The sequence below is a fragment of the Brevundimonas sp. SL130 genome (genome assembly GCF_026625805.1).
In the GTDB taxonomy this organism is placed as follows: Bacteria; Pseudomonadota; Alphaproteobacteria; order Caulobacterales; family Caulobacteraceae; genus Brevundimonas.
Window position 1 is genome coordinate 557480 of record NZ_CP113064.1, and the last position, 112448, is coordinate 669927.

General features: G+C 67.5%; 108 protein-coding genes (2 of these 108 running past the window's edge). 63 read left to right on the plus strand and 45 right to left on the minus strand.

Annotated features, from left to right (window positions below; translation table 11 throughout):
* Positions 1–209, minus strand: partial view of a phosphoenolpyruvate carboxylase gene (ppc, locus tag OU998_RS02765; protein ID WP_324287974.1) — the 5' end (the start) only. It extends 2491 nt beyond the left edge of the window; the window shows 209 of its 2700 coding nt (coding positions 1–209); the start codon lies at positions 207–209; its stop codon lies off the left edge, out of view.
* A gap of 171 nt (positions 210–380) precedes the next feature.
* Here ppc and OU998_RS02770 point away from each other — a divergent pair, with 171 nt between their 5' ends.
* Positions 381–1577 carry a divergent polysaccharide deacetylase family protein gene (locus tag OU998_RS02770; RefSeq protein ID WP_267516685.1) on the plus strand — a complete coding sequence of 399 codons (1197 nt, stop codon included), beginning with the start codon at positions 381–383 and terminating at the stop codon, positions 1575–1577.
* Positions 1578–1695: 118 nt separating this feature from the next.
* Positions 1696–2172 (plus strand): RNA pyrophosphohydrolase, encoded by a 477-nt coding sequence (locus OU998_RS02775; protein WP_267515324.1) that lies wholly within the window; start codon positions 1696–1698, stop codon positions 2170–2172.
* A gap of 45 nt (positions 2173–2217) precedes the next feature.
* On the opposite strand, the gene OU998_RS02780 is transcribed toward OU998_RS02775, so the two are convergent.
* Positions 2218–2706, minus strand: a complete 489-nt coding sequence (locus OU998_RS02780; protein ID WP_267515325.1) for an Hsp20 family protein — start codon at positions 2704–2706, stop codon at positions 2218–2220.
* Positions 2707–2962: 256 nt separating this feature from the next.
* Between OU998_RS02780 and OU998_RS02785 the strand changes: the two genes are divergently transcribed.
* From OU998_RS02785 to OU998_RS02800, 4 genes are all read left to right on the plus strand, one after another.
* The gene (locus tag OU998_RS02785) at positions 2963–3769 is read left to right on the plus strand and encodes a class I SAM-dependent methyltransferase (RefSeq protein WP_267515326.1); all 807 of its coding nucleotides are present in this window, start codon (positions 2963–2965) and stop codon (positions 3767–3769) included.
* 89 nt (positions 3770–3858) lie between these two features.
* Positions 3859–4782, plus strand: a complete 924-nt coding sequence (locus tag OU998_RS02790; protein ID WP_267515327.1) for a class I SAM-dependent methyltransferase — start codon at positions 3859–3861, stop codon at positions 4780–4782.
* On the plus strand, positions 4779–5831 hold the full coding sequence (locus OU998_RS02795) for an alpha/beta fold hydrolase (protein WP_267515328.1): 1053 nt from the start codon (positions 4779–4781) through the stop codon (positions 5829–5831). Before OU998_RS02790 ends, OU998_RS02795 begins: the two co-directional genes overlap by 4 nt.
* Before the next feature lie 377 nt (positions 5832–6208).
* Positions 6209–7144, plus strand: a complete 936-nt coding sequence (locus tag OU998_RS02800) for an IS110 family transposase (RefSeq protein WP_267514702.1) — start codon at positions 6209–6211, stop codon at positions 7142–7144.
* A gap of 498 nt (positions 7145–7642) precedes the next feature.
* On the opposite strand, the gene hisN is transcribed toward OU998_RS02800, so the two are convergent.
* Both hisN and OU998_RS02810 read right to left on the minus strand, forming a co-directional pair.
* Entirely contained in the window at positions 7643–8428 is a 786-nt protein-coding gene (hisN, locus tag OU998_RS02805) for a histidinol-phosphatase (RefSeq protein WP_267515330.1), read from the minus strand.
* A 67-nt stretch (positions 8429–8495) separates the two neighbouring features.
* Complete coding sequence (locus tag OU998_RS02810; protein ID WP_420709785.1) at positions 8496–8888, minus strand: helix-turn-helix domain-containing protein; 393 nt, start codon at positions 8886–8888, stop codon at positions 8496–8498.
* Between the two features lie 189 nt (positions 8889–9077).
* On the opposite strand from OU998_RS02810, the gene OU998_RS02815 reads away from it, so the two are divergent.
* Entirely contained in the window at positions 9078–9332 is a 255-nt protein-coding gene (locus OU998_RS02815) for a GlsB/YeaQ/YmgE family stress response membrane protein (protein ID WP_267515331.1), read from the plus strand.
* Between the two features lie 386 nt (positions 9333–9718).
* Here OU998_RS02815 and OU998_RS02820 read toward each other — a convergent pair whose 3' ends face one another.
* On the minus strand, positions 9719–10156 hold the full coding sequence (locus tag OU998_RS02820; RefSeq protein ID WP_267515332.1) for a hypothetical protein: 438 nt from the start codon (positions 10154–10156) through the stop codon (positions 9719–9721).
* Positions 10157–10313: 157 nt separating this feature from the next.
* Here OU998_RS02820 and OU998_RS02825 point away from each other — a divergent pair, with 157 nt between their 5' ends.
* Together OU998_RS02825 and OU998_RS02830 are read left to right on the plus strand one after the other, a co-directional pair.
* Positions 10314–11972: a GNAT family N-acetyltransferase gene (locus OU998_RS02825; RefSeq protein ID WP_267515334.1), complete on the plus strand. Its 1659-nt coding sequence runs from the start codon at positions 10314–10316 to the stop codon at positions 11970–11972.
* Entirely contained in the window at positions 11972–13138 is a 1167-nt protein-coding gene (locus OU998_RS02830) for a class V aminotransferase (protein ID WP_267515335.1), read from the plus strand. Before OU998_RS02825 ends, OU998_RS02830 begins: the two co-directional genes overlap by 1 nt.
* Here the strand turns inward: OU998_RS02830 and OU998_RS02835 are convergent.
* From OU998_RS02835 to ald, 3 genes are all read right to left on the minus strand, one after another.
* The gene (locus tag OU998_RS02835) at positions 13135–14019 is read right to left on the minus strand and encodes a hypothetical protein (RefSeq protein WP_267515336.1); all 885 of its coding nucleotides are present in this window, start codon (positions 14017–14019) and stop codon (positions 13135–13137) included. The two genes, OU998_RS02830 and OU998_RS02835, sit on opposite strands and share 4 nt — an antisense overlap.
* A gap of 132 nt (positions 14020–14151) precedes the next feature.
* On the minus strand, positions 14152–15198 hold the full coding sequence (gene obgE, locus OU998_RS02840) for a GTPase ObgE (RefSeq protein ID WP_267515337.1): 1047 nt from the start codon (positions 15196–15198) through the stop codon (positions 14152–14154).
* Positions 15199–15394: 196 nt separating this feature from the next.
* Positions 15395–16513: an alanine dehydrogenase gene (gene ald, locus OU998_RS02845; protein WP_267515338.1), complete on the minus strand. Its 1119-nt coding sequence runs from the start codon at positions 16511–16513 to the stop codon at positions 15395–15397.
* Between the two features lie 146 nt (positions 16514–16659).
* Here ald and OU998_RS02850 point away from each other — a divergent pair, with 146 nt between their 5' ends.
* Positions 16660–17136, plus strand: a complete 477-nt coding sequence (locus OU998_RS02850; RefSeq protein WP_008258826.1) for an Lrp/AsnC family transcriptional regulator — start codon at positions 16660–16662, stop codon at positions 17134–17136.
* Positions 17137–17518: 382 nt separating this feature from the next.
* Complete coding sequence (locus tag OU998_RS02855) at positions 17519–17926, plus strand: hypothetical protein (RefSeq protein WP_267515339.1); 408 nt, start codon at positions 17519–17521, stop codon at positions 17924–17926.
* A gap of 3 nt (positions 17927–17929) precedes the next feature.
* Here OU998_RS02855 and OU998_RS02860 read toward each other — a convergent pair whose 3' ends face one another.
* From OU998_RS02860 to OU998_RS02880, 5 genes are all read right to left on the minus strand, one after another.
* Complete coding sequence (locus OU998_RS02860) at positions 17930–19384, minus strand: NAD-dependent succinate-semialdehyde dehydrogenase (RefSeq protein ID WP_267515340.1); 1455 nt, start codon at positions 19382–19384, stop codon at positions 17930–17932.
* Positions 19385–19472: 88 nt separating this feature from the next.
* Positions 19473–19610, minus strand: a complete 138-nt coding sequence (locus OU998_RS02865) for an entericidin A/B family lipoprotein (RefSeq protein WP_008264300.1) — start codon at positions 19608–19610, stop codon at positions 19473–19475.
* A 48-nt stretch (positions 19611–19658) separates the two neighbouring features.
* Positions 19659–21362 carry a sensor histidine kinase gene (locus tag OU998_RS02870; RefSeq protein WP_267516689.1) on the minus strand — a complete coding sequence of 568 codons (1704 nt, stop codon included), beginning with the start codon at positions 21360–21362 and terminating at the stop codon, positions 19659–19661.
* 111 nt (positions 21363–21473) lie between these two features.
* A complete protein-coding gene (locus OU998_RS02875; RefSeq protein WP_267515342.1) occupies positions 21474–22085 on the minus strand; it encodes a sigma-70 family RNA polymerase sigma factor in 612 nt (203 codons plus the stop codon).
* Positions 22082–22285 (minus strand): NepR family anti-sigma factor, encoded by a 204-nt coding sequence (locus OU998_RS02880; protein ID WP_267515343.1) that lies wholly within the window; start codon positions 22283–22285, stop codon positions 22082–22084. The genes OU998_RS02875 and OU998_RS02880 overlap by 4 nt, the downstream gene beginning before the upstream one ends.
* A 201-nt stretch (positions 22286–22486) precedes the next feature.
* Here OU998_RS02880 and OU998_RS02885 point away from each other — a divergent pair, with 201 nt between their 5' ends.
* Positions 22487–23281, plus strand: coding sequence for a response regulator (locus OU998_RS02885; protein ID WP_267515344.1), 795 nt, complete (start codon positions 22487–22489; stop codon positions 23279–23281).
* Positions 23282–23341: 60 nt separating this feature from the next.
* Here the strand turns inward: OU998_RS02885 and OU998_RS02890 are convergent, their stop codons facing one another.
* A complete protein-coding gene (locus OU998_RS02890; RefSeq protein ID WP_267515345.1) occupies positions 23342–23692 on the minus strand; it encodes a hypothetical protein in 351 nt (116 codons plus the stop codon).
* Positions 23693–24033: 341 nt separating this feature from the next.
* Here OU998_RS02890 and OU998_RS02895 point away from each other — a divergent pair, with 341 nt between their 5' ends.
* Both OU998_RS02895 and OU998_RS02900 read left to right on the plus strand, forming a co-directional pair.
* Positions 24034–25062 carry an NADP-dependent oxidoreductase gene (locus OU998_RS02895; RefSeq protein ID WP_267515346.1) on the plus strand — a complete coding sequence of 343 codons (1029 nt, stop codon included), beginning with the start codon at positions 24034–24036 and terminating at the stop codon, positions 25060–25062.
* A gap of 9 nt (positions 25063–25071) precedes the next feature.
* The gene (locus OU998_RS02900) at positions 25072–25479 is read left to right on the plus strand and encodes an acyl dehydratase (RefSeq protein WP_267515347.1); all 408 of its coding nucleotides are present in this window, start codon (positions 25072–25074) and stop codon (positions 25477–25479) included.
* Positions 25480–25535: 56 nt separating this feature from the next.
* Here OU998_RS02900 and OU998_RS02905 read toward each other — a convergent pair whose 3' ends face one another.
* Positions 25536–26312, minus strand: coding sequence for a SapC family protein (locus OU998_RS02905; protein WP_267515348.1), 777 nt, complete (start codon positions 26310–26312; stop codon positions 25536–25538).
* Positions 26313–26422: 110 nt separating this feature from the next.
* Entirely contained in the window at positions 26423–28459 is a 2037-nt protein-coding gene (locus OU998_RS02910) for a TonB-dependent receptor (protein ID WP_267515349.1), read from the minus strand.
* Positions 28460–28566: 107 nt separating this feature from the next.
* Here OU998_RS02910 and OU998_RS02915 point away from each other — a divergent pair, with 107 nt between their 5' ends.
* The 12 genes from OU998_RS02915 to OU998_RS02970 all read left to right on the plus strand — a co-directional run bounded on the left by OU998_RS02915 (position 28567) and on the right by OU998_RS02970 (position 38722).
* Positions 28567–29064 (plus strand): Fur family transcriptional regulator, encoded by a 498-nt coding sequence (locus OU998_RS02915; protein ID WP_267515350.1) that lies wholly within the window; start codon positions 28567–28569, stop codon positions 29062–29064.
* 2 nt (positions 29065–29066) lie between these two features.
* Positions 29067–30002, plus strand: a complete 936-nt coding sequence (locus tag OU998_RS02920) for an alpha/beta hydrolase (protein WP_267515352.1) — start codon at positions 29067–29069, stop codon at positions 30000–30002.
* 168 nt (positions 30003–30170) lie between these two features.
* Positions 30171–30767 carry a nicotinate-nucleotide adenylyltransferase gene (locus tag OU998_RS02925; RefSeq protein WP_420709826.1) on the plus strand — a complete coding sequence of 199 codons (597 nt, stop codon included), beginning with the start codon at positions 30171–30173 and terminating at the stop codon, positions 30765–30767.
* A 133-nt stretch (positions 30768–30900) separates the two neighbouring features.
* The gene (rsfS, locus tag OU998_RS02930; protein ID WP_267515354.1) at positions 30901–31326 is read left to right on the plus strand and encodes a ribosome silencing factor; all 426 of its coding nucleotides are present in this window, start codon (positions 30901–30903) and stop codon (positions 31324–31326) included.
* A 4-nt stretch (positions 31327–31330) separates the two neighbouring features.
* Positions 31331–31795, plus strand: a complete 465-nt coding sequence (rlmH, locus tag OU998_RS02935) for a 23S rRNA (pseudouridine(1915)-N(3))-methyltransferase RlmH (protein ID WP_267515355.1) — start codon at positions 31331–31333, stop codon at positions 31793–31795.
* A 1-nt stretch (position 31796) separates the two neighbouring features.
* Complete coding sequence (locus OU998_RS02940) at positions 31797–32876, plus strand: murein hydrolase activator EnvC family protein (RefSeq protein WP_267515356.1); 1080 nt, start codon at positions 31797–31799, stop codon at positions 32874–32876.
* Between the two features lie 138 nt (positions 32877–33014).
* Positions 33015–34385 carry a S41 family peptidase gene (locus OU998_RS02945; protein WP_267515357.1) on the plus strand — a complete coding sequence of 457 codons (1371 nt, stop codon included), beginning with the start codon at positions 33015–33017 and terminating at the stop codon, positions 34383–34385.
* A 69-nt stretch (positions 34386–34454) separates the two neighbouring features.
* On the plus strand, positions 34455–34826 hold the full coding sequence (locus OU998_RS02950; protein ID WP_267515358.1) for a hypothetical protein: 372 nt from the start codon (positions 34455–34457) through the stop codon (positions 34824–34826).
* A 382-nt stretch (positions 34827–35208) separates the two neighbouring features.
* A complete protein-coding gene (gene ffh, locus OU998_RS02955; RefSeq protein WP_267515359.1) occupies positions 35209–36771 on the plus strand; it encodes a signal recognition particle protein in 1563 nt (520 codons plus the stop codon).
* 24 nt (positions 36772–36795) lie between these two features.
* Positions 36796–37344 (plus strand): 30S ribosomal protein S16, encoded by a 549-nt coding sequence (rpsP, locus tag OU998_RS02960; protein ID WP_267515360.1) that lies wholly within the window; start codon positions 36796–36798, stop codon positions 37342–37344.
* A gap of 69 nt (positions 37345–37413) precedes the next feature.
* Positions 37414–37941 (plus strand): ribosome maturation factor RimM, encoded by a 528-nt coding sequence (gene rimM / locus OU998_RS02965; RefSeq protein WP_267515361.1) that lies wholly within the window; start codon positions 37414–37416, stop codon positions 37939–37941.
* A gap of 79 nt (positions 37942–38020) precedes the next feature.
* Positions 38021–38722 (plus strand): glutathione S-transferase N-terminal domain-containing protein, encoded by a 702-nt coding sequence (locus OU998_RS02970; RefSeq protein WP_267515362.1) that lies wholly within the window; start codon positions 38021–38023, stop codon positions 38720–38722.
* Positions 38723–38734: 12 nt separating this feature from the next.
* Here the strand turns inward: OU998_RS02970 and OU998_RS02975 are convergent.
* The 8 genes from OU998_RS02975 to phnC form a co-directional block, all read right to left on the minus strand.
* Positions 38735–39677 (minus strand): IS630 family transposase gene (locus OU998_RS02975; protein WP_267515012.1). Its coding sequence is split into 2 segments (ribosomal slippage): positions 38735–39340 and positions 39342–39677, totalling 942 coding nucleotides; the frame shifts between segments, so codons are not numbered across the junction.
* An 85-nt stretch (positions 39678–39762) separates the two neighbouring features.
* Positions 39763–40944: a benzoate/H(+) symporter BenE family transporter gene (locus OU998_RS02980; RefSeq protein WP_267515363.1), complete on the minus strand. Its 1182-nt coding sequence runs from the start codon at positions 40942–40944 to the stop codon at positions 39763–39765.
* Positions 40945–40987: 43 nt separating this feature from the next.
* Positions 40988–41785: an enoyl-ACP reductase FabI gene (locus OU998_RS02985; protein WP_267516691.1), complete on the minus strand. Its 798-nt coding sequence runs from the start codon at positions 41783–41785 to the stop codon at positions 40988–40990.
* 101 nt (positions 41786–41886) lie between these two features.
* Positions 41887–42765, minus strand: coding sequence for a UTP--glucose-1-phosphate uridylyltransferase GalU (gene galU / locus OU998_RS02990; RefSeq protein ID WP_267515364.1), 879 nt, complete (start codon positions 42763–42765; stop codon positions 41887–41889).
* 86 nt (positions 42766–42851) lie between these two features.
* Entirely contained in the window at positions 42852–43922 is a 1071-nt protein-coding gene (locus tag OU998_RS02995) for a substrate-binding domain-containing protein (protein WP_267515365.1), read from the minus strand.
* A 98-nt stretch (positions 43923–44020) separates the two neighbouring features.
* Positions 44021–44890 (minus strand): phosphonate ABC transporter, permease protein PhnE, encoded by an 870-nt coding sequence (phnE, locus tag OU998_RS03000; RefSeq protein ID WP_267516693.1) that lies wholly within the window; start codon positions 44888–44890, stop codon positions 44021–44023.
* Between the two features lie 17 nt (positions 44891–44907).
* On the minus strand, positions 44908–45939 hold the full coding sequence (gene phnD / locus OU998_RS03005; protein ID WP_267515366.1) for a phosphate/phosphite/phosphonate ABC transporter substrate-binding protein: 1032 nt from the start codon (positions 45937–45939) through the stop codon (positions 44908–44910).
* Entirely contained in the window at positions 45936–46745 is an 810-nt protein-coding gene (phnC, locus tag OU998_RS03010) for a phosphonate ABC transporter ATP-binding protein (RefSeq protein WP_267515367.1), read from the minus strand. The genes phnD and phnC overlap by 4 nt, the downstream gene beginning before the upstream one ends.
* A gap of 260 nt (positions 46746–47005) precedes the next feature.
* Here phnC and OU998_RS03015 point away from each other — a divergent pair, with 260 nt between their 5' ends.
* Together OU998_RS03015 and OU998_RS03020 are read left to right on the plus strand one after the other, a co-directional pair.
* Positions 47006–48271 (plus strand): type III PLP-dependent enzyme, encoded by a 1266-nt coding sequence (locus OU998_RS03015; RefSeq protein WP_267515368.1) that lies wholly within the window; start codon positions 47006–47008, stop codon positions 48269–48271.
* Between the two features lie 211 nt (positions 48272–48482).
* A complete protein-coding gene (locus tag OU998_RS03020) occupies positions 48483–49538 on the plus strand; it encodes a 1,9-bis(guanidino)-5-aza-nonane synthase (RefSeq protein ID WP_420709786.1) in 1056 nt (351 codons plus the stop codon).
* 7 nt (positions 49539–49545) lie between these two features.
* Here OU998_RS03020 and OU998_RS03025 read toward each other — a convergent pair whose 3' ends face one another.
* Positions 49546–50436 (minus strand): NAD-dependent epimerase/dehydratase family protein, encoded by an 891-nt coding sequence (locus OU998_RS03025; protein WP_267515370.1) that lies wholly within the window; start codon positions 50434–50436, stop codon positions 49546–49548.
* Between the two features lie 7 nt (positions 50437–50443).
* Positions 50444–51676 (minus strand): NAD-dependent epimerase/dehydratase family protein, encoded by a 1233-nt coding sequence (locus OU998_RS03030; protein ID WP_267515371.1) that lies wholly within the window; start codon positions 51674–51676, stop codon positions 50444–50446.
* Positions 51677–52026: 350 nt separating this feature from the next.
* Between OU998_RS03030 and OU998_RS03035 the strand changes: the two genes are divergently transcribed.
* The 3 genes from OU998_RS03035 to OU998_RS03045 all read left to right on the plus strand — a co-directional run bounded on the left by OU998_RS03035 (position 52027) and on the right by OU998_RS03045 (position 55121).
* The gene (locus OU998_RS03035; RefSeq protein ID WP_267515372.1) at positions 52027–53049 is read left to right on the plus strand and encodes a DUF4167 domain-containing protein; all 1023 of its coding nucleotides are present in this window, start codon (positions 52027–52029) and stop codon (positions 53047–53049) included.
* 130 nt (positions 53050–53179) lie between these two features.
* Positions 53180–53890 (plus strand): DUF4893 domain-containing protein, encoded by a 711-nt coding sequence (locus OU998_RS03040; protein WP_267515373.1) that lies wholly within the window; start codon positions 53180–53182, stop codon positions 53888–53890.
* Positions 53891–53897: 7 nt separating this feature from the next.
* Complete coding sequence (locus tag OU998_RS03045; protein ID WP_267515374.1) at positions 53898–55121, plus strand: FAD-dependent oxidoreductase; 1224 nt, start codon at positions 53898–53900, stop codon at positions 55119–55121.
* A gap of 136 nt (positions 55122–55257) precedes the next feature.
* Here OU998_RS03045 and OU998_RS03050 read toward each other — a convergent pair whose 3' ends face one another.
* Positions 55258–56613, minus strand: coding sequence for a M23 family metallopeptidase (locus tag OU998_RS03050; RefSeq protein ID WP_267515375.1), 1356 nt, complete (start codon positions 56611–56613; stop codon positions 55258–55260).
* Positions 56614–56940: 327 nt separating this feature from the next.
* Between OU998_RS03050 and OU998_RS03055 the strand changes: the two genes are divergently transcribed.
* From OU998_RS03055 to OU998_RS03065, 3 genes are all read left to right on the plus strand, one after another.
* Positions 56941–60153, plus strand: a complete 3213-nt coding sequence (locus tag OU998_RS03055; protein ID WP_267515376.1) for an intermembrane phospholipid transport protein YdbH family protein — start codon at positions 56941–56943, stop codon at positions 60151–60153.
* Between the two features lie 77 nt (positions 60154–60230).
* A complete protein-coding gene (locus tag OU998_RS03060) occupies positions 60231–60419 on the plus strand; it encodes a YnbE family lipoprotein (RefSeq protein WP_267515377.1) in 189 nt (62 codons plus the stop codon).
* 32 nt (positions 60420–60451) lie between these two features.
* A complete protein-coding gene (locus OU998_RS03065) occupies positions 60452–60811 on the plus strand; it encodes a DUF1318 domain-containing protein (RefSeq protein ID WP_267515378.1) in 360 nt (119 codons plus the stop codon).
* A gap of 204 nt (positions 60812–61015) precedes the next feature.
* Here the strand turns inward: OU998_RS03065 and OU998_RS03070 are convergent, their stop codons facing one another.
* A complete protein-coding gene (locus tag OU998_RS03070; protein ID WP_267515379.1) occupies positions 61016–62155 on the minus strand; it encodes a DNA cytosine methyltransferase in 1140 nt (379 codons plus the stop codon).
* A gap of 81 nt (positions 62156–62236) precedes the next feature.
* Here OU998_RS03070 and OU998_RS03075 point away from each other — a divergent pair, with 81 nt between their 5' ends.
* Complete coding sequence (locus tag OU998_RS03075; RefSeq protein WP_267515380.1) at positions 62237–62704, plus strand: COG3650 family protein; 468 nt, start codon at positions 62237–62239, stop codon at positions 62702–62704.
* Between the two features lie 27 nt (positions 62705–62731).
* On the opposite strand, the gene OU998_RS03080 is transcribed toward OU998_RS03075, so the two are convergent.
* Positions 62732–63505 (minus strand): LytTR family DNA-binding domain-containing protein, encoded by a 774-nt coding sequence (locus tag OU998_RS03080; protein WP_267515381.1) that lies wholly within the window; start codon positions 63503–63505, stop codon positions 62732–62734.
* A 158-nt stretch (positions 63506–63663) separates the two neighbouring features.
* Here OU998_RS03080 and OU998_RS03085 point away from each other — a divergent pair, with 158 nt between their 5' ends.
* Positions 63664–64197, plus strand: a complete 534-nt coding sequence (locus tag OU998_RS03085) for a DUF2306 domain-containing protein (RefSeq protein WP_267515382.1) — start codon at positions 63664–63666, stop codon at positions 64195–64197.
* Here OU998_RS03085 and OU998_RS03090 read toward each other — a convergent pair.
* Entirely contained in the window at positions 64194–64967 is a 774-nt protein-coding gene (locus OU998_RS03090) for a TetR/AcrR family transcriptional regulator (protein ID WP_267515383.1), read from the minus strand. The genes OU998_RS03085 and OU998_RS03090 overlap by 4 nt on opposite strands.
* A 178-nt stretch (positions 64968–65145) precedes the next feature.
* On the opposite strand from OU998_RS03090, the gene OU998_RS03095 reads away from it, so the two are divergent.
* From OU998_RS03095 to OU998_RS03140, 10 genes are all read left to right on the plus strand, one after another.
* Positions 65146–67371: a TonB-dependent receptor gene (locus OU998_RS03095; RefSeq protein ID WP_267515384.1), complete on the plus strand. Its 2226-nt coding sequence runs from the start codon at positions 65146–65148 to the stop codon at positions 67369–67371.
* A gap of 118 nt (positions 67372–67489) precedes the next feature.
* Positions 67490–69010, plus strand: coding sequence for a spinster family MFS transporter (locus OU998_RS03100; protein ID WP_267515385.1), 1521 nt, complete (start codon positions 67490–67492; stop codon positions 69008–69010).
* A 208-nt stretch (positions 69011–69218) separates the two neighbouring features.
* A complete protein-coding gene (gene sucC / locus OU998_RS03105) occupies positions 69219–70409 on the plus strand; it encodes an ADP-forming succinate--CoA ligase subunit beta (RefSeq protein ID WP_267515386.1) in 1191 nt (396 codons plus the stop codon).
* A gap of 167 nt (positions 70410–70576) precedes the next feature.
* Positions 70577–71134, plus strand: coding sequence for a hypothetical protein (locus OU998_RS03110; RefSeq protein WP_267515387.1), 558 nt, complete (start codon positions 70577–70579; stop codon positions 71132–71134).
* Between the two features lie 50 nt (positions 71135–71184).
* A complete protein-coding gene (locus tag OU998_RS03115; protein WP_267515388.1) occupies positions 71185–71442 on the plus strand; it encodes a DUF6364 family protein in 258 nt (85 codons plus the stop codon).
* Positions 71426–71848 carry a PIN domain-containing protein gene (locus OU998_RS03120; RefSeq protein ID WP_267515389.1) on the plus strand — a complete coding sequence of 141 codons (423 nt, stop codon included), beginning with the start codon at positions 71426–71428 and terminating at the stop codon, positions 71846–71848. The genes OU998_RS03115 and OU998_RS03120 overlap by 17 nt, the downstream gene beginning before the upstream one ends.
* 31 nt (positions 71849–71879) lie before the next feature.
* The gene (gene sucD, locus OU998_RS03125) at positions 71880–72782 is read left to right on the plus strand and encodes a succinate--CoA ligase subunit alpha (RefSeq protein ID WP_267515390.1); all 903 of its coding nucleotides are present in this window, start codon (positions 71880–71882) and stop codon (positions 72780–72782) included.
* Positions 72783–73037: 255 nt separating this feature from the next.
* Positions 73038–76058, plus strand: a complete 3021-nt coding sequence (locus tag OU998_RS03130) for a 2-oxoglutarate dehydrogenase E1 component (protein WP_267515391.1) — start codon at positions 73038–73040, stop codon at positions 76056–76058.
* Positions 76059–76100: 42 nt separating this feature from the next.
* On the plus strand, positions 76101–77609 hold the full coding sequence (odhB, locus tag OU998_RS03135; RefSeq protein ID WP_267515392.1) for a 2-oxoglutarate dehydrogenase complex dihydrolipoyllysine-residue succinyltransferase: 1509 nt from the start codon (positions 76101–76103) through the stop codon (positions 77607–77609).
* A 194-nt stretch (positions 77610–77803) separates the two neighbouring features.
* On the plus strand, positions 77804–78199 hold the full coding sequence (locus OU998_RS03140) for a hypothetical protein (RefSeq protein ID WP_267515393.1): 396 nt from the start codon (positions 77804–77806) through the stop codon (positions 78197–78199).
* On the opposite strand, the gene prfA is transcribed toward OU998_RS03140, so the two are convergent.
* Positions 78200–79267, minus strand: a complete 1068-nt coding sequence (prfA, locus tag OU998_RS03145; protein WP_267515394.1) for a peptide chain release factor 1 — start codon at positions 79265–79267, stop codon at positions 78200–78202.
* 217 nt (positions 79268–79484) lie between these two features.
* Between prfA and OU998_RS03150 the strand changes: the two genes are divergently transcribed.
* The 4 genes from OU998_RS03150 to OU998_RS03165 all read left to right on the plus strand — a co-directional run bounded on the left by OU998_RS03150 (position 79485) and on the right by OU998_RS03165 (position 82873).
* Entirely contained in the window at positions 79485–79925 is a 441-nt protein-coding gene (locus tag OU998_RS03150) for an RrF2 family transcriptional regulator (RefSeq protein ID WP_267515395.1), read from the plus strand.
* A 32-nt stretch (positions 79926–79957) separates the two neighbouring features.
* Positions 79958–80734: a sulfite exporter TauE/SafE family protein gene (locus OU998_RS03155; RefSeq protein WP_267515396.1), complete on the plus strand. Its 777-nt coding sequence runs from the start codon at positions 79958–79960 to the stop codon at positions 80732–80734.
* A gap of 361 nt (positions 80735–81095) precedes the next feature.
* Positions 81096–81959 carry a CsgG/HfaB family protein gene (locus OU998_RS03160; protein WP_267515397.1) on the plus strand — a complete coding sequence of 288 codons (864 nt, stop codon included), beginning with the start codon at positions 81096–81098 and terminating at the stop codon, positions 81957–81959.
* On the plus strand, positions 81956–82873 hold the full coding sequence (locus OU998_RS03165; protein WP_267515398.1) for a hypothetical protein: 918 nt from the start codon (positions 81956–81958) through the stop codon (positions 82871–82873). The genes OU998_RS03160 and OU998_RS03165 overlap by 4 nt, the downstream gene beginning before the upstream one ends.
* An 82-nt stretch (positions 82874–82955) precedes the next feature.
* Here OU998_RS03165 and ispG read toward each other — a convergent pair whose 3' ends face one another.
* From ispG to OU998_RS03185, 4 genes are all read right to left on the minus strand, one after another.
* Positions 82956–84104 carry a flavodoxin-dependent (E)-4-hydroxy-3-methylbut-2-enyl-diphosphate synthase gene (ispG, locus tag OU998_RS03170; RefSeq protein WP_267515399.1) on the minus strand — a complete coding sequence of 383 codons (1149 nt, stop codon included), beginning with the start codon at positions 84102–84104 and terminating at the stop codon, positions 82956–82958.
* Between the two features lie 60 nt (positions 84105–84164).
* Complete coding sequence (locus tag OU998_RS03175; RefSeq protein WP_267515400.1) at positions 84165–85280, minus strand: helix-turn-helix domain-containing protein; 1116 nt, start codon at positions 85278–85280, stop codon at positions 84165–84167.
* A gap of 184 nt (positions 85281–85464) precedes the next feature.
* Complete coding sequence (ptsP, locus tag OU998_RS03180; protein ID WP_267515401.1) at positions 85465–87723, minus strand: phosphoenolpyruvate--protein phosphotransferase; 2259 nt, start codon at positions 87721–87723, stop codon at positions 85465–85467.
* A 62-nt stretch (positions 87724–87785) separates the two neighbouring features.
* Entirely contained in the window at positions 87786–89075 is a 1290-nt protein-coding gene (locus OU998_RS03185; RefSeq protein ID WP_267515402.1) for an aspartate kinase, read from the minus strand.
* Between the two features lie 55 nt (positions 89076–89130).
* Here OU998_RS03185 and ubiG point away from each other — a divergent pair, with 55 nt between their 5' ends.
* Entirely contained in the window at positions 89131–89946 is an 816-nt protein-coding gene (ubiG, locus tag OU998_RS03190) for a bifunctional 2-polyprenyl-6-hydroxyphenol methylase/3-demethylubiquinol 3-O-methyltransferase UbiG (RefSeq protein ID WP_267515403.1), read from the plus strand.
* Between the two features lie 255 nt (positions 89947–90201).
* On the opposite strand, the gene OU998_RS03195 is transcribed toward ubiG, so the two are convergent.
* The 3 genes from OU998_RS03195 to OU998_RS03205 all read right to left on the minus strand — a co-directional run bounded on the left by OU998_RS03195 (position 90202) and on the right by OU998_RS03205 (position 94148).
* Positions 90202–91161, minus strand: coding sequence for an IS5 family transposase (locus OU998_RS03195; protein ID WP_267514385.1), 960 nt, complete (start codon positions 91159–91161; stop codon positions 90202–90204).
* Between the two features lie 74 nt (positions 91162–91235).
* On the minus strand, positions 91236–93290 hold the full coding sequence (locus OU998_RS03200) for an OPT family oligopeptide transporter (RefSeq protein WP_267515404.1): 2055 nt from the start codon (positions 93288–93290) through the stop codon (positions 91236–91238).
* A 66-nt stretch (positions 93291–93356) separates the two neighbouring features.
* Entirely contained in the window at positions 93357–94148 is a 792-nt protein-coding gene (locus OU998_RS03205) for a phosphatase PAP2 family protein (protein ID WP_267515405.1), read from the minus strand.
* Between the two features lie 141 nt (positions 94149–94289).
* Between OU998_RS03205 and mutM the strand changes: the two genes are divergently transcribed.
* From mutM to OU998_RS03220, 3 genes are all read left to right on the plus strand, one after another.
* Positions 94290–95153 carry a bifunctional DNA-formamidopyrimidine glycosylase/DNA-(apurinic or apyrimidinic site) lyase gene (gene mutM, locus OU998_RS03210; RefSeq protein ID WP_267515406.1) on the plus strand — a complete coding sequence of 288 codons (864 nt, stop codon included), beginning with the start codon at positions 94290–94292 and terminating at the stop codon, positions 95151–95153.
* Positions 95154–95220: 67 nt separating this feature from the next.
* Positions 95221–96006, plus strand: a complete 786-nt coding sequence (locus OU998_RS03215; RefSeq protein ID WP_267515407.1) for an enoyl-CoA hydratase — start codon at positions 95221–95223, stop codon at positions 96004–96006.
* Positions 96007–96059: 53 nt separating this feature from the next.
* Positions 96060–96962, plus strand: a complete 903-nt coding sequence (locus OU998_RS03220; protein WP_267515408.1) for an alpha/beta fold hydrolase — start codon at positions 96060–96062, stop codon at positions 96960–96962.
* A gap of 159 nt (positions 96963–97121) precedes the next feature.
* Here the strand turns inward: OU998_RS03220 and recQ are convergent, their stop codons facing one another.
* The 4 genes from recQ to OU998_RS03240 form a co-directional block, all read right to left on the minus strand.
* On the minus strand, positions 97122–99020 hold the full coding sequence (gene recQ, locus OU998_RS03225; protein ID WP_267515409.1) for a DNA helicase RecQ: 1899 nt from the start codon (positions 99018–99020) through the stop codon (positions 97122–97124).
* 87 nt (positions 99021–99107) lie between these two features.
* Complete coding sequence (locus OU998_RS03230) at positions 99108–100085, minus strand: complex I NDUFA9 subunit family protein (RefSeq protein ID WP_267515410.1); 978 nt, start codon at positions 100083–100085, stop codon at positions 99108–99110.
* 231 nt (positions 100086–100316) lie between these two features.
* Complete coding sequence (locus OU998_RS03235) at positions 100317–102266, minus strand: M1 family metallopeptidase (protein WP_267515411.1); 1950 nt, start codon at positions 102264–102266, stop codon at positions 100317–100319.
* Positions 102267–102351: 85 nt separating this feature from the next.
* Positions 102352–103611: a multidrug effflux MFS transporter gene (locus OU998_RS03240; protein ID WP_267515412.1), complete on the minus strand. Its 1260-nt coding sequence runs from the start codon at positions 103609–103611 to the stop codon at positions 102352–102354.
* A 128-nt stretch (positions 103612–103739) separates the two neighbouring features.
* Between OU998_RS03240 and OU998_RS03245 the strand changes: the two genes are divergently transcribed.
* From OU998_RS03245 to OU998_RS03265, 5 genes are all read left to right on the plus strand, one after another.
* Complete coding sequence (locus tag OU998_RS03245) at positions 103740–105185, plus strand: AMP nucleosidase (protein ID WP_267515413.1); 1446 nt, start codon at positions 103740–103742, stop codon at positions 105183–105185.
* 280 nt (positions 105186–105465) lie between these two features.
* On the plus strand, positions 105466–106089 hold the full coding sequence (locus tag OU998_RS03250; protein ID WP_267515414.1) for a hypothetical protein: 624 nt from the start codon (positions 105466–105468) through the stop codon (positions 106087–106089).
* On the plus strand, positions 106089–106391 hold the full coding sequence (locus OU998_RS03255; protein ID WP_267515415.1) for a winged helix-turn-helix domain-containing protein: 303 nt from the start codon (positions 106089–106091) through the stop codon (positions 106389–106391). Before OU998_RS03250 ends, OU998_RS03255 begins: the two co-directional genes overlap by 1 nt.
* Positions 106392–106400: 9 nt before the next feature.
* Entirely contained in the window at positions 106401–107192 is a 792-nt protein-coding gene (locus tag OU998_RS03260) for a tyrosine-protein phosphatase (protein ID WP_267515416.1), read from the plus strand.
* Positions 107189–108490 carry an anthranilate synthase component I family protein gene (locus OU998_RS03265; RefSeq protein WP_267515417.1) on the plus strand — a complete coding sequence of 434 codons (1302 nt, stop codon included), beginning with the start codon at positions 107189–107191 and terminating at the stop codon, positions 108488–108490. The genes OU998_RS03260 and OU998_RS03265 overlap by 4 nt, the downstream gene beginning before the upstream one ends.
* A gap of 13 nt (positions 108491–108503) precedes the next feature.
* On the opposite strand, the gene OU998_RS03270 is transcribed toward OU998_RS03265, so the two are convergent.
* Genes OU998_RS03270 through OU998_RS03280 form a run of 3 tightly spaced genes read right to left on the minus strand, consistent with a single transcriptional unit; the run spans position 108504 to position 110010 of the window.
* Positions 108504–109061, minus strand: a complete 558-nt coding sequence (locus OU998_RS03270) for a TadE/TadG family type IV pilus assembly protein (RefSeq protein ID WP_267515418.1) — start codon at positions 109059–109061, stop codon at positions 108504–108506.
* Positions 109054–109596, minus strand: a complete 543-nt coding sequence (locus OU998_RS03275; RefSeq protein ID WP_267515419.1) for a TadE/TadG family type IV pilus assembly protein — start codon at positions 109594–109596, stop codon at positions 109054–109056. Before OU998_RS03275 ends, OU998_RS03270 begins: the two co-directional genes overlap by 8 nt.
* 9 nt (positions 109597–109605) lie before the next feature.
* Complete coding sequence (locus tag OU998_RS03280) at positions 109606–110010, minus strand: pilus assembly protein N-terminal domain-containing protein (protein WP_267515420.1); 405 nt, start codon at positions 110008–110010, stop codon at positions 109606–109608.
* Positions 110011–110247: 237 nt separating this feature from the next.
* Here OU998_RS03280 and OU998_RS03285 point away from each other — a divergent pair, with 237 nt between their 5' ends.
* The 4 genes from OU998_RS03285 to OU998_RS03300 all read left to right on the plus strand — a co-directional run.
* Positions 110248–110433 (plus strand): Flp family type IVb pilin, encoded by a 186-nt coding sequence (locus OU998_RS03285; RefSeq protein ID WP_267515421.1) that lies wholly within the window; start codon positions 110248–110250, stop codon positions 110431–110433.
* Between the two features lie 119 nt (positions 110434–110552).
* On the plus strand, positions 110553–111062 hold the full coding sequence (locus tag OU998_RS03290; RefSeq protein ID WP_267515422.1) for an A24 family peptidase: 510 nt from the start codon (positions 110553–110555) through the stop codon (positions 111060–111062).
* Positions 111063–111194: 132 nt separating this feature from the next.
* On the plus strand, positions 111195–112115 hold the full coding sequence (cpaB, locus tag OU998_RS03295) for a Flp pilus assembly protein CpaB (RefSeq protein ID WP_267515423.1): 921 nt from the start codon (positions 111195–111197) through the stop codon (positions 112113–112115).
* An 11-nt stretch (positions 112116–112126) separates the two neighbouring features.
* Positions 112127–112448, plus strand: the start of a protein-coding gene (locus tag OU998_RS03300; RefSeq protein ID WP_267515424.1) for a type II and III secretion system protein family protein. It continues 1091 nt past the right edge of the window; 322 of the gene's 1413 nt are visible here — the first part of the coding sequence; it begins with the start codon at positions 112127–112129; the stop codon falls past the right edge of the window.

The window sequence follows — 112448 nt, forward strand, 5'->3', positions numbered from 1 at the left end:
TGATCCACCGACATGGTGGTCAACAGCTTCTCCAGCCGCTTGGCCGGGTGGGAGGCCGGGTCGCGGTGATAGGCCACCGAGGCTTGCCGCACCGCCTCGACGTGGTCGAACAGGGCCTCGCCGCCCTCCTGACGAATGACGTCGCCCAGTATGCCGCCCAGCAGTCGGACTTCTTCGCGCAGGGCGTCGTCGGCGGCGGGCGTCATCATCGGCATATCCTAGGCGGCAGCAGGGAGATCGGCATGTGAAAGCCCCGAAACGCCCACGTCAACGCACGATCCATGACAACGGTCGATAGAAGCGGTTCATGGTGAACGGCCGTTAGGCTTTCTTAACCGACACGATGCAACACTGGGCATGAAGGATTCCGCCCCGTGTCCATGTTCGCCAAACGCCAGTCCGCCCTCGCCGCCGCCGCCGGGTCTCCGCCCGCAGCGCGTGGAAAACCGAGCCTGAAGCCCGTCGTCGCCGCGCTGAAGAAGCCGCCGGTGATCGCCGGTCTGGCCGGCCTGTTCCTGCTGTCCACCACCGCCCTGTTCCTGACCGTGCTGGGCGATCCGCATGCGGGCACGCCTTCGGCCCGTGTCGCCCTCCATCGCGAGGAAGCGGCGGCGACGCCGACGCCGGCCCCGACCGGGTTTGAGGCCTTCTCCATGGGGGCCATGGGCCTGTATCAGGACCTGACCGGAACTGGCGATCCGTCCGGCGCGGCGGGCGGCGAGGCCGTGATCACCCTGCCGGACGGCGCCACCGTCGCGGGCGGGGCCAGCTATACCGCCCCGGTCCAGCCCGCCTCGCCCCTGCCCAAGGCGCCGATCGCCGGCCTGGCCCAGCCGGGGCCCAGCGGACCCCTGCCGATGATCGCGCCCGACGGCCGCGTCCCGGCCCAGGCCTATGCCCGGCCCTTCCGCTCGAACGGCAAGCCGCGCGTGGCCCTGATCGTCGGCGGTCTGGGTCTGAACGCCGTCACCACCCGCGCCGCCATCGAACGTCTGCCGGCCGAGGTGACCCTCAGCTTCGTGCCCTATGCCGACAATCTCCAATCCTGGATCGACCAGGCCCGCGCCCAGGGCCACGAGGTCATGCTGGAAATGCCGATGGAGCCCAGCGGCTATCCCGACAACGACCCCGGCCCCTACACCCTGCTGGCTAGCGGAACCCCCGACGACGTCCAGGCCAAGATGGACTGGCTGCTGGGCCGGGCTGTCGGCTATTTCGGCGTGACCAACTATCTGGGCGACCGGTTCGCGACCTCGGACACGGGGATGAACGCCTTCCTCTCGACCCTGCGTCAGCGCGGGATCGCCTTCCTGGACGACGGCTCGTTCCAGCGCCGCCCCGGCGCCTGGGCCCGCGCCAGCGCCGACAAGGTGATCGACCAGACCCAGTCCCCCGCCGCCATCATCGCCGCCCTGAACAGTCTGGAAGCCCAGGCCAAGCTGCGCGGCGCGGCCCTGGGGACCGGCTTCTCCTATCCGGTGACGGTCGAGGCCGCCGCCCGCTGGACCGCCGGCCTGGAACAGCGCGGCCTGCAACTGGCTCCGGCGTCGGCCATGACCCTGCGGCCGGGGCGCTGATCGGTTTACGGTGTCTGGGGTTTTGGGTGAGTAGTGCTAGTGAGCAAGAGGTGAGCGACGGTGCGCCGGACAAGTCTCAGCTCACCCCTTGCTCACTAGCACTATTCACCAAGGCTCCATGACCAACCTCACCCTCTACCGCCCCAACGTCGGCGTCGTGCTGTTCAACGCCCAGGGCCAGGTCTGGTACGGCCGCCGCCACGCCACGGCCGGCCCGCATAACTGGCAGTTTCCGCAAGGCGGGGTGGACGAGGGCGAGGATCTGCTGGCCGCCGCCCTGCGCGAACTGCGCGAAGAGACGGGCGTGACCTCGGTCGAATTCCTGGCCCGGACCGACGACTGGATCCTGTATGACTTCCCGCCCGAGGCGATGAACAACGCCAAGGCCTGGCGCGGCTTCGTGGGCCAGCGCCAGCAATGGTTCGCCTTCCGCTTCACCGGTCAGGACAGCGAGATTGACCTGGCCGCCGACGACGAGATCGAGTTCGACGCCTGGCGCTGGGGCGCCCTGTCCGAGGCCTGCGACCTGATCGTGCCGTTCAAACGCCCGGCCTATGAACAGGTGGTCGCCGCCTTCGCGCATCTCGCGACATAAAAGAGGGCGGCGCGAACGCCGCCCTTTCCCGTTTGGATGGACCGATCAGGCCGCCTTGGCCTTGTCCGTCTTGGTCTTGTCGGCCTTGCCTTCGATCAGGGGCTGGGCGCCGCCGATCTCAATGCGGCGGGGCTTCAGCGCCTCGGGCAGTTCGCGCTTCAGCGAAATCGACAGCAGGCCGTTGACCAGATTGGCCTCGCTCACGACGACATAGTCGGCCAGTTGGAAGCGGCGCTCGAAATCGCGCTCGGCCAGGCCGCGGTGCAGATAGGTCTTCTGCGTCTCGGCGTCGTCATTGGCGGTCTTGCGGCCGGTGACGGTCAGCAGGTTTTCCTTCACCTCGATATTCAGCTCGTCGGGAGAAAATCCGGCGACGGCGATCTCGATGCGATAGGCGTTCTCGCCCGTGGTCTCGATATTATAGGGCGGATAGCCGCCGTCCTGGCTGGTCCGCGCAGCGGTCTCCAGCAGATTGGCCAGACGGTCGAAGCCGACGGCCGAACGGTACAGCGGGGTGAAATCATAGGTACGCATCAGCATCCTCCTGAGGATCAGCAAGGTTGAGCCGTCCGGCGGTTTGCCCGGACGGTTGGGGTTCAGCCCGGCGACCCGAAATCGGCGCCGTCGGTCTGGAGAGCCCGGAACCGGCGCTCTCGAGAGATGAAATGGGATGCCGTGAACGGGCGTCAAGGGGTCGGCCGTGCGCGACCAATCCCCGCGTCTCACGATCGTCATTTGCGCCGGCCGCTGCGCCCCGTATTGAAGATCACCCCGGATGAAGGAACACCCCATGCGTCTCGCCGCCCTCGGCCTCGCCGCCCTGCTGTCGACCGTCGCCGCGACGGCGACCGCCCAGTCTCAGACCGCGCCTGCGAACGGCGCCTGGACCCCGCCGCGCTCGGCCCTGTCCAACGCCATCCCGACCTTCGCCGAGGATGCGGCGCTTCAGGCCGCCGTCGCCGCCGAGACCCGTCCCGCCGCCGACCGCGCCCGCGACGCCGCCCGTCACCCCTATGAGGCCCTGACCTTCTGGGGCCTGACGCCCGGCATGACGGTGGTGGAGATCGAACCGGGCCGGGCCAGCTGGTGGCGGCATATTCTCGAACCCTATGCGGCGGCGACCGGCGGCCGCTACGTCGGCGTCAACCGCCCGCTGGAGAGCATGGAGGTCGCGCCGGGCTCGGCCGACTTCATCCTGGTGGCCCGGGCCTTCCACAACTGGTCGCGCGACGGCCGCACCCAGCCCTATCTGAAGGCCTTCTACGCCGCCCTGAAGCCCGGCGGGATCCTGGCCGTCGAACAGCACCGCAGCGCCGAGGGTCTGAACGTCGCCGACGTCGCCTCCACCGGCTATGTCCCCGAAAGCTATGTGATCCACGAGGCCCAGGCCGCCGGCTTCGTGCTGGAGGCCCGCAGCGCGCTGAACGCCAATCCCAAGGACGACCACGACCACCCGTTCGGCGTCTGGACCCTGCCTCCGGTGCGCCAGTCCCAGGCCCGCGACGGCTCGGGCGCCCTGACCCCCGACCAGCGGGCGGCCTTCGACGCCATCGGCGAGAGCGACCGTATGACCCTGCGGTTCCGTAAGCCGGAATAGTCCCTTTTGACCCGCGCCGCGAACGTGAGTAAGCCCGTTCGACCAAGGTTTGCCGGACGCGGGGCCCGGTGTTCCGAGGGGGTGTTTTGATGGCTGATCTTTCTGCGATTTCCAGCGGCCTGTCGCGCCGGTTTCTGCTGTCCGGCGCGGCCGGACTGGCCCTGACCGGGGCCCTGACCGGGATGGCCGCCTGCGGACGCAAGAAGGACGCCGCCCCCGAGGCCCCGCCGGCGCCGGCGGGTCCGCCCGAGGGTTCGCTGGAATGGGCCGTCGCCGGCCCCTGGCGCGCCCAGGACCGGCCGCGCGACCCCTTCCGTCATCCGATGGAGACCCTGCGCTTCTTCGGTCTGCGGCCCAGTATGACGGTGGTCGAGTTCTGGCCCGGCAGCGGCTGGTACACCGAAATCCTGGCCCCCTATCTGGCGCGAGGCGAGGGGACCTATGTGGCCGCCCTCTTCCCCGAAGGCGCGACCGCCGACCCGGCCCAGGCCGCCCTGAACGCCGCCTTCCAGACCCGGTTCAGCGCCGACAAGAAACTGTACGGCGAACCCCAGTTCACCTTCTTTGGCGCGGGCTCCGGCCCCGTGGCGCCGGCGGGCACGGCCGACCTGTGCCTGTTCCTGCGCACCCTGCACGGCTGGATGGCCGCCGGGATCGCGGAAAAGGCCTTCTCCGACGCCTTCGCCGCGCTGAAGCCCGGCGGGGTTCTGGGCGTCGAACAGCACCGTCTGGCGCCCGAGGAGGACCAGGATCCGGTGGCCGCCAACGGCTATGTCCAGGAGGCCTTCGTCAAGCAACTGGCGGCCGAGGCCGGCTTCGTCTTCGTCGCCGCCTCCGAGGTCAACGCCAACGACAAGGACACCAAGGACCATCCGTTCGGCGTCGACACCCTGCCGCCGATGCGCCTGACCGCCCCCCAGGGCGAACCCGCCGACCCCGCGTTCGACCGCTCCAAGTTCGAAGAGATCGGCGAGAGCGACCGTATGACCTTGAAATTCAGGAAGCCCGAGTGAACCGCGCCCAAGCCTTCGCCGCCAATGCGCCCCTGATGGGGGTTCCCGGCGCCTCTTCGCCTCCGGGCGGCAAGGGCGACTGGTATCGCGGCGCCGGCGGCATGCGTCTGCGCGCCGCCCTCTGGACCCCCTCGCATCTAACGGCCGAGACCGCGCGCGGCACCGTGGTGCTCAGCCCCGGCCGCACCGAGCCGATTGAGAAATATTTCGAGGTCATCGGCAATTTCCTGGCGCGCGGCTGGTGCGTCCTGGCCCACGATTGGCGCGGCCAGGGTCTGTCCGCCCGGCTCCTGCCCGACCGGCTCAAGGGTCACGCCCGCGCGGTGGAGGAGTTTCTGGACGACTACGGCCGCCTGCTGGACGCCTTCGAAAGCCAGTGCCCCAAGCCCTGGATCATGGTCGGCCATTCGATGGGCGCCTGCCTGAACCTGCTGACGCTGGAAGTCGGCGAGACCCGGTTCGCGGGCGCGATCCTGTCCAGCCCCATGCTGCGGATCAAGACCGGCAAGCGCTCGATGTGGTCGGTCAAGCTGGCGGTGCGCTGGAACATCCGTCACGGCCACGCCGGCGACTATATCCTGGGCGACCCGGACGACCCGTTCGACCACACCTTCGTCGAGGACGCCCTGACCTCGGACGAGACCCGTTACGAGATGTGGCGCCAGCAGCTCTACGCCTGCCCCCACCTGGCCATCGGCGGCCCCACCTACGGCTGGCTGGCCTTCGCCATCGACGCCGGCGAGCGGGCGCTGAAGCCCAAGGCCCTGAAATCGGTCAAGATCCCGGTCGCCTTCGTCCAGGCCGACGCCGACGACGTGGTGTGGAAACAGACCAGCCGCTGGGCCGCCAAACGCCTGGGCCGCGGCCGCTATGTCGAGGTCCCCGGCGCCAAGCACGAAGTCATCATGGAAGCCGACCCCATGCGCGCCGTCTTCCTCGACGAGTTCGACGCCATGGCCGACTACGTCTCCCCGCTGAAGGGCGCGACGGCCGTTGATCCGTCGGCGAGGATCGAGGACGTGACGGAAGCGGCGCCGTCGGTGGCGTGAGGGGCGCTTACCCCCCAACCTGTCATCCTCGGTCTTGACCTGCGGCCCATGTCGCAAACCGAACGGTTGCTGACTTTGGTGCGTCTGTTCACTTTCGTCATCCTCCGGCGAGCGCAGCGAGACCGGGGGACCCAGCGGCGCGCGGGAGCGCGAACCTGCCGAGGACTCGCCGTCAAACATCATGCGGCCGAACCGTCGCCTTCGGCGCCGCTGGGTCCCTGTGTGTTGCAGGTGTGTCAGACTGTGTGCGGGCGGGAAACCGTTGGGTCCCAGGTCCTTGCAGACCGTATCGGGGTTGGGTTCCCGCCCGCTTTGGTATCCACCTGAACAGTTGCACGAGGCCGCAGCCACGGACCTCGCATCACAGGGACAGGCTCATGAACATAGCCCCTGGCATCGTGGGGATCGATATCTCCAAGCGATTTCTTGACGTTTTCGACCCTCGGATCGGCCGGCCAGAGCGGGTGGCCAACACCGAGCCGGAGATCCAGGTCCTGGCGCTTCGCCTGGCCGCATCTGGCGATCGGGCGGTGTTCGAGGCCACCGGCGTCTATGACCGGATCCTGCGACGCGCCCTGGAAAGCGCCGGCGTCGGCTTCAGTCGCGTAGATCCGAGCCGCGCCCGCGCCTTCGCCCGCGCGGCTGGCTTCCTGGCCAAGACCGACGCCGTCGACGCCCGGATGCTGGCGGCCATGGGCCAGGCCCTGCAGCCGCGTCTTGAGGAGGTCGTCGCCCCGGCTCGCGAACGCCTAGCCGGACTGAATGCCCGCCGCGACCAACTCGTCGCCATGCGCGCCCAGGAGCGCAACAGACGCGCCGAACACCGCGACGACCCGGATATCCAGGCCAGTCTGGATCAGCACCTGGACTGGCTCGACGCCCAGGTCCGCGACCTCGACGCCCGCATCCGACGCCTGATCGCGGCGGACCTCGAACTGCGCCAAGCCGAGCAACATCTGAGGTCGGTTCCCGGCGTTGGCCCCGTCGCCGCCGCCACGTTACTGGCTCGGGTTCCCGAGCTGGGTCGGCGTTCTCCAAAGGCCATCGCCGCTCTCGTCGGACTCGCGCCCTTCAACGCCGACAGCGGCGCCCGAAGAGGACATCGTGCGATCCGCGGCGGACGAAAGCGCGTCCGCGACGCCCTCTACATGAGCGCCGTCACCGCCGCCCGCTCGAACACCGTATTCTCGACCTTCTACAGCCGGCTGCGGGACGCCGGAAAGCCCCCGAAGGTCGCCCTCGTCGCCGTCGCCCGAAAGCTACTCACAACACTCAACGCAATCGCCAGAACTCAAACGCCGTTCAAGGCATAAACACAGTTGCCCCGGTCTGCGCCGCGAAGACGCGGCTTGCCGGAGAATGACGAAAGTGAAGGAAGCTCCGCTCTCGGGATCGCCGCTCCCGACCCGTTGCGGACCTTGCACACCCGGCTACTATGTCCAAATGGCGAAAGCGGAACGATTGGCGCAGCAACTGGACGGTTTGGAGCGCGAATATCGCTCTTGCCTTGAAAGGGCGCTTACGGACTGCGCGGCGGGTCGATGGGGTCTTTTCGGTCACAACGACCACACCGGCTCAATGAGACCGCCGCCAGAGCTCAATGAGCTGCGGGCACTTGCGCGCACCATTGATCGGCTACGCGAAAGGATTGGCGACGGCCCATTCCAACTCCATCAGGAGTTCGAAGCCGCGCGTGGCAGAGCTGGTCAGAACGACCCAGGTGAGCCCAAGCAAGCCGAGTTCTGGCTGCGGCGACTAGCAAGCGCGTAGGTCAGCTCACCACCCCTTGCAGCCAATCCCGACGTCTGCTTTCACGCCGCCGCCCGCTTCAACGTCACCATCGCCTGCTCGATCAGCCGTTCATCCCCCACGGCCAATATCTGCCCGCTCCCATCCGGCGCCTCCCCGCGCCAGTTGACCACCCGTCCCCCGGCGGCCTCGATCACCGGGACCAGGGCCGACCAGTCCCAGGGTTTCAGGCTGGTCTCGGCCACCAGGTCCATCCTGCCCGCCGCCACCATGGCGTAGGCGTAGGCGTCGCAGCCCAGGCGGGCCAGGCGGGCGGCGGCGCGGACCTGGGTCCAGGCGCCCCGTTCGGCGCCGTTGAAGATGTCGGGATCGGTGGTCGAGATGACGGCCTCGGTCAGATGTTCGCACGACCGCACAGCCAGGGGCGTCTCGGTTTCGCCGCGCATCAGCCGGGCGCCGGACGGGCCGCCGATGAAGATTTCGTCCAGATAGGGCTGGGCGATCACGCCCACGGTCGGCTTGCCGGCCGTGCGCAGGGCGATCAGGGTGGTCCACAGCGGCAGGCCCGAGATGAAGGCCCGCGTGCCGTCGATGGGGTCCAGCACCCAGACGTGCTCGGCGTCGGGCCGGTCCTCGCCATATTCCTCGCCGATCACCCCATGGTCGGGATAGCGGTCGGCGATCAGGCGGCGGATCGCCGCCTCGGCCTGTTTGTCGGCCTCGGTCACGGGGTCGAAGCCGGCGGCTCCGCCCTTGTCCTCATGCCCGATGTCCGAGCGGAAGAAGGGCAGGGTGACGCGCGCGGCTTCGTGCGCCAGCTCCACCGCGAAGGATTCGAATTCGGTCATGGGCGCTCTTAGCCCAGATCGCCCCGTTCCGAGAACCCCGCGCCGACGCCCTCGGCCGCGCGTCTAGTCAGGCGACCGCTTCGCTGGACTCGTGCAGCGACTTGGCCAGGTCCAGCAGGCGGCGGCGGGGCCGTTCGCCCAGCTGGTAATAGGCCTGGATCAGATCCAGCGTCTCCTTGCGCGAGAACATCTCGCCCCCTCCGCCGGACATGGCTTGGGCGCTGTCCTTGCGCTCCAGCGCCTCGGTCACGCCGTCGTAGAAATAGCTGACGGGCGTCTCCAGCGCCTCGGCCAGCTGCCACAGGCGGGCGGCCGAGATGCGGTTGGCGCCGCATTCGTATTTCTGGATCTGCTGGAAACGGATGCCGACCTGAACGGCCAGCTGCTGCTGGGTCAGGCCCAGCAGACGGCGGCGACGACGCAGTCGACGGCCCAGGTGGAGATCGATGTCGGTGGCCATGGCCCCCAGTTCCTCATCTTGCGCCCTGTCCCAACGCGGGACGGCTCGCCTTCCGCGCCGCAATCCGCGTGCCGCAGGTCGCGCGGCAGGGGAGTTACGCGGTTCTTCGAACGCCGCGTCAAGTCGGTCGCAACCCAATTCCCCCGGACGCATTAAGTCCGCAGCTTGGCTTCACAAAGGGATATGGTCATGGGACTTGGACTTATTGGTTGGATCATCATCGGCATCGTGGCCGGCTGGTTGGCGGAAAAGGTTATGGGCCGCAGTCACGGCTTGATCACCAATCTTATCGTCGGCGTCATCGGCGCCCTGATCGGTGGCTTTATTGCGCAGAACCTACTGGGCCAGCCGGTTGGCGGATTCAATATTGTGACCTTGCTGGTCGCCTTCTTGGGATCCTGCCTGCTTCTGTTCCTGCTGGGTCTGGTCAAGCGTCGCGCCTGATCGTTCCTCTGGGCTGAAATGACGAAGGGCGGCTCGCAGGAGCCGCCCTTTTTCGTTTTGGGCTCGGGCCCCACACCCATGCCCCGACCTTGATGCTGGACGTTGGAGGCCTTCCCCGACTTTTTTCCCATCGGTTCAAACTGCGGTGGCGCCAGGGTTTCAGCCGCATTCGCCCCCTTCAACTCAGCACGACCCCAGACGCCCCTATAATGGACTCCATGCTGTTTGGGAGAGGCAGGCGGATCGTGGAACAGGTTGGCGCTTTTGGCGCTTTTGGCGCTTTGTCACCCTGTTTTAGTGACAGGCCGCCATCAAATACGAAAAGGCGGCCGGGACGCATCCCGACCGCCTTGTCTCTATCGATCCGCGGCGTGGCCCGCCGGTGCTCAGCCCTGGGGCTGGTCGCCGGTGGGCGGGGTTATCGGGTCGCTGCCGCCGGACGGATTGACGGGATCGGTCGCCGCAGGTTCGGCGGCCGGGGCCGGCGGCGCGCCGGCGATCGGGGCGGCGGCGTCGAACTCGGCCTTTGTATAGGCCACGGCGACATGGGCGCCCTCTTGGCGAATGCCGTTCAGGGGCACAGCCCGAAGCCGGCCGTCGGCGCCGCGCACCGTCAGCTCCTGGGCGCCGGCGGCGTTGTTCTGCACGCCTTCCAGCCTGCCCAGTTCGCCGTCCGGGCCGTGGACCGAGGTTCCCGGCGTCAGCGACAGGCTCGGTTGGGCGGGCGTTTGGGGGGCGGCGGTCGCGGCGTGCTGCGCCAGCACGGGCGAGGCGATCAGGAAGGCGGCGGCGGCGCTGCCCAGAATGGCGGTCTTGAGGGTCATGGGACTTCACATCCGGTGGCGCGGGCCCGGCGCCCGCAGCCCCAAAACTCGCCATGTTACGGATTGTTTCGTATGCCTCGAAAAGACCTTGGGACTGCCCCGGTTGGCCGATTCCTGGTCTAAGGTGAGGCATTCTACCGAATCGTCAGGGGGCCGTGTGAACCGCCGTAACGTCTATGTGCCCAACCTGCTGCGCAGACTGCTGGGCCTGGCCTATGAGCTGACGCCCCAGGTCTTCGCCGTCTTTACCTTCGGCGTCGGCTCGCTGATGCTGATCTCGGCCGTTACGCCTGAGTTCGACGAACGGCTGCGTCAGCTGACCGGCGTGGTCTCGCCGATCCTGATCGACCTGTCGCACTTCGTGGCCAGCATCGCCGGCTTCGTCCTGCTGCTGCTCTCGGCCGGCCTGTGGCGACGCCGGCGCGGCGCCTATTGGGCGGCCCTCGCGGCGCTTGCGGTCGGCGCCGTCTTCTCCCTGCTCAAGGGGCTGGACTGGCAGGAGTCGATCGACCTCGTCGTCCTCGCTATCCTGCTCGCCCCGTGCCGCACGGCCTTCAATCGCCGCTCCCGCCTCAGCGAGCCGTTGCGGCCCGGCTGGTTGCTGCTGCTGGTCGCCGTGGTCGTCTCCATGCTGTGGCTGGGCTTCTTCGCCTATCGCGACGTCGCCTATTCCGACGAGCTGTGGTGGCGGTTCCTGGTGGATCGCCAGGCCTCGGGCTTCCTTCGCGCCGGCCTGGTCCTGTCCCTGCTGACCCTGCTGGTCGCCGGCCGTTCCCTGCTCAGCTCGCCCGGCGCCGACAGCCACGGTCCCGCCTCAGCGGACGAGATCGAACGCGCCCGTGTCGCTCTGGAGGCGGCCGAGGACGCGACGCCCGAGGCCTGGCTGGCCATGCTGGGCGACAAGGCCCTGTTGTTCAGCCCCTCGGGGCGAAGCTTCCTGGCCTATCGCGTTCAGGGGCGGCGCTGGATCGCCATGGGCGAGCCGGCCGGCGTGGTCGAGGAACGCCAGGAGCTGTTGTGGGCCTTCGCCGAAATGGCCGACAGCTACGGCGGTTCGGCCGTCTTCTACTCGGTCGGCGACGACATTCTCAGCGAACTGGCGACCATGGGTCTGGCCATGCGCAAGGTGGGCGAGACGGCCGTGATCCGCACCGAGGCCTTCACCACCGAGGGCAAGGGCAAGCAGAATCTCCGCACCGCCCTGAACCGGGCCGAGCGCGAGGGCGCCCGGTTCGAGGTTCTGCCGCCCGGCGCGGCCAAACCCCTGGAGGCCGAGCTGAAGGCCATCTCCGACGCCTGGCTGGCCATGCACAATGGGGCGGAGAAGGCCTTCTCCCTTGGCCGTTTCGACATCGACTACCTGAACCTCACGCCCCTGGCGGTGATGCGCGAGGGTGATCGGATCGTGGCCTTCGCCAACCTGCTGGTCACGCCGGGCGAGGCGGCGGTGGACCTGATGCGCTATACGCCGGACGCCCCCCACGGGGTGATGGACTATCTGTTCACCCGCTGCGTCCAGTGGGCCAAGGCCGAAGGCGTCGCCGTCTTCGACCTGGGCATGGCGCCCCTGGCCGGGCTGGAGGATCGTCGCGTCGCGCCCGTCTTCGCCCGCGTCGGCGCCCTGGTGTTCGAAGAGGGCGGGGCCCTCTACGGCTTCCAGGGCCTGCGCAGCTACAAGGCCAAGTTCTCCCCGGACTGGAAGGCCCGCTTCATCGCCGCGCCTGTCTCGACGCCCCTGCCCCTGGCCCTGCTCGACGTCGCCCTGCTGACCAGCGGCGGCTGGCTGGGCATGCTCGGCATCAGAAAGGGGTGCTGATGTCGTTCAAACCCCTCTTCTCGCGCGCCCTGAACCTGGCGCCGGACCGCCTGCACTTCGCCGCCCACAGCCATCATCTCTGGCCCGACGTCAGTTTCGAGGCCCAACAGCAGGCCTGGCTGGACGCTAATCGGCACGCCGACCGCAAATGGGATCTGATCTTCGACGAGGTCATCCCCCGCGCTCAGGCGGAAGTGGCCCAGGAACTGGGCCTGCCCGATCCGAACAGCCTGGTCTTTTCGTCCAACACCCACGACCTGCTGCTGCGGGTCTTCTCGGCCTTCGAAACCCGGCCGGTCCGCATCCTGTCCACGGACGGCGAGTTCCATTCCTTCCGCCGCCAGGCCGAACGCTGGGAAGAGGCCGGTCAGGCCGTGGTCACCCGCGTGCCCCTGGCGCCGTTCGAGACCTTCGCCGACCGCTTCGTCGCCGCCGCCGCCGCCGGCGGGCACGACTGGATCCTGGTCAGCCAGGTCTTCTTCCGCACCGGCGGTCTGTTTGACGGCGTCGAGGCCCTGGCCGCTCTCGCTCGGCCCGAGGGGCCCTGGGTGCTGATCGACGGCTATCACGGCTTCATGGCGACCCCGACCGATCTGTCGGCCGTGGCGGACCGGGTCTTCTACGTCGCCGGCGGCTACAAATACGCCATGGCCGGCGAGGGCGCCTGTTTCCTCCACGCCCCCGACGGCTTCGCGCCCCGCCCGGTGGTCACGGGCTGGTTCGCCGAGTTCGGGGATCTGTCCGGACCGCCGGGCGGGGTCCAGTACCGCTCGGACGGCGGCCGCTTCTGGGGCGCGACATTCGACAGTTCGGCCCTTTACCGTTTCAACGCCGTGCGGGGGATGTTGAAGGACGCCGGGCTGACCACGGCCGATGTGGCCGATCACAGCCGGAGGCTGGCGACGCAGTTCCAGGACGCGGTCCGCGCAGGCCAGGCCGGCGTATTGGGCGAGGCGCAGATCCTCAACCCCGTGGTGGGCGACGCCCCCCGCGCCCGATTCCTGGCCCTGCGCCACCCGGACGCCCAGACCTGGCGTGCAGCCCTGCTGTCGGCAGGCGTGGTGACCGACGTCCGCGACGACGTGATCCGCTTCGGCTTCGGCCTGTACCAGGACGCCGAGGACGTGGATCGCCTGGTCGCCGCCTGCCGCACGCTTGGAGGTTAGAAGAAGGTCGTGTCGTCCTGCTTCTTGGCCTCGGGGGCCGCGCGCGGTGTGGCCGGAGGCGACGCGGGCGCGGGCGTCCCATTGGGAGCCGTATTCGGCGTCTGACCTGCTGCGGGCGGTATGGCCGGCAGGGCGGGATAGGGCAGGGCCGCCGGATCCGCCGCCGCTGGGCTTCCGTCGCCGGGCGTGGTCTCCGTCGTCGGCAGGGCGTCGACCGGCTCGGCCTGACCCACCCGCTCGGGCGCGTTCAGGTCATCGCGGATGAAGGTCCAGGCCCGGCTGTCCGCACAGCCGCAGGCCTTCAGGAAGCCCTCGCGGTCGCGCCACAGGATCAGGGGATAGGTGATCTGCACCCCCGCATCCTTCAACAGGGCGCTCAGACGCGTCTCGAACTGACGGCTGGCCTCGACCACGGCGGAACGGGCCAGATTGCCGTCCGCCGGCGGAATGCCCACCGCCGTCCACGCGCTTGCCGGCGTCGCGGTCCAGCGCTGATACAGCGACCAGTCGCGGGTCAGCCACAGCTCCGCAATCGTGGCCCGTTCGGCGGGCGTGGACTGGGGCAGGCCTTCCCGGTCGGCGCGGGCGAACAGGATGACGCGCGCTTCCACGCCCGCCGCCCTCAGCTTCGCCACCTCCTCGCGCTCATAGCGCTGGGCCGAGGCGCTGTCCCGATAGGCGATGATATAGAGGGGCTCGCCCCCGCCGCCGCCCGACACCCAGGACGCCTCGTCGAGCAGTTGCTGGATCTGGGCCTGGTCGCGGCTGATCGTGACCGGCTGGAACCGCGAATAGAAGTTCCAATAGGCCCAATAGCCGACCCCAGCCAGGATCAGGCCGATCAAGGCGGCTAGGGCTGACCATATCAGTAGTCGACGCATGGGGAGGCGGCTCCAGCTTTACGGGTTAACGCATAGCATCGAAAACCGTTGTGCGCTCATTTCCTGGAGGGGATTTGCCTGTGAAATCCAAGGGTGACGTTCGCACGCCACACCCACGCACCCCTGCGTCTGTCAGGGTTGCCAGCCCGAGGTCTGGTCCGCGTCGCTTTCGCCGGCCAGGGCGCCTCGGGTCTTCTTCACCTCGGCCCAGGCGGCGCGCAGCAAGGCCGCCACGCCTTCGCCCGACACGCCGGAGACCAGCATGGGCCGGCGCCCGGCGACGGCTTCCAGTTCCGCCGCCTTCGCCTCGCGTTCCTCGGGCGACAGGGCGTCGATCTTGTTCAAAGCCAGGATCTCGGCCTTGTCGGCCAGGCCTTCGCCATAGGCCTCAAGCTCGCCACGGATGATCCGATAGGCCTCGGCCACATCCTCCTGGGTGCCGTCAATCAGGTGGATCAGGCTGGCCGAGCGTTCGACATGGCCCAGGAAACGGGTGCCCAGGCCCGCGCCCTCGCTGGCGCCCTCGATCAGGCCGGGGATGTCGGCGATGACGAACCGTTCACTCGGCGACAGGTCCACCATGCCCAGGTTCGGCGCCAGGGTGGTGAAGGGATAGTCGGCGATCTTGGGCTTGGCCGCGCTGGCGGCCGACAGGAAGGTGGACTTGCCCGCGTTCGGCAGACCCGCCAGACCGATATCGGCGATCAGCTTCAGCCGCAGCCAGATCCAGCGTTCCTGACCGTCCTGGCCGGGGTTGGCGTAGGTCGGGGCCTGGTTGGTCGGACCCTTGAAACGGACATTGCCCCAGCCGCCGTTGCCGCCCTTCAGCAACAGTTCGATCTTGCCGGCCGTGTCCATGTCCAGGAGCACGGTCTCCTTGTCCTCGTCCAGCACCTGGGTGCCGACCGGCACCTTCAGATGCACGTCCTCGCCCTTGCCGCCGTGCATCTGGCGACCTTGGCCGTGGTGGCCGGTCTGGGCCTTGAAATGCTGCTGGTAGCGATAGTCGATCAGGGTGTTCAGCCCGTCGACCGACTCGATCCAGACGTCGCCGCCCTTGCCGCCGTCGCCCCCGTCGGGGCCGCCGTTGGGAATGAATTTCTCGCGTCGAAACGACACGGAGCCCGCGCCGCCGTTGCCGGAGCGGATATAGATCTTGGCCTGGTCGAGGAACTTCATCGCGGGCTTATGCCGCAAGACGACGAGAATTTACAGCCGCCAACAAACCCTCTCCCGCTTGCGGGAGAGGTGGCCCGTCGATCGCGCAGCGATCCAGGGTCGGAGAGGGGAGTATCGCGACACTCCCCCCATCGTCAGGCGTGTCGCTTCGCGCCACGACCTGACACTTCCCCCGCAAGCGGGGGAAGGTCTTGGTTCAGCCCTTGGCCCAGACGCCGAACGGGTCGCTGGACTCCATGCCCAGGGCTTGGGCCACCGCCGGATAGGTGATCTCGCCCTTCAGCACGTTCAGGCCGCGCGCCAGGTGCGGGTCCTTCTTCAGCGCCTCAAGCCCGTGATCCGCCAAGGCCAGGCCGAAGGGCAGGGTGGCGTTGTTCAGGGCTTCGGAACTGGTGCGCGGCGCGGCGCCGGGCATGTTAGCGACGCAATAGTGAACCACGCCGTCGATGACATAGGTCGGGTCTTCATGGGTCGTGGCGTGCGAGGTCTCGAAACAGCCGCCCTGGTCGATGGCCACGTCGATCAGCACCGATCCGGGCTTCATCGTCTTCAGGTGTTCACGCTTGACCAGTTTGGGAGCCGAGGCGCCCGGCACCAGGACGGCGCCGATCACCACATCGGCCTTGACCAGTTCTTCCTCGATCGCGCCGATGGACGAATAGCGGGTGATGACCCGGCCGCCGGTGATCTCGTCGATATAGGCCATGCGCGGAATCGAACGTTCAAGCACCACCACCTCAGCGCCCAGGCCCATGGCCATCCGCGCCGCGTTCAGGCCGACGACGCCGCCGCCCAGCACCAGCACCCGCGCCGGCGCCACGCCCGGCACGCCGCAGAACAGCAGGCCCATGCCGCCATTGTGCTTCAGCAGGGTCTCGGCCGCCGAGAAGACCGCGATCCGCCCTGCGACTTCCGACATGGGCGCCAGCAGCGGCAGGCCGCCGCGCGCATCGGTCACGGTCTCATAGGCCACTGCGGCGCATTTCGACGCCAGCAGCCCCTTGGTCTGTTCCGGATCGGGGGCCAGGTGCAGATAGGTGTAGAGGATCTGGTCCTCGCGCAGCATCTCCCACTCGACCTTCTGCGGCTCCTTGACCTTCACGATCATGTCGTTGTTCGCAAAGACGGTCGCCGCGTCGGCGACCAGGGTCGCCCCCGCCTTCTCGTAGTCCGCATCGGTGAAGCCGGCGCCCAGGCCGGCCCCGGTCTGGACCGACACCGTATGGCCGTGGGCCACATATTCACGCACCGCCGTCGGCGTCAGGCCGACACGGTGTTCGTTCTTCTTGATTTCACTGGGAACGCCGACGCGCATGGGAATCTCTCCGTGGTGTAGGGGGGCGTCCGTCTCTGCGGCCGGATCGCGGTTGATCCACATATAGCGCCGACACGGTCGCAGAATCCTGTTCATTTCGCGACCTGATCGCCGTACATGCGCAGTCTCTGCGATGGAGTGGCGCAATGAAGACCGTTTCCGCCGTCGAACTGGACGGAACCGACAGGAAGATGCTTCGCCTGCTACAGCAGGACGGCCGCATGACCAATGCGGACCTGGCGCGTCAGGTGGCCTTGTCTGAAAGCGCCTGCCTGCGTCGCCTGCGGGCGCTGGAGGCGGCTGGGGTCGTCGATCATTACGCCGCCGTGATCAGCGAGCGGGCCGTGGGCCTGCCGATCAGCGTCTTCGTCACCGTCACCCTGTCGTCTCAGTCCGAGGCCGTGCTGACCGCCTTCGAACAGGCGGTCGCCGCCGCGCCTGAGGTGATGGAATGCTATCTGATGACCGGGGGCGCCGACTATCTGCTGCGGCTGGTGGTGCGCGACGTCGACGATCTGGAACGGGTCCACGCCAAGACCCTGACCCGGCTGCCGGGGGTTCACCGCGTCTCGTCGAGCGTGGCCATGCGCTCGGTGGTCAAGCGCGGGGCCTTGCCGGTGTGACGACCGGCGCTTAGCGGACGCGAGGCCGACCTCTGCTTCGGACTTTCCTTGATCGGCGCGGCCGCGCCTCCTGATCCGCCTTGGCAAGTCCTTTCCTATCCCAATTCCGCAATCAAACTCCTGGCTTATCAACCCCCTATCGCCCGCGAACGCGCTTCGATCCACCACGCTCCAAAACCGTGCGACAATGCCCGCACGGTCTTTGACAACTGAATCCCGACGCATCCGGCCTGCCCCTCCGCGCGCGAAATACACTAAAATAGACTCCATTTTTTGTGGTGGATTCAGTCTATTTCCCCGCCCATTCGCCAAATGGCGCCCAGCGACAGCTGCAGACTTGGCGTGATTTGACTCGCTGGCTCCAGTGTGGATCATACGACCTATGGGTGTCGAAGAAAGCATCGCCGTCTGGACTGATCGCGAGCCCACGCTCGATGAGGAACTGCGCGCTTTGGGCGAGGAGGACGTCTTCGAGATGGCTAATCTGCCACCCGACTGGACCGGCGTGCTGGCGACCATTTTCATTTCGACCGCATTGGGCGGCCACGGTCCAAGGATCAAACTGTATCTCAAGACTGGTCGACATCAGTCCAGCGCCTCAATCTCGATAGGTCCGAATCCTCGCGTCCTGGCCAGCAGTCTGGAGGAGCGCGATCTCAATCGGATCGCGCCCAAGGCTCTGGAGTGGGTCGCTCTGAACCATGAGGCGTTGACGCGCTTCTGGTTCGAAGGTCAGGACTTGATGATCCAGGACGTGGCCGATTTCAGCCGGTCTCTGAAAAAGGTCTGACTCTCACCGCAACGCCAGGGTCACCGTCTTCACGTCCACATATTCGTCGATGCCGTGGATCGAGCCTTCGCGGCCGTAGCCGGACTGTTTGACCCCGCCGAACGGGGCGACGGCGGTGGAGATCAGGCCGGTGTTGACCCCGCACATCCCCGCCTCGATCCGGCGGCTGACGCGCATGGCCCGGTCCAGATCGCGGGTGAACAGATACGACGCCAGGCCGTAATCGCTGGCGTTGGCCTTCTCCAGAACCTCGTCCTCGCTGTCGAAGGCGAAGACCGGGATCATCGGGCCGAAGGTCTCTTCCTCGCGAAACAGTTGGTCGTTCCCACCCAGGGTTACGGTCGGCTGGAAGAAGCGACCGCCCCGTTCGTGGCGCGAACCGCCGGTCAGCACCCGGCCGCCATCGGCCTGCACCGCCGTGACATGTTTCTCGACCTTGTCGACAGCCCTGTCCTCGATCAGGGGGCCGACCTTGACGCCGTCTTCGAAGGCAGGCCCGACCTTGATCTTCGCCACTTCCGCCGCCAGCTTTTCGGCATAGGCCTCTGACACCGACCGTTCGACATAGACCCGGTTGGGGCAGACGCAGGTCTGGCCCGAGTTGCGGAACTTGCCCTTGATGGTCTCGGCCACGGCCAGGTCCAGATCGGCGTCGGCGAAGACGACCAGGGGCGCGGCGCCGCCCAGCTCCATCGACACCCGCTTCAGGGTCGGGGCGCACTGCTCCGCCAGTTTGCGTCCCACCCCGGTCGATCCGGTGAAGGACAGTTTGCGGATCAGTGGGCTGTCGGTCAGCACCTTGCCGATCACCGCAGCCTCGCCCGTCACGATGGACAGCGCCCCTTTGGGCAGGCCCGCCTGATAGGCCAGTTCGGCCAGGGCGATGGCGGTGAAGGGGGTCTGGCTGGCCGGCTTGACCACGGCGGTGCAGCCGGCGGCGAAGGCCGGTCCCAGTTTCCGCGTCAGCATGGCCGCCGGAAAGTTCCAGGGGGTGATCAGGGCGCACGGCCCCACCGCCTCGCGATAGGTCAGCAGCAGATGGCCCAGCGGGCTGTCCTGGGTCTCGCCGATCAGCCGCTCGGCTTCTCCGGCGAACCATTTGATGAAGCCGTTGGCGTAGACTACCTCGCCCTTCGCCTCCTCGAACGGCTTGCCGTTCTCCAGCGCCATGAGGGCGCCCAGGCCCTCGACATGCTCGTCGATCAGCTCGGCCCATTGGCGCAGGAAGGCGGCCCGCTTGTGCGGGTCAGAGCGCGACCAGGCGGGAAAGGCGTCGGCGGCGGATTGGATGGCGCGTTCCGTCTCGGCCGCCCCCAGGTCGGGAACATGACCGATGATGTCGCCCGTCGCCGGATCGTCCACCGCGATCCCGCCGCCATTGGCCGGGATGGGCTCTCCGGCGATCAAGGCGTGCTGGCGAAGCAGGGCGAGGCCGGCGTTCCGGGCAGACTGGTTCACGGAAATCTCCAGATGAGGTCCTGAAACGAACAAGGCCCCGACGAAGCGGGGCCTTGCAAGTCGATCATGCGGCCTTGGCCGCTGCCGATCAGTTCTTGGCGTCTTGGGCGGCGCCCGAAACGGCCGAGCCGGCGGCCTGGGTGTCACGACCCACGCCTTCGACGGTGTTGCAGGCGGCGGTGGTCAGTGCGGCGGCCGCGGCGACCAGGACGAAAATCTTGCGCATGAGAAAGCTCCGGTTGAGCCGACATGGGGGTCTGTCGGTCTTGCCCTATCAACGCGACCGCACGGCGCCGGTTCCGTTCGTAGCGCCAGACTTGTCAGAGGGGTCGGTCGGCGACAGGGCTTCAGGCGTGGCGAAGGTCATGCGGGCGATGGTTCCGCCGCTCGGCGCCGCGACGAACTGGGCTTCACCCCGCAACTGTTTGGCGAAGGCGCCCATCAGGGTCCGTCCGACCCCCGCCTCTGCGCCGTCGGAGGGGCCGGGACCGTCGTCTTCGACTTCCAGCGTGGAGGTTTCTCCATGAACCCGGAAACGGACGTTCAACGCCCCGCCCCGACCCGCGAAGGCGTGCTTCTGGGCGTTGGTCACCGCCTCGACCAGCCAAAGCGCCAGGGGCGCCAGCTTGTCGGGATCGACGAACAGGGAATCCGCCTCGACCGAACTGACCACGACGGGCCCGCGCCCGGCTTCGCTGGCGACCAGCTGGCCCACCAGTTCGGTCAGGAAGTCCCGCGCATCGGCATGACGAATGTCATCGCTCTGGTAGAGGGTGCGATAGATCAGGGCCAAGGCCGAGATCCGCTGGCGCGTGTCCCCCAGCGCCGCCTTGGCCGGGGCGTCGGTCAGGGCCCGCTGCTGCATCGAAAGCAGGGACGAGATGATCTGCAGATTGTTCTTCACCCGGTGATGGATTTCGCGCATCAGCGCGTCCTTCTCGGCGATGGCGTCCGTCAGTTCACGGTCGCGCACCGTGATGGCTTCGGCCATCTCGTCCAGGGTTCGGGCCAGGGTGCGGATTTCGGACGGGGCGTTCATCGCCTGCAACGGCCGCACCGAAAACCGGCCCTTGGCGTACAGGGCGGCGATCCGCTCCAGATAGTCCAGCCAGCGGATGAAGATCCGTTCTGACAACAGCATCACCGCCGCAAAGGCCGTCAGCCAGGCCCCCAGCGGCAGCAGCAGGTTGCCGATCGGGTTAAGCCTGGCCCAGGACAGAAGCCCCGGCGCGGGCGCCGACAGAAGGGCGTAAAGGTCGCCGCCCGCCAGCACGGCGCCGGCATAGTCGCGCGCCTGACCGCGGCTGTCCCGGGCGGCGAACACTGCAGAGCCTTCGGTGCGCGCCCGCGCGACCCAGCCCGAAACATCGCCCCCGTCGGCGAAGCGGAAGGCGGCGGGATCGCTGGCGACCAGCAGACGTCCGGCGCCGTCAGTCAAGGCGGCCTCGGACGCCGTGGGCAGGGCGGGGTCCGTTATGTCGGGCTGGAGCGCAGACAGGGGGATGACCGCCGCCATGGCTCCGTCGAATCGGCCCATGGGTCGTTCGGCGCGGATGGCGATAATCAGAGCGGCCGGATAGCCGGCGTCGGCCGGTGCGCGAACGACGACCATGTCCTCGCCCCGCCGCAGGCGCTGGAACCAATTCGACTGCACTGCTGGCGCCACGCCTGAGCGAAGTCCGTCGGCGCGTCCGGACGAACAGACGGCGGCGCCGGAGGGGCTGAGGCGATAAAGGCCCTCATAACCGTCAAGCCGATCAACCAGCGCCGTCAACCGCGGGGCGCAATAGGGGCCCAGAGCGTCCGGGCTGAGCGCCCGCAACAACACCTGGGCGCTGTCCAGTCGCGCCTTGACGTCAACCGCACTGCGTTCGGCGGCCAGTTGCAGATCGACCTTGCGGTCCGCAGCCTGGCTGCTGAAGGCGGCCTGGGTTTGAAACAGTATGAGAATAAGGATCGGCAAGAGCGCCAGGGCCATCGCCGAGCCCAGCCGAAAGCGAATGCCCTGAAATTTGGCCGAGTTCCATCTGCGCTCGACCTTGGGCCCGCGCCCGACGCCGCCGAATCTGGTCTCGTCCGTCACCGGGCTTCAGGACCGGGCGCCGGCCAGCCTGTCGGCCTCGCCGAGAATGGATCGCATGGCGTCGCCCGCCGCCTTGCCGTCGCGGCCGTAACCGCCCTTTTCCAGCGTAGCCTGCAAGGCGCGACGCGCGCGGCTGACGCGGCTTTTCACCGTGCCGACGGCGCAGCCGCAGATCTCGGCCGCTTCCTCATAGGCGAAGCCGCCCGCGCCGACCAGGATCAGGGCCTCGCGCTGCTCTTCCGGCAGGGTCTTCAGGGCCTGACGAAGCTCGTCCAGGGCGACGGGCGCTTCTGGATCATCGACCGCCACCAGCGTGCGCTCGGCGGCTTCCTGGTCCAGCTGCGACTGGCGCCAGGACCGGCGCTTCTCGGAGTAGAACTGGTTGCGCAAAATCATGAAGGTCCAGGCCTTCATGTTGGTGCCCATCTGATAGCTGGCGCGCGCGTCCCAGGCCTTCATCATGGCGTCCTGCGCCAGATCATCAGCCGCCGTCGCATCGCCGGTCAGGGTGCGCGCGAACGCCCGCAGATGAGGGATCAGCTGGACCAGTTCGCGCTTGAAGCCGTCGTCGTCTGCGGAGTCGGGCTTGGGCGCGGCGCCCAGGCGCGGCGAGCTCATGCGCCACCCCCCGGAGACTTGGCGTCTGCGCGCTTTAGAATTTCAAGAAACTCATCAGGCACGGGCTCGTTTACGATCTCGTCGAACATGTGGCGCAGCTTGACGCCTATCGCCTGTTGACGAAGCCGAGCTTCTTCGAGCCCCGCCTCCCCCGGTTTATCGACGCCTTTGCGCCGCGAGGAATCGGAAGAATCAATCATAGACAGAACACCGCCCACCCAACTGCAGTGCAGAAATGCAGGATCGATAACGTCCCTCTGCGCGGCGAGTTCCGGGGATTATGGAATAAATGCTCAAGCTTGGGCGCGGGAGCGGAACCGTGAGCCGGGTTGGACGTTTGCAATCGATGTAACGCTGCGTCCTGTGAGACGATCCAGCGGTTTTTGTCGGGGACTGACTATATGAGCCTTCTGGCCAGACTTGCGCCGCATCTGCCTTATGTTCGTCGCTATGCGCGGGCGCTTACCGGTGATCAGGCGACTGGAGACAATTATGTGCGTGTCGCGCTAGAGGCCTTGGCCGCCGGCGAGCAGCAGTTGTCGCCTGAGATGACGCCGCGGGTGGCGCTTTACCACGTCTTCCATGCCATCTGGTCCTCGACCGGCGCCCAGTTGGAAGACGGGCTCGCTGCAGAGAGCGGCTCCGACGCCTCCAGCCGATTGCTTCGCATCGCGCCACGGTCCCGTCAGGCCTTCCTGCTGACCGCGCTTGAGGGCTTCACGCCCTCCGAGGCCGCCCAGATACTGTCCGCCGATGCGCGGGACGTGGAACGCCTGATCGCCGACGCCCAGTCCGACATCGACGCCGAACTGGCGACCGACGTCTTGGTGATCGAGGACGAAGCCATCATTTCGGCCGACATCCAGAGCCTGGTCAAGGAACTGGGACACCGCGTCACCGGCACCGCTACGACGCACGAGGAAGCGATCGAAGCCGTCGCGCGTCACAAGCCCGGCCTGGTCCTGGCCGACATCCAACTGGCCGATGGTTCGTCCGGCATCGACGCCGTCAAGGAAATCCTGAAGAGCATGGATGTGCCGGTGATCTTCATCACCGCCTTCCCGGAACGCCTGTTGACCGGGGAGCGGCCCGAGCCGACCTTCCTGATCACCAAGCCTTTCCAGCCGGAGACGGTGAAGGCGGCGATCAGCCAGGCGCTATTCTTCCATCCTTCGCGACACAAAGAAGCAGCTTAATCCCAATAGGTCATGAGCTTCGGGTCCCGCGACGACGTCGCGGGACCTTTTTCTTGCCTGTTAGTTGGAGGGCGCGGTCGGCGCGTTGACGTTCGGAGTCTCTCCTGTGGGGGCGGGCCTTCCCTCGCCGGTCGGTCCGGTGGGGGCGTCGGCGGCCGGCGGGGTTGCAGCATCGCCCTGGAAGGCTTGAGCGTCTGTGGCCTGGTCGCCGTCATTGGCGTTTGTGCTCGATAGTCCGCCCTGGCTGAAGAACCAGATCCCCAAAAGCAAGACGGCCGCGGCGCCGCCGGAAATGATCAGCAGCCACAGAATCCGCGTGCCCGGTCTGCCTTGGCGGGTTGATTGAGCATTAACGGGCTGGTCAGCCTCGGACGGCTTTACAGTTCGTAGGGAAGGGTCTTGCTGCGTCATCTTCCGGGCTCCCGCATGTGTTGATGTTGCGAGATCAACGCGATGTGGAAACCGACGTTCCTGTTCGTTGCGGATTGGCCGATCGGTTCGAAGGTGCAAGCGGAAAAAAGCGCAACGCGTACGGAACCGCAAATGCAGGTCGTCGTTATCGGAATGCGGAGGCGGCGACGCCCCCCCGACTTGAGATTGGCGAAAGCCAATCTGTCGCCTCCGCGCCTCATTCTCGATGATGCCACTTCAAAGGCGGCCCTCAGGGGTCGCCTTTTTCTTTGCGGCGGCCTCGACCGTCGCGCGAGACCGGGCCACCATGGTCCTCAAAGAAAACCTGCGGAGGATAGACAATGACCTCGAATGGAAAGACCAATCGCCAGTGGGTGTTGCGCCAGCGACCCAAGGGCCTGATCCAGCCGGGCGACCTTGAACTGGTCGAGGGCCCGATCCCGGACATCAAGGAATCCGAGGTGCTGGTCCGCACCATCTATCTGTCGCTGGATCCGACCAACCGCACCTGGATGAATGATTCCGAGGGCTACCTCCCGCCGGTCGGCTTGGGCGAGGTGATGCGTGGCCTGACCCTAGGGATCGTCGAGCACAGCCGGTCGGATCGGTTCCGGGTCGGGGACCTGGTCATGCCCTCCTCGGGCGGCTGGGCCGACTACGCCGTCGTGCCGGAGGGCGGGCTTCGGCCGGTGCATCGTGCGTCCGGCCTGCCTTTGACGGCCAATATGTCAGTCTTGGGCATGACGGGATTGACCGCCTATTTCGGTGTCACGGACGTGTTGAAGGCCAAGGCGGGCGAGACGCTGGTCATCTCGGCCGCAGCGGGCGCCGTCGGCTCCATCGCCGGCCAGATCGCCAAACAGCGCGGTTGCCGGGTCATCGGCATCGCCGGCGGACCCGCGAAATGCGCCTGGCTGACCGATGAACTCGGTTTCGACGCCGCCATCGACTACAAGAACGAGGACGTCGGCGAGGCGCTGGATCGCCTGGCGCCGGACGGAATAGATCTGAATTTCGAGAACGTCGGCGGCGACATCATGATCGCCGTGTTCAACCGGCTGAAGGTGCACGGACGGATGGCCGTTTGCGGCCTGGTCTCGTCCTACAACGCCACCAAGGCGCCGCCGTCGCCGAACTTCGCCCGGATCATCACCCATCGCCTGAATGTTCAGGGCTTCCTGGTGCTCGACTACGCACCCCGCGCCCGCGAAATGGTCGCCGAGATGGGACCCTGGCTGGCGGACGGGCGGGTCAAGTGGAAGGTTCACGTCGATGACGGGCTGGAAGGGGCGCTGGACTCGCTGAACCGCTTGTTCACCGGCGATCATGACGGCAAGCTGCTGGTTCGCGTTTCCGAAGAACCCGCCTGAAGGATTGCCATGAGCGACCCCCTGCTCGTCCACTTTGAGGATCTGGATACAGGGCAGGTGGTGCCGCTGGGCGCCTGCGCTGTCGACGCCGCGGCCCTGGACGTCTTCGTCGAGCGGTTTGCGCCCGGTTGGGACACCGCCTACGGCGCGCCCGACGCCATGGTCTATGTGCTGTGGAGCCGCCTGGCCGCCGAAAAGTCCGGCGTCTGGGCCCAGACCAAGGTGCTGGCGGTGGACGGCCTGCGCTTCATGCGCAACCCGCCCCCGGGCGAGTTGCTGCGCGGGCGGATGACCGTGATGGGCAAGGATCCCGTCGGCGACGAAAAGGGGATCGTGATCGCGTCGCACGATCTGCTCGACGAGGCCGGGCGGCTGGTCTTCTCCTGCCTGACCCGGGCCCTGTTCGCGCGACGCTGAAACGAAAAACGCCCCGCCGGCGGACCGGCGGGGCGCTTGTTTTCAACGTGCAGGTCTTAGTTGACCGTGCCCGGCGCCTGGCGAAGGAAGGCCAGGGCGATCAGACGGTCCCAGCCCAGCAGCGACACCAGGTGGGCGTAGATCTGGCCCAGGGCGCCGTTGTCGCGCAGCTCGGCCAGCTTCTCGGCCGGCAGGGCCTTCAGCTTGTCTTCCGAGACGGCGTAGTATTCGGCCAGCTTCTGCGGTGCGCCCGGCGTGCCGTCGGGGTTGCGCGGCGTGAAGACGGCTTCACGCACGTCCAGCAGGTCCAGGTCCTGGATCAGCTTGACGAAGGCTTCGGTGCGCTGACGCTCTTGCTCGAAGTTGTTGCAGAACTCCATCGCCATGTTCGTGTAGTCGCTGGCTTGGCCATTGACGAACAGCGGGTTGGCGCCGCCTTCGGAGACGATCGGCGCGCCGCGGTCGATGCACAGGATCAGGCGCTGGTTCTGCTTGTCGTCAGCGAAGACGAACGGATAGCGGCGCACATAGGCAGGGATATAGGCGTCGGGGCGGAACTCGCCGTCATCGGCGACGAACAGGTTCTCGCCCTGACGCAGGCCCATGACCACGACGGGCTGGCGGTTCTCACCGGTGAAGATGACCGGATAGGACAGGGCGGCGGCGGCGAACTCGGTCACGGTCAGCGGCACGACATTGGTCTGGCCCACGAAGGCGTAGGGCTTGTCGGCCGGGCTGACGCCCAGGGCCCCGTGCAGGGCCGGATCCAGCGGCTCGGGGTTCTTGTAGAAGAGGACATTGCCTTCAAGCGGCGAGTTGGTCGTGTCGGTCATGAGAAGCCAGGCACTCTGGAATTGATTGAGGCGGGCCTTCTAGCCCAAGCCCGCCTCAGCGGCAAACGGCCTCACGGACTGGGGGATTCCGTGAGGCCGCGCCGACGGGGTCAGAAGGCGTAAGTGACGCCGACGCGCAGATTTCGGCCGGGCAGGGGCGCGATATCCTTCAGGAACGAGGTGTGCTCGCGCGCCTCCTCGTCGGTCAGATTGTGCGCCTCGGCGAAGACGGTGACGTTGCGGTCGGTAAACGGACGGACCGCGCCGCGCAGATTGACCATCGTATAGGCGTCGGTCGGCAGTTCATTGTCGGCCAGACGATCCTGTTCGCCGACGTGACGCACTTCGCCGGCCAGATCCCAGAGCTTGGACGTCCAGGCCAGACGGGCGGTGGCGGACCACGGCGGGATGCGCGCGGCCGGTCCCAGGTCGGTGTCGGCCTTGACGTAGTCCGCCGCGCCTTCCAGCGACAGCTTGCGGTCCCCGCTCTCCCACAGGGCATAGGCGGCTTCGGCTTCGAAGCCCTGGAACTCGGCGTCGGTCTGGACGAACTGATAGACTGGGAAGTACTCGTCCTCTTCCTCGAAATAGAACTGGTCGCCCGTCGCCCGCTCGTCGATGAAGCCGTCGTACCAGGACTTGTAGACATGCAGGTCGCCGGAGAAGGCGCCGCGATCATAGTGGACCGTGCCTTCCAGGGTCGTGACCTTTTCGGTGTCCAGGTTCACGTCGCCGGTCTCATAGGCGGCGGTGGCGATGTGGACGCCGTTGGCGAACAGTTCCACCTCGCTGGGCGCCCGCTCGGTGCGCGAGAGGCTGAGGCCCAGGAACAGCCCGGCCTGGGGCCGAATGAAGGCGGCGGCGCTGGCCGACCAGTTGTCGAACTCGCGCTCGACCTGGGCCGTTTCGCCGATCGGGGTGGCGGTCAGGGTGCGCCGATCATAGCGCAGTCCGCCCTCGAAGCCGTAGCGGCCCAGGTCGTAGCGCTGGACGGTGTAGAGGCCCTGTTCCTCGATCTTGACGGTCGGGACGAAGGCTTCTTCGCCGATGGCCTCGAAATTGCGCTCCAGGGCCTGGACGCCGACGGCGCCGTTCCAGCCGTTCTGCTCACGCTGGACCAGTTCGCCGCGCGTTTCCCAGCCGTCGGAGTTGAACACTGTGCCCGGCTCGCCCGGACCTTCGAATTCGGTGTGGGTATAGTCTGCGTGGCCGTAGGAGGCGCGGACCTTGGCGAACGGACCGCTGTCGAACCGGTATTCGCCGCGTCCGTCCCAGCGCTCCTGTTCAAGATTGATGAAGACCTCCGGCTCGGCGACGGTGCCGTACTCGCTCTCGGTCGACTTGTAAGACAGGCCGACGAAGCCCTTGTCGGCGATATAGGAGCCGCCGACGCCCCAGGCGTTCAGTTCGGACCAGGAGTTGGGCTGTTTGTCGCCCTCGCCGCGCGGCTCGCCGTCGCTGTTGGCCAGAACCTGCGAACGGGCGGCCGAGGGGATGTCATAGTCGTCGGTCTTGCGGGTCACGCCGCTGACGTTCAGGGCGAAATGCCCGGCGCCGACCGTGACGTGACCCGAGGCGCCGCGTCCGTCGTCGACGCTGGAATACTGGGTCGAGACTCGGCCCTCGATCCCGCCTTCCGGCAGGGTCTCAGGGATCCGGTTGTCGATGATATTGACCACTCCGCCGATGGCCGAGCCGCCGTAGACCAGGGTCGCGGGGCCGCGCACGATCTCGATCCGGCGGGCCTCGCCGGGGTCGGTGGCCACGGCATGGTCAGGCGAAACCGAACTGGCGTCGATCTGGCCTAGGCCGTTGGTCAGCACCTGGACGCGCGGGCCCGAAAGGCCCCGGATCACCGGCCGGCTGGCGCCCGGCGCGAAGTCGGTCGAGCGGATGCCCGGCATGCCGTTGACCAGATCGCCCAGCGAGGTCGCGGGGGCGATGGCCAGCTTCTGCTCATCCAGCACGTCGGTGGCGATTGTAGTGGCGCGCTGCGTCACGCCGAACGGGGTGGCGGTGATGATGACGTCATCAACGGTGGTCGGCTGTGCGGTCTGGGCGACGGCGGCGCCGCCCAGGGCGCACCAGGCGAGGGCGCTGGAGGCGACGGCGGACAGCAGCAGGGGGCGGGTGACAAAGGGTCGCATGGACGGCCTACTTTCGGGGAGAGGTAATGTTTTGTTATGAGATAACATCACGAGGCGTCAAGCGGTGATCGGTTGCGGTGACGCCGGTCAGTCATTAGCTGTGGCCTATGAGTTCCACCTGCGACCATGATCACGATCATTCCGGCCTGCACGGCGCGGCGCTGGCGCGTGCGCTGCAAGGCGCGGAGGCCCGTGTGGCCGAGGCGGGCGAGCGGATGACGCCCCCGCGTCGTCGCGTCTTGTCCCTGCTGCTGGAAACCGGAGAGCCGGTGAAGGCCTATGATCTGATCGCCCGTTTCGGCGAGGATGGTCAGGCGGCCAAGCCTCCGACCGTCTATCGCGCCCTGGAGTTTCTCGAACGCCAGGGCATGGCCCACCGGATCGCCTCGATCAGCGCCTATGTCGCTTGTTCGGGCGGCGCCGCGAACGGTGCGGCGCTCCACGCCGCCGCCTTCCTGATTTGTGACTGCTGTGGCGCGACGCGCGAGATCGCCGGCCCGGACCAGGGCGCGATAGACGCCGCCGCCGCCAGCGCCGGCTATGCGATCGCACGCACCACGATCGAGGCGCACGGGCTGTGTCTGGCCTGCCGCAAGGCTACTTGACCATGGACGTGGCTCGGATGTCGGCGCCGCGCCGGCTCAGTATTCCCATAGAAAACCACTGGGGCGGCGGGATGATGTCGGTGCTGGATTTCGGTGATCCGAACCGCCCGGTCGATCTGGTCTATTCGCACGCCAACGGCTTCAACGCCGCCACCTATCGCAGCCTGCTCTCGCCGCTCTCGGCCTCGCTGCGCATCTGGGCCCCGGATCTTCGGGGGCACGGCGCCTCGGGTTTGCCGGTGTTTGCGCGCCCTAAGGCCAGTTGGCTGGATCACCGCGACGATATTCTGGCGCTGCTGGAGGCGATTAATGGCCCGCCGGTGGTCCTGGCCGGCCATTCGATGGGCGGAACCGCGTCGCTGTTGGCGGCGGCGGAACGGCCTGACCGGGTCTCAAACCTGGTCCTGTTCGATCCTGTGATCTGGAATAGGGCGGCGGTCTTCGCCTTCAATCTTCCGTTCGCGCACCGGCTGATGGCGGGCATCCCCATCGCCAAGGCCACCCGGCGTCGCCGCTCGGTGTTTGATAGCCGCGAGCAGGCCCTGGCCGCCTATCGCGGTCGCGGCGCTTTCAAGGGGTGGCCCGACATGGTTCTCGCCGACTACCTGTCCGAGGGGCTGGTCGAGACGCCCGAGGGGCTGACCCTGACCGCCACCCCGGCCTGGGAGGCCGCCAACTATGCGGCCCAGGCGCACAATCCGTGGCGCGCCATGCGCCGCTACCCCGGTCCCATTCGCATTCTGAAGGCCGAGCACGGCGCGCTCACCTTCGTGCCGACATCGTCGAAAGGTCTGGGGCGGAAAGGTCTGGGGCCGAGCGGTCTGGGGCCGAGCGGTCTGGGCGAGGTGACGGTCGAGGTCGTGGCCGGCGCCGGCCACCTGTTCCCCATGACCCACGCCGACGTCGCCCGCGACGCCTTGTTCGAAGCCGCCGTCTAGATCGGGGCGGCTTCCCTTCTGGGGGGAGAAATCGGTATGCGGACCATCGCCCGCCATGATAAGGGCGCCGCTGAGCATAACTCCCCCGAGACGCGCCGCTTGTCCTTTTTTCACGCCGGTCCCGCGCCCAAAGGCGCCGGTCCCCGAACCGGGGGCTTGCGAGACGGTCTGATCCTGGCGCCGGGGATGAAGGTCGGCCTGTTCGGCGGCTCTTTCAATCCGGCCCACGACGGACACGCCCATGTGGCCGAGACGGCGATGCGTCGCCTGGGCCTGGACCGGGTCGTCTGGCTGGTCTCGCCCCAGAACCCGCTGAAGGACGCCCGCCAAAGCGCCCCCCTGGCCGATCGCATGGCTTCGGCGCGCGACCATGCCCACGGCCCCTCGATGATCGTCTCGGACTTCGAGACCCGCGCCGGCGTGGCCTGGACCGTCGACACCCTTCGCCTGCTGGTCGCGCGGCACCCCGGCGTCCATTTCGTCTGGCTGATGGGGTCGGACAATCTGGCCAGCTTCCACCGTTGGAGAGGCTGGACTGACATCATGCGTCTGATGCCCGTGGCGGTGATCGCCCGACCGGGCTCTCTGCTGGACAGTCGTACTGCGCCGGCGGCGGCGCGCTTTGCGACTTTCCGCGTTCCGGATCAGCAGGCCGGGCTGCTGCCGACCCTGGCGGCTCCGGCCTGGACCTATCTGACTGCGCCGCTGAATCCGCTGTCCTCGACGGCGATCCGAACTGCGAAAGCGCGCCGCGCGGGCTCGTGATCGGGGCGGCGGTTCACGTTGCGGCCCATTCGTGCTAGAGGACTGCTTTAGTCAACGCTCCTGGAGCCCTCCGCTGACCCCCTCGCCCGCGTATGATACGCAAGACGCCGCCGTTTCGAACACGGCGCACGAGATGGACACTATCGAACCTCTCCATTCCGACGACGGATCTGAATCCCCTCTGGCGTTCGGCGATTCCGCCCCGCGCCCGATCGGTTCGACCCCGCTCGAAGAAGCCCTGCTGAGCCGCCTCGACGAGGACAAGGCCCAGGACATGGTCCTGATCGACCTCAAGGGCAAAAGCGCCATGGCCGACACCATGATCGTCGCCTCGGGCCGGTCGCACCGCCACGTCGGCGCCATCGCCGACCACCTGTTGCGTACGCTTAAGGAAAACGGCTTGGGCAAGGCCAAGGTCGAGGGCCTGCCGCACTGCGACTGGGTTCTGATCGACGCCGGTGACGTGATCGTGCACCTGTTCCGCCCGGAAGTGCGCACCTTCTACAATATCGAGAAGATCTGGGCGGTCGATTCCGCCCACCGCATGGTCCGCGACTAGGACTGTGAGGCTGAGCATCGTCGCCATCGGCCGACCGGGCCGGGGGCCAGAGGCGACGCTCGCCGACGACTACGCCCGGCGCGCCACCCTCGCGGGACGCGCGCTGGGCCTGGGCCCCCTCGAACTGATCGATCTGGAGGCCCGCAAGCCGGGCAAGGCGCCGGAGGCCGAGCTGATCGTCGCCGCCGCCGAAGGTGCGCACCTGATCGCCTGCGACGAGCGCGGCAAGACCTATTCCTCGCGCGCCTTCGCCGACCATGTCGCCAAACTGCGCGACCAGGGCGAACGCCGCCTGGTCTTCGCCATCGGCGGTGCGGACGGGCTGGACGAGAGCGTGCGCGCCGCCGCCGCCTCGACCCTGGCCTTCGGTCCCCAGACCTGGCCCCACGCCCTGGCCCGCGCCATGTTGGCCGAGCAGCTATATCGGGCCGTGACCATTCTGGCCGGATCACCCTATCATCGCGATTGACATGGGTCGCGCCGCCACACTCTCCCTCGCCCTGCTGACGGGCCTCATCCTCGCCGCCCCCGCCGCAGGCCGGCAGGCGCCCGAGAGCGAACTTGCGCGAATCCAGGCCGAATATCGCGACGAGTCCGTGCGGGCGCGTCGCCTGCGCGCCGACGCCGATGCGGCCAAGTCAGAACTCGCGACGCTGGAGCGTCGGCTGGCCTCGCTGCGCGCCGACGAACAGACCGATGATCGCCAGATCGAGGATCAGCGCGCCCGCCTTCAGCAGCTCAGTGCGCGCGAGGCCGAACTGGTCACGAACCTGGCCCGCGAACGCGACGCCCAGGGCCGACTGCTCAGCGCTTTGCAGATGATGAGCCGCCGCCCGCCGCCGCCCCTGCTGGTTCCGGCGGACAAGGCGGTCGATACGGTGCGCGCCTCGATCCTGCTGAAGGCCATGACGCCCAACCTGGAGAAGCGCGCCAAGGCCCTGGCGGAGCGCCAGGCCGAGATCATGCGCATCCGACGTCTTGCGGTCCTGTCGTCCGAGCGGCTGCTGACCACCGAAAGCGCCCAGGGCGACCGCCGCGCCGAGATCGAGGGTCTGACTGCGCGCAAGACCGCCCTGACCGCCGTTCTGAACGCCGAGGCCCGCGCCGCCGAACGGGCCGCTCGCGTTCTGGAGGGCCGTATTCGCGAACTGGGCGGCGCAGTCCCGGCCGCAGCGACGACCGAGGTCGAGCCTTCCCGCCTGCCCGCAGGCCGCAGCCGCCTCAGCGCGCCGGTCCAGGGCGCGCCCAGCCAGACCTGGGGGGCGGGGACATCGGGCTGGCGCTGGCGCGCGGATCGGGCGGCCGTGGTCGCGCCCGCCGACGCCAAGGTCGCCTATGCCGGGCCTCTGACCGGCTGGGGCCAGGTGGTGATCCTGGATCTCGGCCCCGGTTGGCGGGCGGTGATCGCGGGGCTGGAGAGCGTGGATGTCGCGCCTGACGCCCGCGTCGCCGACGGCCAGTCGCTGGGGCGCAGCGGCCCGGACGGCGACATCTATTTCGAGCTGCGCCGCGAGGAACGCCCCATCGATCCCGGTCCCTGGCTGCGATGACCCGCAATAGAGCTTTGCAATCGGCTCTGACGCTGATTTTATCGGCATGACGCCGCGTCGCCACGATTTCGTCGTGTCTGCGGGGCCTTACCCTCCCAACGGGCGCCCATCATGATCGGCCCGACCGAAAGAGACCGAATGCGTAAACTGCTCCTCGTCGGCTGCGCCGCCCTGGTTCTCGGCGGCTCGGCCGCCGTCGCCACCAGCCAGACGCCCCGCAACGAAACCTTCCGCATGCTGGAGTTGTTCGGCGACGTGGTCGGCATCGTCGAGCAGGCCTATGTCGTCCCGGTCGATAACAAGAAGCTGATCGAGGCCGCCCTGGCCGGCATGATGACGGCGCTCGACCCCCACTCCAACTATCTGCCGCCGTCCAACTATGACGAGCTGCGCGAGCGCACCGAGGGCCAGTATTCGGGCGTCGGCCTGACCATCACCTCCGAAGGCGGCATGGTGAAGGTGATCTCGCCGATGGACGAGAGCCCCGCCGCCAAGGCCGGGGTTCAGGCGGGGGACGTGATTTCCTCCATCGAGGGTCAGAACGCGGCGGGCCTGACCGTCAGCCAGGTGTCCGAGAAGCTGCGGGGCGCGGCGGGCACCAGCGTGCGCGTCACCTTCCTGCGCGACGGCGAGGAGCCGCGCGAGGTCGTTCTGACCCGTGAAATCATCAAGGTCCAGTCGGTCACCGGCCGGGTCGAGGGCGACTTCGGCTATCTTCGCGTCTCGACTTTCAACGAAAACACCGGCCGCGAATTGACCGAGGCCATCGCCAAGATCAAGGCCGAGAAGCCCGGCGTGAAGGGCTATGTCCTTGACCTGCGCAACAATGGCGGCGGCCTGCTGAACGCCGCCATCGACGTGTCCGACGCCTTCCTGGAGCGCGGCGAGATCGTCAGCCAGCGCGGCCGCAAGCCCGAACAGATCCAGCGCTACTCCGCCAAGGCCGGCGACCTGACCGGCGGCCTGCCGGTGGTGGTCCTGGTCAATTACGGCTCAGCTTCGGCGTCCGAGATCGTCGCCGGAGCCCTGAAGGATCACCAGCGGGCGACCATCGTCGGCCTGACCAGCTTCGGCAAGGGATCGGTCCAGACGGTGATCCCGCTGCGCCAGGGTCAGGACGGCGCCCTGTCGATCACCACGGCCCGCTACTACACCCCGTCCGGCGCCTCGATCCAGAAGATCGGCATCGAGCCGGACCTCGAGGTCGCCCGGTCCGAGGCCGAGGCTCGGATCGTCTCGCGTTCCAGCTTCATCTACTCCGAGGCCGCCTTCGCCACCGCCCTGGACGCCTCCATCGGCGCCGAACGCAAGGGGCCGCACACGCCCTTCGAAGCTCCGGGCAAGGACTTCGACAAGGAGAAGGACTACCAGCTGCAACGCGCCCTGGACGTCCTGCGCGCCGGCGGCGACCTGTCCAAACTGTCCGCCCCGCCTGAGAATATCGTCGTGACGGAGCCGGGCTCCGAGCCGAAGACGGACGAAACTCCGGAAGAGACGCCCGAGGACTGATTTCGGCACGCAGGTTGCAATCTCCTCCCGCATGGGTCGCCGAGGCGGTCCGTGCGGAAGGAGATTGTCATGTCGATTTCGTCGGTTAGAGGTTTCCTTGGCGCCATGGGCACGGCGGGAACGCCCTATCTGGCCCGGCAGGAAAAGCCTGCCTCGACCCTAGATCGCGATCTGGACAAGATCCGAGAGAAGGGCTTGCAGGCCTGGGCGCAGGAAGAACGACTCGAGAAACTGCAGGCCAAGATCCGGCAGGAGCTTCTCACTGACAAGAAGTTGACCGAGGACGATCTGGCGGCGATGCCCGAGGAGCAGCGTCTGTCGATCGAGGCGGAGATCGAGGACATCATCGCCAAGATGATCGAGGAAGCGATCAGAACCGCCGTTGAAGAGGCGATGAAGAAGGGCAAGACCCAAGGTGTCGTGCTTGATATCTCAGTCTGAAACTCACTTCGTTCGTCATTCTCCGGCAAGCCGCGCCTTCGCGGCGCAGACCGGGGAACCCAGCGGCGCCGAAGGCGATGCGTCCGCCGTAAGATGCCGGAACACCTCGACCGCGACAGGTTCGCGCTCGCGCGCGCCGCTGGGTCCCCCGGTTCCGCTTCGCGGCCCGGAGGATGACGAAAGAATCAAGGGCGCGTTCGGATTCGACATTCCCCTTGTTTTCCTTCATAAGCCGCCGCTTCCGACGCAAGTGAACCTCGCGTCTCCACCAGCACGACCCCATCTGTGATGGACGAGGCTGGCGAGAACCCTCTGCCGACGTGATCGTCGCCAGAGGCCGTTGTCGTATGGAGCCGCTTCACCCGTCGCCACGAGGTAGTGAATGTTCGAGGCTCTGAACGAGCGGCTGACAGGCGTCTTCGACCGGATCACCGGCCGCGGCGCCCTGTCTGAAAAGGATGTCGCCGAGGCGATGCGCGAAGTGCGCGTGGCCCTGCTCGAGGCCGACGTCGCCCTGCCGGTCGTCAAGGAATTCATCGCCTTCGCCACCGAACGCGCCACCGGTGAAGAGGTCATCCGTTCGGTCCGCCCCGCCGACCAGGTGGTCAAGATCGTCTATGACGGCCTGATCGAGATGCTGGGCGGCGAAGAGCCTGTCCCGCTCAACACCAACGCCACTCCGCCCGCCGTGGTGCTGATGGCCGGCCTTCAAGGTTCGGGCAAGACCACGACCTCGGCCAAGCTGGCGCTGCGCCTGACCAAGTTCGATCGCAAGAAGGTCATGATGGCCTCGCTGGACACGCGTCGTCCGGCCGCGATGGAACAGCTGGCCCAACTGGGCAAACAGATCGAGGTCGCGACCCTGCCCATCGTGGCGGGCGAGAGCGCGGTCCAGATTACCCGCCGGGCGCTGCAATCGGCCAAGCTTCAGGGCTTCGACGTCCTGATCCTCGACACCGCCGGCCGCATCACCCTGGACGAAGGGCTGATGAACGAGGTGGCCGAGGTCGCCGAGATCTCCAAGCCCGTCGAGACCCTGCTGGTCGCCGACAGCCTGACCGGCCAGGACGCGGTCCGCACCGCGGCCGCCTTCCACGCCCGCCTGCCCCTGACGGGCCTGGTCCTGACCCGCGCCGACGGCGACGGTCGCGGCGGCGCCATGCTGTCGATGCGGGCCGTCACCGGCCTGCCGATCAAATATCTGGGCGCCGGCGAAAAGGTCGATGCGCTGGACGTGTTCGACGCCCGCCGCGTCGCCGGCCGCATCCTGGGTCAGGGCGATATCGTCGCCCTGGTCGAAAAGGCCAGCCAGGACCTGGACCAGGCCAAGGCCGAGAAGATGGCCCGCAAACTGGCCAAAGGCCAGTTCGACCTGGACGATCTCGCCGGCCAGCTCCAGCAGATGAAACGGATGGGCGGGCTTCAGGGCATCATGGGCATGCTGCCCGGCGTGGCCAAGATGAAGTCCCAGATGGCCGAGAGCGGCGTCGACGACCGCATGATCCTGCGCCAGGAAGCCATCATCTCCTCGATGACCAAGGCCGAGCGCAAGAAGCCCGACCTGCTGAACGCCAGCCGCAAGAAGCGCATCGCCGCCGGCGCCGGCGTGGATGTGCAGGACGTGAACCGGGTTCTGAAACAGCACCGCCAGATGGCCGACGTGGTCAAACAGATGGCGCGCGGCGGCCCCAAGAAGATGCAGCAGATGGCCGCCATGCTGGGCGGCCTCGGCGGCGGCGGCGGCATTCCCGGCATGCCGGGCATGGGCGGCGGCCCCGATCTGAACCGATTGAAGGCCCTGGGCGGCGGCAAGACGCCGGAACCCAGCGCCGACGAACTGAAAGCCATTCAGGACCGCCTTGCGGGCCTTGGAAACCCCCTCGGGGGCGGCGGACAACTTCCGGGGGGCCTGCCGGGCCTTCCGGGCTTCCCTCCCAAGAAATAACGACTTCCTAGAAAGAGACTGAAAATGCTGAAGATTCGTCTGGCCCGCGGCGGCGCCAAGAAGCGCCCCTACTACCACATCGTCATCGCTGACTCGCACTCGCCCCGCGACGGCAAGTTCATCGAGAAGGTCGGCAGCTACAACCCGATGCTGCCTAAGGACGGCGCCACCCCGCGCGTCGCCCTGAAGGTCGAGCGTATCGCCGAATGGCTCGGCAAGGGCGCCCAGCCGACCGACCGCGTCGCCCGTTTCCTGTCGCAGGACGAGACCCTGGGCCAGAAGGTCAAGTGGACCCAGTCCAACAACCCGAACAAGGCCCAGCCCGGCAAGAAGGCGCAAGAGCGCGCCGCTGAACGCGCCCAGCGCGAAGCCGACCGCCTGGAAGCCGAAGCCGCCGCCAAGGTCGAGGCCGCTGAAGCCGCCGCCCGCGCCAAGGAAGAAGCTGCGGCCGCCGCCGCTGCTCCGGCTCCGGTTGCTGAAGAAGCTCCGGCTGAAGAAGCGCCCGCTGCTGAAGCCGCTGCTGAAGAGGCCCCCGCTGCTGAAGAAGCCGCTGAAGAAAAGACCGAAGCCTAAGCTCTTCGGTCTAGACACGATCAAGGCGGCGTCCTTCGACGCCGCCTTTTTCATGCGCTAAGGACGATCATGACCACGGACAGCAGACTTATCCTCGTCGGCCAGATCGGCGGCGGTTTCGGGGTACGGGGCGAGGTGCGGGTGACCGCCTTCACCGCCGATCCTCTAGCCCTGACCGCCTATGGCCCGCTGCTGCGCGCCGACGGCACGGTCGCCCTGACCCTGACCGCAACCCGCCCCGACAAGAACGGCATCGTAGGCCGGGCCAAGGAGATCGCGACGAAAGAGGAAGCCGACGCCTTGCGCGGTCTGAAACTCCACGTCCCCCGCGACCGTTTCCCTGAGCCGGACGAGGACGAATTCTATCTCGCCGACCTGTTGGGCGTAGAGGTCCGCGACACGGCAGGCGGGATCATGGGCAGGGTCAAGTCCGTTCAGAACTTCGGCGCCGACGACATGCTGGAAATCGCCCCCGCCACCGGCGACCCCACCTGGTACCTGCCCTTCACCAAGGAAGCGACGCCCGAACTGCACCTGGCCGACGGCTGGCTGCTGGCCGTGCCCCCGACCGAGGTGGGCGAGCGCGAGCCGGACTGAATTTCGGACACCGCCCCTGTGGGTGTTGCGGATCAAGCGGACGGCTCCGACATAGGCCTATCGCAACCGAGACTCAGCCATGACCGACCTGTCCGCCTTCCCGATCACCCGGCGCTGGCCCGCGGCTCACCCCGACCGGCTCCAGCTCTACTCGCTGCCGACGCCCAATGGCGTGAAGGTCTCCATCATGCTGGAGGAGATCGGCCTGGCCTATGAGCCGCACCTGATCGACATCATGGCCAATGAGACTTGGGGGCCGGAATATCTGTCGCTGAACCCCAACGGCAAGATCCCGGCGATCCTGGATCCGAACGGTCCCGGCGGACAGCCGCTGGCCCTGTTCGAATCCGGCGCCATCCTGATCTATCTGGCGGAGAAGACCGGCCAACTGCTCTCCGCCGATCCCGCGACCCGCTACGAGACGATCCAGTGGGTCATGTTCCAGATGGGCGCGATCGGCCCGATGTTCGGCCAGCTGGGCTTCTTCCACAAGTTCGCCGGCAAGGACTATGAGGACAAGCGTCCGCGTGACCGCTACGTCGCCGAAAGCCGCCGCCTGCTGGGCGTGCTGGAAACCCGATTGGAAGGCCGGGACTGGATCGTCGGAGATTACTCCATCGCCGACGTCGCCACCCTGGGCTGGGTCCGCAATCTGATCGGATTCTACGACGCGGGCGAGATCGTCGGCTTCAAGGACTTCCCGCGCGTCGCCGCCTGGCTGGAGCGCGGCCTGGCCCGTCCGGCCGTGCAGCGCGGCCTGAACATCCCGGCGCGGGACTAGAGCGTGATTCCTTCACACGGAACCGTATCCTGAGTTGACGAGGTAGTTCGCACATTCGGCGGGGCTGAAGAGGTTGATGATCTCTCCGGCCTTTCGCCACGTGGCTTCAATGGTTCTGGGCTGGGCGTTGCGCATGAGGTGTTTGAGCTTGGCGAAGACCTGTTCGATGGGGTTCAGGTCGGGGGAGTAAGGGGGCAGGAAGATCATGTGTGCGCCTTTGGCCCTGACAGCGGCGCGGGCGGCCTTGCCCTTGTGACTGCCGAGGTTGTCGAGGACGACGACGTCGCCAGGCGACAGGGTCGGCGCCAGTATTTTCTCGATGTAGACGAGGAAGATCGCGCCGTTGATCGGACCATCGATAACCCAGGGCGCGTCGATCCGGTCATGGCGCAGGGCGGCGATGAAGGTCAGGGTTTTCCAGTGACCGAAGGGCGAGTGGCCCTTCAAGCGTCGCCCCCTCGGCCCCCAGCCGCGCAAGGGCGCCATGTTGGTCTTGACCCAGGTCTCGTCCAGGAACACCAGTCGCGACGGGTCGATCCGCCCCTGATGCGCCTTCCAGCGTGCGCGGCGGCGCGCGACGTCAGGCCGGGCCTGCTCCTCAGGCAGCAGTGTTTTTTTTGAAGCTCAGTCCTTCAGCGTGCACGAACACCCACACCGCTCGAGGGCCGGTCTTGATCCCGCGCGCGGCAAGTTCGGCCGTCAGTCCTCTGAGCGTGAACGGCCCTGAGGCGATGCGGGTGCGCAGCCATTCGGCGCAGTCTCCTGACAGCGTGCGAGGCTTGTGGCCGCCGACCTGGCCCGGCGCCACCGAACCTGTCTCTCCAACTCGCTTCGTCCACTTGGACACGCAAGACGGACTGATCCGAAGCGCCGCCGCGATCTCCCGGTGTGTCTCGCCCTCCGCCTTACGCGCCAACGCTCGCTCACGAAGATCCATCGAATAAGGAGCCGTCATCCGGGCTGGCCTCCCATCCAGCACGAACGTTGAATCAGATCACCGCAAACTTGGGAATCCCGATTCCGTCAAAGCGAGCCATGCTCTAGGCTCGGCGGAGGAAGCGGCTCGCACCCAGGGCCGCGAACCCTACGACCAGCCCCCAGAAGGCGGATCCCACCCCAAACAGGGCCAGTCCAGAGGCCGTCGCCGCGAAGGTCAGGACGGCGGCCTCGCGCGACGGCGCCTCGGCCGTCAGGCTCTGCAAGGCGCCGGTCAGGGGCGCGATCAGCGCCAGGCCCGTCACGGCCGCCAGCACGGCCGGGGGCATGGCGCTGAACAGGCCCGCCAGCGGCGCGGCGAACAGGGCTGTGATCAGATAGAAGCCGCCATAGATGACGCCCACGATCCAGCGCCGGCCCGCATCCGGATGGGCGTCGGGTCCGGTGCAGATCGCCGCCGTGATGGCGGCCAGATTGACCCCGTGGGCTCCAAAGGGTGCGGCGATCAGGCTGGCGATCCCGGTCGATAGGATCAACCGGTTGGCCGGCGGCGGATAGCCGGCGCTCTGAAGCACCACCAGTCCCGGCAGGTTCTGCGCCGCCAGCGTCACCAGGAATAATGGAAAGCCCAGGCTGATCGACGCCTTCCAGTCGAACACGGGCGCCACAGGCTGGAGATGGCCGAACAGGCCTGTCCCGGCAGGCAGGGCCAACTGCCCTCCTAGCGCCAGCACCGCAAAGGCCGCCGCCAGCACGGCGGGCAGGGCCCAGGTCGGCCAGAGTCGCCGGAAGACCAGAAAGACCGCAATCAGGCCCAGGGTCAGCACCGTCTCGTCCGGCACGACCTTGAACAGTCGCAGCACGAAGGGCAGCAGCACCCCCGCCAGCATGGCCGAGGCGATGGCTGACGGGATTCGCCCCGCCAGCCGCCCCAGCGCCGGGATCAGCCCGGTCAGGATCATCAGGACAGCGGAAAAGACGAAGGCGCCGACCGCCGTCTGCCACGACAGCCCCAGGGTTGATGCGGCCAGCAGGGCTGCGCCCGGCGTGGACCAGGCCAGGACCACGGGAATCTTCAACCGCCAGCTCAACAGGGCGCCGGGAATGCCGATGGCCAGGCAAAGCGCGGTGACCATGGAGCCGATCTGGCTCGCGTCCGCGCCCAGGGCCTGTCCCGCCTGCACCACCAGGGCCACCGTGCCGCCGAACCCGATCACTGTGGCGACGGCGGCGGATGAAAAGGCGGAGGCGGGCGGGCCGCGCATGGAAAAGGCCGGGGCAGTCATGCCCCGGCCTTAAACCGTCGCCGTAAAGGGCGGAAGAGCGGGATCAGCTCTCCATGTCGTCCGGCAGGCCCACGGCGTGGAAGCCCGCGTCGACGTGGACGACCTCGCCCGTGGTCGAGCGGCCCAGGTCCGAGCACAGCCACAGGGCGGCGCCGGCGACGCCTTCCATCGAGGTCTCTTCCTTGATCAGCGAGAACTGGGCGCTCTTGGAGTGCAGGCCGCGCCCGCCCGAGATGCCGGCCAGCGACAGGGTGCGCATGGCCCCGGCCGAGATGGCGTTGACGCGGATGTTCTTGGGCCCCAGGTCGCGGGCGATATAGCGGGTCGCCGCCTCCAGCGCCGCCTTGGCCACGCCCATGGTGTTGTAGTTCGGAATGACCCGCTCGGATCCCAGATAGGTCAGGGTGATCAGGCTGCCGCCGTTCGGCATCAGCTTGGCGGCGCGCTTGGACACGTCCACGAAGCTGAAGGCCGAGATGTTCATGGCCAGCAGGAAGCTGTCGCGCGTGGTGTTGTCGACGAACGAGCCCTTCAGCTCGTCCTTGTTGGCGAAGGCCACCGAGTGGACGACGAAGTCGATCGTGCCGAAGGTCTTTTCCAGCTCGGCGAAGGCGGCGTCCATGGACGCGTCGTCGGTGACGTCGGCCTGGATCAGCAGCTTGGCGCCGACGCTCTCGGCCAGCGGGCGCACGCGGCGCTCCAGGCTCTCGCCCAGATAGGTGAAGGCCAGTTCCGCGCCCTGGGCCGCCAGTTGCGAGGCGATGCCCCAGGCGATGGAGCTGGAATTGGCCACGCCCATGATCAGGCCCTTCTTGCCCTTCATGAGGTCGCCGGTCGGCATGTCCCAGCCTTCGGAAGTGGCCATGGTTCGTCTCCTGATGATTTGCGCGGAGGGTTAGCAGGGGCGGGCGCGAACCGGAACCCCTGTGGCCTTCCCTTGCGTCAGAGCAGGGCCATCACCGCCGCGCGGGCGGCCTCGCCCAGGTCGGGGCGTTTCAGGGCCAGGGCGACATTGGCTTTCAGCAGGCCGATCTTGTCGCCGCAGTCGTGGGTCACGCCCTCGTATTCGACGGCGGTGAACAACTGGTCGGCCATCAGGCGGGCCATGGCGTCGGTCAGCTGGATCTCGTTGCCGGCGCCGCGTTCCTGGGTCGCCAACAGGTCGAAGATTTCCGGCTGCAGGATATAGCGGCCCGAGATCGACAGGTTGGACGGCGCCGTGCCCTTGGCCGGCTTTTCGATCATGCCCTTCATGGTGATGCGACGGCCCTCGCGGCTGGCCGGATCGACGATGCCGTATTTGTGGGTCTCGCTCTCGGGCACGGCCTCGACACCGATCAGATTGCCGCCGACCTCGTGGTAGGCGTCGATCAGCTGCTTCAGCGCGCCGGGCCGGCTGTCGACGATGACGTCGGGCAGCAGGACGGCGAAGGGTTCACGGCCGATGATGTCGCGGGCGCACCAGACGGCGTGGCCCAGGCCCTTGGGCGACATCTGGCGGGTGAAGCTCATTTCGCCCGGCGCCGGCAGTTCGGCCCGCAGTTGGTCGAGGATCTCGGTCTTGCCCTTGGCTTCCAGCTGGCTTTCCAGCTCGATCTGGTGATCGAAATAGTCCTCGATCGCGCCTTTGGAGCGGCCGGTGACGAAGACGATATGCTCGATCCCGGCCTCGCGGGCCTCTTCGACGATATACGAAAGGATCGGCCGATCGACGACGTTCAGCAGTTCCTTCGGCGTGGTCTTCGTGCCGGGGAGGACACGGGTGCCGAGGCCGGCGACCGGCAGCACGGCCTTGCGCAGGCGCGCGGGCTGAGAGGTCATGTAATGTTCCTGATTGCTATCCCGCCCCCATCATAGCCGACGGATCGGCCGTGGAAAGGGGCGGGATGCTTTCGGAAAGAGCGCTGTTACTTGGCGGGCCGTTGCATCGACGTCATGGCCGCTGCTGCGGCGCGCTGGGCGACCAGCTGATCTTCCGGCAGCGGGATCAGGCCGCGGTCGGCCAGATAGCCGCCCTTGCCGGCCGAACCTTCTGACAGAAACTCCTGCACGAACTGCTGAAGCCCAGGGATCACGCCGACATGGGCCTTCTTCACGTAGATATAGAGGCTGCGCGACAGGGGGTATTCGCCGCTGGCGATGGTGTCGGCATTGGGCGTGACGCCGTCGATGGTCTCGGGCTTCACCGTATCCAGGTTCTGTTCCAGGAAGGAATAGCCGAACACGCCCAGCGAGCCGGGGGTGCGGGTCAGGGTCTGGACGATGGCGTTGTCGTTCTCGCCCGAGTCGATCCAGGCGCCGTCTTCACGCAGGGTATGGGCCAGGGCTTCGAACCGGTCCTTGTCGGCCTTTTCCACGGCGGCGGTGGCGGGAACCAGCTTGGCGCCCGGCGTCATGCCCAGTTCCAGGAAGGCGTCGCGCGTGCCCGAGGTGGGCGGCGGGCCATAGACCTGAATCCGTTGGTTCGGCAGGCCGGCGTTGACCTGGTTCCAGGTCTTGGCCGAGTTGGCGATGAACTGACCGTCAGGGCCCGGAACTTCCTTGGCCAGACCCTCGTAGATGTCGTTCAGTTCGAAGTTGAAGCTGTTGCCGTTGCGCGCCGTGGCGATGACGATGCCGTCGAAACCGATCTTGATCTCGACGATGTCGGTCACGCCGTTCTTGGCGCACAGGTCGAACTCAGACGCCTTCATCTGACGCGAGGCGTTGGCGATATCCGGGGTCGTCGGGCCGACGCCCTGGCAGAAGGCCTGGATGCCGCCGCCGGTGCCCAGGGACTCGACCCGCGGCGCGGCGCCGCCCGAGGTGCGGGCGAAATTCTCGGCCACACGCGTCGCAAAGGGGAAGACCGTCGACGAACCGGCGGCCCAGACGCCGGAGCGGGCGCCCGAGGATCCGCCGCCGGAACCGCCGTCGCCGCAGGCGGCGAGAGCCAGAAGCGCGGCGGTCGCCGTCGCCAGTTTCAGTGCGCGGATCATTCTTCGCTCTCCCTGAGCATCGTTTTCGCGACGGTTAGACCAGAGGATTGTGAAGGTTTTTCCGGCGTCGCGATGGGTGCGGCGAAAGTCGCCGACCGTTACAACAGGCGCTTGCGCATGACCTGCGACAGGGTGTCGATCAGGGTCACGGCGACCACGATGACGATGGCGATGGCGGCGACGCGGCTATAGTCGAAGGCCTGGATGCTTTCGAACAGGGTCTGGCCGATGCCGCCCGCGCCGATCAGGCCCAGCACTGTGGCCGCCCGGCTGTTGGACTCGAACCGGTACAGGGCGAACGAGGTCCACAGCGGGGCGACCTGAGGGAAGACGCCCCAGACGATCTCATGCAGCTTGCCGGCGCCGGTGGCGCGCACGCCCTCGACCGGTCCCTTGTCGATCGACTCGACCGCTTCCGAGAACAGCTTGGCCAGGACGCCGCCGGTGTTCAGCGCCAGGGCCAGAACCCCCGCCAGCGGGCCCAGGCCCACGGCGACGATGAACAGGGTGGCGATGACCAGGTCGGGGATTGACCGCAACAGGTCCATGACCCGGCGTACGATAAACACCATCCAGCCCGGCGCGATGTTGCGCGACGCCATCAGGCTGAGCGGCAGGGCCAAAAAGACGGCCAGGAAGGTGCCCCACAGAGCGATCTGCACCGTCAGCCACATCTGGCCGGCCAGACTGGTCGTCGGCTGAGTGAAGATGTGGGTGAAGGAGGTCCAGAAGTCACCGGGCGGGAAAATGGCCGCCCAGTCGGGCCGCAGCAGATCCGCCCCATAGGTCGAGATGTTCGACGAGCCTGAGAACAGCCGGCCGAAATTCTGCATGTCCACCTTGCCGAAGCTGGCGATCAGGATGATCGCCAGACCGCCCCACAGCAGGAGGTCGAACAGGGTCGCGGACAGGGACTTGGTCGGCGCTGCGGGGATCGCAGTCGGGGCGACGCCGCCCCGGGCCGCCATATCTGCGGTGACGTCGGTCAAGGCTGGACCTCACGCTTGGCGCGCAGGGCGGCCAGATCGCGTTCGGCGGCGGCGACGCCGGCCTGGTCGTTCTTGGCCTTTGCTTCACTCAGCTTCTGGTCGGCGACCATTTCGCGCACGGGGTCCAGATAGGAATCGTCTGCGGCGCGGAACATCGAATAATTCAGCCCGGCCAGCACCTGGCGCTGGCGGTCGGCTTCGGGGCCCTGGCCCTGGCCGTAGGTCAGGAAGAAGCTGCGCAGCTTTTCTTTCAGCGCCGGGTCCAGATCCTCGCGGATGACGATGCCGGATTCCGGGATCGGCGGCGACACCCAGATGTCTTCGATCTGTGAGGCCAACTGCGGATTCTCGCGACGCATGAAGACGGTGTTGACCGAGTTCGAGGTGGCGATATCGACCACGCCTGTCGCCACGGCGAAGGCGTTGGCCTGGTGGCTGGCCGAGCGCACGGTCTTGAAACACTGGTTCGGCACAATGCCGCGCGGATTGAACAGGAAGGTCAGTGGGGCCAGGGTGCCCGAGGTCGATTGGGCGTCGCCGATGCCGAAGTCGTACTGCTTGCCGCAGGCCAGCACCTTGTCCAGCGTGATGCCCGAGCCCTTACGCACGACCAGGGTCGAGGTGTAGCTGTCGCGGCCTTCCGGATCGACGATGCGGGCGATGACCTCGCCTTGGGCACGATCGACGGCTTCCAGCGCGGGCTTGGCCGAGAACCAGGCCACCTGGGTCTGGTTGAACCGCATGGCCTCGATCAGGACATTATAGTTGCCCGCGAAGAAGGGCTTCACCGGCACGCCGACGGCCTTGGACATGTCGTCCAGCAACGGCTGCCACAGCGGCCCGGACGACGCCTGGCCTTCCGCCGACAGGATCGAGAAGGTCAGCTCCGACGGCATGGCTCCGGCGGCCTGTTTGTCATCGCCGCCGCCGCACGAGGCGACGCCCAGCAGCAGGACGGCGGCGCCGGCGGCTGCGAACAGACGGCGGGAAAGGGATGTGCGGGCCATAGGGGTGCGGGACGGGCTCATGCCTTGGTCTCCCAGAACGCGTCCTCGAATTCGGGACCGTAGATATCGATCAGGCGCTGGTGATCCAGGCCCGTGGCGGGACCGTCATAGACAATCTTGCCGCCCTGCAACGCGATGACGCGGTCACAGTAGCGGATAGCGTAGTCGACCTGGTGAAGGGTGACGATCACCCCCATGCCGTCGCGCTTGTTCAGTTCGACCAGCAGTTCCATCACCTTGCGGGCCGACACCGGGTCCAGCGAGGCGACCGGCTCGTCGGCCAGGATGGCCTTGGCGCCCTGGACAATTGCGCGGGCGATGGCGCCGCGCTGCTGCTGGCCGCCCGAAAGCGTATTGGCGCGCTGGCCGGCGTAATCGCTGACCCCCACCCGGTGCAGGGCGGCCATGGCCCGGTCCTTGTCGGCCTGGGGCCATAGGCCCAGCAGGCCTTGCCAGGCGGGCAGACGCCCCAGGGCGCCCAGCATGACATTGGCGAACAGGCTCAGGCGCCCGACCAGATTGAACTGCTGGAAGATCATGCCCAGCTTGCCACGCGCCTTGCGCACGGCGCCGGTGACGCGGCCGTCCTTCTGAACCGTCTCGCCGAAGACGCTGATCGTCCCCTGGCCGGGGTCGATCGACTGAAGCCCGGTGATGGAGCGCAGAAGCGTGGACTTGCCGGATCCCGATGGGCCGATCAGGGCGACCATCTCGCCCGAGGCGACGGAAATCGAGACGCCGTCCAGCGCCTTTCTCGATCCGAAGGTCTTCGACACGTCACGCGCCAGGACTAGGCCGGGGGCGACGGCGGCTGCGGATGAACTCATGAACTCGCTGGGAGGCTGTGGCGAACGGGCGCCGCATGACGCGATAGGGGCGTTTGGGCAAGTCTTAATCGCACGGCAGGCGCAATCTCGTCCAGTGCGGCGCTTGGCACGGGGGGGCGACCCAGGCCCCGCCACGAAAAAACCCCTTTACATGACAGTTCGATGCCCCCATATCGCGGCTTCCGGCGGACCCCGTGGTCTAACCGTTAAGCGCTGCTAACGCCGGTCTGGGTTTCACAATTAGCAGGGGGTTACGTGAATTGCGCACGTATCAGCTTCCCCTGGACCTGGTCCGTGAGCGGTCCCCTGAACGTCCCGTCGCCCTCGTGCGACCGCGTTCGGTATCCGTAGCGGCGCGCTGGTTCCAGGATAATCTAAAGGCCGACGTCTTCTATGCCGTGAAGGCGAACCCGTCGCGTTGGGTCGTCGAGACCCTTATCGAGGCTGGGGTTCGCGGTTTCGACGTGGCGTCCATCGCCGAGATCGAGCTGGTCCGCTCGGTCAGCCATGACGTTCGCCTGGCCTTCATGCACCCGGTCAAAAGCCGGTCTGCGATCACCAAGGCCTATTTCGAACATGGCGTTCGCACCTTCTCGCTCGACTGTGTCGATGAGCTGAACAAGATCCTCGACGCCACCGGCGGCGCGGACGATCTGAATCTGATCGTACGCATGGCCGTCTCGGCCGACGGCGCCGCCTATACGCTTTCGGGCAAGTTCGGCGTCTCGTCGGATCAGGCTCCGGCCCTGCTGATGGAAACGCGCCAGGCGGTCAAAGACGGTCTGATGGGCGTCAGCTTCCACGTCGGCAGCCAGTGCATGCGTCCGACCGCCTACCAGGCCGCCATGGCTCAGGTCGGCCGATCGATCAGCCGTGCAGGCGTCATCGTCGACATCGTCGATGTCGGCGGCGGCTTCCCCTCGGTCTATCCGGGCATGGTCCCGCCGGACATGAGCGAGTACGCCGACGCCATCCATCGCGGTTTCAACGAGATGCCGGTGTCGGAAACGACTGAGCTGTGGTGTGAGCCCGGCCGGGCCCTGGTCGCCGAGTCCTCGTCGATCCTGGCCCGCGTGGACCTGCGCAAGGGCGACGCCCTGTATCTGAACGACGGCTCGTACGGCTCGCTGTTCGACGCGACCCACTCGCGCTGGCCCTTCCCGACCAAGCTGGTTCGGGACGGCGAGGCGTCAGGCGATCTTAAGGCCTTCCAGTTCTACGGCCCGACCTGCGATTCCATCGACCATATGCCGGGTCCGTTCTGGCTGCCGGCCGACATCCGCGAGGGCGACTTCATCGAGATCGGCATGCTCGGCGCCTATGGCGTCGCCATGACCACGGGCTTCAACGGCTATGGCGAACACGACATCGCTGCGGTCGAGGACGCCCCGATGGCCTCCCTCTACGGCCTGGCCCCGCGCTCCATCCCCACCGTGCGCACCACGGCGGAAGAGAACGCCCGCAAGATCGTGCGTCTGTCACGCCCGAAAGGTAAGGCGGGTCAACGCAAGTCGCGCCGGAAGTAGGTCGCTCTAACCCTCTTCGTCATCCTCGGGCTCGACCCGAGGATCGGGCCGCCGCGACTCCCTCGGGGGACGTTCGCGGCGGCGTGTCCGATCCTCGGATCAAGTCCGAGGGTGACGGCTTGAGCCTGGGAGTCTATCGGTCCTGTCGGTCGCTCCGTCCCGGCATGTCTGCTTGTTCGACGGGCGCTCAAATCAAAGGGAAACCTCCGAAATGAACGCACCCGTCCAGGTCAACACCAAGGCCCAGTTGCTGCAGAATGTCGTTGAGCACGTCGACATCACCAGCTTCGACGCGCGCCCGATCATCGACTCTATGCGCAAGATGTCCTTCTCGTCGCGCGACACCGCCCGCGCCGCCGACATCTTCTCCATGGCTATCGAAGACAAGGACTGCTCGCCCTGGCTGATCCTGGCCGGTTCGACCTCGGCCGGCGGCTGCATGCACGTCTACCGCGACATGGTGAAGTTCGGCATGGTCGACGCCGTCGTCGCCACCGGCGCCTCGATCGTGGACATGGATTTCTTTGAGGCCCTGGGCTTCAAACACTATCAGGCCGCCGGCGAGGTGGACGACAACGTCCTGCGCGAAAACTACATCGACCGGATCTACGACACCTATATCGATGAGGAAGAGCTTCAGGCCTGCGATCACACCATCCTGGAGATCGCCAACCGGCTGGAGCCGCGCGGCTATTCCAGCCGCGAGTTCATCTGGGAAATGGGCAGGTGGCTGAGCGAGGGCAACGCCAAGAAACCCGGCTCACTGATCCAGACCGCCTATGAAGAGGGCGTGCCGATCTTCTGCCCGGCCTTCGTCGATAGCTCCGCCGGCTTCGGCCTGGTCAAGCACCAGAAGGAACGTGCGGCCGCCGGCCAGGCCTATCTGATGCTGGACGCCATCGCCGACTTCCGCGAACTGACTGACATCAAGATCGCCGCCGGCGTCACCGGCCTGTTCATGGTCGGCGGCGGCGTGCCCAAGAACTTCGCTCAGGACACCGTCGTCTGCGCCGAAATCCTGGGCGTCGAGGCCGAGATGCACCGTTATGCGGTCCAGATCACCGTCGCCGACGTCCGCGACGGCGCCTGCTCGTCCTCGACGCTGAAGGAAGCCGCCTCCTGGGGCAAGGTCCAGACCACCCACGAACAGATGGTCTTCGCTGAGGCCACCACCGTCGTGCCCCTGATCGGCTCGGACGCCTATCACCGCGGCGCCTGGAAGGCCCGGGACAAACGCCGTTGGAACAAGCTGTTCGAAAAGGCCTGAGGCGGGCCTAGCCGGCTAACTTCAAGGGCGGCGGCGCCTCGATCAGCGCCGCCAGTCCCTCGCGCCAGGTCGGATAGACGGGCCGCCAGCCCAGCTCCGCCTTGGCTAGGGCGTTGGAGACCCGTTTGGAGTCCAGATAGAACCGCCGCATGGCCTCGCTGACGCTGTCGTCGGTCCAGTCAACCTCGGGCGGGCGGGGCAGACCCATTCGGTCAGCGGCCCAGGCCGTCACCACATCGGCCGGCGAGGGGGCGTCGTCGGTCAGATTATAGGCGGCGCCGGGTCGCGGCCGGTCCATCGAGGCGAACAGGGCCGAGACCACGTCGTCCAGATGGATGCGGTTGAACACCTGACCCGGCTTCTTCACCAGTTTGGCGGTCCCGTCCCGCAAGCGGTCCACGACGCTGCGCCCCGGCCCATAGAATCCGGGCAGACGGAAGATCTGCACCGTCAGCCCCATCCCCTGCGCCCCGTCCATCCAGTCGCGCTCGGCCCGCACGCGCCTTGCGCCTTCCAGACTGGCGGCGTTCAGCGGTCCGTCCTCGAACACCCAGCCGCCCGCCCGGTCGCCATAGACGCTGGTCGACGAGACATAGCCGATCCAGTCCGGCCAGGCCTGTGACGCCACCGGCGCCAGGGCGCGCAGGCCGGGACAGCCGTGGGCGTCGGGCGCCGCCGTCACCAGCACCGCCGTCGCGGCTTCCAGCGCGGCCTTCAGCGACTGTGTGTCGGCCGGATCGATCGCGGTGATCCCCTCGGCCGTAAGCGCGCTCCGTCGTTCCGGATCGCGGGATGTCGCCGCCGCCCGGCCGCCGCGCCGGATCGCCTCCAGGGCCGCAGCTCGACCCAGATAGCCTCCGCCGAAGACCAGCAGGGACAGGGAAGGGGCTTCAGGCATGGAGGGTTCAGGCAGTCAGGATTTTGGAGGGTGCGCCCGGCGCATAAGGCCGCGCTTCCTTTTCCAGCGCCTCGGCCCGGCGGTGGTTCCAGGCGGAGACGCACGGCACCCGGCTCAGGTCGGCTCGGTCGGCGTAGCGGCGGGCGATGTCGGTCACATCCTGCATCAGCCCTTCCGCCAGGGTGATCGGCTTCAGCCCCAGTTCGCGGAACTGGTCGTTGGCCACCACCAGATCATTCTCGTCCGCCTCCTGGCGCGGATTGGGGACGTTGTGGATCTCGGCGCCGGTCATGTCGGCGACCATCCGGGCCAGGTCGCGCACGCGCCGGCTCTCGGTCATCTGGTTCAGGATCTTGACCCGTTCGCCGCGCTTGGGCGGGTTTTTCAGCGCCAGTTCGACGCAGCGCACCGTGTCCTGAATATGGATGAAGGCCCGCGTCTGGCCGCCCGATCCGTGCACGGTCAAGGGATAGCCGACCGCCGCCTGCATCAGGAACCGGTTCAGCACCGTGCCGTAATCGCCGTCATAGTCGAACCGGTTGATCAGCCGCTCGTCCAGCCGGGTCTCTGTGGTCTGGGCCCCCCAGACAATGCCCTGGTGCAGGTCGGTGATCCGCAGACTGTCGTTTCGGGCGTAGAACTGGAACAGCAGGGCGTCCTGCGTCTTGGTCATATGATAGATGCTGCCGGGGTTCGGCGGGAACAGGATTTCCTGTTCGGCTGGACCGTGGTCGGTGTCCACCGTCACCTTCAGATAGCCCTCGGGGATGCGCAGGCCGGCGGTGCCGTAGCCATAGACCCCCATGGTCCCCAGGTGGGCCAGATGCACGTCCAGCCCGCTCTCGACGATGGCCGCCAGCAGATGGTTGGTGGCGTTGATGTTGTTGTCGACCGTGTACAGCTTGTGCCGCGCCGACTTCATCGAATAGGGGGCCGCCCGCTGTTCGGCGAAATGCACGACGCTGTCGGGCGCCAGGTCGCGGATCAGGGCGACCAGACGGTCGAACTCCTTGCCGACCGTCATGTTGACGAAGCCGATGTCGCGGCCCGAGACGTCTTTCCACGCCTTGATCCGCTCGCCCATGGTGCGGATCGGCGTCAGCGACTGGACTTCCAGCTCGTTGTCGATGTTCCGGCGGCTCAGGTTGTCGACGATCGTCACGTCCCAGCCATTGGCCGACAGATGCAGGGCCGTCGGCCAGCCGCAGAAGCCGTCGCCGCCCAGAACCAGAACCCGCATGAAAAAGCCCCACCGTCGTCTCAAAGCCCATGCCTAGCCCAGGCGAGCGGCTTCGGCAAAGCGGGGCAGTGACGAACGGGGGGCGCTTTGACGAAAACCCCTTGGAAAGCACCGTCGCACAGGCTAAGTCTCGCTCGTCTCCCACTCAAACGCAGCTTTACGGGCCTACACCCGGCTGTTCGCGGCTTGAGCCGATCATGACGGTCGGTCCCGAAAGGACCGGCGCACCATGCGGGCGACAAGGCATTCCGACAGTTCGACAATCGGGGATCGGCCCCGAGCGAAACGGAACCACGAAACGGACGGAACCGGCCAACGGCCTGGGCTCCTCCCTGCACACGGTAGCGCGAATGAGAGATTTCAAGGGCATGAAGCGTCAGCGCGGACGCAATCGGAACAAGGCGGGCGCCTCAAACGCCAACAGCGCCAATCCGAATCGTTCGTGGGACTCGCAAGGCCCCGAGAACATCAAGGTCCGTGGCAACGCTCAGACCGTCTATGAGCGCTACCAGCAGCTGGCCCGTGACGCCTCGTCCGGCGGCGACCGGGTGCTTGCCGAAAACTATCAGCAGCACGCCGAACATTATTACCGCGTCCTGCGCGCGCTTCAGCCGCAGCGGTCCTTCTCGGACATCGCCGCGCGCGAACAGTCGAACCAGGGCTTCGACATCGATTTTGAGGACGAATCCGGCGCCCAGGCCGCCGCCTTCGTCGCCGCCCAGCAGGCCGCGGACCGTCAGGCCCTGGAAGCCGCCGAACGCGAGCAGAACCCTAACCGCGAGCGTAACGATCGCGACCAGAACCGTGACCGCGATTTCAACCGTGACCGTGACCAGAATCGCGACCGTGATCGCGATCAGGCCCAAACTCGTGATCGTGATCGTGATCGTGATCGTGATCGTGACCGCGACCAGAACCGCGACGCCCAGCCGCCTCGCGAACCCCGCGAACCCCGCGAGCCGCGTGAAGACGGCGAGGCCCGCGCCGACGGCGAGGGCGGCGGTCGCCGCGAGAGCCGTCGCGAACGCTGGGAGCGTCGCCGCGAGGAGCGCAATCGCCGCTTCGACAACCAGGAAAACCCCGGTTCGGACGAAGGGGCGGAGGTGCAAGCCGAGGCCGCGCCGGCCGCCGAGCCCACGTTCGAGGCGCCCGTCGAGTCGCCGACGGCGGATGAGCGGCCCGCCCGCCGGTCGCGCCGTCCGGCTGTCGCAGCCGTCGCCGATGACGAGGCTCCGACGGCTCTGCCGGGCTTCCTGACCCGGTCGTCCGTCCCTGCGGCCCCGGTGTCCGCCGACGTCGCCGAGGACGCGGAAACCGCGCCGCGTCGCCGCGCCCCGCGCCGCAAGGCCGAGGTCGCCGACAGCGAAGGCTGACCTGCCGCGCCCCCGGCCCTTCCTGGCCGGGCGGCGCACGAACGGCCTTGACGGCGGCGGTCCATACGGCGCCTAAAAGGGGCGACCTCGCCGACAGGCGGGGCCTCGACAAGCCTTAAGGGAAGCCTTGATGCGTCAAAGCTCACAGTCTCGCTCTTCGAGGTTCGCCGGACTTCGCGCCATCGCCACGACCGTCGTTCTGACGACGGCTCTTGCGGTCGCGGCCTGCGCTTCCGCACCACCGCCGCCTCCACCGCCCCCGCCCCCATCCGCGCCTGGCGGCGGTTCCGGCGCCGTCCTGATGGACTGGCGCGGCGTCATCACGGCCGCGGATCGCGACCGTTACCAGCGGCGCGACGCCGCCTGGACCCTGGCCTTGCAACAGGCCCGTCGCCAACGCGGTTCGGGCGATCTGGACAGTCTCGGCGCCCTGATCGATCCCGGCGCTGGTCGCGCTGATGTCGCCCCGCCCCCCGGAAACTATCGCTGCCGCACCGTCAAACTGGGCTCCCAGGGCGGCGAGGAGGGGCTCGGCTATGTCGTCTACGGCTGGTTCGCCTGCCGCATCGAACAGACCCCGCGCGGGCTGAAGTTCAGCAAATTGACCGGCTCGCAACGCCCCTCGGGCCTGCTCTTCCCCGAGAACGACCGCCACATGCTGTTGCTCGGCTCCATGGCCCTGGCCCAGGAACCGGCCGCCAACTCCTACGGTCGCAACCCCGAGCGCGATCTGGTCGCCGTGCTGGAACGGGTCGGCGACGCTCGCTGGCGACTGGTCCTGCCCTGGCCCCAGTACGAATCGAACCTGGATCTGATCGAGCTGGTCCCGGCCGCGAGTTGACGCCGACTTGACCGCGATCAGGGACATCGCCGTCGCCGGCGCGGGCCCTACAGGTCTGGCCGTCGCCTTGATGCTGGCGCGGCAGGGGCGCCGGGTCGTGGTTTTCGAGCGGTTCGACACGGCCCAGCCGGTCGGGGCCGGTTTCATGCTCCAACCTACAGGACTGGCGGTGCTCGACGCTCTGGGCCTGACGCCTGCAATTCAGGGCCTGGGCCAGCCGATTGATCATATCTTCGGCCGGGCGGCGCCCAGCGGACGGGTCGTTCTGGACGTCCGCTACTCAGACTTGAAACGTCCGCGCCAGGCTTTGGGCGTCCATCGCTCCGCCATCTTCCACGTCCTTCACCAGGCCTGTCTTGAGGCGGGCGTCCAGTTCGAGCTGGCGCGTGAGGCGACGGCGGCGTCTCTGGGCCGTTTGAGCTTCGCAGATGGAAGCACGTCTCCGGCCTTTGATCTGGTGGTGGATGCGACCGGGGCCCGCTCGCCCATCGCCGCAGTCCTGGCTCAGGCTCAGGGTTCAGCGCGCCGAGACCTGGCTTACGGCGCCCTTTGGACCACCACGCCCTGGCCCGTCGATCCCCATTTCGACGAGCGCGCCCTGCAACAGGTCTATCGCGGCGCTGCAAAAATGGTCGGCGTCCTGCCGGTCGGAGTTCGCCCGGGCTCGCCCGACCGCCTGGCGACATTCTTCTGGAGTTTGAAGGCCCAGGACCATGACGTCTGGGTCCGTCAGGGGCTCGAAGCCTGGAAGGCGGAGGTGCGCGCCCTCTGGCCCGAGACGGCCGCGCTCCTCGAGACCATCGGCCATACCGACGATCTGGTCTTGGCCCGTTACGGCCACCACACCCTGGCGCGGCCCGTTGCGGATCGGCTCGCCGTTGTCGGCGACGCAGCCCATTCGACCAGTCCCCAGCTGGGCCAAGGCGTCAATATGGGGCTGCTGGACGCTCACGCCCTTTGTTGGGCGCTACAGACCCACGCCGATCTCGATACGGCCCTGTCGGCCTATGCGCAGGATCGCCGCTGGCATCTGCGTCTCTACCAGGCGCTCAGCCTGGGGTTCACGCCCTTCTATCAGGCCGATGGGCGGCTTTTGCCGTGGATCCGCGACCATGTGTTGGGCAAGGCCGCGCGCCTGCCTTTTGCACCCCGCCTGCTGGCCGCCACGGTCTCAGGCCTGCTGCTGGATCCGCGAAGGACGGGCTGTGCCAAGTCATTGCGGCCAGCATAGTCTTCATCGTCCTGCCTCAGCGGTCGAGAGTCTCTGGCCGTAACCCAGACGCATGATGGTGCAGGCTTCCGCCGCCAGCGATAGGCGGCTCAATCATCCGGCGCCGGCCTAAACCGGCGACGGACAGCCTGTCTGGTCAGCCCTGGGCCGAGCGGAGACCGTTGGCCGAGGCCTGTTGCAGAGCCGGGCGTTTCTGACCGCCAGAGGCGATCACGCGGTCGATCCGGGCCTTTTCGGCGCGGAAGGCGGCGAGGTCGGCGCCCGAGAGTTCGGTGCCTTCCTGGGTCCGCACGCCGGCGGGATTGATCCGCTGGCCGTTGCGCCACAGCTCATAGTGCAGGTGCGGGCCAGTCGAGGCGCCGGTCGAGCCGACATAGGCGACGACCTGGCCCTGGCTGACCCGCTGGCCGGCGCGGATGCCCGAGCCGTAGCGCGACAGGTGGCCGTAGCCGCTCTCGAGGCCGTTGTTGTGGCGAATCCGTAGCCAGTTGCCGTAACCGCCCCAGCGGCGCGCCTCGACCACCACGCCGTCGGCGGGGGCCACGACCGGCGTGCCGGTTCCGGCGGCGAAGTCGATGCCCTGGTGCATTTTCTTGTAGCCGGAGATCGGGTGGGTGCGGAAACCAAAGCCCGAAGACACGCGGCGGAAATTCTGCAGCGGGGTGCGCATCATGGCCGAGCGCAGGTTCTTGCCCGAGGCGTCGAAGAACTGCGCCTCCTTGGCCCCGGCGGGTTTGAAGCGATAGAAGGTGACGCCCCGCAGTTCGGCGTACATCAGATCGCCCACATCCACGGTGCGACCGGCCTCGGTCACGTCGCGGTCGAACACCATGGTGAACTCGTCAGACGCGCGGATGTCGCGTTGCATATCGAACTTGGTCGCAAACAGGCGGCTGGCCGAACGGACGATGGAGGCTGTGGCGCCCAATTCGCGGGCGCTGGCGGACAGCGAGCGCTCGACTTCGCCCTTCAGGACGACGGTCTCGTGCGTGACCTTTTCTTCCAGCGAACGCAGGCGCAGGGCGCCGTCGAAGCTGCGCGATACAGTCAGCTGGCTGGCCGGGCCCGTGCGCATGGTCAGGCCGATCAGGCGGGCGTCGCCGCGGCCGTTGCGGGGTTTGGCGATGGCGGTTTCGAAACGGAGACCGGCGCGGAGGTCGGCGAGGTCGAAGGCGTTGGCGACGGTGGCGGCGACGGCGCTGGCTTCTTCCGGCGCGACGCCGGTGCGGCGCACGGCCTGCTCGAAGGTTTCGCCGCGACGAATCTGAACGGGGATGGCTTCCGGGGCGGTCATGCCGGCCGGAGCATTGGCGGCCGCGAAGGCCTGGGCTTCCATGGCGGCCATCTGGGCCGACGACAGTACGGGAACTTCTTCCGCCTGGGCGGGTTGGTAGACTCTGCCGGCTAGAAGGGCCACGGACACGGCCGCTGCGGCGGTGACAATATGCGGTGCGAGGCGCATCGGTTGGCGGCGTGGGTCGAACTGAGCCATCGGTCCCGTCGTGTTGCGACGCCCGAGGCGCCAAACGTCTTAGCCAAAGATCGCGCCGAATAGACCCCGAAGCGCGAAGTCACCGGCTATACCCTGCCTGTCTCAGTTTGGGAAGACAGACCGTTACAAACCGTTAAGAACCGGACGTGTTCGGAAAAAAGCCTCGTAGACTCATGCGATTGATCCGCAGCCTCGCCCTCTTGTCGCCCCGCTTGGCTGCAACCAAGCCGCGTCCGAGCGTGTTCCGTCACGCTTGAGGCTTGTATTCACATCGAGGGTGGCGATGGTGGTTCGGCGAACAGTTCTCAACCGATACGGCGTCCTCGTTTGACCGAAACCCCGGCCAGTTCCCCCGAGCGGTCCCGTCGCACGCGTCGCCGCGGCGGCGGGCTGCGTCGTCTGGGCCTGGCTTTGCTGGCCGTGGTCCTGATCCTCGCCCTGCTGGCGGCTGCCCTCTATCTGAACCGCCGGGCGGCGGCGCGCGAGGTCCTGGTCGGCTGGCTGGAGCGGCAGGGTATCCAGAGCGAGGTCGAGGTCGAGCGGATCGAGCTGGACGGCTTCGTCGGCCGCATCCGTATCGGCGATCCGAACAACCCGGATTTGATGGTCGAGCGGGTCGAGGTCGACTACGCCGTGGCCCTGCCCTGGTCGAAGACCGGCATGGGGGTGTCGCCCAGCCGGATCCGGCTGGTGCGGCCGGTGATGCGGGCCAGCTGGAAAAACGGGAAACTGTCGCTGGGGGCGCTGGATCCCTTGGTTGAGCAATTCACCGGCGGGCCGCCGAGGCCGGATTCGCGCGGGCCCCTGGTCATTGTCGAGGGCGGGCGCGGGCGGCTGGATACAGAATATGGGCCGGTCTCGATCCTGGCGGACGCCAGGGTGGACGACGGCAAGCTGATGCGGTTGAGCGCGCGGATGCCGGCGGCGACCCTGAAGAGTGGGGAGATCGAGGCCCAGGGGCTGGGCGCGACGGTCGACCTGACCACGACCGGCGATCGGATCGCCCTGCGGATCGAGGCCGGTGCGGATCGGTTCAATGGGGGCGGGGTCTCGGGCGAGGCGGTGCGGCTGAGCGTGGACGGCGATCTGCCCTATCCCGATATGAAGACCCGGCGCGGCGACGGCCGGGCGGTGATCGACGCCCGTCTGGTCGGCGGCGTGTTGGGTCTGGGCCAGACGCGGATGCGCGACGCCGAGGTCGCGGTTCGGTTCGACGGCGCGACGGCCGGGTGGATCGAGACCTTGCGGCTGGACGGCGCGACCGACCTGGGCGTGAAGGCGGCGGCGATCGAGGGCGCGGGGCTGAAGGCGGGGCGGGTCGAGGGATCGGCGACGGGCGGGCGGCTGACGGTGGCGCGCGATGAGGCGGTGCGCTGGAGCCTGGAGACGCCGCTGGTGCTGGCGGCGGAGTCCGGCGAGGCCGGTCTGGCGCGGACGCAGGGACTGTCTATTCAATCGAACGGGCTGTCGATGGGCGGCCGCGATGCAAGCTTTGAGGCCACAGGGCCGGTGCAGGCGAGCTTCGAACGGATCGGTTTCGGCGATCTGGAGCTGAAGCAGGCGCGGGGCGATCTGAGCCTGGACATCGTCAAGGACGATGCGGTGCGGATCGCGGCGGAAGGCGCGCTGCGGTCGGCGGGCGGGGCCTGGCCGCTGTTCGGGCCGGTCGGGTCGGACGACATCGCCGAACTGGCCGAGATGAAGACGGCGCTGGGGGATTTCGCCCTGGCCGCGCCCTCGGTCCGGTTCGTCACCGGGTCGGCCGGGACCGAGGTCCGGTTGGCGCGGCCCGTGACCCTGAGCCCGGCCAACGGCGGGGTGCTGACGGTCGCCGAAGCCGGAGAGGCCGCCTATCAGGCCGAGCCGGGACGGCTGGGCGGCGGGGCGCTGAACCTGACGGCGACGCGGGGACGGGGCCTGCCCGAGATGGCCGTGGCCGTGTCGAAGTGGCGGCTGACCGAGACCGGGTTCGAGGCCCTGCTGGACGGGCGGGCGCGGCTGGACTTCGACCTGGCGCGGGGGATCGACGCCCGGACGCGGGGCCTGCTGGTCCTGGCCGACGGGCGACTGACCTATACGACCCCCGAGTGCGTCGATCTGACGGTCGAGCGGCTGGAGCTGGACGAGAACGACGTCCATCAGGTGGCCGGCAAGCTGTGTCCTGAGACAGGGCCGCTGCTGAGGTCCAAGGACGGGATCTGGCGCGTGGCCGGGGGCTTCCAGGGCGTGTCGGCCCAGGCGCCCTTCCTGGGCATGCGGTTCGAACAGGCCTCGGGGCGGGTGGTGGTGGACGGGACCAAGGCCGGGGTCGGGCTGACGGCGACGGTGGCCGAGGCCCAGGTGGTCGATGCGACCACGCCCAAACGGTTCGAGACCCTGGCGGCCTCGGGCCAGGCGGCCCTGGCCAATGAAGGCTGGAGCGGCGGGTTCGACCTGAAGGGGACGGGCGAGGCGGCGGCGGCCACCCTGGGGCGATTGACCCTGGCCCATGACGGCCGGACCGGGGCAGGGGGGATCCATATCGCCGCGCCGGAGGTGCGCTTCGTCGAGGGCGGGCTGCAGCCGTCGATGCTGAGCCCGATGGTCGAGGCCTTCGTCCAGTCGCCGGTGACGGGGGCCATCGGCTTCGACGGCCGGTTCGACTGGACCAAGGAGGCCGAGCCGACGTCGAGCGGCCTGCTGAGCGTGCCGGGACTGGATTTCGTCAGCCCGGCCGGGCCGGTCAAGGGCGCGCGGGGCGAGATCCAGTTCACCAGCCTGAGCCCCGCCGTGGTCACGGCGCCGAACCAGAGGCTGACGATCGACAGCCTGGACGTCGGCGCGGACGCGACGGCCCTGGACCTGACCTTCGCCATCGACGGGGCCGGGATCAGCTTCGCCGGGGGATCGGTCCAGGCCGGGGGCGGGACCGTGTCGGTCGAGCCCTTCGTCATGCCGCTGGACCCGACCCAGGCCTATAGCGGCGTGGTGGTGCTGGACCGGGTTCAACTGGGCGATCTGGTGGCCGACAGCGGGTTCGCCGACAAGGTCCTGCTGGACGCCCTGGTCTCGGGTCGTCTGCCCTTCATCATGGACCCGAAAGAGGGGCTGAAGATCACGGCGGGAAGCCTGGGCGCGGTCCAGCCCGGGCGGCTGTCGATCAAGCGCGAGGTGCTGACCGACGTCGATGCGGGCGGTGGAGGCGAGGGCGTGCCGCCGAACATGGTCGAGGACCTGGCCTATCAGGCGATGGAGAACCTGGCCTTCGACATGTTGAGCGCCGACGTGAACAGCCTGGACGGGGGGCGGGTCTCGGTCCTGTTCCATATCCGCGGACGGCACGAACCGCCGCAGCGCCAGGAGCTGCGCCTGACCCTGGCCGAGCTGATCAGCCGGGAGTTTCTGAACCGCGAACTGCCCCTGCCGTCGGGCACCCAGATCGATCTGACCCTGGACACCACCCTGAACGCCAACCAGTTGTTCGCCGACATCATGGCGGTGAACCGGGCGCGCCAGGGCCGCCAGGATGACGAAACGCCGGCGCCCTTGTCGACGCCCTAAGTCAAACCATTCAGCGACGGTTCACCCGAGGCCGTGCTAATGGACCCCTCCAAACTGACCGACCCGGAGTTCTCGCCATGATCAACAAGCGCCAGTTGGCCGGCCTCGGCCTCGGAGCGGTCGTCGTCGCGGTCTCGGCCTGCGCCCCGACCATCCGTCTGGAGGTTGCGCCGATCCAGATCTACGCCAAATTGGACGCAGACGTCCGCGTCCGGCTGGATCAGGAGCTGCAGCAGCTGCTTCAGCAGAACCCGAACCTCTTCTGATCGCCTCGCTTCTTTTGAAAGGACAGGCCGATATGAGCCTTCGTAAATTCCTCGCTGTCGGCGCCCTGGCCGCCGCCGTCTCGTTCGGCGGCGCCGCCCTGGCCCAGACCGCCGCCCAGAAGACCCTGGTCGATCAGGCCAAGGCCGCCGGCACGGTCGGCGAACAGGCCGACGGCTATGTCGGCTTCCGCGTCAGCACCACCGACGCCGCCCTGTGCACCGCCGTGGACGCCATGAACGCCGGCCGCCGCGCCGCCTACGCCCGCAGCGCGGCCGACGCCGGCACCAGCGCCGATGTCGCCGGCTCCCGAATGTTCGAAAGCCAGCTGCTGCCGCGCATCCAGTCGGGCCAGTGGTACCGCAACGCCCAGGGGCAGTGGGTTCAGCGTTAAGCTCAGGGCTGCATGTCTGGCGGTTTGGCGCTCTGAAAACAGGGTGACAAACCGCCAAACCGCCATCCCGATGCATTCTTTTGTCAAAGACCGAAGGCTATCCTAGCCCCGATTTGAGAGGCGCGAGGTCGAAGGCCGGTTTTTGATGTCAGGCGGCTGAAATCGCCTGGGTTTCTTTCCAGAATTAGGCGCGCCGGCGCGAGATCAGGCCGCCGCGCGATGCGCCGTCAGGCCGGGCAGGAGCAGGCCCTCGGTCAGGGCGCGCACGACAGGGACCGCCACGGCGTCGCCCATCAGTTTCAGGGCCGCACTCTCGCTGGACGGCAGGCGATAGTCGTGGGGCACGCCCATCAGACGCGCCGCCTCGCGCCCGGTCAGGCGCCGGACGCGGGCTCGGCCGTCGTCGCAGACCACGACATATTGGCGCGACGACCCGCCCGCCGGGGTGCGCAGACAGCCCGCCAGACCGTCGAAGCGGATTTCCAGCCGCTGAACCTTGACGCCCTTCTCGGTGCGGACGCGGCGATAGGCGGCGCCGACCATGCGGCGGCCGGAGGCGACGGCGGCCTCGATCCGGGCGCGGTGAAGCGGCGCGGCCAGGGCCAGGACGGCGTCGCCGTCGTCCAGCCAGTCGACGGCCGTATCCGGCTCCAGCAGGGCGGCGAGATCCAGATTGCGCCGGGGCGGGACCGGCAGGCTCCACCAGGCCCAGGCGTCGCGCACCGCCTGGGGCAGGCGGGCGTGGGCGGCCATGAGGCGGGGGGAGTGGAAGGGCCCCGTGGGGGCGGAGGCTTGCGGCGCGCCGTCCAGGGCCGCGTCCCGCATGGCCACGACGAACAGGCGCGGGCGCGACTGGGGCAGCCAGTGGGCGGCGTCCATCTCCAGCGCGCCAACCCGATAGCCGGCCTGGACCATGGCGGCGCAGACGGCGGCGAAGTCTCGCCCATCCCCTGACGTCAGAAGCCCGATGACGTTTTCCAGCACGATGACGCGCGGCGCTCGATCCTGATCCGCCAGCCCCTGAATCAGTCGCCAGAAGCCCCAGAAGGCGCCGGAGCGTCCGGCCTCGAGCCCGCCGCGCGCGCCGGCCAGGCTGACGTCCTGACAGGGGGACGAGGCCCAGGCCAGGTCGGGGACGCCCGGCAGGTCGGCCGGGGTCAGGGACCAGACGTCGCCGAGGCGGAAGGGGATGTCGGGATGATTGGCGACAAAGGCCCGGCCCTTGGCGGGGTCCATGTCGTTGGCGAAGACGGTGTCGAGGCCCGACAGGCCTGTTCCAGATAGGCCGATCCCGGCCAAGCCGCCGCCGGCGAAGAATTCGAATACGGTCGGGCGAATCGACATGCGGACACCTTAACTCAGGCCGCGCCCTTGACCGAGGCCGTGCGCGCCCACACCTGCACGGCGAACGAGGGGAGCCCGTCCATGCGTCCGATCCGATCCGCCCTGCTGGCCGCGCCGATGCTGGTCCTGGCCCTGAGCCTGACTTTGGCCGGATGCTACGACCGCAACGAGAAGACGCCGGAATCGGCGCCGCCGCCGGAAACGGCCGCCACCCTGGCGGGCGTCGATCTGGGCCGGCCGGTCCGGGCGCTGGGGACCGAACCCTTCTGGGGTGTCGAGATCACGACCGACGCCATCGTCTACACCCGGATGGATCAACCGACGCAGCGGGCGCCCAACCACGGGGCGACGGTGCAGGGGACGGTGGCGACCTATGCCAGCTCGACCGATCTGAACCAGGCCTTGAACGTCGTGCTGATCGCCACCGAATGTTCGGACGGGATGAGCGACCGCACCTATCCCCTGACCGCACGGGTCGAGATCGGCGACGACACCCTGAGCGGTTGCGCCGATGCGGCCGCCGCGCTCAAGACCGCGCCGGCGCCCTGAAGCGGGGTCTGACTCTGGTTTGGAGCGTCACCACCAGTCGGCCTCGCGCAGGGTGCGGGCGTAGCGACGGCTGACGGGGACGCTCAGGCCGTTTTCCAGCGTCAGGGTGGCGCGGCCGTCGCCACGGTCGACGCCGCGCACGGCCGCCCGCGCCACCCACCAGCTGCGATGGGTGCGGGCGCCTTCCAGCCCTTCCAGCTCGTCGACCGCATCCGACAGGCGCATCAGGATCAGGTCCGAGCCCCGGTCGGTGTGCAGGCGCAGATAGTGATCCTCGGCCTGGACGGCGTGCAGGGTCGCGCCCCTGAGCTTCATCGGCAGCCGATCCAGGAAGCGGACCGGGGGCGGCGTGCTCGCTGCGGGAGAGGCGGGGGCGGCGTGGGTCTGGACCGGCTGGGCCCGGCCCAGGAAGACATTGACGGTGGTGACGGCCAGGGTGACGACCAGGACCGGGCCGAACAGCTGGGGCAGGGCCGCCAGAGGATAGAGTTTCTGGGCGAAGAACAGGCCGGTCGCGGCCCAGACGATGACGCTGAGGGGGCCGGTGATCGCGGCGGTCATCACCGCGACGGTCACCCAAGGCCGGTCGTCCACGTCGATGAACCGGGTCACGACCCGGCTGGACATATGGCCCCACAGCCCGCCCAGGATCATGACCAGAACCCAGTAGGCCAGGCGCTGGCCATAGGGGGCGTTGGCGCTGCCGAAGGCGCCGGTCGTGGCCAGGAAGACGCCGACCAGGGCGGCGACGACCAGGCCGCGCAGGAAGGTTCGGCGGCTGTCGGCGGCGGGAGACGTCATGGCGGCTTTCAAGGAAGGACGCCTGTTTGAAATCATGATTTCCGTCACGGCGGAAGGGGCGTCCGTTCGCGAAGCCGGGGTGGTCGTTGACGCAGAACGGGAGGCGCGACGGCGAGCCGGGCTTCAGAAGCGGGGAGACAGATCGCCGGAGGTTCCCCTTGTTTCGTCACGCCCGTCTCGCCCGTTTCGTCCCGTCCATCGTCGCCCTGGTTCTGCTGGGCGCCCCCATTGTCGCCTATCTGGCGGCGGACGGGGGGCGGGTCGCCGTGTTGGGATACAGTCTGCGGGCGCCGGACTTCAGCCTGCTGGCGGCGGCGCCGAGCGCGATCCAGATCCATGTGGCGGCGGCCCTGACGGCCCTGGCCATCGGCATCGTCCTGCTGGCGGGGATCAAGGGAACGCGGCTGCACCGGGCGCTGGGCTGGACCTGGGTGCTGGCCATGGGGACGACGGCGGTCAGCTCCTTCTTCATCCACACGATCAACCCCGACGGGCCGGCGGGCCTGTCCTTCATCCATCTGATCAGCGGCTGGACGGTGGTGAGCCTGCCGATGGCGGTCCATGCCGCGCGGCGTCACAAGGTGCAGGCGCACCGACGGGCGATGACGGGGATGTTCGTGGGCGGGCTGATCGTCGCCGGCGCGCTGACCTTCCTGCCCGGTCGGCTGATGTGGGCGATCTTCTTCGGCTAGCGGGGCGACAGGCCGACGACGACGACGACGGCGCGGAAGCCGGCGGCGGCGAAGCGGACCATATAGTCGCCGGCCGTCTCCAGGTCGCCGGACCGGGCCAGGCCGCCCGACAGCCGGTCCAGACGCCCGGTCTCGCCCAGGGTCAGGGTCAGGGCGCCCGACAGATTATGGTAGCCCCAGTAGAGATCGACCTCGCTGGCGTCCGGCAGGACCACGGCGATCAGCTCGATCAGCCGGCGGATGGCCGGGTCGAAATAGCGGGCCATGGTCTCGCCGCCGAAGGTGGGGTTGGCGTTGGTCTGGGCCACCAGGGCGGCATAGTGTTTCCAGCCCGGCCCGCCCTTCAGCGACCATTCGAACGGGGGGCGCAGGAAGGCCTCGAGCAGGCCCTCCAGGGTCATGTCGGCGCCGGCGGCCTCGGCGTAACGGTCGATGGCGGCGACGCGGTCGTCGTTCCAGACCTGGGCCCGGCGCAGGAAGACGGCGTCGAACAGGTCGCGCTTGGCCCCGAAATAATAATGGACCAGGGCGGTGTCCACGCCCGCCTCGCGCGCCACCTCGCGGATGGTGACGCCGTAGAAGCCGTGTTTGGAGAACAGGTCCTCGGCCGCGTCCAGGATCAGGTCGCGGGTCTCGCCGGCCGCCTTGGCCTGGGCCTTGGGCGGGCGGCCGCGCCGGGCGGGAACTTGGGCCGGAGAAGCCGCCGAAACCAGTTTGCGACGCGCGGCGACGGGGCGGTGGACGGGGGTCGAAGCGTCGAGCTTGCTCATGGGCGCGAGGCTAGGCCCGCGCCTGCGCCGGCGCAACGGCGAGCGGAGCCGCTACGCGTGATGAAGGGGAATGGTGAATATTTGACACACGACGGAAACAGGGTCAGGTTCAGGAAAATCATTGAACGCTGAATAAAAGCGTCAACGGGCTGGAAACGACAACCGAAGGGGTAGGATCATGAGACATCATGTGAAGTGCGCGCTGCTGGCCGGCGCGGCGTGGGGCGTGCTGGCGGGGGCTTCGACGGCCCAGGACGCCGAGGCGGCGGCCCAGGCGGCCAACGCCGGACAATCCAATATGGTCGATGACATCGTCGTCACCGCTCGGCGGCGCGACGAACAGCTGAAGGACGTGCCGGTCGCGGTTTCGGCCCTCAGCGCCGAACGTCTGGAACAGACCGGCGCGACCAATATCACGGCCCTGCAACAGCAGACGCCGAACGCCACGGTGCAGATCGCGCGCGGCTCGAACTCGACCCTGATCAGCTTCATCCGCGGCGTGGGCCAGCAGGATCCGCTGTGGGGCTTCGAGCCCGGCGTCGGCCTCTATATCGACGACGTCTATGTGGCCCGGCCGCAGGGCGCGGTGCTGGACATCTTCGATATCCAGCGCATCGAGGTGCTGCGCGGGCCGCAGGGGACGCTTTACGGGCGCAACACCATCGGCGGCGCGATCAAATATGTCACCAAACGCCTGAGCCATGATCCCAGCCTGACGGCGCGGGCCGAGGTCGGGTCGTACAACGAGCATAACTTCCTGGTTTCGGGCTCGGTCCCCATCGGTGATACCTTCGCCATCGGCGGCGCGGTCGCCACCTATCAGCACGACGGCTATGGCGAGAACCTGAACACCGGCCAGGACCAGTACGACAAGGACGTCACCGCCTATCGCGCCAGCGCCGAATGGACGCCGAACGACAGCCTGTTCTTCCGCCTGGCCTGGGATCGGGTCGAGGACGACTCCAGCCCCCGTCACGGGCACCGCGAAGTGAACTCGCTAACGGGCGGCTATACGCCTCCGGCCGGTGAATACGACACCAACGCCGGTATCACCGGCGAGCAGAAGGTCGTCACCGAGGGCGTGTCCCTGACCAGCGAATACCGGGTCAACGACAGGCTGACCCTGAAGTCGATCAGCGCCTATCGGTCGGGCGACACCAAGACGGTCATCGACTTCGACCAGACGCCGCAGCCCTTCTTGGACGTGCCGGCCCTCTATTCGGACGACCAGTTCACCCAGGAGCTGCAGGCCGTCTTCACCGGCGACCGGTGGTCGGGCGTGGCGGGCGTCTTCTATCTGGACGGCACGTCGTCCGGCGCCTTCGACACCATCGCGGGCAACCTGGGTCTGGCCATCGCGGCGGCGGGATCGGTGGACACCCAGTCCTTCTCGGCCTTCGCCGACTTCAGCTATGACATTTCCGACCGGCTGCACGTCTCGCTGGGCGGCCGCTATACCAAGGATGACAAGGACGCCTCGGTCCTGCGCCAGTTCTTCCTAGGCGCGACCCGCACCCCCTATACCGGCGGAACCGCCCGCCCGGTGTTCGCCACCCGCACCAACTATTCGGCGTCCGACACCTTCGAGAAATTCACGCCGCGCGCCAGTATTTCGTATGACTTCAGCGAGGAAATCACCGGCTACGCCTCGGTCAGCCAGGGCTTCAAGTCGGGCGGCTGGGACATGCGGGGCGACGCCGCCCTGGTGCCGCAGACGGTCAACGGCTATCAGCCCGAGACGGTCACCACCTATGAGCTGGGCCTGAAGGGGTCGGCCTTCGACCGGCGGATGAACTTCGCCTCGGCGGTCTTCTATTCCGACTACAAGGACCAGCAGATCACCACCCAGCAGGTGGCCACGGCCCCGGCCGTTGGCATCGCCTCGGTGGTCGACAACGCCGGCGCCTCGACCATCTACGGCTTCGAACTGGAAGGCTCGGCCTTCCTGACCGACGACATCACCGCCAACTTCTCGCTGGGCTATCTGAAGAACGAGTTCGACGAGTTCATCACCCTGGTGACGGGAACGCCGGTCGACATCTCCGATCAGCGCCAACCCCAGAACTCGCCGGAATGGTCGGCCTATTACGGCATGACCTGGCGCGGCGACATCATGGGCGGGGAAATCCGGGTGACGCCGTCGCTGTCCTATCGCTCGGACTATCATCTGTTCGACGCACCGGACCCCATCCTGGATCAGGACGGCTATGTCCTGGCCGACGCCAGCCTGGTCTGGATCGCGCCGAGCAAGCGGTGGGAGGTCGGCCTGTTCGGGCGCAATCTCACAGACGTTCGGTACAAGGTCGGGGGCTACAACTTCGCCGGGGCCTCCTTCAACAACTCGATCAGCGCCTTCTACGGCCCGCCGACCACCTATTCGGCGCGTCTGACCTACCGGTTCTGATCGCGATAGACGCCTGAGGCAGGGGCGGCGGTCTGAAGGCCGCCGCCCTTTGCTTTGCAGGGGGCGGACTTGCGGCTAGGCTCGCCCCAACAACAAGAAGACGCCGAGGGAAACGCCGATGACGACCGACACCCTGACGGACGGGCAGGCGCCCGCGCCGCACCGACCGGGCTACCGCTTCTATGTGCTGGCGGTGCTGATCCTGATCTACATGCTGAACTTCCTGGACCGGCAGATCATCGGCATCCTGGCAGCGCCGCTGAAGGAAGAATTCGGCATGTCCGACAGCCAGTTCGGTCTGTTGGGCGGCATCGCCTTCGCCTCGGTCTATTCGACCCTGGCGATTCCCCTGGCCTGGCTGGCGGATCGGTTCAGCCGGGTGTGGATCATGACGGGGGCCCTGGCGGTCTGGTCCGGCTTCACCGCCCTGTGCGGCATGGCCGGGTCGTTCGGACAGCTGTTCCTGTGCCGGATGGGCGTCGGCGTGGGCGAGGCGGGCGGGGTGGCGCCGGCCTATTCGCTGATCGCCGACTATTTCCCGCCGCATCAGCGGGCGCGGGCCCTGGCGGCCTTCGCCTTTGGGATTCCGCTGGGCATGGCGGCGGGGACATTGGTCGGGGGGCTGCTGGCGGCGACCTATGGCTGGCGGACGGCCTTCATCGTCGTGGGTCTGCTGGGGGTGCTGGTCGCGCCCCTGCTGCGGCTGACGGTCAAGGATCCCAAGCGCGGCGGGACCGATGCGATCAAGACCGAGGCCCAGGTCGCGGCCCTGGCGGCGGCGCCGGTCGGCACGGACCGGGCGGGCAAGATCGCGGCCCAGGTCATGCTGGGCCTGGGCGCCGGCCTGCTGATCCTGGCGGCGCTGAACTGGCTGATGGGCATGTCCCTGGGCAGTCCGCTGGTCCTGGCCTTCGGCGGCCTGCTGGCGGGCGTGATCGGGGTGTCGCTGATGGTGGCGCGGCGCACCGCCTCGGTGGTGATCAAGAAGCCCAGCTTCTGGCTGCTGGGCCTGGGGGCTGCTTCGTCTTCGGTGTGCGGCTATGGCGTCGCCGGCTGGCTGCCGCTGTTCTTCATGCGCAGCTTCGACCTGACCCTGCGCCAAACCAGCTGGTATTATTCGGGCATCGCCCTGATCGGCGGCATCCTCGGCATCTGGCTGGGCGGGATGATCGCCGACAAGCTGTCGAAAAAGGGCAAGGGCGCCTATCCCCTGACCCCGGCCATCGCCTTCCTGATCTCGGCGCCCTGTTTCATCCTTGCGATGAACTCGCCCTGGCTGATCGGCCTGGTCCTGCCGGGCGGGGGCAGCAACACCCAACAGCTGGTGTTGGCCTTCCTGATCTTCCTGTTGCCGACCGGCCTGAACCTGGCCTGGCTGGGGCCGATCACGGCGGCGGTCCAGCATCTGGTCCCGGCGGCGATGCGGTCCACGGCCTCGGCCCTGTTCCTGCTGCTGAACAATCTGCTCGGGATCGCGGTCGGCTTTTATTATTTCGGCTGGATGAGCGACCTCTTGGCGCCCCGGTTCGGGGAGGAGAGCCTGAGGTGGGCCATCTATACCGGCATGGGCTTCTATGTGCTGGCGGCGATCCTGCTGATCGGGGCCTCGCGGACGCTGAAGCGGGACTGGGTCGATTAGACAGTCAGTGGTTGGGGGCGAGTGGTTGGTGGCGAGTGGCGAGAAGATATCGGGAGCTGGGACTGATCTGACGTTAGCCGTTTTTGCAGTCGTCCTCCTCGCCACTCGTCACTCGCCACTCGTCACCCGTTCCTTCGCGGTTGCACCCTTGAAGGGACGGGGCCTATAAGCCCCGCAACTCTCCCAGCAGCGGTTGCGACGGTCCCTCATGAACATCCACGAATATCAGGCCAAGCAGGTCCTCAAAGGTTTCGGCGCCCCGGTCGCCGAAGGCGTCGCGGTGACGTCCGTCGATCAGGTCGAGGCCGCCGCCAAGTCCCTGCCCGGCCCGCTTTATGTCGTTAAGTCGCAGATCCACGCCGGCGGACGCGGCAAGGGCAAGTTCAAGGAACTGCCGGCCGACGCCAAGGGCGGCGTGCGCCTGGCCTTCTCGGTCGAAGAGGCCGTCGCCCACGCCAAGGAAATGATGGGCAACACCCTGGTCACCGCCCAGACGGGCGACGCCGGCAAACAGGTCAACCGCCTCTATATCGAGGACGGCGCCGACATCGATCGTGAACTGTATTGCTCGCTGCTGGTCGATCGCCAGTACGGCCGCATCGCCTTCGTCGTCTCGACCGAAGGCGGCATGGACATCGAAGCCGTCGCCCATGACACGCCCGAGAAGATCCAGAACATCGTCATCGACCCGAGCGCGGGCGTGACCGAAGCCGACGTCGCCGCCATCAGCGCCGCCTACGGCCTGACGGGCGCCGCCGCCGAAGACGGCAAGTCGCTGTTCCCGGCGCTGTACAAGGCCTTCGTCGAGAAGGACATGGACATGCTGGAGGTGAACCCCCTGATCGTCATGAAGGACGGCCATCTGCGCGTCCTGGACGCCAAGGTCAGCTTCGACGGCAACGCCCTGTTCCGCCACGACGACATCAAGGCCCTGCGCGACGAGACCGAGGAAGACGCCAAGGAAATCGAAGCCTCCAAGTGGGACCTCGCCTATGTCTCGCTGGACGGCAACATCGGTTGCATGGTCAACGGCGCCGGCCTGGCCATGGCGACGATGGACATCATCAAGCTGTACGGCAAGGAGCCGGCCAACTTCTGCGACGTCGGCGGCGGCGCCGGCAAGGAGAAGGTCGCTGCGGCCTTCAAGATCATCACCGCCGACCCGAACGTCCAGGGCATCCTGGTCAACATCTTCGGCGGCATCATGAAGTGCGACGTCATCGCCGAGGGCGTCGTCGCGGCCGTGAAGGAAGTCGGTCTGAAGGTGCCGCTGGTCGTGCGCCTGGAAGGCACCAACGCCGAACTGGGCAAGAAAATCCTGAACGAGTCCGGCCTGGCCATCACGGCGGCCGACGATCTGGACGACGCGGCCCAGAAGATCGTCAAGGCGGTCGGCTGATCACAACTGCGGCTCAACCATTCCTCCCTGATGCGTTCAGGGAGGAATGGTTGACACGGTTGCAACTCTGATGAACCATGGTCTCCATGGGTGGTCATCGGGTTATTCAGGGCTTAGCGGCCTCTCTGATATTTATGTGTGCGCCCTCAGCGCTTTGCGCCCAGTCTGTGGCCGCCCAGTCTGTGGCCGCCCAGTCTGTGGCCCCCCAATCTGAGGCGGCGCCTGAACCCACTGACATCATCGCGACCTTGAACGCCGTCTGTGTCGCGGCGAAGGGCGATCGCGCGCAGGCGGCGGTCCTGGCGGCGGAAGCCGGCTTTTCGCCCGTGCCGGAAAGCATGACGCCGCGACTGCGCAACGCCACGGAGCGCGCAGGCTTCATGCGCACCAACGCCACGGACATGAGCATCGTCATGACGGGCCGGATGACGCGGCAGGTTGGGCGCGAGACGGTTGTGCTGGATTTCTGCGGGGTCGCCGTCCGCCCCACCGATCATCGCGCGCTGGACCGGCGGCTGCACGACCTCATGAAGTTCGACGCCATTAGTGCAGTCGGTTTTGACGCCTATGCCTGGCTACAGACGCCTGAAGGTCGGGCGCCCAGCCTTAGGCTGACGGACGCCCAGTTCGTGGCCATGGCGCGAACCGGGCAGATGCGGCTTCTCGTGCTGGACCGGTCGGGATCCGGGTCCACGCTGATCTATATGTTGCCGAGGCTCGACTAATCCGGCTCCACGGCCTATGTGTTACACATAACCCGTGTAGAGCGCCGCGCGTGACCCGCAACCTGACCCTCGCCATCGACGACGACCTGCTCGACAAGGTGCGGGTGCTGGCGGCCATGAAGCGGACCAGCGTCAACGAGATGGTGCGCGGCTTCCTGACCCGGCTGGTCGAGCAGGAAAGCGAGCACGACGAGGCCACCGAGGCGCTGCTGAAACTGGCCCGCGAGAGCAAGGGCCGGATGGGCGACTGGCGTTTCAGCCGCGAAGAGACCTACAGCGGGGAACCTCGGTTTGATCGCGAGTACTGAGGTCTTCCTCGACACCAATGTCCTGCTCTACGCCGCCATGGGCTCGGTCGATGACCCGGCCAAGAATGAGCGCGCCATCGAGCTTCTGACCACCCGGTTCGGAACGTCCGGCCAGGTGCTGGCGGAATTCTACGTCAACGCCCAGCGCAAGGGCTCCGTCCCCCTGACCGCCGACGAGGCGAAGGAATGGGTTCTGCGTCTGTCCAAGAAGGCGTTCCAGCCGGTGGACTTCAACGTCATTCGCGCGGGCATCGACACCGCCCGCCGCTATCAGCTGTCCTATTGGGACGGGGCCATCATCGCCGCCGCCGAACGGCTCGGCGCGAAAGTCCTCTACTCCGAAGATCTCAATCACGGTCAGACCTACGGGTCGGTCCGGGTCGAAAATCCTTTCCTTTCCATCTAACCCCCAAGCCTAACAAGCGAAACGAGACCCCATGTCCATCCTCGTCAACAAAGACACCAAGATCATCGTCCAGGGCCTGACCGGCAAGACCGGCGGCTTCCACACCGAACAGGCCCTGGCCTATCACGGCACCCAGATGGTCGCCGGCGTGCACCCGACCAAGGGCGGCACCAACTGGACCGGTTCGCACGGCGAAAGCCTGCCGATCTACGCCTCGGTCGCCGAAGCCAAGGACGCCACGGGCGCCGACGCCTCGGTGATCTATGTCCCGCCGTCGGGCGCGGCCGCCGCCATCATCGAAGCCATCGACGCCGAAATCCCCTTCATCACCTGCATCACCGAGGGCATCCCGGTGCTGGACATGGTCAAGGTCAAGCGTCACCTGGAAGGCTCCAAGTCGCGCCTCCTGGGCCCGAACTGCCCCGGCGTCCTGACGCCGGACGAGTGCAAGATCGGCATCATGCCGGGCAATATCTTCAAGAAGGGCTCGGTCGGCATCGTGTCGCGTTCGGGCACCCTGACCTATGAGGCCGTGTTCCAGACCTCGAACGAAGGCCTGGGCCAGACCACGGCCGTCGGCATCGGCGGCGACCCGGTCAAGGGCACCGAGTTCATCGACATGCTGGAAATGTTCCTGGCCGATCCGGAAACCACCTCGATCATCATGATCGGTGAAATCGGCGGCGGCGCCGAAGAAGACGCCGCCCAGTTCCTGATCGACGAAGCCAAGAAGGGCCGCAAGAAGCCGATGGCCGGCTTCATCGCCGGACGCACCGCGCCCAAGGGCCGCACCATGGGCCACGCCGGCGCCGTCGTCTCGGGCGGCAAGGGCGATGCGGAATCAAAGATCGCGGCGATGGAAGCCGCCGGCATCCGCATGTCGGAATCGCCGGCCCGCCTGGGCAAGACCCTGGTGGAAGTGCTGAAGGGCTGATCCTTCGCGCTGCGCGCGGGCGCTACGCTCGCCGCGCGGCGGCTCGCTGCTTGAGCGCCTTCTCGGCATCAAAAATGCCGTGTGACGCATAGATGGACGCCCTCGGCTCAGGTCGGGGGCGTTTTTCTTTGCGCTGCGACCAATTTCTCACCGAATTGCCCCGTTTCGGTCATGACCCATAAGGAAAGCGGGCCTATATGACGGGCGCACCCCTCACGGAGATGTGTCCGTTGGGGGCTAGGGATTGCGAAAACGATGGCGGACGATGCCGGTCGGCTGAACCAGGTCTTTGCCGAGACCTCATTCCTCTACGGGTCCAATGCGGCCTATATCGAGGAGCTGCACGAGAAATGGGCCACCGATCCAGGTTCGGTCTCTGCGGAATGGAAAGCCTTCTTCGACCAGCTGCGCGACAACGCCGCCAGCGTTAAGGCCTCGGCTGAGGCCGGCGCCTGGGGACGTGGAACCGCCACTGAACCCAGCGAGGCGACTGCTGTGTTCGACGGCCGTTGGCCGGCGCCCAAACCCGATCCCAAGAAGCCCGGCGCAGCGCCTGCGCCCGCAGCGGCCCCGGCCAAGGCTGCGCCCGTCGAGGTTTCCGCCGACGCCATCCGCGCCGCCGCCCATGATTCCATCCGCGTCCTGATGCTGATCCGCAGCTATCGCGTGCGCGGCCACTTGCAGGCCAAGCTGGACCCGCTGGGTATCGAACAGCCGGTCGAAAACCCGGAACTGACGCCCGAATTCTACGGCTTCAGCGAAGCCGACATGGATCGCCCCATCTTCCTGGACGGGGTGCTGGGTCTTCAGACCGGCAGCATCCGCGAGGTCCTGGACCTGCTGAAGCGCACCTATTGCGGCACGGTCGGCATCCAGTACATGCATATCGCCGAGCCGGAGGAGAAGTCCTGGCTGCAACAGCGGTTCGAGGGCGCCGACAAGTTCGAGCAGAACGCCTTCACCAAGGAAGGCAAGCTGGCCATCCTGAACAAGCTGATCGAGGCCGAGGGCTTCGAACGCTTCCTGCACAAGCGTTTCCCCGGCACCAAGCGGTTCGGCCTGGACGGCGGCGAGGCCATGGTCCCGGCGCTGGAGCAGGTGATCAAGCGCGGCGGCAATCTGGGCGTCGATGAAGTCGTGCTGGGCATGGCCCACCGCGGCCGCCTGAACGTGCTCGCCGCCGTGATGGGCAAGCCCTACAAGGTCATCTTCCACGAGTTCCAGGGCGGTTCGGCCGTGCCGAGCGACATCGACGGCTCGGGCGACGTCAAATATCACATGGGCGCCAGCTCGAACCGCGAGTTCGACGGCAATCACGTCCACCTGTCGCTGACCGCCAACCCGTCGCACCTCGAGATCGTCAACCCGGTGGTGCTGGGCAAGGCGCGTGCGAAACAGGCGTTCGACATCCGTGACGCCAACGCCGGCAAGCCCGAGGCCGAATGGGCGCTGGACCGCTCCAAGGTCGTGCCCCTGCTGATCCACGGCGACGCCGCCTTCGCCGGCCAGGGCGTGGTGGCCGAGTGCTTCGCCCTGATGGGGCTGAAGGGCTACCGCACCGGCGGCACCCTGCATTTCGTCATCAACAACCAGATCGGCTTCACCACCAGCCCGCGGAACTCGCGCTCGTCGCCTTATCCGTCGGATGTCGCGCTGATGGTCCAGGCCCCGATCTTCCACGTGAACGGCGATGATCCCGAAGCGGTCGTCTTCGCCGCCAAGGTGGCCACCGAATACCGTCAGAAGTTCCACAAGGACGCGGTGGTGGACATGTTCTGCTATCGCCGGTTCGGCCACAACGAAGGCGACGATCCCACCTTCACTCAGCCGCTGATGTATTCGAAGATCCGCGCCCAGCCCTCGACCCGCGAACTGTATTCGCAGCGTCTGGTGGCCGAGGGGGTGATCAGCCAGGCCGAGATCGACGCCGAGATCGCCCGGTTCGACACCTTCCTCGACGAGCAGTTCGAGGCCGGCAAGACCTGGTCCGCCGAGAAGGCCGACTGGCTGGACGGCCAGTGGCAGGGCTTCCAAGCGCCCAAGGACGAACTGCGCGGCGACACCGCCGTGCCTCTGACCAAGCTGGCCGACCTGGGCCATCGCCTGACCACGGTTCCCAACAGCGTCGACATGCACAAGACGTTGAAGCGCGTCTATGACGGCCGCCGCGAAGCCATCACCTCGGGCGAAAACCTGGACTGGGCCACGGCCGAGAGCCTGGCCTTCGCCTCGCTGGTGGACGAAGGCTTCCCCGTCCGGCTGTCGGGCCAGGATTCGGTGCGCGGCACCTTCTCGCAGCGTCATTCGGGCATCATCGATCAGACGACCGAAGAGCGGTACATGCCGCTGAATAACCTGAGCGACGGCCAGGCCAATTTCGAGGTGATCGACTCGGCTCTGTCGGAAGAGGCGGTGCTGGGCTTCGAGTACGGCTATTCGCTGGCCGATCCCAACACCCTGGTGCTGTGGGAGGCGCAGTTCGGCGACTTCGTGAACGGCGCCCAGGTGGTGATCGACCAGTTCATCAGCTCGGGCGAACGCAAATGGCTGCGGATGAGCGGCCTGACCATGCTGCTGCCGCACGGCTATGAGGGCCAGGGGCCGGAACACTCGTCGGCCCGTCTGGAGCGCTTCCTGCAGCAGTGCGCCGAAGACAATATGCAGGTCGCCAACTGCACCACCCCGGCCAACTATTTCCACATCCTGCGTCGCCAGATGCACCGGCCGTTCCGCAAGCCGCTGATCTTGATGACGCCCAAGAGCCTGCTGCGTCACAAGAAGGCGGTCTCGTCGATGAAGGATCTGGCGGAGGGTTCGTCCTTCCACCGCGTCCTGCACGACGACGCCCAGACCCGCCCCGACGTCGCCGGGATCAAGATCAAGGCCGACAAGGCGATCCGCCGCGTCATCCTGTGCTCGGGCAAGGTCTATTACGACCTGCTGGACGCCCGCGAGAAGAAGGCCAAGGACGGCCAGGCGGTGGACGACGTCTATATCCTGCGCCTGGAACAGTTCTATCCCTGGCCGATCCAGTCCCTGCGCAAGGAACTGGCCCGCTTCCCGAAGGCCGAAGTGGTCTGGTGCCAGGAAGAGCCGAAGAACATGGGCGGCTGGACCTTCGTCGATCCGTGGCTGGAGCTGACGCTCGACAAGCTGAACGTCGCCTCCAAGCGCGCCCGCTATGTCGGCCGTCCGGGTTCCGCCTCCACGGCGGCCGGTCTGATGAGCCGGCACCTGAAGGAACTCGAGGCCTTCACCAACGAAGCCTTCGCCTGATACACCCTACACGATACTCCCAAAGAGACAGCTGGACCCGACATGGCCGACATCCTGACCCCCGCCCTCGGTGAATCCGTCACCGAGGCCACCATCGCGAAATGGACCAAGAAGGTCGGCGACGCGGTCAAGAAGGACGAACTGCTCGTCGAACTGGAAACCGACAAGGTGTCGCTGGAAGTCGTGGCGCCGGCCGACGGCGTCCTGGGCGCCATCAACGCCGCCGCGGGCGACACCGTGGTTCCCGGCACGGTCCTGGGTTCGGTGACCGAGGGCGGCGCTGCTGCTGCGCCCGCCGCCGCTGCTCCGGCCAAGGCCGCCAAGGCCGAAACCAAGGCTGCGCCCGCCGCCGCGTCGAGCATCGACATCACCGTGCCGGTGATGGGTGAAAGCGTCGCCGAAGGCTCGATGGGCAAGTGGCTCAAGAAAAACGGCGAGGCCGTCAAGAAGGACGAACTGCTGGTCGAGATCGAGACCGACAAGGTCGCGGTCGAGGTGTCGGCGCCGGCGGACGGCGTCCTGACCATCGCCGCCGACGAAGGCGCGACCGTCACCCCCGGCCAGAAGATCGGCTCGGTTTCGGGATCGGGCGCCGCTGCGGCTCCGGCCGCCGCTGCGCCGGCGCCGGCGGCCGCCCCGGCCAATACGGGTTCGGCCCAGGTCTCCAAGAACGAAACCCTGTCGCCCGCCGTCCAGCGCGTGGTCGCCGAGAACAATTTGGACCCCAAGGCCATCGCCGCCACCGGGCCCAAGGGCAATATCACCAAGGCTGACGCCATCGCCGCCATCGGCGCCGCAGCTGCTGCTCCGGCCCCCGCCGCCGCCGCTCCTTCGGCTCCGCGCGCCGTCGGTCCGCGCGAAGAGCGGGTGAAGATGACGCGCCTGCGTCAGACCATCGCCCGTCGCCTGAAGGAATCGCAGAACACGGCCGCCCAGCTGACCACCTTCAACGAGGTGGACATGACCAATGTCATGGCCCTGCGCGCCCAGTACAAGGATGTGTTCGAGAAGCGCCACGGCGTGAAGCTGGGCTTCATGTCCTTCTTCACCAAGGCGGTGGTCGCAGCCCTGCACGAGATCCCGGCGGTCAACGCCGAGATCGACGGCACGGACATCATCTACAAGAACCACTATGACATCGGCGTCGCCGTCGGCACCGAAAAGGGTCTGGTGGTGCCGGTGCTGCGTGACGCCGACACCCTGTCGCTCGCCGGTATTGAAAAGGGCATCGGCGCCCTGGGCAAGGCGGCCCGCGACGGCGCCCTGACCATGGACCAGATGCAGGGCGGCACCTTCACCATCACCAACGGCGGCACCTATGGGTCGCTGATGTCGACGCCGATCCTGAACGCGCCCCAGTCGGGCATCCTGGGCATGCACAACATCGTCCAGCGCCCGATGGCCATCAATGGCGAGGTCAAGATCCGGCCGATGATGTATCTGGCCCTCAGCTACGATCACCGGATCGTCGACGGCAAGGAAGCCGTGACCTTCCTGGTCCGCATCAAGGAACTGCTGGAAGACCCGCAGCGGGCCCTGCTGGACCTGTAAGACACCTGAAAAGGCGGCGATGATCTCGCCGCCTTTTTTGTATCAGGCCGCCTTTTCAGTGGCTTCGGCGCAGGTTGCAATCGGATGTTGGGATATCAGCGATTGTGTCTTGGGTGCGCCGGTCGGGCGTTTTCCGCAGGCTAAGGGGTTTTCCGGACTTACGACCCGCGCGGGAATGACGCCTTATTCCCGCCATGGAGTGGGCAGCGCGCGCGATCGGGGTCTTCTACGTCTTGGGCGGGCTGATGCTTCTGTATCAGGCCTGGCTCAACTGGCGTCTGCAACGGGCCCTGGCGGGGTTGATGGCGATCCCCCTCTCCGAGTATTTCGGGGACGGGGTTGTCGTTCTGGCCGGCGTGCTGATCATGCTTTCGGGCGCGGCGCTTGCGGCCCTCAGCGGCTGGGCCGTCGCCGCCTTTCTGGCCGGGTGGACGGTGCAGGCCCTGTATCTGCTCTGGACCGATCAGGTGTCGCGTATCGGCGCTCCTGAGGCCGCCACCTGCCGCCGACGATCGGTCCACGCCTTCGCCGGCTATACCGCCGCCACCGGTCTGGTTCTATGCCTGCCGACGGTCGGGATTCTGGGCTGATCAGCCGAACTCGGCTTCCAGATCGGCCAGACGCGCGGCCTGATCCTCGGCGATCAGGGCGTTCAGCAGGGGGTCGAGGTCGCCTTCCAGGATCTGGGGCAGGCTGTGCAGGGTCAGGTTGATCCGGTGATCGCTGACCCGGCCTTGCGGATAGTTGTAGGTGCGGATCCGCTCTGACCGATCGCCCGACCCGACCTGAGACTTGCGCGTGTCGGACCGGGCCAGATCCTTGGCCTGGCGTTGCATGTCGTACAGGCGCACGCGCAGATTCTTCATCGCCTTGTCGCGGTTGACGTGCTGGGACTTTTCCGACGAGGTCACCATGATGCCGGTGGGCAGGTGGGTGATGCGCACGGCGGAATCGGTCGTGTTGACGTGCTGACCGCCCGAGCCCGAGGCGCGGAAGGTGTCGATGCGGATGTCCTTGTCGTGGATCTCGATCTCGACGTCCTCGACCTCGGGCAGGACCGCGACCGTCGCCGCCGAGGTGTGGATACGGCCCTGAGACTCGGTCGACGGCACCCGTTGCACCCGGTGGACGCCGCTCTCGAACTTCAGTCGACCGAACACGCCCTCGCCCGTCACCGTGGCGATGATTTCCTTGTAGCCGCCAGCGTCGCCCTCGGTCGCCGAATCCAGCTCGATCCGCCAGCCGCGCGTCGAGGCGTAGCGCGAATACATGCGGAACAGGTCGCCGGCGAACAGGGCCGCCTCGTCGCCGCCGGTGCCGGCGCGGACTTCCAGCACGGCCGAGGCGTTCTCGTCGGCGTCGCGCGGGGCCAGCAGCAGGGCGACGTCGCGTTCTAGACCCGGCAGGGTATCGTTCAGGATCTGAAGCTCGTCCTGCGCCATCGCCGCCATTTCGGGATCGGCCGTCATGGCTTCCAGGTCCGCCATTTCGGCGCGGGCGCGGGCCAGGCCCTGGACCGCGTCGGCGACGGGCTTGAGCTCGGCGTGCTCCTTGGACAGGCGGACGATCTCGACGCCGTCCGTCGCGGCGCCCATCCGGGCCTCCACTTCGTGGAAACGGTCGAGCACCTGATCGAGACGGGCCTGGGGCAGACGCAAGGCGGCATAATCCTGGAGACAGAGAGGGGCCGTCCTTAGCGCGCCGGGGGGCGTGCTGTCGATTGTCGCCGGGCCGCAGGCGCGGCGCCGCGAACGTGATTTGGAATAATGAGGATTTACGTCCGTCGTCGCGACCGCCGTCAGGAGGCTGTCATGTGCGATCGCTCCACTCCATCCCGTGTCTTGCGTCCGGCGCTCGGTCACGCCATCACGGATCATGTTGTCGAACCGGTCCCGTTACGCCCTGCGCGCCATGATCCATCTGGCCGGCCTGCCCGGCGGCGGCCCCGCCACGATCGGCGAGATCGCCGAGGCCGCGACGGCGCCGCGCAAGTTTCTCGAAGCCATACTGCTGGATCTGCGGCGTCAGGGCCTGCTGGTGTCGAAGCGAGGCCGGACCGGGGGGTACGCCCTGGCGACGCCGGCCGAATCCATCAGTTTCGCCGATGTGATCCGGGCGCTGGAAGGGCCGCTGGCCCTGGCGCCCTGCGCCTCGCGGACCGCCTTCGGCCCGTGCGAGACCTGCCCGGACGTCGAGACCTGTCCGTTGCAACCCGTGCTTCAGGATGGGCGGGACGCCATCGCGGCCGTGTTCGAGGCGCGAACCCTTCTGCAAACGGCGTCGAGGTATTCTCCTATTGACCCAATAGGGAAATAGCCCGCACCGTCGGGCGTATTTCAGGGACGGCCATGCAAGATTTCCTTATCTTCCTCCTCGTCGGTTTTCTGGCCCAGATCGTGGACGGCGCATTGGGCATGGCCTACGGCGTTATCTCCTCCACCGTCCTGTTGTCGTTCGGCGTGCCCCCCGCAACCGCTTCGGCCAGTGTTCATGCGGCCGAGGTCTTCACCACGGCGGCCTCGGCCGGGTCGCACACGGCCAACAAGAATGTGAACTGGAAACTGTTCGTGCCCCTGGCCCTGGGCGGGGTGGTCGGCGGCAGCCTGGGGGCCTTTGTCCTGACCAGTATCGACGGCGACCTGCTGAAGCCGTGGATCACCGCCTATCTGTCCATCATGGGCGGGGTGATCATCTGGCGCGCCACCCGCCAGACGCGCGAGCGCATCTTCCCGACGAAGCTGGCGGGGCCGCTGGGTGTGGTTGGTGGGTTCTTCGACGCTATCGGCGGAGGGGGTTGGGGACCGACGGTCACGACGACCCTGGTGGGATCGGGCGGCGACCCGCGCGCCTCGATCGGCACGACCAATACGGCGGAGTTCTTCGTCACCTCGGCCATCTCGGCGACCTTCCTGGCCGCCCTGCTGACCGGTCATTGGCAAGAGGCCGAGGGGATCGCCACCCACGCCACCTCAGTGTTGGGCCTGATCCTGGGCGGCCTGATCGCCGCGCCCTTCGCCGGGGTGATCGCCCGGATCGCGCCCAAGCGGGTCCTGACCTATGGCGTCGGGGCCGTGGTGCTGCTGTCGGCGGGGTATCAGGCGCTGAGGCTGTTTGGGCTTATTTAAGCGGCCAGCAAAAAATCAGTGCGGAGTCGCGGCGGCGGCCTTTGCCCTTCGACCAACAGTCAGCGCTCGCGTTGATCGAAGCGTGTCATGAAATTCCGATAGAGGCCTAGATCGACTTTCCGTTGGAAGCCCGGAGACGTTTTACTGGCCTGAGGTCAACCTCGCCCAGCTGCGCCCCATGCCGTGGCGGGGCCCTGATTGCGCGGTCGGCGTTTCGGGGTGAAATGCTGGCCTAAAATCGAAAACATGACTCGAAGAACTTCGGTATTTAAGTTATCCGGGAAGCCTAAATGGCGGGGGATGATTTATGCGAGCGATACGTCGTGCGGTTGCTGCCTTATGGTTGTGTTCCGTCGTTCTGATGGGGTTTACGCAAACTGTGAACGCGCAGGGGCGGCCTGTGGTCGCAGTGTATGAAATGCGCGACCAGGCAAACAGCGGCCACGCCGATGTTCTGTCTACCATGGTCCAAACGGCGATCTCGGACACCAACAAGTTCCGGGTAATGGAGCGAAACTTTGGTACACTCGCAAAAGAGCAAGAGAGCGGTAATCGCGGGCTCGTGACGACCAATACGCCGGGCCGTCGAGGAGGCTTCGAAGGCGCCGACTATCTTGTCTATGGCACCATCACCAATATTTCGACACGGCAAACGAATGATATTGGCGGGACCTTGGGTATGGCGTTCCTCAGGGGAACGAACGGCAACCAGGGGGCCGTTACCTGCACGCGCGTGATCGCGACGATCGCCGTCGATATTCGCATCGTCGATCAGCGCACTGGCGAGGTTCGCTATACCGATAGCCTTAACGAGGAGAGCCGCTCCGGATCGACTTGTGCAAGCGGCGAAGGAATCGACCTTTCCACTCTCTTTCGCACGGTGGCCAACAAGATCGCCTCGGGCCTGGTCATGGAAATCTTTCCAATCCAGGTTGCAGCAGTCCAGCCAGACGGCACCATCTTGCTGAACTATGGTGAGGGCACATTGAATCCAGGCGCCACTCTGACCTTGTTCACCAAGGGCGAAAGCATCCCTGACCCGGCGACGGGCGAACTGCTCACAGACGAGGGAACCGCCATCGGCCAGGTACGAGTAACTGAGGTTACGCCGCGTTTTTCGCGCGCAGTGGCCGTCACGCCGCTTACATCGGCTCCGGAAATTGGCACCGTTGCCCGTCTTGCCGAACCGGTCCAGACGCGTGATGGGCGCAGGGGGCGGCAATGAGCGCGGCGACCGGCGGGAACTACCAAATCGTCATAGGCGGCCTTCTGGCGGGCATTATTGTCGCAGTCGCTGCTCCGGCGATCGCCCAACAGCGAGTGGTGATCGGCGACTTCACCAGTGCGCAGTCTTGCACGACCTACATACTGACGTCCGGCTCGGTTGGGGCAGCGGCGTCGCACACGCGTGTTTACGGCGTCGGCTCAAAAACCTCGGCTGCTTTCGCCGCCACTTGGCGACAGGATCTGGTCCGGGATTGCGTCGATAATTTTCCTGATCTGCGGACCTCGATCACCAGTGCGCTGGCGGCATCGGGCGGGGTGGAGGTGGCGCCTAGGGGAACGCGAGGGGCGATAGTTTTGAACGGGCGGGTTTCCGACGTCGGCGTCTCCAGCGCCAGCGTAGCGATCGAGGACATTGAGCAGTCGAACGAGGACGCTGGCCTTACGGTGGAGTTCTCACTTCGAGAACCCGACGGGAGTGTGCGTTTTGGCGGTTCAATCGCCAAGCGTGTGAGCTTCGGCGATAGCTTTGCCACCGAAGGATTCTCCAGCACCTCGAACCAGAGCGACGCTTCAGTCTACAACAACTTGCAGCGCGAGCTTGCGCTGGCGGTTTCGCGCTCGGTCAATTTTGAGCTCCATCCACTCCGGATCGTCTCTGTGTCGGGGCGAAGGGCGCGGGTCAACTATGGTGCGCCGCTGCTGACTCTTGGTGCGACGGTTATTGTCGATGGCGGGGTGGAGCGCGGGCAGATACGCTGCAATGTGGTCTCGGCCGGCAACGGCTTCGCAGACATCGAAGCGGAGGGCGGTCAGAGCCTTGAAAATATTCATCCAGGCAGCCAAGCGCAATTCGCTGAACTTGAAGATCCCGCGTCGAACGGGCGGCGACTTGAGCGGGTGAATCTTCCCTGATCGTCGGCGCACAATGTAATGTCGCAGAAGATAGTCGTGCGTTGTTTTACACGCGATATAGTATTTTCAACGCGACCCGACGTTATTCTGCGGCGACAGCGGTGGCTTCATGTAGTGCCCGCGCCGCGTCCAGTTCGGCGGCCTTCTGTTCGACCAGGTCGACGATGTGGTCGATCATGCCGTCGTTGGCCTGTTTGTGGGCGATCTTGCCGTTCAGATAGATCATGCCCGCCCCCTTGCCGCCGCCGGTGAAGCCGATGTCGGTATAGAGGGCCTCGCCCGGGCCGTTCACGACACAGCCGATGACCGACAGGCTCATCGGCGTCGAGATATGGGCCAGTTTCTCTTCCAGCAGGGTCACGGTCTCGATGACGTTGAACCCCTGACGGGCGCAGGACGGGCAGGCGATGATGTTGACGCCCCGGTGGCGCAGGCCCAGCGACTTGAGGATGTCGAAGCCGACCTTGATCTCCTCGACCGGATCGGCGGCGAGGGAGACGCGGATGGTGTCGCCGATGCCGGCCCACAGCATGGAGCCCATGCCGATGGCCGACTTGATGGTGCCGGTGCGCAGGGGGCCGGCCTCGGTCACGCCCAGGTGCAGGGGGCAGTCGATGGCCTCGGCCAGTTGCTGATAGGCGGCGACGGTCAGGAAGGGGTCGGACGCCTTCACCGAGATCTTGAACTCGTGGAAGTCGTGGTCTTGCAGGATGCGGGCGTGGTTCAGCGCGCTCTCGACCATGGCGTCGGGGCAGGGCTCGCCGTATTTCTCGAGCAGCTCCTTTTCCAGGCTGCCGGCGTTGACGCCGATCCGCATCGAACAGCCGTAATCCTTGGCGGCCTGGATCACGTCGCGGACGCGGTCGGCGCTGCCGATATTGCCCGGATTGATGCGCAGGCAGGCGGCGCCGGCCTGGGCCGCCTCAATGCCGCGCTTGTAGTGGAAATGGATGTCGGCGACCAAGGGAACCTTGGCCTCGCGGGCGATGGTCTTGAAGGCCTCGGTCGATTCCACATCGGGGCAGGAGACGCGCACGATGTCGGCGCCGGCTTCTTCGAGCTGGCGGATCTGGTCGATTGTCGCCGCCGCGTCGGACGTCGGCGTATTGGTCATCGACTGGACGCTGATCGGGGCGTCGCCGCCCACGAGAACGGAGCCGACGCGGATCTGGCGGCTCTTGCGGCGCTCGATATGGCGCCAGGGTCGGACGTGGGTATGGTCGCTCATCACGCGCTCATATAGGCCGAAGACGGCGTCGGGGCCACGGCGCCGGGGCCATGGGGACGAAAATCAGTTTATCGCGGCGACGTCGGGGGCCGGACCGACGGGCGCGGTCCCCTGCTGGCCCTGCCCGGGGGCCTGAACCTGGGCCGCCCGGTCAGCCTGAGCCTGAAGCTGACGGCGCGCCTGCTCGTCCGCCACCTGGCGGGCGGCGTCCTCGGCGCGGCGGTTCAGCTGCGTCAGGGGCGTCAGCACCGCAGGCAGGACGCCGCCGTGCTCCCCGTTCAGATAGACGTCGAAGGCCGCCGGATCCGACACGTCGATGACGGCGCTGAGGCCCATGGGCGCGCGCCAGGCTTCGCCGGCCGCCATCTGGCGCGCAAACAGGGCCTGGCCGTCGGCCAGACGCACGACCATGGCGCCGGCCTTCTTGGCCTGGATCACCACCTGGGACGCGGTGGCGGGCGCGCCATAGACGGCGCCGCGAGGATTGAAGGCCTTTTGCACCGGGGCGTTGTTCGCCGCCGCCGTGGCCGCGATCACCGCCGGGTCATTGGGGTCGATCCCGGTCAGCTCGGCCTCGAGGCCCGGCGTGATATAGAGGGCCGGCGTGGTCTGGTCGGGCGGCGCGGCGCGGGGCGCGCTGAGGTCGATCAGCCCGTCCTGGCCGGGCACGGCGCCCAGGGACCAGCTTTCGGGCACAGTGGCGATATCCGACGGCTGGGGCGCCCGCATCAGATTGACCCGCTGGAAGATGTTCCAGCCGACGACGGCCACGGCCAAAACGGCGATCCCGGCGATGATGCGCGGCGAATAGCGTTTGACGTCCTCGAAGGCCACGCCGATCGGCGCCTTCAGCGGGGCGGAGGTGTCGGGGCTTTCGCGCTTGAACCGCTCGACGGCCAGTTGTTCGTCCAGGCCCAGGGCCGTCGCATAGCCGCGCACATAGCCGATGGCGAAGACGCGCGACGGCAAGGACGACCAGTCGTTCTGCTCCAGGGCGATCAGGAAACGGGTGTGAACCTTGGTCTCGGCGGCCAGGTCGGCCAGGGACTTGCCCGACTGCTCGCGCGCGCGCCGCAGGCCGTCGCCCAGAGTCGCCGACTCGGCGATGGAGGGCGTGACGTCCTTCCAGTCGGGATGAGCCTTGAACTCTTCGGGGGCGTTCCCCGCATCCAGCGCCATGACGCCTGACCCCACACTCGGAACGGCCTGAATCCGCTCCGTACTCGAAACGGACCTGTCGGTTAGCATGTCTTCGTGACCGGACGCGCCTCCCCCCGGAGTCCGTCCTGATGCGTCCTGTGGATAAACCATAATCCCTGTCCCATCAACGGCGATTCCCTGAACGGGACGCGCGCGGCGATCGTCAGACAGCGACGTTCAACTTTCGCGCCAGGGATTCGATCTCGTTACGGACAGAGCCGGTGGACAGGTTCAGCAGATTGTTCAGCCCACGTCGGGCGGCCGTCAGGTCGGCGGACAGGATCATCCGCTTGACCGGGCCGACGCCGCCGGCTGGGGCCGACAGGCGGGTGAAGCCCAGGGTGATCAGGGCGAAGGCCTCCAGCGGACGGCCGGCCAGCTCGCCGCAGATGGACACCGGGGTGCCGGTGTCGGCGCAGGCCTTCTGGATCGATTGCAGGGCGCGCAGGGTCGGGGGCGACAGGGGGTCGTAGCGGTCCGAGACCAGGGGATTGGTGCGGTCGGCGGCGTACATGTACTGGAACAGGTCGTTGGTGCCGATCGAGACGAAGTCGGTCAGGGGCAGAAGCGCGTCCAGATGCCACAGCAGTGACGGGCATTCGACCATGGCCCCGACGCGCAGCAGGGCGGGCAGGGCGCGGCCGCGCCGCTTGGCCCAGGCGCATTCGATATCCACCAGGTCGCGCGCGGCCCGGTATTCGTCCACCGTGGCGATCATCGGGAACATGACGCGCAGCTCGCGGCCGGCCGCCGCCGTCAGCAGGGCGCGCAGTTGCATCCGCAACAACGAAGGCCGGTCCAGGCCCAGGCGGATGGCGCGGCGGCCCAGGGCGGGGTTCTCTTCCCGCTCGGCCTCCAGATAGGGCAGGACCTTGTCGCCGCCGATATCCAGGGTGCGGAAGGTGACGGGGCGGTCGCCGGCGGCGTCCAGCACCAGTTTGTACAGGGCGGTCTGGGCGTCCAGTCGGGGCAGCTCGTCCGAGACCATGAACTGGAATTCGGTGCGGAACAGGCCGATGCCTTCGGCGCCCGTCTCGTCCAGGTTTTCCAGATCGACCGCCAGTCCGGCGTTGGTCAGGATGGTGATGCGTTGACCGTCCAGGGTGATGGCGGGGGTGTCGCGCAGTTGGGCGAACTGGGCCTGGCGCTGGTCGCGCACGGCCATCCGCGACTGGACCGCCTCGATCATGTCGGGGCGGGGGCGCAGATAGGCCTCGCCGGTCTCGCCGTCGGCGATGACGATGTCGCCTTCCGACAACCGGTCGCGCAGGCCCATCAGGCGGCCGACGCAGGGAATCTGCAGCGCGCGGGCGACGATGGCGGCGTGGCTGGCGGCCGAGCCTTCTTCCAGCAGCAGGCCCTTCAGCTTGTCGCGCGGATATTCCAGCAGATCCGCCGGACCCAGGTTGCGCGCCACCAGTATGGCGTCGTCGGGCAGCTCGCGCTCGCCCGGCTTGTCGCCCGCCAGCACCCGCAGCAGCCGGTTGGCCAGGTCTTCGAAATCGTGCAGCCGTTCGCGGATATAGGGGTCGCGGGCCTGGGCGAAGCGGGCGCGGTGTTCGTTGCGGACGCGGTCCACCGCCGCCTCGGCGGTCAGGCCGTTGCGGACCGCCTCTTCCAGCGACCGGTTCCAGCCCCGGTCGTCGGCGAACATCCGATAGGTCTCCAGCACCTCGAACGAGGGGCCGGCCAGGCCCTGGCCCTTGTCCAGCATGGCGTCCAGGCCGGTCTTCAGCGAGGCCAGGGCCAACTTCAGCCGGGCCTCCTCCATCGCCGGGTCTTCGGCCAGCAGTTTTTCGGGCGGCAGGGGGGCTTCGTGCAGGACGACCCGACCGACGGCCAGACCGTCGCCGAACTTCTGTCCCTTCAGACGCTCTGGGCGATGCGGCGCCAGTTCGACGTCGCGCAGTTCGTCCTGGTCCAGCAGTTCGCCGGAGGACACCGTCTCGGACAGGACCATGGCGATGGTCTGGATGTCCTCGACCTCTTCCTCGTCATAGCGCCGCTCGGTGCGGTTCTGGACGACCAGGACGCCGATGGCCCGGCCGCCGCGCAGCAGCGGGGCGCCGAGGAAGGCGTGATAGGGGTCTTCGCCCGTTTCCGGCCGATAGGAGAAGGACGGATGCGACGGGGCGTCCGACAGGCTGATCGGCTGGGCCATGCGGGCCACCTCGCCGACCAGACCCTCGCCGGGCCGCAGGCGGGTGTTGTGGACGGCGGCGGGGTTCAGACCCTCGGTGGCGAACAGCTCCAGCTCGCCCGAGGCGCGGCGCAGATAGATGGAGCAGACCTCGGCGACCATCGACCGGGCGATGATCCGCACCACCATGTTCAGACGGTCCTGCGCCGGGGTCGCGCCCGCGCCGGCCCCGCCCAGAGCCTCGCGGATCTGGCGCAGGAGGATCCGAGGTCCCCTGGTCATCGCGCCGCCTGCCGGCATCATGGCTCCCGCGCTGTGGCGCCGAAGCGCCTGTTCAAATCACCCTATATCGCGTCCAGGCCATAAGCCGAATGCAATGCGCGCACGGCCAGTTCGGCATAGGCCGCGTCGATCAGGACGCTGATCTTGATTTCCGAGGTCGAGATGGCCTGGAACTTGACCCCCTTGTCGGCCAGGGCCTGGAACATGGTCTGGGCCACGCCGGCGTGGCTGCGCATGCCGACCCCGACGACGGACACCTTGGCGACGTCCTCGTCGACGCGGATTTCCTCGAATCCGAGCTGATCCTGGCCCGCCGTCATCAACTCGGCGGCGCGCACGGCGTCGCGGCGGCCGGTGGTGAAGGTCAGGTTGACCGTATTGGCGGTGCGGGCCTGGCTCTGGACGATCATGTCCACATTGACGTTGGCCTCGGCCAGGCGGGTGAAGACGTCGGCGGGGGCGTCCACACGGTCGGACAGGCCCAGCAGGGTGATGCGGGCTTCGTCACGGCTCATGGTCACACCGGACACGATGCGCTTTTCCAAGATCTCCTCCTCGTCGCAGATCAGGGTTCCGCCCTTGTCGGGCATTTGGCCGGATTCGTCCGGTTCGATGAAGCTGGACAGAACCCGCACCGGCACCTGCTTGGCCATGGCGAGTTCGACCGAACGGGTTTGCAGCACCTTGGCCCCCAGGGAGGCCATTTCCAGCATCTCCTCGTAGGAGACCTTGGCCAGGCGGCGCGCGCGGCTCTCGATGCGGGGGTCGGTCGTATAGACGCCGTCCACGTCGGTGTAGATGTCACAGGGGCAGGACAGGGCCGCCGCCACGGCGACCGCCGAGGTGTCGGAGCCGCCCCGGCCCAGGGTGGTGATCTTGCCCTCGGGCGTCACGCCCTGGAAGCCGGGGACGATGGCGATCTCGCCGGCGTCGACGGCGGCGCCCAGCTTGTCGCCGGGGATGTCGATGATGCGGGCGCGGGCGTGGGCGTCGTCGGTGATGATCGGCACCTGCCAGCCCATCCACGACCGGGCGTTCAGCCCCATGTTGCGCAGGGTGATGGCCAGAAGTCCGGCCGTCACCTGTTCGCCCGAGGCGACCACCACGTCATATTCGTCGTCGCTGATCGGCAGGCCCGCGGCGGCCGGGCCGGCGCCGTCGGTCCAGGCGACCAGTTCATTGGTCTTGCCGGCCATGGCGGAGACCACGACGGCGATCTTCTTGCCCGAAGCAGCCTCTGCGGCGACGATTCGGGCTGCACGACGGATGCGCTCAAGGTCGCCCATCGAGGTGCCGCCGAACTTCATCACCAGTCGCGTGGTGTCGGATCGTGAAGAATCGGGCCGCGTCATCGTGGCGTTCCGCCCCCTGCTTGCGTGAAAGGGCGCGAAGGTTCATCCCTCGCGCATGACCGCTTCTAGCGACGCCGCACCGTCTCGCCTACCCCGCGAAGGGCATGGTTTTCCGCAAAATTCGTCCGAAGGCGCATTTGGCGCATCGATCGACCCGGCCGACGTGGCCCGCTTCTCGGCCCAGGCGGCCGAATGGTGGGATGCGCACGGGCCGTTCGCGCCCCTGCACCGGTTCAATCCGGCGCGGCTGGCCTTGATTCGCGAGCAGTTGTGCGCCCGGCTGGACCGGGATCCGAAGGCGCGGCGGCCGTTCGAGGGGCTGACGCTTCTGGACGTCGGCTGTGGCGGCGGGCTGATCGCCGAGCCGATGCGGCGGATGGGTTTCTCTGTCACCGCCATCGACGCCTCGTCCGAGAATATCGGCACGGCGCGGGCCCACGCCGATATGGTCGGGCTGGACATCGCTTATCGCGCCGCCACGGTCGAACAGATCGAGGCCGAGGGGGCGGGGCCGTTTGACGTGGTCCTGACCATGGAGGTGATCGAACATGTCGCCGACCCGGAAGCCTTCGTGCGCGCCTGTTCGCGCCTGGTCCGACCGGGCAGGGTGATGATGGTCGCCACCCTGAACCGCACCCTGAAGTCCCTGGCCTTGGGCAAGGTGGCGGCGGAATACATCCTGCGCTGGGTGCCCGCCGGGACGCACGACTGGCGCCAGTTCCTGAAGCCCGACGAGATCCGGGCGATGCTGGCCGCCGAGCCGGTGACGGTCGAGGGGCCGTATGGCCTGAACTACGACCCGCTGGCCGACCGCTGGAGCCAGAGCGACGACGCGGGCATCAACTATATGATGGTGGCCACGCGGGCCTGAAAATCTCCCTCCCCTTCATGGGGAGGGGCGGCGCACCCCGGACTTGATCCGGGGGCAGCCGGGGTGGGGCGGTCTGGACCTCGCTCGCGCCCTTTCGGGCCCCACCCTGATCGCTGCGCGATCGTCCCTCCCCATGAAGCGGACCATTGCGTTACGGTCCCGCTTTTGGCTTGGCGCGATAAGGCAGCGCTCATGCTGGTGAGATTGGGTTGTTTCGGGTCGGGTCGGCGGGTTTTGGACGGATTCCGGGCTTGGTCAGGCGGGTTGCAGGGCGGCCCAGCGGCGCAGATTAAAGGCCATGGCGACCATCAGCATCTGGCCGGACGCCTTGGTCAGACCGATGTAGCGGATGCCGGTCAGGCCCATGCGGCGCTTCCAGGTGGCGAAGGTGGTCTCCACGGCGGCGCGCCGGCGAGCGATCAGGCGGTTGAGCCGGGCCAGACGGGGCGGCAGTGTCGGGTGATGTTTGTTGGGCCGTCGCATCAGGCGCGGCTTGATGCCCTGAGCCTTGAGCGCGGCCTGCCGAGCATGGGTGTGATAGGCCGCATCGCCCAGCACGGCCCTCTCATCGCCCCGGACCAGAGCGTCGGCGGGAGTGGTGTCGTTGACGTTGGCCGGAGTGGTCAGGATCGACCGGATCAGGCCCGAGCCCTGATCGACGCCGACGTGGGCCTTGTAGCCGTGGGTCGAACCCGGCTTGCCAGAGCGGCGGGCGTAGGCGGCGTCGGGATCGACCCTGGCCTCGCCGGGGCCGCGCCGTCCTGCGGCCTGCGTCTCGATCAGGGTGGCGTCCAGCATCGTGCCCTGCTTGAGGACCACGCCCGCACCCTCCAACTGACCATCCAGCTCTGCGAACAGACGCTCCAGCAGCCGATCCCGCACCAGCCGGTTACGGAACCGGCACAGGGTCGTGTGGTCGGGAACCTCGTCCTCCAGGCTCAGCCCGACGAACCGCCCGAACGCCAGGCTGTCGCCCAGCCGGAACTCCAGCTCGGCGTCCGACAGCCCATACCAGGCCTGAAGAAGCAGGGCCTTGAACAACAGCAGAGGCCGATAGCCGGGTCGGCCCGGCCCCTCCTCGCGAAGCCCCGCCAGCGTTCGCTCGAACCCGGTCCAATCGACCAGAGCCGACACCCGCTCCAGGGCCGCGCTGCCACTACGCCGCGCCAGCGCAACCTCGCCAAATCCCAACTGGCCCGTCCGCTTCACCGACATCGTAATCCCTCCGTCAGGGACAGGGAATCACGATCCGCGAATAATGCAACGGTCCCTGAAGGGGAGGGAGACTATTAGACAGCCTTGGCGCGGCTGCGGGTCCAGGCGTACAGGCTGAACACCGCGACGGCGAAGCCGACGATTCCGGCCAGCATGGCCGGCCAGGCCGAGCCCTCGGGCAGCATGGCGAAGGGGGCGTCGTCGCGGGTGGCGACGATCACCCCGGCGGTGAAGACGCCGAACAGGCTCTCGCCCACGATCAGGCCCGAGGCCAGCAGCACCCCCATCCGCCGCGCCACGTCGGCGTAACGGGTGCTGGACACGGCCTTGTCGTAGATCCAGCCGCAGACGGCGCCGATGACCAGCATGGTCGTGACGGCGGCGGGCAGATAGAAGCCGATGCCGACGGCCAGGGGCGGCAGCTTGACCTTGCCGTTCGTGGCCTTGGACACGACGGCGTCCAGCACGATGATGACGGCGCCGATCACCGCGCCCAGGCCGATCAGGTCCCAGCGCAGATCGCCGCCGATGACGCCGCGCGCCAGGGCCGAGATCAACGTCGCCTGAGGCGCCGCCAGGGTCTTGGCGCCCTCGACGATGGCGGGCGGGCCGCCCTCGAAGCCGAAGGCCTGGTTCAGCAGGTTCAGGATCAGGGGAATGACGATGGCGCCGGCGCCGACGCCGACGATCAGGGCGGTCTGCTGGCGCCAGGGCGTGGCCTCGACCAGTTGGCCGGTCTTCAGGTCCTGAAGATTGTCATTGGCGATGACGGCGACGGCGAAGACCACGGCGGTCACGATCAGGGCGAAGGCGATGATCGACGGATCAGCGGGTACGCCCGCTATGGCCATGACGCCCAGCATCAGCAGCGAGGCGATCACGACCGCCAGGATGCCGACGCCCGAGACCGGGCTGTTCGACGAGCCGATCAGGCCGGCCATATAGCCGCAGATGGCGGCGACGGCGAAACCGATCAGGACGACATAGACCAGGCCGCCGATGACCAGCAGCGGGGTCGATCCCGCCAGGGCCGGGGCGCTCTGGGCGAACCAGGCCAGCAAGCCGGCGATGCCGATCAGGCAGACCACCGAAATCCCGCCGACCAGCTTGATGGGCAGATCCTGTTCGGTGCGCTCCAGCACCTCGCCGTGGGCGCGCTTGGCGTTGGCGGCCAGGGCCGAGGTCAGGCCGCCGATCAGCGGGCCGGCCAGTTTGACCAGGGTCCAGATGGCGGCGACGCCGATGACGCCGGCGCCCATAAATCGAACCTCGCGGCTCCAGACCTTTGACGCCAGTTCTTCGGCCGATACGCCGGCCGGCAGGGTGGAGGCGATGGAGGGAATCCCGTGCGCCGTCAGCCAGGCGATGGTGTCGGGGCTGGTCAGGATCGGCACGGCGATGGCCCAGGCCAGGATCAGACCGAACAGCTGGGCCAGGCCCACGGTCAGGCCGATCAGGTGGCCGGCGCCCAGGAGCGCGAACTGCATGCCGAAGCCCATGCCGGTGGCCCCGCCGCCCAGGGCGGCCGGAAGCTTGAAGAATTTGGCGGCCTCGCCGGCGAAGACGCGGCCCGCGACCAGCAGGGCGTAGCCGGACGAGACCAGGGCGCCGGCGACGACGACCCACAGACCCGACTTGTTCTCGCGCACCGCGCTTTCGGTCTGTTCGGCCCCGCGCGAGCCGACCTTCAGCACCTCGGCGGCGGCGACGCCTTCGGGGTAGGGCAGGCCGCCGTTGGTCACCAGGGCGCGGCGCAGCGGGATGGAGAAGGTCACCCCCAACACGCCGCCCAGGATACAGATGGCCACCGACTGCCAGAAGGGAAACTCCAGCCACCAGCCGATCATCACCAGGCCGGGCAGGACGAAGATGATCGAACTCATGGCCCCGCCGACCGAGGCCACGGTCTGGACGGTCATGTTTTCCCAGATGGTCGAGGTGCGGAAGACCCGCAGCACCGCCATCGAGATCACCGCCGCCGGAATGGCCGAGGCGAAGGTCAGGCCGACCAGCAGGCCCAGATAGGTGTTGGCGGCGGTGAAGATCACCGCCAGCAGGCAGCCCAGCACAAGGGCGCGAAGGGTCAGTTCAAGCCGGCCTTTCGGGGCGGCGGCGGCGGCGTCAGTCATTCAGGTCGGTTCCCACGTTCGAGCGGGACGTAAGCCCATAACGGCCGCTGCGGCAACCGGTCACGCTCAAGCGGGGACGGGCTGAAGCCCTCGGAAGCGCCGACGTGCCCGGCGGACCAGGCCGGGCGAGGCCACCGTCGCGCGATAGACCCCCGCCATGACCAGGGCCGTCAGGGCCCAGGACAGCAGGATGTCCGACAGAAAATGCCCCCCGAAGGCCAGCCGGTTCATCGACAGGGCGAAGGCGTACAGGATCCCCACCGGCAGGACGACCGGCCGCCATTTCGCCGGGGTCAGCACCAGCAGCACCCCCACCATCCAGGCCGCGCTGGACCCCTCGCCCGAGACAAAGGAGCAGTTGGACTGACAGCCGTTGCTGATCACCCAGACGGGGGTGAAGGCGGCCTCGCCGCCGAACGTGTCGATCTGGACCGGCCGGGCGCGCCCCCACAGGCCCTTGAGCAGCAGATTGACAACCAGGCCGGGGCCGATGGCCAGAGTCGCCAGGACGAAGACCGTCCGCCATGCTGCGGCGCCGACGGACCGACGATGCAGAATGCGCCAGGCCAGTCGTCCGATCACGCCCAACAGCATCATGGCCAGCACCAGGGTCGAACTCTTGCGCAGCGCCTTGAGCAAGGGATTGTCTGCCAGGAAGAAGCCGGCCTCGGGCCGGTAGAACAGGCGGCTGACCGCGATATCTACACCGGGAAAAGTCAGGAAATAGATGCTGATCGCCAGGACGGCCATCGCCGCCAGGATCGCGACGTCGTCGCGCGTCACGCCGATCGACCGGCCCAGATCGAGCAGGGACGCGGCGCGCGGACGCGGCTTGGTGACGAGGGCGGACTGAGACATATTCCCTCCCCGGACTGCTCGCGGCCTGGATGACAGACCGGGGTGTCGTTCCAGCGTCAATTCGAACAATGTTTTCCGACGAATGTCGCGGGGGCGGACGATCGGCTTGGCGCAGGGGCGCCGACGGGCTAGGACCGGGCCATGCCTGAACTCCCCGAGGTCGAAACCGTCCGACGCGGCCTGACGCCGGTGCTGGCGGGCGCGCGCCTGTCGCGGGTGCGGATTAACCGGCCTGATCTGCGTTTTCCGTTCCCGGAAGGTTTCGCCGAGCGGCTGGAAGGGGCGACGGTCGAGCGGATCGACCGCCGCGCCAAATATCTGCTCCTGCCCCTGTCGACGGGCGAGACCTGGATCACCCATCTGGGCATGACCGGCCGCTTCACCCTGGACGGAACCCAGCTGGGCGAGTTCGAGGAAGCCGCCCCCATCGCCGGCAAGCACGAGCATTTCAGCGGCTGCGCCGTGCGCGACGGCGCCGCCACCCGCATCGGCTATGCCGACGCGCGCCGGTTCGGCTTTATGGGCCTGATCCCCACCGCCCAGGTCGAGGCCCATCCCTGGTTCTCCGGCCTGGGGCCCGAGCCGCTCGGCAACGGCTTTTCCGGCGCGCACCTAGCCGAGGCCTTCGCCGGCAAGACACAGAACATCAAGGTCTCCCTGCTGGACCAGCGGATCGTTGCGGGTCTGGGCAATATCTATGTGTGCGAGGCCCTGTACCGCGCCCGGATCTCGCCCCTGGTCGCGGCGGGATCGGTATCGAAGGCGCGGTTGGAGACCCTGGCCTCTGTCGTCCGCGATGTGCTGAACGACGCCATCGCCGCGGGCGGATCGACGCTGAAGGACTTCGCCAACGCCGAGGGCGGCCAGGGCTATTTCCAGCATCGGTTCGACGTCTACGGCCGCGAGGGCGAGCCGTGCCGGGGGGAGGGCTGCACGGGAACGGTCGCGCGCATCGTCCAGGGCGGACGTTCGACCTTCTACTGCCCGACCTGTCAGAAGCGCTGAGGCGACCGGCCGTCATGACGAACGGCCGTCGATCCTCTATGACCGGCGTCAACAGAGGAGACCGCCCATGGCCGACGTCTATTCCACCCTGCTGATCGAGCGCTGCGCCGACGGCTATGCGGTCGTGACCCTGAACCGGCCCGAGGCGCTGAACGCCCTGAACTCGACCCTGTTCGGGGAACTGGCGGCCTTCCTCGATGCGGTCGAGACTGACGACAGCGTGCGCTGCCTGATCCTGACCGGCTCGGCCAAGGCTTTCGCCGCCGGGGCCGACATCAAGGAGATGGCGGACCAGTCCTACGCCGACATGTTCAAGGGCAATTTCTTCGCCCTGGGCCATGACCGGATCATGCGCTTCCGTAAGCCGATCATCGCGGCGGTCTCGGGCTACGCCCTGGGGGGCGGTTGCGAACTGGCCATGTTGTGCGACTTCATCATCGCCTCTGAGACGGCCAAGTTCGGTCAGCCCGAGATCAATCTGGGCGTGGCGCCGGGCATCGGCGGCTCGCAGCGGCTGACCCGTCTGGTCGGCAAGTCCAAGGCCATGGACATGATCCTGACCGCCCGGATGATGGATGCGACAGAGGCCGAGCGCGCCGGCCTGGTCAGCCGCGTCGTCGCCCCCGACGCCCTGCTGGACGAGGCCCGCGCCGCCGCCGCCAAGATCGCGGCGCAAAGCCCGCTGGCGGTGATGATGAACAAGGAGATGGTCAATGTCGCCCTGGAGACCAGTCTGAGCGAAGGCGTCCGCTTCGAACGCCGCCTGTTCCATTCCCTGTTCGCCTTCGAGGACCAGAAGGAAGGCATGTCCGCCTTCGTCGACAAGCGCAAGCCGGACTTCAAGGGGCGATGACCCAAGGTCGCGGCCGTCAACCGATCGCCGTGATCGGGCGTTAGGAGCGGGTTATGCGCCGTCTTCTCGTTCCGCTTTTCGCGATCCTGTTTGTCGTCCTGCCCGGCGTCGTCGCCGCCCAGACAACAGTATCGGCGTCGCTCGCCCCCGCCTTCCGTTCCGACCGGATCATCGTCGAGACGCGGGGCGCGGGGCCGGATATCGTCTTCATTCCGGGCTTGGGCTCAACCGGGGCGGCCTGGCGGTCGACGGCGGACAAGCTGGAGGGCCGGTATCGGGTGCATCTGGTGACCATCCGAGGCTTCGGCCAGACGGACATTGGGGCCAATGCCGGCGGCGCCCTGGCCACGCCCGCCGCGCGCGAGATCGAACGCTATATCCGCGAGCAACGTCTTTCGCGCCCCGCCCTGATCGGCCATTCGCTGGGCGGCCAGATCGCGCTGCGGGTCGCGGCGGACATGCGCGACCGGATCGGGCGGGTGATGGTGGTGGATTCCGCGCCCTTCTTTCCGGCCCTGGTCGATTCCCGCGTCACGGCCCGCGAGGTCGAACCCCTGGCGCGGCTGGGTTATCAGGGCCTGATGCTGTTCGGGGACCAGGCGCTGAAAGGCCAGGTCTCGGCCCTGGGCGGCGACCTCGGCCTGGCGGGCGACATGGTGTTCGACGGCCTCGGCCTCCAGGGCGGCGACCGACGGGTGCTGGCCCAGGGCCTTTACGAGGCCCTGACCGTCGATCTGCGGCCCCGGCTGCGCGACATCCGGGCGCCGGTGACGGTGGTCTATGGCTGGACTGCGGACGCCAACAGCCCCCGCAATCGGCTGGAGGGCCTGTACCGCTACGGCTTCTCCAACCTGCCCCGCCCGGCGCAGTTCGTCCGGGTGGAAGGCGCCGACCACCAGGTGATGATCGACCAGCCGGCGCGGTTCCAGGCGGCGGTGGATCGGTTTCTGGGGTAGGACTCGGTCTTCCTTCTCCCGGGGGGAGAAGGTGGCCCGAAGGGCCGGATGAGGGGGCCGCCGGTGGGCCAGCTCGCACCACTTTGCCCCTCACCCTTTCGCGCGAAGACCGATCGCTGACGCTCTCGGGCGCTCAAGCCCTCTCCCGGCGGGAGAGGGTCAGTGGATGGCCGCCAAAGTCTCCAGCACGCCCTTGCCGTAGCGATCCAGTTTCGACTGCCCCACGCCGGGCAGGGCGCCCAGGCTGGTCAGGTCGCCCGGTTCGGCGTGGGCGATTTCCAGCAGGGTCTTGTCCTGGAAGATGACATAGGGCGGGACGTGCTGTTCCGAGGCGCGGTCGCGACGCCAGGCGCGCAGGGCTTCGAACCGGGCGCGGACGTCGGCGTCCATGGTCTCGAGCGCGGCGTTGCGGCCCTCGCCGGTGCGGTCGCGGCGATTGCGCGGATTGCCCGAGCGCGTGCCGGCGTCATAGCCTGCGGGCACGCGGCGCACCTCGATCTTGCGTTCGGCCTTGTAGACGGCGCGCACCGCCTCGCCGTCGCCCAGACCGACCAAGGGCTTGCCGTCGTTCGGATCCTCGACCAGCAGGCCTTCGAACAGCAGGTGATCGACGATGTCGCGCCAGCCGTTGGGCGAGATGTCGGCGCCTATGCCCCAGGTGGACAGCTGCTGTTCCCACGGCTGAACCGTCTTGGTGCGCCCCGTCAGGTGGTCGATCACCCGACCCCGGCCGAAGCGGCCGCCCAGGCGCTGAACCGCCGCCAGGGCCTTCTGGGCGGGGACGGTGGCGTCATAGGTCTGGGGCGGATCGCTGCAGATGTCGCAGACGCCGCAGGGGGCCGCGTCGTGCTCGCCGAAATAGCGGCGCACGGCCTGGGCGCGGCAGACGGCTCCGTCAAGCATGGCGAACAGCTGGCGGGCCTTGCGCACCTGAACCTGTTTGACCTCTTCGGCCATCGGGCGGCCGTCCAGCCGGCGCAGGGTCCAGGCGATGTCGGAGGGGCCGTACAGGGTGATGCCCTCGGCGGGTTCGCCGTCGCGGCCGCCCCGGCCGATCTCCTGCCAATAGGCCTCAAGCGAGCCCGGCGGATCGGCGTGGATGACGAAGCGCACGTCGGCCTTGTCCACCCCCATGCCGAAGGCGATGGTGGCGACCATGACGGCCCCGTCCTCGGCCAGGAAGCGTTCCAGCCGGCGGTCGCGCTCCTTGTTGTCCATACCCGCGTGATAGGCGATGGCGTTGGTCCCGGCGTCGCGCAGCGCCTGGGCCACGCGGTCGCAGCCGTCGCGGCTGCCGCAATAGACCACGCCCGGCTTGCCGCGCCGCTCGCGCACCAGTTCGATGACTCGGGCGTCGGTCTTGGCGCGCGAGGCGCTCTCCTTGCGTTCGGCCGAGAGTTGCAGGTTCGGGCGGGCGAAACTGTCGACGAAGACCTTGGCCTGTTCCAGCCGCAGCGAGCGCAGGATGTCGTCGCGCGTGCGGGCGTCGGCGGTGGCGGTGACGGCGATGCGCGGGACGTTCGGGAACCGCTCGGCCAGCAGACCCAGGTTGCGATAGTCGGGGCGGAAGTCGTGGCCCCACTGGCTGACGCAGTGGGCCTCGTCGATGGCGATCAGGCTGAGCGGCAGTTCGGCCAGCCGGTCCATCATGGCCCCCGCCGCCAGGCCTTCCGGCGAGACATACAGCAGGTCGAGGTCACCCGCGCGGGCCGCGGCCCAGATGGCCGACCGCTCGTCCAGCGAGACGCCGGAATCCAGCCGGGCGGCGGCGACGCCCTGTTGCTTCAGGGCTTCGACCTGGTCGGTCATCAGGGCGATCAGGGGCGAGACCACCAGGCCCAGGCCGGGGCGCAGGATGGCGGGGATCTGATAGCATACGCTCTTGCCGCCGCCGGTCGGCAGGACGGCCAGGACGTCGCGCCCGGCCAGGATCTCGTCCACCACCTGGCTTTGCAGGCCCCGGAAGTCGGCGTGGCCCCAGACGCGCGACAGCAGGGACCGGGCGTCGTCCAGCGTGAGGTCTTGGGCGGGTCGGGACTGGGTTTGCGTGGCCGGCATCCGAAGGTTGTGCACTATTTGTTCCGCCGTGCGAAGATCGCCCGGCCGTTTTCACGGCCGGGCGTCAGCTCGGGTCGGGGCGAAGCCTCAGTGGGCGGGCGAAACGGCGAACTGACCGCCGTCGCGATAGCGCCACAGGTAGGAGGGGGCGATGGCGGCCATGCCGGTCGGCGCGGTCAGGCCCAGGTCGGCCAGGGTCGCGGCGCCGGACGAGACGACATTGTCCTTTTGCAGCATGACGACCTGATCGCGGGTCAGGGGTGGGGTCAGGCCCAGCAGGCTGACGGTCTGGAACAGCGAACCCAGCAGCTTGGCGACCGGGAAGGGAATGGGCGCCAGCAAGCGGTCGTGGTGAGTCTCGCGCTTCACCAGCTCCAGCACTTCGCGGAATGTATAGATGTCAGGTCCGCCCAGTTCGAAGGTGCGGCCGGCCGCGTCGCCGCGGGTCACGGCGCGCGCGACCGCCTCGGCCACGTCGGCGACATAGACCGGCTGGAACCGGGTCTTGCCGCCGCCGATCAGCGGCAGGGCGGGCGCCGAGGCCGCCATGGCGGCGAACCGGTTCAGGAAGCCGTCGCTGGCGCCGAACACCAGGGAAGGACGCAGGATGACGGCGTCGGGATAGACGGCGCGGATCTGGGCCTCGGCCTCGCCCTTGGTGCGGGCGTAGGCGGAGCGGCTGTTCGCATCGGCGCCGATGGCCGAGATCTGGACGACGCGGACCACGCCGGCGGCCTTGGCCGCCTGGGCGATGTTCTTGGCGGCCTCGACATGGGCGCTCTTGAAACCGCGCTTGCCGCCGCCATCGTGCAGAACCCCGACCAGATTGACCACGGCGTCCGAACCGCGCACGGCGGCCGCAACGTCCTCGGCATTGGTCACGTCGCAGCGCATGAACTGGATCTGGCCCGGATCGCCCAGGGGCTGGACCTCGATGGCCAGAACCGGGTTGCGCACGGCGACGCGAATACGCCAGCCCAGGCGGGCCAGGGCGCGCACCGCCTGAGACCCGATGAAGCCGGACCCTCCAAAGAGGGTTACGACGCCGGGGGCGAGGTCAGCCATGGGGAAGCTCCAGTCGAAATCCGTGCTGCGGGATAGCCGATGGGGCGCGGCGCCGCAACGCTGGCGACGACCTTCCCCCGCTTGCGGGGGAAGTGTCAGGTCGTGACGCGAAGCGACACGCCTGACGATGGGGGAAGTCTTGTTTCTGAAAGGATGACTTCCCTCTCCGTCGCTGGATCGCTGCGCGATCGACGCGACACCTCTCCCGCAAGCGGGAGAGGGGCTCTCATCTTACGGCCGTCCCACCAACTGATCGACCGAACCGCTGGTGACCGGGTGATACAGCGGACGCGCCTCGGCGTAGATGCGCTGCGCTATGGGGCGGCCCCAGTCGCCCTCGTTCCACAGGGTCTGGAACAGGGGCATGACGAATTTGCGCCGGCCCTGGCTGGTCAGGAATTTCTCGGCCGTGGCGACCGAGGGCTGATAGCGGTGGGCCAGGGCGATCTGCAGCCAGGCGAAGGTCAGTTCGCTGTTGCCCTCGTTCGCCAGGTTCAGGGTGCGCTCCAGGTCCGCCAACTGGGCGTCGGTCAGCCAGTCGGCGCCGGCGGCCAGACCTTCGGGACGCCAGCCCAGGAAGCGCTGGCGTTGCTGGGTGTTCCACTCCGCCCACGGAATGGCCGAGGCCGGTCCCCTGTTCTTGAAGAAGGCGACGGCGGCCGCGTCGACCGGCGTGAAGGCGTTCGACACCGGGGCCACGGCGTTGGACGGCAGGCCGGGCTGATAGACCCAGGCGTCCAGCTGCAGTTCGGATTCCAGGCGCGCGTCGCCCTTAACCAGATGGGTGCGGATGTCGGCCAGGAACATGGCCGTGGTCATCGGCCGATAGGCGTTGCGGTCGAAATAGCCGCGCAGCCAGGCGTCGAACCGCTCGCGACCGACGGTGCGTTCGATGGTGCGCAGGAAGGCCGATCCCTTGTCATAGGCGATGGTGTTCATGCCGTCGTCGGGGTCGCGGCCGGTCAGGTCCAGGTGCAGGCGCGTGTCGGCGGCGGGCAGGGTCTTCAGTTCGTCCTGAAGTCCGTCCCAGCTCAGCACCTGTTCCTGCACCGCCCGGTCATGGCCGTAGACCGACTCCATGATCCGGTTCTCGAAATAGACGGTGAACCCCTCGTTCAGCCAGAAGTCGTTCCAGGTAGCGTTGGTGACCAGATTGCCGGACCAGGAGTGGGCCAGTTCGTGCGCCACCAGCGAGACCAGCGACTGATCCCCGGCGATGATGGTCGGGGTGGCGAAGGTCAGTTTGGGGTTTTCCATCCCGCCGAACGGGAAGGAAGGCGGCAGGACCAGCAGGTCGTAGCGGCCCCAGCGATAGGGGCCGTACAGTTTCTCGGCCGCGTCCACCATTTCGGCGGTGGGCGCCAGCTCGGCCGCGGCGGCGCGCAGGCGGCTGGGCTCGGTCCAGACGCCTGTGCGTTCGTCGAAGGGCGCGAAGGCGATGTCGCCGACGCCGATGGCGATCAGATAGGGCGGGATCGGATTGTCCATCCGGAAGCGCCATGTCTTCATTCCGTTCGCGGCCGCTTCGCCCTTGGGCGTCAGCTGGTCGGCGCTCATGACCACGGTCAGGTCGGCGGGTGCGGTGATGCGGGCCGAATAGGTCTGGCGGATGCCGGGGCTGTCCTGGGTCGGAACCCAGGTGCGGGTAAGGATGGCCTGGCCCTGGCTGAACAGATAGGGCTTCTGGCCGCCCGCCGTCTGGCTGGGCGACAGCCATTGCAGGGCCGCCGCGTCGGGCCGGGTCGAATAGCGGACGGTGATCTTGCGTCGCTCATGGGCGACGAAGGCCGGGAAATAGACGGTCAGGGGCTGGCCCTTGATGGCGTCATTGTCGCCGACGACATAGCGCAGCGGTTGCCCTGCGGCGTCGCGCACGTCCTGGATGTCCAGATTGCGGATGTCCAGGATCACCTCGTTGGCCCCAGGGACGGCCAGGATGTCCAGGGTCGCCGTGCCCGACAGGGTCTTGGCGTTGAAGTCGGCGGTCAGGTCCAAGGCCACGTCGACGACGCGGGCGATCTCGGGCCGGGCGTAGGTATGGCTGTCGATCGCGTCCGGGCCGGGCGCCGGGGCGATGGCGGGCGGCGCCAGAGAGGCTCCGGTCGTGGCGGAACAGGCCCCCAGGCCCAGGGCGGACGCAAGGGCGAGGGCGGAGACGAGACCGAAGGCTTTAGGCTTCATCGAGGCTTTCCGGGGCTGACCTTAGGGATTGGCCGGAGAACGCGCGGAAACTCAGAAAAGATCAAGCCTGCGGCCGGTCAAAGCCTCAGTGCCCCGGTGCTGGCGCCGGCGCCGGCGCGTGCTGGGCCCGGAACAGCCGGCCCCGTTCGGCGAACAGGACCAGGGCCAGGGCGATCAGGCCGAAGACGGTGAAGCCCAGCACCATGGGCACGGTGGTGCCGTTGAAGAGCTGCCCCACCGCAAAGCCCAGCAGTGATCCGAACAGGGTGGAGACGAAGCCCTGGATCGAGGCGGCCGTGCCGGCGATATGGCCCATCGTCTCCATGGCCATGGCCCCGAAATTGCCGGCGATCAGGCCAAAACAGAACATGGTCAGGGTCTGAAGGATCGCAAAGGTCCAGATCGTCTCGTGACCGCTCAGGGCGACCACCGCATGGATCGCCGAAATGGCGGTGAAGCCGATCAGGGCCGTGTGCGAGATCTTGCGCGACCCCAGCGACACCACCAGCCGGGCGTTGACGATGGAGGCCACGGCGATGCCGCCTGCGATCAGGGCGAAGACCGCCGGGAAGACGGCCTCGGCGTCGAAGACGTCGGCGAAGATCTGCTGCGACGAGTTGATGAAGCCGAACATGGCCCCGGTGACGGCCGTCATGGCCAGGGTGTATCCCATGGCGGTGCGGTCGGTCAGGGCGGTCTTGTAGGCCGAGGTCAGACGCTTCACCTGGATCGGCAGCCGATCTTCGGGCTTCAGGGTCTCGGGCAGGCGCAGGGCCGCCCAGACGATCAGCGCCACGCCGATCAGGCCCAGGCCGCCGAAGATCCACCGCCACGGCCCGACCAGCATGATCAGCTGGCCGATGGAGGGCGCCAGGATCGGCACGCCCAGGAAGACCAGGAAGCTGAAGGACATGACGCGGGCCATGGTCCGGCCTTCGTAGCGGTCGCGCACGATGGAGACGGCCAGCACGCGCGTGCAGGCGCTGCCCAGGCCCTGACCGATCCGGGCCAGGATCAGCATGTCGAAGGTCGGCGCCAAGGTGGCCAGCAGGCTGAAGATCACATAGACGCCCACGCCGAACAGCAGCACAGGTTTGCGCCCGAACCGGTCCGCCAAGGGGCCGTAGAACAGCTGGGCGCCGCCGAAACCGAGCAGATAGGCGGTCACCACCCACTGACGGCTGTTCTCATTGGCCACGCCCAGGGCGTCGCCGATCTGCGGCAGGGCCGGCAACATCGAGTCGATGGCCAGGGCGTTCAGGGCCATCATCAGGGCGATGATGCAGACGAACTCGACGAAACCGAGCTCTTTCTTGGCGGGCGCTGGGGCGAGGGTCGCTGACATTGGGGCCAGATGCGCCGTTGCGGCGCGAACCGCAACCATGTGCCTGTCACAAATTGCTGCAACGCAGCGATACCGAGCTTGAACGCCGGGCGCCTCGCCAAAGACAAGAAGCTTCGCTAGAGGAAGTCATGACAGAACAGATGACAGCACAGGCGGCGCTGGACCGCCTCGAAACCCTTTACACCCAATCCGTGACCAACCTGCGCGACGCCGTGCGGGATTTCGTCAACACCGGCGCGCGGCCTGATCCGCTGAAACGCGCCGACGGGGTGTTCGCCTATCCCGAACTTCGTATCCGCTGGGACGGGGATCGTCCCCAGGATCTGGCGCCGCGCGCCTATGCCCGGCTGTCGAAACAGGGAACCTACGCCACCACCGTCACCCGGCCGGACCTGTTCCGCCCCTATCTGACCGAACAGCTGGGTCTGCTCGAAGAGGAGTATGGGGCGACCTTCGAGGTCGGGATCTCACGCCAGGAAATCCCCTTTCCCTATGTGACCGACGGGCTTGAAGTCGCGCTGGACCGGTCGATGACGGCGGCCCTGGCGCGCTGGTTCCCGACAACGGACCTGGCCCATATCGGCGACGAGATCGCCGACGGCCTGTTCGACATGGGCGGAGACTTCCCCCTGTCTCATTTCGACGGCCTGAGGACAGACTTCTCGCTGGCGCGGCTGCGGCACTACACCGGCACGCCCGTGGACGATGTTCAGTCCTATGTCCTGTTCACCAACTACAATCGCTATGTCGACGAGTTCGTGCGCTGGGCCATCGAACAGCTTCAGACTCCGGGCACGCCCTATGAGACCCTGTCCTGCGCCGGCGGCGTGATCATCACGCGCGACACGCCCAACCCCGAGGCGGCGATCAGCGACACGGCCTGGAAGAAACACCAGATGCCGGCCTATCACCTGACGGCGCCGGGCCATCAGGGCGTGACCCTGGTCAATATCGGCGTCGGCCCGTCCAACGCCAAGACCATCACCGACCACCTGGCCGTCACCCGCCCGCACGTCTGGCTGATGATCGGCCACTGCGGCGGCCTGCGCGCCAGCCAGTCCATCGGCGACTATGTCCTGGCCCACGCCTATCTGCGCGACGACCATGTGCTGGACGCGGTCCTGCCGCCGGACATTCCGATCCCTTCGATCGCCGAGGTCCAGCGCGCCCTGTACGACGCCACCAAGTCGGTCAGCGGCATGCCCGGTGACGAGGTCAAGCTGCGCCTTCGCACCGGCACGGTCGTCACCACCGACGACCGGAACTGGGAGCTGCGCTATTCCAAGTCGGCCCTGCGTTTCAACCAGAGCCGCGCCGTCGCCATCGACATGGAAAGCGCCACCATCGCCGCCCAGGGCTATCGGTTCCGCGTCCCCTACGGCACCCTGTTGTGCGTCTCGGACAAGCCGTTGCACGGCGAGATCAAACTGCCGGGCCAGGCCAACCGCTTCTACGAAGGCTCGATCTCGGAGCATTTGCAGATCGGCATCCAGGCGGTGGACCTGATGCGCAACGAGGGGCCGAAACTCCACTCCCGCAAACTCCGCGCCTTCGACGAGCCGCCGTTCCGTTAAGGGCGTCGCACGAAAGACCCTCTCCCGCCTGCGGGAGAGGTGTCGCGTTGATCGCGCAGCGATCCAGCGACGGAGAGGGAAGTCCAACTCAGACGCAAGACCTCCCCCATCGTCAGGCGTGTCGCTTCGCGCCACGGCCTGACACTTCCCCCGCAAGCGGGGGAAGATCGTTTCGTCGCTGGCGTCGAAAAGTCGCCGGCAACTGGTTTCTGAGAAAGCACTTTACAAATCAAAGTGCACTGTGCATCCTGTGATCATCGGATTTCAGGAGGAGGACGCCATGACGCGCGACACGCAAAACATTCAGGACGACATCGCCTATATGCGGGCTCTGGCCCAGGAGGGGCGGCACGCGCCGTTGCTAGCGGGGCCATTCCTGGTGACGGCCGCCGTTATTTTCGGCGCGGCCAATATAGTGCAGTGGGCGCTGCTCACTGACGTTATCGACGCCAGTCCTTGGGCGCCGGTCTGGCTCTGGGTCGGGGCGGGCCTGGTCTTCGGCGTGGCCCTTGCGGTTCTGACGGGTCAGATGAAGGGCAAGCCGGGCTTCAACTCCTCGGGTAATCGCGCAGTCGGGGCGGCCTGGTCGGCGGTGGGCTACGGCATCTTCGCCACGTGGCTGGGTCTGATGGCGCGCGGGCTGAACAGTGGCGATTGGTCGGCCATGATGGCCATGCCGACGGTGGTCTTCGTCGCCTATGGCTCGGCCTGGATCATCGCCGGAACCATGACGAACACGCGCTGGATGACCCTGACCGGGGTCGTGTCCTATGTCGGGGCGGTAGCCATGGGTTGGTTCGCGGGCGACATGGCCATGTATCTGGTCTTCGCCGGGATGATCTTCGCCGTCGCCTTTGTCCCCGGTCTGATCCTGATGCGGCAGGAACCGTCGGAGATCGTCTGATGGCGGACGACTTCGATATCAGCCGCATCGACGACGTGATCCATGGACGGATCCGCCTTGGCGTCATGGCCTATCTGTCCGGGGCCGAGGCGGCGGATTTCAACACGCTGAAGGCCCGGTTGCAGACGACCGACGGCAATCTGTCGGTCCATCTGCGAAAGCTGGAGGAGGCGGGCTTCGTCGCCGTGACCAAGAGTTTCGTCGGCCGCAAGCCCCTGACTGAGGCCAGTCTGACTGAGGAAGGCCGGGCCGCCTTCGTCGCCTATCTGGACGCCATGGCGGGGCTGCTTCCCGCGCGCTAGAAGACGGGCATGAGCGACCGTCTCCACGCCTTCGAGGCCATCGATAACTTCCGCGACTATGGCGACTACGCCACGGCGGCCGGGCGACGCGTGCGTCCCGGCCGCCTGTTGCGTTCTGGCCATCACGCCCGCGCCAGCGACGCCGATCTGGAGCGGCTGAAGGCGTTCGACCTGGGGGCGGTGGTCGATCTGCGCCGGCCGGGCGAGCGGCGGGACCAGCCGTCGCGACGCCACGACGGCTTTGACGCCCTGGTGATCGAGGGCGGGATCGACGACGGAGCCGAGGCGCCGCACATCACCTTTCTGAAGACTGCGGACCTGACGCCGGATTCGGGCCGGCGTTTCATGGAACAGACCTATCGCAGCCTGCCGTTCGACGTCGCTCACATCGAGGTCTTCAGCCGCTATTTCCAGGCTCTGGGGGATATGGGGGGCGATCAGGACCGGCCTGTGCTGATCCACTGCGCGGCGGGCAAGGACCGGACCGGCTTCCTCGCCGCCCTGACCCATCATCTGCTCGGCGTCCACCGGGATGATCTGGTCGAGGATTATCTGCTGACCAACACCGCTGTGGATCTGGTCGGCCGCGCCCCGTCCATCGGGCGGCGCCTGCACGAGATGACCGGCCGCATGGCCTCCGACGATGCGGTGGTGGCCTTCCTCGGCGTCGAGCCCGCCTATCTCGAAGCGGCCTTCGCCGAGGTCGAGGCGCGGCACGGCTCGCTGGACGCCTATCTGGATCAGGCCCTGGGCGTCGACGCCCCCCTTCGGGCGCGGATCGAGGCGCGGCTGTCCGCGTGAGCGACGTCTTGCCCCATGTCGTCGTCCGCGATCATCCGTGGACGGATCCTTTGTTCGTGGCGGCCGGGGTCGGCGGGGCGGACGGGGCTCTGGCCCTGCTGTCCGACGGCGGTCCGGGCGGGCGATGGTCCCATGTGGCGATGGCGCCGGACCGGGTTCACGTGGGCGCGATCGAGGGCGATCTGTTCGACCCTCTGCGCGATCCGGCCTGGGGCGCGGGGACGGTCGGTCTGGCCGCCTATGACGCCGGGGCGCGGCCGGCGACGGGCGAACGGCCGCTGGTCTGGCCCGACCTGATCCTGGCCCGTTATCCGGCCCTGCTCAGCTTCGATCATCATCAGGGCCGTGTCCGCGCCATCGGTCGAGGCCGCAGCCCGGCCGAGGCCGCCGCCGCCGCCGACCGCGCCGCCGCCGGGCTGGCCGCCGCCCGTCCGCCCGTCTCGGCCGAAGCCCCGGCGCAGGACTTCACCCCCGAGGCGGACGACCAGGCCTATCGCGACGCCGTCGCCGAGGTCGTCGCCCGTATCGCCGCCGGCGAGCTGTTTCAGGCCAATATCGCCCGCGCCTGGAGGGGCGCCCTTGAGCCCGAGGCCGATCCGTTCGATGTCTTCCTGCGGCTGCAACAGGGGCGGGCCTCGCCCTATGGCGCCTTCTGGCGGATCGGCGATCGGGCCCTGGTGTCCAACTCGCCCGAGCTGTTCCTGGCCTTCGACGGCGAGACCCGGCGTATCGAGGCGCGGCCGATCAAGGGCACGCGCGCCCGTTCGGCTGATCCGGTTCAGGACGCGGCCCTGGCCGCCGCGCTTCAGGCCAGCGCCAAGGACCGGGCCGAAAACCTGATGATCGTCGATCTGATGCGCAACGACCTGGCCCGCGCCTCGCGCGTCGGTTCGGTGGCGGTCGAGCGGCTGTTTGCGATCGAGAGCCACCCCACCGTCCATCATCTGGTCTCGACCGTGGTCGGTCGGGCCGAGCCGGGGGTGACGCCGGCCGACCTGCTGGAGGCGACCTTCCCGCCCGGCTCGATCACCGGCGCGCCCAAGCATCAGGCCATGAAGGTCATCGCCGATCTGGAGCCGCCGCGCGGCGCCTGGTGCGGGTCGCTGTTCATCCTGGAGGATGGCGGCGGCCTGACCGCCTCGGTCCTGATCCGCACCGCCTCGTTCGAGCGACGCGACGGCGGCTGGACCTATCGCACCCTGGCCGGGGCGGGGATTGTGGCCGACAGCGACCCCCAGGCGGAACTGGCCGAGACCGAGGTCAAGATCTCCGCCCTGCGGCGCGCCCTTGTCGGCTGATCCGTCGGGATAATCAGCAGGTCGAGCAGGTGATGACGGCGGTCCGCCGCGGCTCCAGCAGGGCGCGGCGCTCGAACCTGAACTCCGGCAGGAACTGCTGGAAGGGCGACGCATAGGTATAGGCCGCCTCGGCGATGATCACGGATTCACCGTCGGCCAGCAGGTCCGCAGGCACCTTGGCGCCCGCGACGGTCAGATCGCCGGACAGGGCCCCGGTGGATTTCGAACTCCGGCTCCAGTCCACCTTGTAGGTGGAGGACGACACGCGGGTCACGCTGCTGATCCTCTGTTCCAGCGCCGTAGAATTGAAGGGGGCCATGATGTCGGGGCCGGCGTCGAAGATATTGTCGACGTCGGTCGCCGTCAGGGCGGTGGATTGCGAGGCCAGATCGGCGACCGTAGCAGCCACATGACTGGTCCGCTTCAACGCCATATAGCCCTGACACAGGTCCACCAGCCCGGCGTAGAACAGGATCATCACCGGGGCGATCAGGGCGAATTCGACGGCGGACACGCCCCGCTCGTCGCCGGCCAGTCTGCGCAACAGTCTGCGGATCGAGAGCCTAGGCATTCCAGGGCTCGTTGCGGAAGGCGGTGGTGGACGAGATGACGACCTCGCCCGCGCCGCCGCTGGTGACGGCCTGGGTCAGGGACGGGGCGATCATCGGCTGGCGATACCAGATCCGCACCCGCACCAAGTCCGTGGCGTCGCCGCCGTCATAACTGTCTTCATCGGGCACGCCGTCGCCGTCGGCGTCAGCGTCTGCGGCCTCTGCGGCGAAGGTGGCGACCACACGCACGTCGACCGTGGTGCGCGCGGCGCAGTCGCTCTCGAACACGCTCATGTTGGCGCAGAAGGCCGTCTTGAACTTGGCGGCGTCAAAGCCCTGCTGTTGGGCCTGGCCCGTGCGGATCAGACGGGTGGCGTCGATCACGGCGTTTTCGGCCACGGCGTCGATTATGAAGACCAGGCCCAGCTCGAGCAGCGAATACAGCAGGACGAAGAAGGGTACGGCCACCATGGCGAATTCGACCGCCGCCGCGCCCTCGCGCGCCTTGCGGGTGTCGGTGCGGCGTGGCCGGATCAAGACAGGGCGGCGGATCATCAAGCGGACCTAGGGCGCGACGGCGGCCGTCGCGCCTTGAGACTTGCGAACGCTGGGGGCGCAGGAGGAGCCACACGCCATCTCGGTCGCCTGGGCGCCGCGCCAGACGCGCACTGTGCCGGTCGAGCCGCCGGTGACGACGATTTCGCGCTGGAACAGGGTGCGGCCCAGGCTGTCGACGGCGACGACCTCGGTCACGCCGTAGCCCTTGCCGAGGATGAACAGGGTGTTGGCGTCCACCACGGTGACGTCGGCGATCGCCGGATTGCCGACGATGACGGACGAGGCCGGGGCGTTGAGCTGGACCCGGGCCGAGCGATCTATCTCGACATTGAGCGCACCGGTTTGGGCGACAGCGGTCATGGGCGCGGCGAAAAAGGCGGCGGCGAGCAGGATCGGGAGGAGGCGGGGCATCGGCGACTCTGGTGCGATAGCGCGTATGAACGCGGACGCGCGCATATTGCCGCCCGCTTCCTCAACAAAGGCTGAAGCAATAGAATTCCGATTTTCTTTGGTGAATCCGAACGTAACCACAATTTGTGACTCACCCTTAATAGGCGTTGGCCATTCTGTCCCTGCGTTTGGGGGTCAAGCGGGCTACCGGCTCCCCCCGCCTAGTTGCTCGCTGGACATTTTTAAAAGGGATCTACCATGACCAAGTTCATTTCGCGTTTCGCTAAAGACGAGTCGGGCGCCACGGCCATTGAATACGGCCTGATCGCGGCTCTGATCGCCGTCGTCATCATCACCGCCCTGACCACCCTCGGCGGCAACCTTTCCGATACCTTCGACTCGGTGAGCGAGAAGCTCGGCGGCACCGCTGCGCCCGCCGCCTAATAGGGCGACGTCGTCTTGAAGACGTGAAGGGCCGGGGCGGCGACGCCCCGGCCCTTTCTCTTTGTCCTTTACGGACAGGGGAAACCCGACCTTAACGTCCGGCCCCGTAAGCTCGAGGAATGGATTCTCTCCTCCTCCTGGCCCTGGGCCTGATGCCGGCGCTCGTCATCATCGGCGGTCTGCACGACCTGGTGACGATGAAGATTCCGAACTGGATCTCTCTGGCCCTGATCGTCCTCTTTTTCCCGGTCGCCCTGGCGGCGGGTCTCGGCCTCACGGGCATGGGCGTCCATGTCGGAGTGGCGATCCTGGCCCTGGTCGTCGGTATGGGGATGTTCGCCCTGAACTGGATCGGCGGCGGCGACGCCAAGCTGATCGCCGCCAGCTGTCTGTGGCTGGGTTGGAGCGGCTCGGCCATGTTCCTGCTGTGGACCGGCGTCGCGGGGGGCCTGTTTTGCCTGCTGCTGATCCTGGCGCGCCAGCATCTGCAATTTCTTACGCCCACGGCGCCCGGCTGGGTCGCCCGCCTGCTGGAGCCCAAGGGTCATATTCCCTATGGCGTCGCCATCGCCATCGGCGCCCTGCTGGCCTTCCCCGAGGCGGATTTGATGAGCGGCTTTCTACGCTGAGCTGGGCCCGTCGGCCCCGCCAGGCGGGGGCGCGTCAAGCTTAGGAACGCATTAACCCGCAGGCCTCATGATTGTTAACGGCAGCGCATCATGGACCCGGTCCGCGTCGCGGCGTCTGTCGGAGTTTTCTGGATGAAGCCCGCCCGTATCGTCGTTATCTGCATCGCCGCCGTGTCGGCGCTCGGTCTTGCCCTGGTGGTTCGCGCCATGGGCAATGGCGCTCCGGCTGCCCCGGCCGCCGCCGCCGCCGTCGAGGCGCGCCCCATGGCCAAGGTGCTGGTCGCCGCCAAGGACCTCGAGCCCGGCAAACGTCTGACCGAAGGCGACCTGGCCTGGAAGGACTGGCCGCTGGACGAGGTCAATCCCGCCTTCATCACCGACGGCTCCACGCCTGTGCCCGCCAAGCCGGCCGCAGAGAAGGGGGCCGAGAGTTCAGCCGAGAAGACCGAAGCCGCCGTCGAGGGCACGGCCAAGGCCGTCGCCAAGATCGCCGGGCCCGGCGCCAAGGCCGACTATGTCGGCTCGGTGGTGCGCGAACCCATTCTGGCCGGAGAGCCCATCGTCGGCCGCAAGATCGTGCGCGCCGGCGACAGCGGCTATCTGGCCGCCTATCTGGAGCCCGGCATGCGGGCCATGGCCATCGGCGTGACGGTGGAATCGGCCGCCGGCGGCTTCATCCTGCCGGGCGACCGCGTGGACGTGGTCTTCACCGGCGAGGATAAGAGCGGCGTCGAGGGCGGCGGCGGCAAGTTCATCGCCGGCACCGTTCTGCACAACGTCAAGGTTCTGGCCATCGATCAGTCGACCCGCGCCGGCGACGACGAACAGGCCGTGGTGGGCGCCACCGCCACGCTTGAGGTCGGCCCGCGCGACGCCGAGATCCTGGCCCAGGCCAAGGCCCAGGGCGTGCTGTCCCTGTCGCTGCGCTCCTATGCCGATACGGCTGGGCCTTCCGGCTCGCTGCGCCGCGGTCCTGCTCCGGCCCAGGCCCAGTCCCAGCCCCAGACCGTCCGCATCTACCGCGGCGGCGCGCCCGAAGTGGTGACGCCGTGAGGAAGACGATCATGCGCAAGACCGCCGTTCTCGCCAGCGTCTTGCTGGCCGGCTTGATCGCGGCCCCCGTCGCCGGGGTCGCCCAGAGCCGCACCGCCGTCTCGACCGGCGCGGCGCCGCGTCTGATCAACCTGCCGCGCGGAACCTCCTTCGCCGTCGACCTGCCCGCCGACGCGCGCGACGTCATCGTCTCCAATCCGCAGGTGGCCGAGGCCATGCTGCACTCGCCGCGCCGCATCACCGTCATCGGCGTCGCGCCGGGCGAGACCGACGCCGTCTTCCTGGACGCCGCCGGCCGCACCATCCTCAGCCTGCGGGTTCGGGTGGACGCAG

Bases quoted from the DNA above. Each gene is read 5' to 3' on its own strand.
- OU998_RS02875 (WP_267515342.1), bottom strand. From the start codon at position 22,085: ATGAGCTCGCCGCGCCTGGGCGCCGCGCCCAAGCCCGACTCCGCAGAC.
- ubiG (WP_267515403.1), top strand. From the start codon at position 89,131: ATGACCGCTTCTAGCGACGCCGCACCGTCTCGCCTACCCCGCGAAGGG.
- OU998_RS03065 (WP_267515378.1), top strand. From the start codon at position 60,452: ATGAGCCTTCGTAAATTCCTCGCTGTCGGCGCCCTGGCCGCCGCCGTC.
- OU998_RS03185 (WP_267515402.1), bottom strand. From the start codon at position 89,075: ATGACGCGGCCCGATTCTTCACGATCCGACACCACGCGACTGGTGATG.
- OU998_RS02775 (WP_267515324.1), top strand. From the start codon at position 1,696: ATGACCAACCTCACCCTCTACCGCCCCAACGTCGGCGTCGTGCTGTTC.
- OU998_RS02885 (WP_267515344.1), top strand. From the start codon at position 22,487: ATGAGCCTTCTGGCCAGACTTGCGCCGCATCTGCCTTATGTTCGTCGC.
- OU998_RS03075 (WP_267515380.1), top strand. From the start codon at position 62,237: ATGCGTCCGATCCGATCCGCCCTGCTGGCCGCGCCGATGCTGGTCCTG.
- OU998_RS02890 (WP_267515345.1), bottom strand. From the start codon at position 23,692: ATGACGCAGCAAGACCCTTCCCTACGAACTGTAAAGCCGTCCGAGGCT.
- OU998_RS03020 (WP_420709786.1), top strand. From the start codon at position 48,483: ATGAACGCACCCGTCCAGGTCAACACCAAGGCCCAGTTGCTGCAGAAT.
- OU998_RS02985 (WP_267516691.1), bottom strand. From the start codon at position 41,785: ATGCCGACCGGCGACCTCATGAAGGGCAAGAAGGGCCTGATCATGGGC.
- OU998_RS03090 (WP_267515383.1), bottom strand. From the start codon at position 64,967: ATGAGCAAGCTCGACGCTTCGACCCCCGTCCACCGCCCCGTCGCCGCG.
- OU998_RS03095 (WP_267515384.1), top strand. From the start codon at position 65,146: ATGAGACATCATGTGAAGTGCGCGCTGCTGGCCGGCGCGGCGTGGGGC.
- OU998_RS03030 (WP_267515371.1), bottom strand. From the start codon at position 51,676: ATGCGGGTTCTGGTTCTGGGCGGCGACGGCTTCTGCGGCTGGCCGACG.
- OU998_RS03200 (WP_267515404.1), bottom strand. From the start codon at position 93,290: ATGACTGACGCCGCCGCCGCCGCCCCGAAAGGCCGGCTTGAACTGACC.
- OU998_RS03275 (WP_267515419.1), bottom strand. From the start codon at position 109,596: ATGATCCGCCGCCCTGTCTTGATCCGGCCACGCCGCACCGACACCCGC.
- OU998_RS03250 (WP_267515414.1), top strand. From the start codon at position 105,466: ATGACGCGCGACACGCAAAACATTCAGGACGACATCGCCTATATGCGG.
- OU998_RS02780 (WP_267515325.1), bottom strand. From the start codon at position 2,706: ATGCGTACCTATGATTTCACCCCGCTGTACCGTTCGGCCGTCGGCTTC.
- OU998_RS02785 (WP_267515326.1), top strand. From the start codon at position 2,963: ATGCGTCTCGCCGCCCTCGGCCTCGCCGCCCTGCTGTCGACCGTCGCC.
- OU998_RS02870 (WP_267516689.1), bottom strand. From the start codon at position 21,362: ATGGCCCTGGCGCTCTTGCCGATCCTTATTCTCATACTGTTTCAAACC.
- OU998_RS03270 (WP_267515418.1), bottom strand. From the start codon at position 109,061: ATGCCTAGGCTCTCGATCCGCAGACTGTTGCGCAGACTGGCCGGCGAC.
- OU998_RS03215 (WP_267515407.1), top strand. From the start codon at position 95,221: ATGGCCGACGTCTATTCCACCCTGCTGATCGAGCGCTGCGCCGACGGC.
- OU998_RS03230 (WP_267515410.1), bottom strand. From the start codon at position 100,085: ATGGCTGACCTCGCCCCCGGCGTCGTAACCCTCTTTGGAGGGTCCGGC.
- OU998_RS02865 (WP_008264300.1), bottom strand. From the start codon at position 19,610: ATGCGCAAGATTTTCGTCCTGGTCGCCGCGGCCGCCGCACTGACCACC.
- OU998_RS03280 (WP_267515420.1), bottom strand. From the start codon at position 110,010: ATGCCCCGCCTCCTCCCGATCCTGCTCGCCGCCGCCTTTTTCGCCGCG.
- OU998_RS02920 (WP_267515352.1), top strand. From the start codon at position 29,067: ATGGACGTGGCTCGGATGTCGGCGCCGCGCCGGCTCAGTATTCCCATA.
- OU998_RS02900 (WP_267515347.1), top strand. From the start codon at position 25,072: ATGAGCGACCCCCTGCTCGTCCACTTTGAGGATCTGGATACAGGGCAG.
- phnD (WP_267515366.1), bottom strand. From the start codon at position 45,939: ATGAGCCCGTCCCGCACCCCTATGGCCCGCACATCCCTTTCCCGCCGT.
- mutM (WP_267515406.1), top strand. From the start codon at position 94,290: ATGCCTGAACTCCCCGAGGTCGAAACCGTCCGACGCGGCCTGACGCCG.
- ffh (WP_267515359.1), top strand. From the start codon at position 35,209: ATGTTCGAGGCTCTGAACGAGCGGCTGACAGGCGTCTTCGACCGGATC.
- OU998_RS02905 (WP_267515348.1), bottom strand. From the start codon at position 26,312: ATGACCGACACGACCAACTCGCCGCTTGAAGGCAATGTCCTCTTCTAC.
- OU998_RS03100 (WP_267515385.1), top strand. From the start codon at position 67,490: ATGACGACCGACACCCTGACGGACGGGCAGGCGCCCGCGCCGCACCGA.
- OU998_RS02880 (WP_267515343.1), bottom strand. From the start codon at position 22,285: ATGATTGATTCTTCCGATTCCTCGCGGCGCAAAGGCGTCGATAAACCG.
- OU998_RS03040 (WP_267515373.1), top strand. From the start codon at position 53,180: ATGCGTCAAAGCTCACAGTCTCGCTCTTCGAGGTTCGCCGGACTTCGC.
- OU998_RS02970 (WP_267515362.1), top strand. From the start codon at position 38,021: ATGACCGACCTGTCCGCCTTCCCGATCACCCGGCGCTGGCCCGCGGCT.
- obgE (WP_267515337.1), bottom strand. From the start codon at position 15,198: ATGAAGTTCCTCGACCAGGCCAAGATCTATATCCGCTCCGGCAACGGC.
- OU998_RS03285 (WP_267515421.1), top strand. From the start codon at position 110,248: ATGACCAAGTTCATTTCGCGTTTCGCTAAAGACGAGTCGGGCGCCACG.
- recQ (WP_267515409.1), bottom strand. From the start codon at position 99,020: ATGCCGGCCACGCAAACCCAGTCCCGACCCGCCCAAGACCTCACGCTG.
- OU998_RS02835 (WP_267515336.1), bottom strand. From the start codon at position 14,019: ATGCGTCGACTACTGATATGGTCAGCCCTAGCCGCCTTGATCGGCCTG.
- OU998_RS02995 (WP_267515365.1), bottom strand. From the start codon at position 43,922: ATGATCCGCGCACTGAAACTGGCGACGGCGACCGCCGCGCTTCTGGCT.
- OU998_RS03255 (WP_267515415.1), top strand. From the start codon at position 106,089: ATGGCGGACGACTTCGATATCAGCCGCATCGACGACGTGATCCATGGA.
- OU998_RS02915 (WP_267515350.1), top strand. From the start codon at position 28,567: ATGAGTTCCACCTGCGACCATGATCACGATCATTCCGGCCTGCACGGC.
- OU998_RS02945 (WP_267515357.1), top strand. From the start codon at position 33,015: ATGCGTAAACTGCTCCTCGTCGGCTGCGCCGCCCTGGTTCTCGGCGGC.
- OU998_RS02895 (WP_267515346.1), top strand. From the start codon at position 24,034: ATGACCTCGAATGGAAAGACCAATCGCCAGTGGGTGTTGCGCCAGCGA.
- OU998_RS02940 (WP_267515356.1), top strand. From the start codon at position 31,797: ATGGGTCGCGCCGCCACACTCTCCCTCGCCCTGCTGACGGGCCTCATC.
- OU998_RS03025 (WP_267515370.1), bottom strand. From the start codon at position 50,436: ATGCCTGAAGCCCCTTCCCTGTCCCTGCTGGTCTTCGGCGGAGGCTAT.
- OU998_RS02850 (WP_008258826.1), top strand. From the start codon at position 16,660: ATGAAGACCGTTTCCGCCGTCGAACTGGACGGAACCGACAGGAAGATG.
- OU998_RS02790 (WP_267515327.1), top strand. From the start codon at position 3,859: ATGGCTGATCTTTCTGCGATTTCCAGCGGCCTGTCGCGCCGGTTTCTG.
- phnE (WP_267516693.1), bottom strand. From the start codon at position 44,890: ATGGCGGCCCGGGGCGGCGTCGCCCCGACTGCGATCCCCGCAGCGCCG.
- OU998_RS03235 (WP_267515411.1), bottom strand. From the start codon at position 102,266: ATGAAGCCTAAAGCCTTCGGTCTCGTCTCCGCCCTCGCCCTTGCGTCC.
- OU998_RS02830 (WP_267515335.1), top strand. From the start codon at position 11,972: ATGTCGTTCAAACCCCTCTTCTCGCGCGCCCTGAACCTGGCGCCGGAC.
- OU998_RS02950 (WP_267515358.1), top strand. From the start codon at position 34,455: ATGTCGATTTCGTCGGTTAGAGGTTTCCTTGGCGCCATGGGCACGGCG.
- cpaB (WP_267515423.1), top strand. From the start codon at position 111,195: ATGAAGCCCGCCCGTATCGTCGTTATCTGCATCGCCGCCGTGTCGGCG.
- hisN (WP_267515330.1), bottom strand. From the start codon at position 8,428: ATGACCGAATTCGAATCCTTCGCGGTGGAGCTGGCGCACGAAGCCGCG.
- OU998_RS03140 (WP_267515393.1), top strand. From the start codon at position 77,804: ATGGAGTGGGCAGCGCGCGCGATCGGGGTCTTCTACGTCTTGGGCGGG.
- OU998_RS03155 (WP_267515396.1), top strand. From the start codon at position 79,958: ATGCAAGATTTCCTTATCTTCCTCCTCGTCGGTTTTCTGGCCCAGATC.
- ald (WP_267515338.1), bottom strand. From the start codon at position 16,513: ATGCGCGTCGGCGTTCCCAGTGAAATCAAGAAGAACGAACACCGTGTC.
- OU998_RS03130 (WP_267515391.1), top strand. From the start codon at position 73,038: ATGGCGGACGATGCCGGTCGGCTGAACCAGGTCTTTGCCGAGACCTCA.
- sucD (WP_267515390.1), top strand. From the start codon at position 71,880: ATGTCCATCCTCGTCAACAAAGACACCAAGATCATCGTCCAGGGCCTG.
- odhB (WP_267515392.1), top strand. From the start codon at position 76,101: ATGGCCGACATCCTGACCCCCGCCCTCGGTGAATCCGTCACCGAGGCC.
- OU998_RS03195 (WP_267514385.1), bottom strand. From the start codon at position 91,161: ATGTCGGTGAAGCGGACGGGCCAGTTGGGATTTGGCGAGGTTGCGCTG.
- OU998_RS02815 (WP_267515331.1), top strand. From the start codon at position 9,078: ATGGGACTTGGACTTATTGGTTGGATCATCATCGGCATCGTGGCCGGC.
- rsfS (WP_267515354.1), top strand. From the start codon at position 30,901: ATGGACACTATCGAACCTCTCCATTCCGACGACGGATCTGAATCCCCT.
- galU (WP_267515364.1), bottom strand. From the start codon at position 42,765: ATGACCTCTCAGCCCGCGCGCCTGCGCAAGGCCGTGCTGCCGGTCGCC.
- OU998_RS03290 (WP_267515422.1), top strand. From the start codon at position 110,553: ATGGATTCTCTCCTCCTCCTGGCCCTGGGCCTGATGCCGGCGCTCGTC.
- OU998_RS03175 (WP_267515400.1), bottom strand. From the start codon at position 85,280: ATGGCGCTGGATGCGGGGAACGCCCCCGAAGAGTTCAAGGCTCATCCC.
- OU998_RS02770 (WP_267516685.1), top strand. From the start codon at position 381: ATGTTCGCCAAACGCCAGTCCGCCCTCGCCGCCGCCGCCGGGTCTCCG.
- OU998_RS03150 (WP_267515395.1), top strand. From the start codon at position 79,485: ATGTTGTCGAACCGGTCCCGTTACGCCCTGCGCGCCATGATCCATCTG.
- ptsP (WP_267515401.1), bottom strand. From the start codon at position 87,723: ATGACCAGGGGACCTCGGATCCTCCTGCGCCAGATCCGCGAGGCTCTG.
- OU998_RS02800 (WP_267514702.1), top strand. From the start codon at position 6,209: ATGAACATAGCCCCTGGCATCGTGGGGATCGATATCTCCAAGCGATTT.
- OU998_RS03070 (WP_267515379.1), bottom strand. From the start codon at position 62,155: ATGTCGATTCGCCCGACCGTATTCGAATTCTTCGCCGGCGGCGGCTTG.
- OU998_RS03165 (WP_267515398.1), top strand. From the start codon at position 81,956: ATGAGCGCGGCGACCGGCGGGAACTACCAAATCGTCATAGGCGGCCTT.
- OU998_RS02910 (WP_267515349.1), bottom strand. From the start codon at position 28,459: ATGCGACCCTTTGTCACCCGCCCCCTGCTGCTGTCCGCCGTCGCCTCC.
- OU998_RS03160 (WP_267515397.1), top strand. From the start codon at position 81,096: ATGGGGTTTACGCAAACTGTGAACGCGCAGGGGCGGCCTGTGGTCGCA.
- phnC (WP_267515367.1), bottom strand. From the start codon at position 46,745: ATGAGTTCATCCGCAGCCGCCGTCGCCCCCGGCCTAGTCCTGGCGCGT.
- OU998_RS02855 (WP_267515339.1), top strand. From the start codon at position 17,519: ATGGGTGTCGAAGAAAGCATCGCCGTCTGGACTGATCGCGAGCCCACG.
- OU998_RS03260 (WP_267515416.1), top strand. From the start codon at position 106,401: ATGAGCGACCGTCTCCACGCCTTCGAGGCCATCGATAACTTCCGCGAC.
- OU998_RS02980 (WP_267515363.1), bottom strand. From the start codon at position 40,944: ATGACTGCCCCGGCCTTTTCCATGCGCGGCCCGCCCGCCTCCGCCTTT.
- sucC (WP_267515386.1), top strand. From the start codon at position 69,219: ATGAACATCCACGAATATCAGGCCAAGCAGGTCCTCAAAGGTTTCGGC.
- OU998_RS02820 (WP_267515332.1), bottom strand. From the start codon at position 10,156: ATGACCCTCAAGACCGCCATTCTGGGCAGCGCCGCCGCCGCCTTCCTG.
- OU998_RS03080 (WP_267515381.1), bottom strand. From the start codon at position 63,505: ATGACGTCTCCCGCCGCCGACAGCCGCCGAACCTTCCTGCGCGGCCTG.
- rpsP (WP_267515360.1), top strand. From the start codon at position 36,796: ATGCTGAAGATTCGTCTGGCCCGCGGCGGCGCCAAGAAGCGCCCCTAC.
- OU998_RS03220 (WP_267515408.1), top strand. From the start codon at position 96,060: ATGCGCCGTCTTCTCGTTCCGCTTTTCGCGATCCTGTTTGTCGTCCTG.
- rimM (WP_267515361.1), top strand. From the start codon at position 37,414: ATGACCACGGACAGCAGACTTATCCTCGTCGGCCAGATCGGCGGCGGT.
- OU998_RS03205 (WP_267515405.1), bottom strand. From the start codon at position 94,148: ATGTCTCAGTCCGCCCTCGTCACCAAGCCGCGTCCGCGCGCCGCGTCC.
- OU998_RS03050 (WP_267515375.1), bottom strand. From the start codon at position 56,613: ATGGCTCAGTTCGACCCACGCCGCCAACCGATGCGCCTCGCACCGCAT.
- OU998_RS03035 (WP_267515372.1), top strand. From the start codon at position 52,027: ATGAGAGATTTCAAGGGCATGAAGCGTCAGCGCGGACGCAATCGGAAC.
- OU998_RS03240 (WP_267515412.1), bottom strand. From the start codon at position 103,611: ATGTCAGCGACCCTCGCCCCAGCGCCCGCCAAGAAAGAGCTCGGTTTC.
- OU998_RS03245 (WP_267515413.1), top strand. From the start codon at position 103,740: ATGACAGAACAGATGACAGCACAGGCGGCGCTGGACCGCCTCGAAACC.
- OU998_RS02810 (WP_420709785.1), bottom strand. From the start codon at position 8,888: ATGGCCACCGACATCGATCTCCACCTGGGCCGTCGACTGCGTCGTCGC.
- OU998_RS03060 (WP_267515377.1), top strand. From the start codon at position 60,231: ATGATCAACAAGCGCCAGTTGGCCGGCCTCGGCCTCGGAGCGGTCGTC.